General features: G+C 59.0%; 90 protein-coding genes and 2 tRNA genes (2 of these 92 cut by a window edge). 59 read left to right on the forward strand and 33 right to left on the reverse strand.

What is annotated here, in order from left to right; all coding sequences use genetic code 11:
* Together AC1DY9_RS12790 and AC1DY9_RS12795 are read left to right on the forward strand one after the other, a co-directional pair.
* Positions 1 to 347 carry the 3' portion of an inositol monophosphatase family protein gene (locus AC1DY9_RS12790; RefSeq protein ID WP_477666666.1) on the forward strand. Its footprint begins 484 nt before the window's first position, so the window shows 347 of its 831 coding nt (coding positions 485–831); its start codon lies beyond the left edge, outside the window; its stop codon occupies positions 345 to 347.
* 6 nt (positions 348 to 353) lie between these two features.
* On the forward strand, positions 354 to 1,367 hold the full coding sequence (locus tag AC1DY9_RS12795; protein WP_457282203.1) for a YeiH family protein: 1,014 nt from the start codon (positions 354 to 356) through the stop codon (positions 1,365 to 1,367).
* 24 nt (positions 1,368 to 1,391) lie between these two features.
* Here AC1DY9_RS12795 and ftsY read toward each other — a convergent pair whose 3' ends face one another.
* Positions 1,392 to 2,537 (reverse strand): signal recognition particle-docking protein FtsY, encoded by a 1,146-nt coding sequence (gene ftsY / locus AC1DY9_RS12800; protein ID WP_477666667.1) that lies wholly within the window; start codon positions 2,535 to 2,537, stop codon positions 1,392 to 1,394.
* Between the two features lie 70 nt (positions 2,538 to 2,607).
* Here ftsY and AC1DY9_RS12805 point away from each other — a divergent pair, with 70 nt between their 5' ends.
* The 5 genes from AC1DY9_RS12805 to AC1DY9_RS12825 all read left to right on the forward strand — a co-directional run bounded on the left by AC1DY9_RS12805 (position 2,608) and on the right by AC1DY9_RS12825 (position 7,028).
* The gene (locus AC1DY9_RS12805; RefSeq protein WP_477666668.1) at positions 2,608 to 4,086 is read left to right on the forward strand and encodes a M16 family metallopeptidase; all 1,479 of its coding nucleotides are present in this window, start codon (positions 2,608 to 2,610) and stop codon (positions 4,084 to 4,086) included.
* Between the two features lie 34 nt (positions 4,087 to 4,120).
* Complete coding sequence (locus AC1DY9_RS12810; protein ID WP_477666669.1) at positions 4,121 to 5,521, forward strand: M16 family metallopeptidase; 1,401 nt, start codon at positions 4,121 to 4,123, stop codon at positions 5,519 to 5,521.
* Positions 5,518 to 6,174 (forward strand): 16S rRNA (guanine(966)-N(2))-methyltransferase RsmD, encoded by a 657-nt coding sequence (gene rsmD, locus AC1DY9_RS12815; RefSeq protein ID WP_457282199.1) that lies wholly within the window; start codon positions 5,518 to 5,520, stop codon positions 6,172 to 6,174. Before AC1DY9_RS12810 ends, rsmD begins: the two co-directional genes overlap by 4 nt.
* An 82-nt stretch (positions 6,175 to 6,256) precedes the next feature.
* The gene (coaD, locus tag AC1DY9_RS12820; protein WP_477666670.1) at positions 6,257 to 6,757 is read left to right on the forward strand and encodes a pantetheine-phosphate adenylyltransferase; all 501 of its coding nucleotides are present in this window, start codon (positions 6,257 to 6,259) and stop codon (positions 6,755 to 6,757) included.
* Position 6,758: 1 nt separating this feature from the next.
* Positions 6,759 to 7,028, forward strand: a complete 270-nt coding sequence (locus tag AC1DY9_RS12825) for a YfhL family 4Fe-4S dicluster ferredoxin (RefSeq protein ID WP_457282197.1) — start codon at positions 6,759 to 6,761, stop codon at positions 7,026 to 7,028.
* Between the two features lie 151 nt (positions 7,029 to 7,179).
* On the opposite strand, the gene pth is transcribed toward AC1DY9_RS12825, so the two are convergent.
* The 7 genes from pth to AC1DY9_RS12860 form a co-directional block, all read right to left on the reverse strand.
* Positions 7,180 to 7,794, reverse strand: a complete 615-nt coding sequence (pth, locus tag AC1DY9_RS12830) for an aminoacyl-tRNA hydrolase (protein WP_477666671.1) — start codon at positions 7,792 to 7,794, stop codon at positions 7,180 to 7,182.
* 154 nt (positions 7,795 to 7,948) lie between these two features.
* Positions 7,949 to 8,644 carry a 50S ribosomal protein L25/general stress protein Ctc gene (locus AC1DY9_RS12835; protein WP_431098044.1) on the reverse strand — a complete coding sequence of 232 codons (696 nt, stop codon included), beginning with the start codon at positions 8,642 to 8,644 and terminating at the stop codon, positions 7,949 to 7,951.
* Positions 8,645 to 8,755: 111 nt separating this feature from the next.
* On the reverse strand, positions 8,756 to 9,730 hold the full coding sequence (locus AC1DY9_RS12840) for a ribose-phosphate pyrophosphokinase (RefSeq protein ID WP_457282195.1): 975 nt from the start codon (positions 9,728 to 9,730) through the stop codon (positions 8,756 to 8,758).
* 228 nt (positions 9,731 to 9,958) lie between these two features.
* Positions 9,959 to 10,035: transfer RNA gene (locus tag AC1DY9_RS12845), tRNA-Gln, on the reverse strand.
* Between the two features lie 86 nt (positions 10,036 to 10,121).
* On the reverse strand, positions 10,122 to 11,057 hold the full coding sequence (gene ispE, locus AC1DY9_RS12850; protein WP_477666672.1) for a 4-(cytidine 5'-diphospho)-2-C-methyl-D-erythritol kinase: 936 nt from the start codon (positions 11,055 to 11,057) through the stop codon (positions 10,122 to 10,124).
* An 87-nt stretch (positions 11,058 to 11,144) separates the two neighbouring features.
* The gene (locus AC1DY9_RS12855) at positions 11,145 to 11,684 is read right to left on the reverse strand and encodes an outer membrane lipoprotein LolB (RefSeq protein ID WP_477666673.1); all 540 of its coding nucleotides are present in this window, start codon (positions 11,682 to 11,684) and stop codon (positions 11,145 to 11,147) included.
* Positions 11,681 to 13,453, reverse strand: coding sequence for a tetratricopeptide repeat protein (locus tag AC1DY9_RS12860; protein WP_477666674.1), 1,773 nt, complete (start codon positions 13,451 to 13,453; stop codon positions 11,681 to 11,683). Before AC1DY9_RS12860 ends, AC1DY9_RS12855 begins: the two co-directional genes overlap by 4 nt.
* 118 nt (positions 13,454 to 13,571) lie before the next feature.
* On the opposite strand from AC1DY9_RS12860, the gene mutM reads away from it, so the two are divergent.
* From mutM to mutY, 3 genes are all read left to right on the forward strand, one after another.
* On the forward strand, positions 13,572 to 14,387 hold the full coding sequence (gene mutM, locus AC1DY9_RS12865) for a bifunctional DNA-formamidopyrimidine glycosylase/DNA-(apurinic or apyrimidinic site) lyase (RefSeq protein WP_457282192.1): 816 nt from the start codon (positions 13,572 to 13,574) through the stop codon (positions 14,385 to 14,387).
* 71 nt (positions 14,388 to 14,458) lie between these two features.
* Positions 14,459 to 16,435 (forward strand): dynamin family protein, encoded by a 1,977-nt coding sequence (locus AC1DY9_RS12870; protein ID WP_457282191.1) that lies wholly within the window; start codon positions 14,459 to 14,461, stop codon positions 16,433 to 16,435.
* 54 nt (positions 16,436 to 16,489) lie between these two features.
* Positions 16,490 to 17,569, forward strand: coding sequence for an A/G-specific adenine glycosylase (gene mutY, locus AC1DY9_RS12875; RefSeq protein WP_477666675.1), 1,080 nt, complete (start codon positions 16,490 to 16,492; stop codon positions 17,567 to 17,569).
* A 49-nt stretch (positions 17,570 to 17,618) separates the two neighbouring features.
* On the opposite strand, the gene rapZ is transcribed toward mutY, so the two are convergent.
* The 3 genes from rapZ to AC1DY9_RS12890 are packed head-to-tail and all read right to left on the reverse strand — an operon-like array spanning position 17,619 to position 21,022.
* Positions 17,619 to 18,485: an RNase adapter RapZ gene (gene rapZ / locus AC1DY9_RS12880; RefSeq protein ID WP_477666676.1), complete on the reverse strand. Its 867-nt coding sequence runs from the start codon at positions 18,483 to 18,485 to the stop codon at positions 17,619 to 17,621.
* The gene (recN, locus tag AC1DY9_RS12885) at positions 18,485 to 20,128 is read right to left on the reverse strand and encodes a DNA repair protein RecN (protein WP_477666677.1); all 1,644 of its coding nucleotides are present in this window, start codon (positions 20,126 to 20,128) and stop codon (positions 18,485 to 18,487) included. Before recN ends, rapZ begins: the two co-directional genes overlap by 1 nt.
* An 18-nt stretch (positions 20,129 to 20,146) precedes the next feature.
* On the reverse strand, positions 20,147 to 21,022 hold the full coding sequence (locus AC1DY9_RS12890; RefSeq protein ID WP_477666678.1) for an NAD kinase: 876 nt from the start codon (positions 21,020 to 21,022) through the stop codon (positions 20,147 to 20,149).
* 49 nt (positions 21,023 to 21,071) lie between these two features.
* On the opposite strand from AC1DY9_RS12890, the gene hrcA reads away from it, so the two are divergent.
* From hrcA to AC1DY9_RS12915, 5 genes are all read left to right on the forward strand, one after another.
* Entirely contained in the window at positions 21,072 to 22,091 is a 1,020-nt protein-coding gene (hrcA, locus tag AC1DY9_RS12895) for a heat-inducible transcriptional repressor HrcA (protein WP_457282186.1), read from the forward strand.
* Positions 22,092 to 22,115: 24 nt separating this feature from the next.
* Positions 22,116 to 22,192 (forward strand) — tRNA-Ile (locus AC1DY9_RS12900).
* Positions 22,193 to 22,294: 102 nt separating this feature from the next.
* Positions 22,295 to 23,044, forward strand: a complete 750-nt coding sequence (locus tag AC1DY9_RS12905; protein WP_477666679.1) for a hypothetical protein — start codon at positions 22,295 to 22,297, stop codon at positions 23,042 to 23,044.
* 121 nt (positions 23,045 to 23,165) lie between these two features.
* Positions 23,166 to 23,381 carry a helix-turn-helix transcriptional regulator gene (locus AC1DY9_RS12910; RefSeq protein WP_477666680.1) on the forward strand — a complete coding sequence of 72 codons (216 nt, stop codon included), beginning with the start codon at positions 23,166 to 23,168 and terminating at the stop codon, positions 23,379 to 23,381.
* The gene (locus AC1DY9_RS12915; protein ID WP_477666681.1) at positions 23,378 to 24,094 is read left to right on the forward strand and encodes a hypothetical protein; all 717 of its coding nucleotides are present in this window, start codon (positions 23,378 to 23,380) and stop codon (positions 24,092 to 24,094) included. Before AC1DY9_RS12910 ends, AC1DY9_RS12915 begins: the two co-directional genes overlap by 4 nt.
* A 40-nt stretch (positions 24,095 to 24,134) precedes the next feature.
* On the opposite strand, the gene AC1DY9_RS12920 is transcribed toward AC1DY9_RS12915, so the two are convergent.
* The 6 genes from AC1DY9_RS12920 to AC1DY9_RS12945 all read right to left on the reverse strand — a co-directional run bounded on the left by AC1DY9_RS12920 (position 24,135) and on the right by AC1DY9_RS12945 (position 30,382).
* Complete coding sequence (locus AC1DY9_RS12920) at positions 24,135 to 24,383, reverse strand: helix-turn-helix transcriptional regulator (RefSeq protein WP_477666682.1); 249 nt, start codon at positions 24,381 to 24,383, stop codon at positions 24,135 to 24,137.
* A gap of 19 nt (positions 24,384 to 24,402) precedes the next feature.
* Complete coding sequence (locus AC1DY9_RS12925; protein WP_477666683.1) at positions 24,403 to 25,368, reverse strand: DUF2726 domain-containing protein; 966 nt, start codon at positions 25,366 to 25,368, stop codon at positions 24,403 to 24,405.
* A gap of 519 nt (positions 25,369 to 25,887) precedes the next feature.
* On the reverse strand, positions 25,888 to 26,094 hold the full coding sequence (locus tag AC1DY9_RS12930; protein WP_477666773.1) for a helix-turn-helix domain-containing protein: 207 nt from the start codon (positions 26,092 to 26,094) through the stop codon (positions 25,888 to 25,890).
* Positions 26,095 to 26,572: 478 nt separating this feature from the next.
* On the reverse strand, positions 26,573 to 28,744 hold the full coding sequence (locus AC1DY9_RS12935) for a KAP family P-loop NTPase fold protein (protein ID WP_477666684.1): 2,172 nt from the start codon (positions 28,742 to 28,744) through the stop codon (positions 26,573 to 26,575).
* A 23-nt stretch (positions 28,745 to 28,767) separates the two neighbouring features.
* Positions 28,768 to 29,793 (reverse strand): nucleotidyl transferase AbiEii/AbiGii toxin family protein, encoded by a 1,026-nt coding sequence (locus AC1DY9_RS12940; RefSeq protein WP_477666685.1) that lies wholly within the window; start codon positions 29,791 to 29,793, stop codon positions 28,768 to 28,770.
* Positions 29,786 to 30,382 (reverse strand): DUF6088 family protein, encoded by a 597-nt coding sequence (locus AC1DY9_RS12945; protein WP_477666686.1) that lies wholly within the window; start codon positions 30,380 to 30,382, stop codon positions 29,786 to 29,788. Before AC1DY9_RS12945 ends, AC1DY9_RS12940 begins: the two co-directional genes overlap by 8 nt.
* Before the next feature lie 140 nt (positions 30,383 to 30,522).
* On the opposite strand from AC1DY9_RS12945, the gene AC1DY9_RS12950 reads away from it, so the two are divergent.
* The 18 genes from AC1DY9_RS12950 (at position 30,523) to AC1DY9_RS13035 (ending at position 56,026) form a co-directional block, all read left to right on the forward strand.
* Positions 30,523 to 31,122, forward strand: coding sequence for a hypothetical protein (locus AC1DY9_RS12950; RefSeq protein WP_477666687.1), 600 nt, complete (start codon positions 30,523 to 30,525; stop codon positions 31,120 to 31,122).
* Positions 31,119 to 32,240 carry an ImmA/IrrE family metallo-endopeptidase gene (locus AC1DY9_RS12955; protein WP_477666688.1) on the forward strand — a complete coding sequence of 374 codons (1,122 nt, stop codon included), beginning with the start codon at positions 31,119 to 31,121 and terminating at the stop codon, positions 32,238 to 32,240. The genes AC1DY9_RS12950 and AC1DY9_RS12955 overlap by 4 nt, the downstream gene beginning before the upstream one ends.
* Complete coding sequence (locus AC1DY9_RS12960) at positions 32,237 to 32,845, forward strand: poly-gamma-glutamate hydrolase family protein (RefSeq protein ID WP_284406346.1); 609 nt, start codon at positions 32,237 to 32,239, stop codon at positions 32,843 to 32,845. The genes AC1DY9_RS12955 and AC1DY9_RS12960 overlap by 4 nt, the downstream gene beginning before the upstream one ends.
* A 143-nt stretch (positions 32,846 to 32,988) precedes the next feature.
* The gene (locus AC1DY9_RS12965) at positions 32,989 to 34,128 is read left to right on the forward strand and encodes a hypothetical protein (RefSeq protein ID WP_477666689.1); all 1,140 of its coding nucleotides are present in this window, start codon (positions 32,989 to 32,991) and stop codon (positions 34,126 to 34,128) included.
* A complete protein-coding gene (locus AC1DY9_RS12970; protein WP_477666690.1) occupies positions 34,121 to 35,290 on the forward strand; it encodes a competence protein CoiA family protein in 1,170 nt (389 codons plus the stop codon). Before AC1DY9_RS12965 ends, AC1DY9_RS12970 begins: the two co-directional genes overlap by 8 nt.
* A gap of 79 nt (positions 35,291 to 35,369) precedes the next feature.
* On the forward strand, positions 35,370 to 35,618 hold the full coding sequence (locus AC1DY9_RS12975; protein WP_477666691.1) for a type II toxin-antitoxin system Phd/YefM family antitoxin: 249 nt from the start codon (positions 35,370 to 35,372) through the stop codon (positions 35,616 to 35,618).
* Positions 35,619 to 35,797: 179 nt separating this feature from the next.
* The gene (locus AC1DY9_RS12980; protein ID WP_477666774.1) at positions 35,798 to 37,366 is read left to right on the forward strand and encodes a restriction endonuclease subunit S; all 1,569 of its coding nucleotides are present in this window, start codon (positions 35,798 to 35,800) and stop codon (positions 37,364 to 37,366) included.
* The gene (locus AC1DY9_RS12985; protein ID WP_477666692.1) at positions 37,356 to 38,966 is read left to right on the forward strand and encodes an AAA family ATPase; all 1,611 of its coding nucleotides are present in this window, start codon (positions 37,356 to 37,358) and stop codon (positions 38,964 to 38,966) included. Before AC1DY9_RS12980 ends, AC1DY9_RS12985 begins: the two co-directional genes overlap by 11 nt.
* Positions 38,966 to 39,814, forward strand: a complete 849-nt coding sequence (locus tag AC1DY9_RS12990; RefSeq protein WP_477666693.1) for an HNH endonuclease family protein — start codon at positions 38,966 to 38,968, stop codon at positions 39,812 to 39,814. The genes AC1DY9_RS12985 and AC1DY9_RS12990 overlap by 1 nt, the downstream gene beginning before the upstream one ends.
* The gene (locus AC1DY9_RS12995) at positions 39,811 to 41,304 is read left to right on the forward strand and encodes a class I SAM-dependent DNA methyltransferase (protein ID WP_477666694.1); all 1,494 of its coding nucleotides are present in this window, start codon (positions 39,811 to 39,813) and stop codon (positions 41,302 to 41,304) included. The genes AC1DY9_RS12990 and AC1DY9_RS12995 overlap by 4 nt, the downstream gene beginning before the upstream one ends.
* 13 nt (positions 41,305 to 41,317) lie before the next feature.
* Positions 41,318 to 42,520, forward strand: a complete 1,203-nt coding sequence (locus tag AC1DY9_RS13000) for a DUF6361 family protein (protein WP_477666695.1) — start codon at positions 41,318 to 41,320, stop codon at positions 42,518 to 42,520.
* The gene (locus AC1DY9_RS13005; protein ID WP_477666696.1) at positions 42,517 to 44,370 is read left to right on the forward strand and encodes a phospholipase D family protein; all 1,854 of its coding nucleotides are present in this window, start codon (positions 42,517 to 42,519) and stop codon (positions 44,368 to 44,370) included. The genes AC1DY9_RS13000 and AC1DY9_RS13005 overlap by 4 nt, the downstream gene beginning before the upstream one ends.
* The gene (locus tag AC1DY9_RS13010; protein WP_477666697.1) at positions 44,367 to 47,402 is read left to right on the forward strand and encodes a C-terminal helicase domain-containing protein; all 3,036 of its coding nucleotides are present in this window, start codon (positions 44,367 to 44,369) and stop codon (positions 47,400 to 47,402) included. The genes AC1DY9_RS13005 and AC1DY9_RS13010 overlap by 4 nt, the downstream gene beginning before the upstream one ends.
* A gap of 820 nt (positions 47,403 to 48,222) precedes the next feature.
* On the forward strand, positions 48,223 to 49,869 hold the full coding sequence (locus AC1DY9_RS13015; protein ID WP_477666698.1) for a tyrosinase family protein: 1,647 nt from the start codon (positions 48,223 to 48,225) through the stop codon (positions 49,867 to 49,869).
* 81 nt (positions 49,870 to 49,950) lie between these two features.
* Positions 49,951 to 52,983, forward strand: a complete 3,033-nt coding sequence (locus AC1DY9_RS13020; protein WP_477666699.1) for a LodA/GoxA family CTQ-dependent oxidase — start codon at positions 49,951 to 49,953, stop codon at positions 52,981 to 52,983.
* On the forward strand, positions 52,980 to 54,116 hold the full coding sequence (locus tag AC1DY9_RS13025; protein ID WP_477666700.1) for an NAD(P)/FAD-dependent oxidoreductase: 1,137 nt from the start codon (positions 52,980 to 52,982) through the stop codon (positions 54,114 to 54,116). Before AC1DY9_RS13020 ends, AC1DY9_RS13025 begins: the two co-directional genes overlap by 4 nt.
* Positions 54,117 to 54,137: 21 nt before the next feature.
* Complete coding sequence (locus AC1DY9_RS13030; RefSeq protein ID WP_477666701.1) at positions 54,138 to 55,352, forward strand: hypothetical protein; 1,215 nt, start codon at positions 54,138 to 54,140, stop codon at positions 55,350 to 55,352.
* 17 nt (positions 55,353 to 55,369) lie between these two features.
* Positions 55,370 to 56,026, forward strand: a complete 657-nt coding sequence (locus AC1DY9_RS13035) for a hypothetical protein (RefSeq protein ID WP_477666702.1) — start codon at positions 55,370 to 55,372, stop codon at positions 56,024 to 56,026.
* A 75-nt stretch (positions 56,027 to 56,101) separates the two neighbouring features.
* On the opposite strand, the gene AC1DY9_RS13040 is transcribed toward AC1DY9_RS13035, so the two are convergent.
* Entirely contained in the window at positions 56,102 to 56,320 is a 219-nt protein-coding gene (locus AC1DY9_RS13040) for a hypothetical protein (RefSeq protein ID WP_477666703.1), read from the reverse strand.
* Positions 56,321 to 56,420: 100 nt separating this feature from the next.
* A complete protein-coding gene (locus AC1DY9_RS13045) occupies positions 56,421 to 57,230 on the reverse strand; it encodes a hypothetical protein (RefSeq protein ID WP_477666704.1) in 810 nt (269 codons plus the stop codon).
* Positions 57,231 to 57,445: 215 nt separating this feature from the next.
* Between AC1DY9_RS13045 and AC1DY9_RS13050 the strand changes: the two genes are divergently transcribed.
* Positions 57,446 to 57,673: a helix-turn-helix domain-containing protein gene (locus AC1DY9_RS13050; RefSeq protein ID WP_477666705.1), complete on the forward strand. Its 228-nt coding sequence runs from the start codon at positions 57,446 to 57,448 to the stop codon at positions 57,671 to 57,673.
* A 302-nt stretch (positions 57,674 to 57,975) separates the two neighbouring features.
* On the opposite strand, the gene AC1DY9_RS13055 is transcribed toward AC1DY9_RS13050, so the two are convergent.
* Complete coding sequence (locus tag AC1DY9_RS13055) at positions 57,976 to 58,596, reverse strand: hypothetical protein (RefSeq protein WP_477666706.1); 621 nt, start codon at positions 58,594 to 58,596, stop codon at positions 57,976 to 57,978.
* A gap of 880 nt (positions 58,597 to 59,476) precedes the next feature.
* Here AC1DY9_RS13055 and AC1DY9_RS13060 point away from each other — a divergent pair.
* Genes AC1DY9_RS13060 through AC1DY9_RS13070 form a run of 3 tightly spaced genes read left to right on the forward strand, consistent with a single transcriptional unit; the run spans position 59,477 to position 61,074 of the window.
* Positions 59,477 to 59,806 (forward strand): YegP family protein, encoded by a 330-nt coding sequence (locus AC1DY9_RS13060; RefSeq protein WP_477666707.1) that lies wholly within the window; start codon positions 59,477 to 59,479, stop codon positions 59,804 to 59,806.
* Between the two features lie 51 nt (positions 59,807 to 59,857).
* The gene (locus AC1DY9_RS13065; protein ID WP_477666708.1) at positions 59,858 to 60,901 is read left to right on the forward strand and encodes a DUF4145 domain-containing protein; all 1,044 of its coding nucleotides are present in this window, start codon (positions 59,858 to 59,860) and stop codon (positions 60,899 to 60,901) included.
* 44 nt (positions 60,902 to 60,945) lie between these two features.
* A complete protein-coding gene (locus tag AC1DY9_RS13070) occupies positions 60,946 to 61,074 on the forward strand; it encodes a hypothetical protein (protein WP_477666709.1) in 129 nt (42 codons plus the stop codon).
* Positions 61,075 to 61,207: 133 nt separating this feature from the next.
* On the opposite strand, the gene AC1DY9_RS13075 is transcribed toward AC1DY9_RS13070, so the two are convergent.
* Together AC1DY9_RS13075 and AC1DY9_RS13080 are read right to left on the reverse strand one after the other, a co-directional pair.
* Positions 61,208 to 62,395, reverse strand: a complete 1,188-nt coding sequence (locus AC1DY9_RS13075; RefSeq protein ID WP_477666710.1) for a Wadjet anti-phage system protein JetD domain-containing protein — start codon at positions 62,393 to 62,395, stop codon at positions 61,208 to 61,210.
* Positions 62,392 to 62,550, reverse strand: a complete 159-nt coding sequence (locus tag AC1DY9_RS13080) for a hypothetical protein (protein WP_477666711.1) — start codon at positions 62,548 to 62,550, stop codon at positions 62,392 to 62,394. The genes AC1DY9_RS13075 and AC1DY9_RS13080 overlap by 4 nt, the downstream gene beginning before the upstream one ends.
* A 1,032-nt stretch (positions 62,551 to 63,582) precedes the next feature.
* On the opposite strand from AC1DY9_RS13080, the gene AC1DY9_RS13085 reads away from it, so the two are divergent.
* The 7 genes from AC1DY9_RS13085 (at position 63,583) to AC1DY9_RS13115 (ending at position 68,664) form a co-directional block, all read left to right on the forward strand.
* Positions 63,583 to 63,918 carry an SAM-dependent methyltransferase gene (locus AC1DY9_RS13085; RefSeq protein WP_477666712.1) on the forward strand — a complete coding sequence of 112 codons (336 nt, stop codon included), beginning with the start codon at positions 63,583 to 63,585 and terminating at the stop codon, positions 63,916 to 63,918.
* Positions 63,915 to 64,370 carry a cobalamin biosynthesis protein gene (locus AC1DY9_RS13090; protein WP_477666713.1) on the forward strand — a complete coding sequence of 152 codons (456 nt, stop codon included), beginning with the start codon at positions 63,915 to 63,917 and terminating at the stop codon, positions 64,368 to 64,370. The genes AC1DY9_RS13085 and AC1DY9_RS13090 overlap by 4 nt, the downstream gene beginning before the upstream one ends.
* Before the next feature lie 12 nt (positions 64,371 to 64,382).
* Positions 64,383 to 64,568, forward strand: a complete 186-nt coding sequence (locus tag AC1DY9_RS13095; protein ID WP_477666714.1) for a CbtB domain-containing protein — start codon at positions 64,383 to 64,385, stop codon at positions 64,566 to 64,568.
* 186 nt (positions 64,569 to 64,754) lie between these two features.
* The gene (locus AC1DY9_RS13100; RefSeq protein WP_477666715.1) at positions 64,755 to 65,573 is read left to right on the forward strand and encodes a CbtA family protein; all 819 of its coding nucleotides are present in this window, start codon (positions 64,755 to 64,757) and stop codon (positions 65,571 to 65,573) included.
* Positions 65,570 to 65,971, forward strand: a complete 402-nt coding sequence (locus AC1DY9_RS13105) for a hypothetical protein (RefSeq protein WP_477666716.1) — start codon at positions 65,570 to 65,572, stop codon at positions 65,969 to 65,971. Before AC1DY9_RS13100 ends, AC1DY9_RS13105 begins: the two co-directional genes overlap by 4 nt.
* Positions 65,968 to 66,939 (forward strand): adenosylcobinamide-phosphate synthase CbiB, encoded by a 972-nt coding sequence (gene cbiB, locus AC1DY9_RS13110; protein ID WP_477666717.1) that lies wholly within the window; start codon positions 65,968 to 65,970, stop codon positions 66,937 to 66,939. The genes AC1DY9_RS13105 and cbiB overlap by 4 nt, the downstream gene beginning before the upstream one ends.
* A 144-nt stretch (positions 66,940 to 67,083) precedes the next feature.
* Positions 67,084 to 68,664 (forward strand): cobyric acid synthase, encoded by a 1,581-nt coding sequence (locus AC1DY9_RS13115; RefSeq protein WP_477666775.1) that lies wholly within the window; start codon positions 67,084 to 67,086, stop codon positions 68,662 to 68,664.
* A gap of 47 nt (positions 68,665 to 68,711) precedes the next feature.
* Here the strand turns inward: AC1DY9_RS13115 and cobF are convergent, their stop codons facing one another.
* From cobF to cbiE, 3 genes are all read right to left on the reverse strand, one after another.
* Positions 68,712 to 69,467 carry a precorrin-6A synthase (deacetylating) gene (cobF, locus tag AC1DY9_RS13120; protein WP_477666718.1) on the reverse strand — a complete coding sequence of 252 codons (756 nt, stop codon included), beginning with the start codon at positions 69,465 to 69,467 and terminating at the stop codon, positions 68,712 to 68,714.
* Positions 69,464 to 70,252 carry a precorrin-4 C(11)-methyltransferase gene (cobM, locus tag AC1DY9_RS13125; RefSeq protein ID WP_477666719.1) on the reverse strand — a complete coding sequence of 263 codons (789 nt, stop codon included), beginning with the start codon at positions 70,250 to 70,252 and terminating at the stop codon, positions 69,464 to 69,466. The genes cobF and cobM overlap by 4 nt, the downstream gene beginning before the upstream one ends.
* A gap of 352 nt (positions 70,253 to 70,604) precedes the next feature.
* Positions 70,605 to 71,786 carry a precorrin-6y C5,15-methyltransferase (decarboxylating) subunit CbiE gene (gene cbiE / locus AC1DY9_RS13130; RefSeq protein ID WP_477666720.1) on the reverse strand — a complete coding sequence of 394 codons (1,182 nt, stop codon included), beginning with the start codon at positions 71,784 to 71,786 and terminating at the stop codon, positions 70,605 to 70,607.
* Between cbiE and AC1DY9_RS13135 the strand changes: the two genes are divergently transcribed.
* Positions 71,785 to 72,534, forward strand: coding sequence for a cobalt-precorrin-6A reductase (locus tag AC1DY9_RS13135; protein WP_477666721.1), 750 nt, complete (start codon positions 71,785 to 71,787; stop codon positions 72,532 to 72,534). The genes cbiE and AC1DY9_RS13135 overlap by 2 nt on opposite strands.
* Here AC1DY9_RS13135 and cobJ read toward each other — a convergent pair.
* Genes cobJ through cobG form a run of 4 tightly spaced genes read right to left on the reverse strand, consistent with a single transcriptional unit; the run spans position 72,510 to position 75,787 of the window.
* A complete protein-coding gene (cobJ, locus tag AC1DY9_RS13140) occupies positions 72,510 to 73,244 on the reverse strand; it encodes a precorrin-3B C(17)-methyltransferase (protein WP_477666722.1) in 735 nt (244 codons plus the stop codon). The genes AC1DY9_RS13135 and cobJ overlap by 25 nt on opposite strands.
* Positions 73,241 to 73,972 carry a precorrin-2 C(20)-methyltransferase gene (locus AC1DY9_RS13145; RefSeq protein ID WP_477666723.1) on the reverse strand — a complete coding sequence of 244 codons (732 nt, stop codon included), beginning with the start codon at positions 73,970 to 73,972 and terminating at the stop codon, positions 73,241 to 73,243. Before AC1DY9_RS13145 ends, cobJ begins: the two co-directional genes overlap by 4 nt.
* Positions 73,972 to 74,604: a precorrin-8X methylmutase gene (locus AC1DY9_RS13150; RefSeq protein WP_477666724.1), complete on the reverse strand. Its 633-nt coding sequence runs from the start codon at positions 74,602 to 74,604 to the stop codon at positions 73,972 to 73,974. The genes AC1DY9_RS13145 and AC1DY9_RS13150 overlap by 1 nt, the downstream gene beginning before the upstream one ends.
* Complete coding sequence (gene cobG, locus AC1DY9_RS13155; protein ID WP_477666725.1) at positions 74,588 to 75,787, reverse strand: precorrin-3B synthase; 1,200 nt, start codon at positions 75,785 to 75,787, stop codon at positions 74,588 to 74,590. Before cobG ends, AC1DY9_RS13150 begins: the two co-directional genes overlap by 17 nt.
* A gap of 252 nt (positions 75,788 to 76,039) precedes the next feature.
* On the opposite strand from cobG, the gene cobA reads away from it, so the two are divergent.
* Together cobA and AC1DY9_RS13165 are read left to right on the forward strand one after the other, a co-directional pair.
* A complete protein-coding gene (cobA, locus tag AC1DY9_RS13160; RefSeq protein WP_477666726.1) occupies positions 76,040 to 76,825 on the forward strand; it encodes a uroporphyrinogen-III C-methyltransferase in 786 nt (261 codons plus the stop codon).
* A 242-nt stretch (positions 76,826 to 77,067) separates the two neighbouring features.
* Positions 77,068 to 77,682 (forward strand): HAD family hydrolase, encoded by a 615-nt coding sequence (locus AC1DY9_RS13165; protein WP_477666727.1) that lies wholly within the window; start codon positions 77,068 to 77,070, stop codon positions 77,680 to 77,682.
* 331 nt (positions 77,683 to 78,013) lie between these two features.
* On the opposite strand, the gene AC1DY9_RS13170 is transcribed toward AC1DY9_RS13165, so the two are convergent.
* Positions 78,014 to 79,261, reverse strand: a complete 1,248-nt coding sequence (locus AC1DY9_RS13170) for a methyltransferase (RefSeq protein ID WP_477666728.1) — start codon at positions 79,259 to 79,261, stop codon at positions 78,014 to 78,016.
* Between AC1DY9_RS13170 and AC1DY9_RS13175 the strand changes: the two genes are divergently transcribed.
* From AC1DY9_RS13175 to AC1DY9_RS13220, 10 genes are all read left to right on the forward strand, one after another.
* Positions 79,245 to 79,532, forward strand: coding sequence for a hypothetical protein (locus AC1DY9_RS13175; RefSeq protein WP_477666729.1), 288 nt, complete (start codon positions 79,245 to 79,247; stop codon positions 79,530 to 79,532). The two genes, AC1DY9_RS13170 and AC1DY9_RS13175, sit on opposite strands and share 17 nt — an antisense overlap.
* 771 nt (positions 79,533 to 80,303) lie before the next feature.
* The gene (locus tag AC1DY9_RS13180; protein ID WP_477666730.1) at positions 80,304 to 81,467 is read left to right on the forward strand and encodes a MupA/Atu3671 family FMN-dependent luciferase-like monooxygenase; all 1,164 of its coding nucleotides are present in this window, start codon (positions 80,304 to 80,306) and stop codon (positions 81,465 to 81,467) included.
* The gene (locus tag AC1DY9_RS13185) at positions 81,457 to 83,070 is read left to right on the forward strand and encodes a B12-binding domain-containing radical SAM protein (RefSeq protein ID WP_477666731.1); all 1,614 of its coding nucleotides are present in this window, start codon (positions 81,457 to 81,459) and stop codon (positions 83,068 to 83,070) included. The genes AC1DY9_RS13180 and AC1DY9_RS13185 overlap by 11 nt, the downstream gene beginning before the upstream one ends.
* An 8-nt stretch (positions 83,071 to 83,078) precedes the next feature.
* The gene (locus AC1DY9_RS13190; protein WP_477666732.1) at positions 83,079 to 88,343 is read left to right on the forward strand and encodes an HAD-IIIC family phosphatase; all 5,265 of its coding nucleotides are present in this window, start codon (positions 83,079 to 83,081) and stop codon (positions 88,341 to 88,343) included.
* A complete protein-coding gene (locus AC1DY9_RS13195) occupies positions 88,340 to 97,726 on the forward strand; it encodes an amino acid adenylation domain-containing protein (protein WP_477666733.1) in 9,387 nt (3,128 codons plus the stop codon). Before AC1DY9_RS13190 ends, AC1DY9_RS13195 begins: the two co-directional genes overlap by 4 nt.
* Positions 97,716 to 101,996, forward strand: a complete 4,281-nt coding sequence (locus AC1DY9_RS13200) for a beta-ketoacyl synthase N-terminal-like domain-containing protein (protein ID WP_477666734.1) — start codon at positions 97,716 to 97,718, stop codon at positions 101,994 to 101,996. Before AC1DY9_RS13195 ends, AC1DY9_RS13200 begins: the two co-directional genes overlap by 11 nt.
* Positions 101,997 to 102,019: 23 nt before the next feature.
* On the forward strand, positions 102,020 to 103,408 hold the full coding sequence (locus AC1DY9_RS13205; RefSeq protein WP_477666735.1) for a condensation domain-containing protein: 1,389 nt from the start codon (positions 102,020 to 102,022) through the stop codon (positions 103,406 to 103,408).
* A complete protein-coding gene (locus AC1DY9_RS13210) occupies positions 103,405 to 103,620 on the forward strand; it encodes an MbtH family protein (RefSeq protein WP_477666736.1) in 216 nt (71 codons plus the stop codon). The genes AC1DY9_RS13205 and AC1DY9_RS13210 overlap by 4 nt, the downstream gene beginning before the upstream one ends.
* 539 nt (positions 103,621 to 104,159) lie before the next feature.
* Entirely contained in the window at positions 104,160 to 110,036 is a 5,877-nt protein-coding gene (locus AC1DY9_RS13215) for an amino acid adenylation domain-containing protein (RefSeq protein WP_477666776.1), read from the forward strand.
* Positions 110,033 to 111,613 (forward strand): condensation domain-containing protein, encoded by a 1,581-nt coding sequence (locus tag AC1DY9_RS13220; RefSeq protein ID WP_477666737.1) that lies wholly within the window; start codon positions 110,033 to 110,035, stop codon positions 111,611 to 111,613. The genes AC1DY9_RS13215 and AC1DY9_RS13220 overlap by 4 nt, the downstream gene beginning before the upstream one ends.
* Before the next feature lie 31 nt (positions 111,614 to 111,644).
* Here AC1DY9_RS13220 and AC1DY9_RS13225 read toward each other — a convergent pair whose 3' ends face one another.
* Positions 111,645 to 112,808 (reverse strand): AAA family ATPase, encoded by a 1,164-nt coding sequence (locus AC1DY9_RS13225; RefSeq protein ID WP_477666738.1) that lies wholly within the window; start codon positions 112,806 to 112,808, stop codon positions 111,645 to 111,647.
* 287 nt (positions 112,809 to 113,095) lie between these two features.
* Entirely contained in the window at positions 113,096 to 113,494 is a 399-nt protein-coding gene (locus tag AC1DY9_RS13230; protein WP_477666739.1) for a class I SAM-dependent methyltransferase, read from the reverse strand.
* A 250-nt stretch (positions 113,495 to 113,744) separates the two neighbouring features.
* Here AC1DY9_RS13230 and AC1DY9_RS13235 point away from each other — a divergent pair, with 250 nt between their 5' ends.
* A complete protein-coding gene (locus tag AC1DY9_RS13235; protein ID WP_477666740.1) occupies positions 113,745 to 114,377 on the forward strand; it encodes a putative 2OG-Fe(II) oxygenase in 633 nt (210 codons plus the stop codon).
* On the opposite strand, the gene AC1DY9_RS13240 is transcribed toward AC1DY9_RS13235, so the two are convergent.
* Positions 114,338 to 115,120 carry an aspartyl/asparaginyl beta-hydroxylase domain-containing protein gene (locus AC1DY9_RS13240; RefSeq protein WP_477666741.1) on the reverse strand — a complete coding sequence of 261 codons (783 nt, stop codon included), beginning with the start codon at positions 115,118 to 115,120 and terminating at the stop codon, positions 114,338 to 114,340. The genes AC1DY9_RS13235 and AC1DY9_RS13240 overlap by 40 nt on opposite strands.
* Positions 115,121 to 115,264: 144 nt before the next feature.
* On the opposite strand from AC1DY9_RS13240, the gene AC1DY9_RS13245 reads away from it, so the two are divergent.
* Positions 115,265 to 115,343 carry the start of an LLM class flavin-dependent oxidoreductase gene (locus AC1DY9_RS13245; protein ID WP_477666742.1) on the forward strand. 863 nt of this gene lie beyond the right edge of the window, so only the first 79 of its 942 coding nucleotides appear in the window; its start codon is at positions 115,265 to 115,267; its stop codon lies off the right edge, out of view.

The following is a 115,343-nucleotide window of genomic DNA, read 5'->3' on the forward strand; positions in this document are numbered from 1 at the left end:
CGGGTGCGCCTTTCATGGACGACTACCTGCGTGAATTTGGTGATGTACTGAGAACGTTTGGGCAGGTTCGGCGAAGCGGGTCCATGGCGCTGGAACTGGCTTATGTGGCGGCCGGGCGGGCTGATGCCTTCTGGGAACGCGGCATGGGCGCGTGGGACGCTGCGGCCGGGTTGGTGCTGCTGCGCGAGGCCGGCGCCACGATGCGGTCCCTGGACGGCTTGCCCCTGCTGCAAAGCCGGATGCTGGTGGCGGGAAGCCCTACCGGTGCGGCGCTGCTGGAAAAAGTTCTCACGCATTACCCCGGTGGTCCAAACCCTCCGTCCCATTCATCCAACAAGTCTGTCTGATATCCCATGATTTTTAAATGGCGCATGGCGCTGGCGTCCCACTTTCCAGGTGTGCTGGTGTGCATGGTGATTGCACTGGCCGCGACTTTCATCTCCGAGCACTATGGCGGTCCCCAACTGCTCTATGCCTTGCTGATCGGCCTGGCGTTCCACTTTCTCAATAGCCACCCCAAGGCGGCCAAGGGCATTGGTTTTTGCGGCCGCGTGGTGCTGCGCGTGGGGGTCGCGCTGCTTGGTGCCCGCATTACGTTTGCGCAAGTGGCCCAACTGGGCGCCGGAACCGCCGTGGTTATCGTGCTGGCGGTGGTACTGACGATTTTGCTGGGCGTGCTGCTGGCGCGCTGGCTGAAGTGTTCGCGTGATGAAGGCCTGCTGTCGGGCAGCGCGGTGGCCATCTGCGGTGCATCGGCGGCGCTAGCCGTGTCTTCCGTGCTGCCCCAGACGAAAGAAAACGAACGCTTCACACTGCTGGCCGTGGTGGGCGTCACGGTGCTGTCGACGCTGGCGATGGTGGTCTACCCATTCAGCCTGCAGGCCATCGGGCTCTTGCCGGGGCAGGCCGGTATTGTGCTGGGCGGCTCGATTCACGACGTGGCGCAGGTGGTAGCGGCCGGCATGATGCTCGGCCCGCAGGCGGGTGACACGGCCACCGTGGTCAAGCTGTTTCGCGTCATGATGCTGATGCCCATCGTACTGTTCATTGCGGTGCTGTACCGCAACCATCCGGCCGTCAAGGTGCCGGAAACAGAAGTGCCGCTGGTACCGGGCTTCCTGATCGCTTTTGTCGTGCTGGTCATGCTGGCCAGCGCCGGCCTGATCGCGGCGCCGGTGGTTCAACTGGCCAGCGATGCATCGCGCTGGATGCTGGTAACGGCCATTGCCGCTGCGGGTGTGAAGACCAGTTTTGAAGACTTGCTCAAGCTGGGCTGGAAGCCTGTGGCGCTGTTGCTGGCCGAGACATTCTTTATCGTGGCCTTCGTGGTGATCTCGGTACTGCTGCTAAAGCTTGGGGTGCCTTGAGCGGCAAGCGGCGAATCTGCCGGTTCAGCCCAGAAGAGCCTGCGCGAATTCACGCGCGTTGAAGGTTTCCAGGTCTTCCAGCTGCTCACCCACACCGATGAAGTACACCGACACCGGACGCAGTGTGGGTGAGGCAATGGCACGTTCACGGGCCCACAGCGCAATGGCCGCCAAAACGCCGCCCTTGGCTGTGCCGTCCAGCTTGGTCACGATGAGGCCGGTCAGCTGCAGCGTGTCATCAAAGGCCTTGACCTGGGCCAATGCGTTTTGCCCGGTGTTGCCGTCAATAACCAGAAGTACCTCGTGGGGTGCTGTGGCGTCTGCTTTCTGCACTACACGTTTGATCTTGCGCAGCTCTTCCATCAGGTGCAACTGCGTCGGCAGGCGGCCGGCCGTGTCGACCAGCACCACATCTTTGCCGCGCGCCTTGCCTGCGCTCACGGCGTCAAAGCTCACGGCGGCCGGGTCGCCGCCTTCCTGGCTGACGATCTCGACGGTGTTGCGGTCGGCCCAGACGCTGAGCTGCTCGCGCGCCGCGGCGCGAAAGGTGTCAGCTGCTGCCAGCAGCACCGAGGCGCCTTCGGTGGCCAAGTGCCGTGTGAGCTTGCCGATGGATGTGGTCTTTCCGGCACCGTTGACCCCGGTCACCATGATCACGGTGGGCTGGTACTGGCCGATCACGAGGGGCTGCTCCAGCGGCTTGAGCAGTTGTGCGATGGAGTCCACCAAGGCATTCTTGACGGCGACGGGGTGCGTCATGCCGCCTTCCTTGACGCGGCGTTTGACATCGGCCAGCAGGTGTTCGGTGGCCTTGCTGCCGGTGTCGGCCATCAATAACGCGGTCTCCAGGTCTTCGTAGAGTGCATCGTCGATGCGGCTGCCGGTGAACACGGTCGAGATGCTGGAGCCGGTCTTGCGCAGCCCGGCCTGCAGCTTGCCGAGCCAGCGTTCCCGCTCGGGGGCCACAGCGCCGGGAACCGGAATGGCAATGGGGGTTACAAGCGCGCTGCCAATCAAGCTGCCACCCGCAGGAGCTGGCGCGGGCACGGGTGCAGCGGGCACAGGTACTGCCGGGTCCGGGGTGGATCCGCCGGCCGGGGAGGGCGTATCGGGCGCAGAAGACGCCGGTGGGGCAGGGGGAGGGGATTTTTTCTTGAAAAAACTGAACATTGGGTATGCTTGTGGAGTCCTAGTGGGCAATTGCACTCTGCAGTGCCGTGCGGCGCCACCCAGCTATTCTATGAAACACCCCAGGCCAGCCCTTTTGACACCCCCAGTACCCCTATCTTCCATACTTCGCCCGTCGGCCGCCTGGCGCCTGCCCGCCTTGGTGCTGACTCTGTGCCTGGGCACGGCGGCCCTTGCGCAGGCGCCCGCGCCCGCACCGGCAGTGGAGCAGTTCACGCTGGCCAACGGCCTCACGGTCATCGTCAAGCCCGACCACCGCGCGCCCACCGTGGCCCACATGCTGTGGGTGCGCGTGGGCTCCATGGACGAGGTCGACGGCACATCGGGCGTGGCCCATGTGCTGGAACACATGATGTTCAAGGGAACGGCGAAGGTCAAACCGGGTGAGTTTTCAAAGCGCGTAGCCGCCCTGGGCGGACGCGACAACGCTTTCACCAGCCGCGACAACACGGCCTACCACCAGCAGATTCCGGCCGGCAAGCTGGAGGACGTCATGCGCCTGGAGGCTGACCGTTTCACCGGAAACCAGTGGGCCGACGACGAGTTCAAGCGCGAGATCGAGGTCGTCAAGGAAGAGCGGCGCCTGCGCACCGAAGATTCGCCGCGCGCCATGCTGTATGAGCAGATGACCGCGATGACGTTTACTGCCTCGCCTTACCGGCGCCCGGTGGTCGGCTGGATGAGCGACATCGAGGCCATGACACCCGACGATGCGCGCGACTTTTACCGCCGCTGGTATGTGCCTGCCAATGCCGCCGTGGTCATTGCCGGTGATGTAGATGTCGCGCAGGTCAAAAAGCTGACCGAAAAATACTACGGCGGGATTCCGGCGCGTGCCGTGCCGGTGCGCAAGCCGCGTACCGAGCCCGTGCAGGCCGGTGTGCGCCGCATGGACTTCAAGGCACCGGCCAGCCAGGCCTATGTCAGCATGGTTTTCAAGGTGCCCAAGCTGGAGCCGGCAGACCTGGCCGCGCCGGCCGCCGGCGCCAGCCGCGACGCGCTGGCGCTGACGGTGCTGGCCGCCGTGCTGGACGGCTACAGCGGCGCCCGGCTTGACCGCGCGCTGGTGCAGCAGTCCCGTGTGGCCGACAGCGCCGGTGCGTCCAATGGCCTGATGGGCCGGGGGCCGCAGCTCTTTTCGCTTGACGGCGTGCCCGCTGCCGGTAAAACCGCCCAGCAGGTGGCCGACGCGCTGCGCGAGCAGGTGGCCAAGGTGGCGCGCGAAGGCGTGAGCGAGGCCGAACTGAACCGCGTCAAGACGCAGTGGGTGGCCAGCGAGACCTACAAGCTCGACTCGGTCTTCAACCAGGCGCGCGAGCTCGGCTCCCACTGGGTGCAAGGCCTGCCGCTGGATGCCAGCGAACGCATCATTGCCGCCCTGCGCAGCATCACGGGCGCCGAGGTGCAGGCAGTGGCCGCGAAATATTTTGGTGACGACCAGATGACGATGGCAACGCTGTTGCCGCAGCCGCTGGATCCGAACCGCAAGCCGCGCCAGGGCACTGCGCCTGCCGGCGACCTGCAGCGTTGAGCTGCCCTACTCATCCAGAATTGTTGACAACATCATGATTGCTATAAAAACAATAGCGGCTCGCGCAAGGTGTGTAGGGGTCGCAGGCCTTTTTGGTTTGTTTTTTCACTCGCTGGCGCTGGCTGCCCTGCCGATCCAGCACTGGACGCAGCCCAATGGCGCCAAGGTTTACCTGGTCGAAAGCCCGGCGATTGCCATGCTGGACGTGCAGATCGACCTGGACGCCGGCAACCGGCGTGACCCTGCTGACAAAGCCGGCCTGGCCAGCATGATGGCCGGCCTGCTGGAAAAAGGTGTGCGTGCCAGCAATGGCTTGGGGCCAGACGGAATTTGTGGAGGGCTGTGTGTTCCCGAGCCGGCGCTCGATGAAAACGCACTCAGCGAAGCCTGGGCGGATCTGGGCGCGCAGTTCGGTGCCGGCACCACGTCCGACCGCCTGAGCTTTTCACTGCGCACCCTGACCGACCCGGCGCTGCTGGACAAAGCCGCAGCGCTGGCCGCACGTGAGATCGCCGAGCCGGCTTTTCCCGAAGCTGTGTGGCAACGCGAGCGCGCACGCCTGCAGGCCTCGATCCGCGAGTCCTATACCCGCCCGGCCAGTGTTGCCGGCCGCGCCTACACACCGGCGGTATACGGCACGCATCCCTATGGTTATGAAGTCACGGAAGAAAGCCTGACGCGCATCAGCGTGGGCGACATGCGCGCCGCGCACGCCACTGGCGTGACGGCTTGCCGCGCGCGCATCAGCATGGTGGGCGCCGTGACGCGCGCGCAGGCTGATGCCATCGCTGCAAAATTGCTGTCACGCCTGCCGAAAACGGCTTGCGCCAGCCTGCCGCCATTGCCGGCCGTGGCCGAGGTCGCGCCGCTGGCCGCACCGGTTGAAAAACGCATCCCCTTTGCTTCAGCGCAGGCGCAGGTGCTGATCGGCCAGCCGGGCTACAAACGCTCAGACCCGGACTACTTCGCCCTGACGGTGGGCAATTACATCCTGGGCGGCGGCGGTTTTGTCTCGCGGCTGGCCAGTGAAGTGCGTGAAAAGCGCGGCCTGACGTATGGCGTGTCGAGTTATTTCTCACCTGCCCTGCATGCGGGCGCCTTCACCATCAGCATGCAGACCCGGCCTGACCAGGCTGCGCAGGCCGTGGACCTGGTGCGCAAAGTGGTGGCTGACTTTGTGGCCAACGGCCCGCTGGAGGCCGAACTCAAGGCGGCGAAGGACAACCTGGTGGGCGGCTTTGCCTTGCGCATTGACAGCAACCGCAAGCTCCTTGACAACGTGTCGAGCATTGCCTGGAACGACCTGCCCCTGAACTACCTGGATACCTGGACGCAGCAGGTCGACAAGGTCACGGTGGCCGATGTCAAGGCGGCTTTTGCACGCAAGCTGCAGCCTGAAAAAATGGTCACTGTTATCCTTGGCGCCGCACCATGAAGTACACGCCCGCTCCCACCCCAGCTCCCGCCACCCCCAAGAACCCGCGCGCCAAAAGCGGCAAGGTGGTGGGCCGAAAAACCGTGCCGCCGGGTGAGATCCGCATCATCGGCGGCTTGTACAAACGCACAAAATTGCCGGTTCCCAGCAAGCCGGGCCTGCGTCCCACGCCCGATCGCGTGCGTGAAACCCTTTTCAACTGGCTGGGCCAGGACCTGACGGGCTGGCGCTGTATCGACGTGTTTGCCGGCACCGGCGCGCTGGGCTTTGAGGCCGCGTCGCGCGGCGCGGCCGACGTGCTGCTGTGCGAGCAGGATCCGGCGCTGGCGCAACAGCTCAAGACGGTGCAGGCCAGGCTCAAGGCCGACATGTGCCGTATCGAGCGTGGCGACGGACTGAGCGCCCTGAAACGCGTTGCGCCGGGCAGCCTGCAACTGGTGCTGCTCGACCCGCCTTTTGAGTCCACCCTGTACGAATCCACGCTCAAAGCCGCAGCGCAGGCCATCGGTCCGACCGGCGTGGTTTATCTGGAGGCGCCCAAACCCTGGACGGATGAGGAACTGCTGCCGCTGGGTTTACAGGTGCACCGCAGCGGCAAGGCAGGCGCCGTGCATTTCCACTTGCTGGCCGCTCTGGGTACGCCAGCGGGCTGAACCGCCGGCCAGGCCTTGCCTGCCTCGTGGTTACAGGGCGGCAATTGGCGGCAAAAAGGGTGGGGCGGGCATAATTCCTCCTATGGCCACCTCCCGCACCGCTGTTTATTCCGGCACGTTTGACCCGTTCACCTTGGGCCATGACGACGTCGTGCGCCGTGCTGCCGGGTTGTTTGACCGGCTTGTCATTGCCGTGGCCACTGCCCACCACAAGAAAACCCTGTTTTCACTGGAAGCGCGTGTGGCGCAGGTACAGGCGGCAACCCAGGGCATCGCTGGCGTCACGGTGCTGCCGTTTGACGGCCTGATCATGGATTTTTGCACGGCGCAAAAGGCCTCAGCCGTGGTGCGCGGAATCCGCAACATCACCGACTTTGACTACGAAGCGCAGATGGCGGCCATGAACCGCAAACTGCGCCCCGAGGTGGAAACCGTGTTTCTGTTGCCCGACGCACCGCTGCAATGCATCAGCAGCACGCTGGTGCGCGAGATCAGCAAGCTGGGCGGCGACATCAGCCAGATGGTGAGCCCGGCGGTGGCGTCGGCACTGGCGGCGGCGCACGAAGCCGCAAAGGGGCGCTGACATGGCCCTGATGATCACCGACGAGTGCATCAACTGCGACGTCTGCGAACCCGAATGCCCCAACCAGGCGATTTACCTGGGCAAGGAAATTTACGAGATCGATCCGCACAAATGCACGGAATGCGTGGGCCATTTCGATGAGCCCCAGTGCGTGCAGGTTTGCCCTGTGGCCTGCATTCCCATCAACCCGCAGCACATTGAAACGCGGGAAACCCTGTTTGAAAAATACCAGCGGCTGCAAACCATTATTCCGGTGGTCACGGCTCGCTAATTGACCTGGTTGGAGGGTTTGTGGCCTGACATGGCCTTGGAAGCGCCGATTTAGCGCAGAAATAGCGGTGCAGCCCAGCAGGATCCTGCGCGAGCAGCTATAAAAATCATAGCGTCAAACTTGCGCGCGGCAGACCCGGAACGGCAGACTCTTAATCTTCAATATCCACTTTGCGCGGCGGTTTCGGCCGCGGTGGCGTGCTGGTGTGGATCATCATCGTGGCTTTTTCCATCTCGCCCTTGAGCAGTTCCGGCACGGCCTTGATGCAGCGGGCAATGCAGTCTTCAATCGCCACGCGGTGCTCTTGCGAAGGTTTTTTCAGCACCCAGTTGACCACCTCGGCCTTCACGCCCGGGTGGCCCACGCCGATGCGCAGGCGCCAGTAGTCGGCCGTGCCCAGCTGCGCATGGATGTCGCGCAGGCCATTGTGGCCGGCATGGCTGCCGCTGAACTTGAGCTTGACCTGGCCGGGCACGATGTCCATCTCGTCGTGCGCCACCAGCACTTCCTCGGGTGCGACCTTGAAGGACCGCGCCAGCGCCGCCACCGACTTGCCGGACACGTTCATGAAGGTGAGTGGTTTGAGCAGCCAGACGTTCTGGCCGTTCACCGTGATGCGGGCCACCTGGCCGTGGTAACTCTTGTCCAGGCTCAGCGGGGCTTTCAGCTCCTGCGAGAGGGCGTCGATAAACCAGAAGCCGGCGTTGTGGCGGGTGGCTTCGTATTCAGGGCCAGGGTTGCCTAACCCGACAAACAATTTGATCATTTGGAGATTTCCATCCGCCCAATTCTAGGGGCGTGTCTGTCGTGCTTCGCATCCCTGGGGTTGAAGGGATAAGGCTGGTCAAGAAAAACGGCCCTTGTCCTGCGGGAGGACAAGGGCCGCGAGCCTTTTCAGGCCTGAGCGTGAAGTGGGTTAATTACTTCTTGGCGGCTGGCTTGGCAGCGTCGGCCTTGGCGCCGGCTTTGGCTTCCTTGGCGGCAGCAGCTTTAGCGGCTTTCGGATCCACCGGTGCGGCTGCTGCAGCGGCTGCTGCGGCATCGGCCTCGGCTTCTTCGGAAACGGCAGACACCGACACCAGAACCGGGTTGTCCTGGCCCTTGGCCACGAACTTCACGCCCTTTGGCAGGGTGATGTCCTTGATGTGCAGCGGCGAGCCCTTCTTCAGGCCCTTCAGGTCGACGGCGATGAATTCGGGGATGTCTGCAGGGAAGCAGGACACGGTCAGCTCGGTGATCACGTGGTTGACCAGGCAGTTCTCCGTCTTGACGGCTGGAGACTCTTCTTCACCGCTGTAGTGCACAGGCACTTTCACGGTCATCTTGGTCTTGGCTTCCACGCGCTGGAAGTCGATGTGCAGGATCTGCTGTTTGTACGGGTGCATTTGCAGGTCGCGCAGCAGAACCTTGTGTTCTTTGCCTGCCAGTTCCATCTGGAGGATGGAAGCATGGAACGCTTCTTTTTTGATGGCGTGGAACAACGCGTTGTGATCGATTTCGATCAGCGTGGGTTCACCGGTGCCACCGTAAACAATACCGGGCGTACGGCCGGTGATGCGGAGACGGCGGCTCGCACCCGTGCCCTGCTTTGCGCGCTCAAAAGCGACGAATTTCATAATCAACTCCAATAAAGAACGGACCGCGACCAGTCTCGTTCTGGTTTAAAAAGCTGCTTTTTCCTGACGATGAACATCGTGAGGCGAGGGCAGCTACCTTTTTGTTTCAGATCAGAACAGGTTGTCCTGGTCCGAAAACAAACTCATGACCGACTCTCCCTTGGCGATGCGCTGAATGGTTTCAGCGATCAGCGGCGCCACGGAGAGCTGGCGAATCTTCTTGCAGCTTGCTGCATGGGCGCTCAGCGGAATGGTGTTGGTGATCACCACTTCATCGAGTGCGTCGCCCTGGGCGATGCGGTCAATGGCCGGGCCCGAAAAAATCGGGTGCGTGCAATATGCGTAAACCTTCTTGGCGCCGCGCTCTTTCAGCACTTCAGCCGCCTTCACCAGCGTGCCGGCCGTGTCGATCATGTCGTCCATGATGACGCAGTTGCGGCCTTCAATGTCGCCGATCACGTGCATCACTTCAGACACGTTCGCCTTGGGGCGGCGCTTGTCGATGATCGCCATGTCGCAGCCCAGCTGCTTGGCCAGCGCCCGGGCGCGCACCACGCCGCCCACATCGGGCGACACGACCATCAGGTCGGCGTAATTCTTCTGGCGCAAGTCGCCCAGCAACACCGGCGACGCATAAATGTTGTCGACCGGAATATCAAAAAAGCCCTGGATCTGGTCGGCATGCAGATCCATCGTCAAAACACGCGACACGCCCACGGCCTGCAGCATGTTGGCGACCACCTTGGCTGTAATCGGCACCCGCGCCGAACGTGGGCGGCGGTCTTGCCGGGCATAACCGAAATACGGGATCACCGCGGCGATGCGCTCGGCCGAAGCCCGTTTCAGCGCATCAACCATGATCAGCAGTTCCATCAGGTTGTCGTTGGTCGGCGCGCAGGTCGACTGCACCACAAACACATCACGGGCCCGGACGTTCTGCTGGATCTCGACGGTAACCTCACCATCCGAAAAACGGCCGACATGGGCTGCACCCAGTGAAATGCCCAGGTGCTGGGCGATGTCGGAGGCCATGCTCGGATTGGCATTGCCGGTGAAAACCATGAAGTCGGGATGGTGCGTTTGCATGTGGGGCCCAGCTGCTACAAGGACTTGAACGTGGCTGAAATTTTTATCGAAGCAAAATACGCACGGGACAACACGTTGCAACGGGCTTGGCAGTGAGCGCCGCTTGCCTGGCGTGTTTCCAAAAACACACAGACCCGCTGATACACATCACGCGGGTCTGTCAGGAGTCACACGGGCCCGCTCCGGGCGGGACCGCAACACCGGGGCTACGGCCCACGGCGAGTAATTTGGCAGGGGTGGAAGGATTCGAACCTGCGAATGCCGGAATCAAAATCCGGTGCCTTAACCAGCTTGGCGACACCCCTACACAGGACAGTTGTTGTTGCCAACAACAGACCTATAAACTTTTCCATTTAGGTCGCTTGAAAGCGCATTTCAAAGAGCGGTTATTTTACCAACCAGCCAGAGGATGCGCCTCCAAATTGCTGCATGTCCGGACTATCCAGTCATCAGGCAAACCTGAAAGATCCGTCAAATCCGTGCCATGCGGCAGTTGCGCAAATACAGCACTTCCGGAGCCGGTCATGCGCCCTTGAAGATGTTTCGTTTTCAGCCAGTTGATCGACTGGCCAATCTGCGGGCACATCTCCTGCGCTACCGGCTGCAAGTCGTTGCGGCCGAATCCGAAATCAACCGATCTCAAAGGGCCTTCAGCATTTGCAGCAAAGCCTTGGATTGTAGCAGTTTCTGTGTCGCGTTTGAGCCCCGGCGCACCGAAAATTCCTGGTGTGGAGACACCGGCAGGGGGCTTAACCACCACAAAACGGGCTGGCGGCAAGGCCAGCGGCGTGATTTTTTCACCAATGCCTTCCACCCAGGCGTGGCCACCGGACAGGAAAAAGGGGACATCGGCGCCCAGCGACAGGGCGATGGCTTGCAGTGTTGGGGTCGGCAGGCGCACACCCCAAAGCCGCTGCAGCGCCAGCAGGCAGCTGGCTGCGTCGGATGAACCCCCACCCATGCCGGCTTCTGAAGGGACGCTTTTTTGCAGGCCGATGTGAACGCCCAAAGACGTGCCGCAAGCCGCTTGCAGCGCCCTGGCTGCCTGTACACACAAGTCCTCGGCGGGCAAGGCCTGGGACTCGCCGGGGTTGCCCTCGTTGAGTTGGCGAAGGTCTTCCCGGGTGATCTGGCCATCGGCGCGCAGTTCAAAGTGCAGGGTGTCGCACCAGTCGATCAGCATGAATGCGGATTGCAACAGGTGGTAGCCGTCGGGCCTGCGTCCGGTGATGTGCAGGAAAAGGTTCAATTTGGCGGGCGCCGGCACGTCATACAGGGCTTTGAGCGGCTGCGCGGCGTGTGGGACGGGGGCGGTATGAGTCGTCATGAACTGGTGTCGCCAAAGCAATAACAGGAACCGGGAGCGTGAAAGTACGGGAGGCCTTGCGGCGAAGCCGGGGCATTCACCCCGGAATTATTGGTCAAGGACAACACGCAGGTCGGCTGGGGGCGCTGGCTGCACCCGCCTGGCCGTGATGCGGCCTTCGGCGTAACGGGAAAGGTCTGCAGACCAGCCGCTGACGCTGGCATTGTCGCCCTGCAGCCAGGCAAAGAGCGCGGTCACCGGGACGGCCGCACCTGTCGCCTGGGCCATCAGCTCATCCACCGAAGAAAATCGCTGGATCTTGCCATTGCCTGAGTCGAGTACGGCTTCACCGGGCGACCAGCGGAGCACACCCAGCACGCTGCCCAAAGGACTGATCAGCGAGAGTTCGCCGCGCTCGGGTTGGCCCTTGAGCTCGAAGCTCGCCGAAAAAGACTGCACAGGTTCGCTTTGGACCTGCAGGCTGATACGGCCTGTCCGAAGCTCATTTTTTGAGTCATTTGTGCCCGCAAGCCTTTGTGGTTGAGCGCAACCAGCTATCAAAAAAGGAGCAATAGCGCAGGCGCACACCAGACCCAGACGGGTCAGGTGGATACGCAGTACAGGCGGCAGGACGCGAATTCCCGTCACAGCTTCACGCGCAGGCGCTTGAGCGTCTCGAGCAGGGTCTCGTTTTCGGGACTCAGCAGCCGGCCTTCTTTCCAGATGGCCACGGCGCGGTCACGCTGGCCTGTTGTCCAGAGCACTTCACCGAAGTGGGCCGCGATTTCGGCGTCCGGTTTGGCTTTGTAAGCGGCTTCAAAGATCTTGATGGCTTCCGAGGTGTTGCCCATTCGGAATTCGACCCAGCCCAGGCTGTCCTTGATGAATGGATCGGCGGGCGCATATTCGAGCGCTTTGCGAATCAGATCACGCGCTTCCGGCAGGCGCACGCTGCGATCCGCAAATGAATAGCCCAGGGCGTTGTAGGCGTGGTGGTAGTCGGGCTTGAGCTGGATGACGCGCCGCAGCAGACGTTCCATTTCATCCATCGAACCCAGCTTTTCAGCCATCATGGCCTGGTCGTACAGCAGTTCGGTTTCGTCGGGGTTCCTGGCCAGGGCTTGCGCCAGCACATCATGGGCCAGCTGGTACTGCTTGAATTCGCGGAGCAGGCCTACTTCCGCGTTCAATTTCAGTCTTGCGTCTGCAGCGTTGCGTTCGGGGAGCTTGCGGATCAGCTGGCGTCCTTCTTCCAGTTTGCCCTGGCTGGCCAGGATAGAGGCGCGCCGGGTTTGGGCCTGGGTCAGGTCAGCGGAATTTTCAATCCTGGCCAGCCAGCTTTCTGCCGCCGCATAGTCCTTGCGTTTTTCGGCCAGTTGGGACAGCGAGAGGTAGGCCTGGGCCAGGCCGCGGTTGCGCTCGCCTTCGGCTGTCTGCTGCTGGGCCAGGGTGACGTAGCGCTCCAGCGAGGTTTGTGCCTGTGCCAGCTGGTTGTCCTGCAATTGCAGGGAGCCCAGTACCAGCCAGCCTTCGGGAAGCTCGGGTTTTTCGCGGGTCACCACTTGCAGCTGGGCGGCGGCTTCGGCGTAGCGCTGGGCATCCAGCAGCGCGCGCGCATAGGCCATCCGCACTTCGGGCAGGGCTTTGGCGTTGCCTTCAAAGTATTTGCGGACCAGATTTTCTGCTTCAGGCTGTTTCGGGTCCATCAGTTCCAGCCCGACCAGGGCCGGGCCTTCGGAGAGCGGGCCTGCAGCCTGTGCGCGCCTGGCTGCCGCAAGCGCGCCGTTGCTGTCGCCGGCGGCCAGCCGCATACGCCCCACCGTGGTCCAGGCGGCGCTGGCGGTGGCGGGACTGTTCAGGTAGGTGGCCAACGCTTCTTCGGCCACCGTGCTGGCCAGCTTTTTGTCGGGCACACGCGCGTAAATCCGGGGTACCGCAGTCAATGCCGCAGCACGTTCCATTTCCGGAGCAAGCCGGATTTCGGTTTGCAGCGGTTCGGTCGTGTCGGCAATCCGGTTCAATGCCACCAGGATCTGCAGGACATAACGGTTTGCCTCGCGCGAGGCGGGCTGCTCTGCCTTCCAGGCCTGGGCTGCCTGCAGTGCGGCATCGCCAGAGCGCGACTGCAGTGCGATGTCTGTGGCGCGCTGGTAGAGCTGCGCATCGCCGGTTTTGCGGGCGGCGTCCAGCATCAGCGCAAACCCTGCGGCGGGCTCGCCCTCCTGCAGGGTCATTTCACCCACCAGCAGCTGGTAAAAAAGGGCCCCATCCAGCTGCGATGATGGAGTCGCTTCCTGTGCGGCTTTGGCCTCGACAAGCGTTGAGGGCGCAGCCAGGAGCGGTTCTTCGGTCTGCGCCAGGACCAGGGGAACAGCCAGCCACAGGCCGCTGATGGCAAGGCCAATTTTTTTCTTCATCGAACCATGATAATTGAAGCTTCCCGGCTGCGCTGCCGCTTTACGCCGCGGCCCTGATCTTCGGCTGGCCCACCGCTGCCTTCTTGCGCCATGCAGCAGCGCCCTTATTTACAAAACCATGCCTGAGCTGCCAGAAGTTGAAGTCACCCGGTTGAGCTTTGCGGACCGTATCGCCGGCGCCGTCATTGAGCGCGTCCAGATGGGCAAGCCCCTGCGCTGGCCGCTGGGCTGCGCGCCGCACAAGCTTGCCGGCCAGAAGGTGCTGGCAGTTCGCCGTCGCGGCAAGTATCTTTTGGTGGACCTGAGCAACGGGCTGCTGCTGATCCACCTCGGAATGTCCGGCAGTGTGGCTTTTGGCGACGGTTTCCCCGCCTTGGGCAAGCACGACCACTTTGAAATGGCCACCAGCCAGGGGACTTTGCGTTTGAACGACCCGCGCCGGTTCGGGGCTGTGGTGTATGCCAGCGATGAAGGCGCGGCTGCCGCCCAAAAGCTGCTTGGCCGGCTCGGCGTCGAGCCGCTGACTGACGCTTTTGACGCGGAAAGCTTTCACCAGGCGCTGAAACTGCGGCAAACGGCGATCAAGCAGGTGCTGTTGGGCGGGGAGGCCGTGGTTGGTGTCGGCAATATTTATGCGTCGGAAGCCCTTTTCCTGGCTGGAATCCGGCCGACCACCCGGGCAAACCGGATCAGCAAGCCCCGCGCGGCCTTGCTTCACGGGGCGATCCGCCAGGTACTGGCCCAAGCTGTTACAAAGGGGGGGAGCACCCTGAGAGACTTTTCGAATGCACAGGGTGAATCGGGCTATTTCCAGCTGGAAGCCATGGTTTATGACCGCGCCGGCCTGCCCTGCCGGGTGTGCGCAGCACCCGTGAAGACCCTCCGGCAGGGGCAAAGGTCCACTTTTTACTGTGCGAATTGCCAGAAACCTTGAGTCCGTAGACGCGCCAATGGTTCTTTCGGGTTTGCGATGCTATATTGACCGACACACTTTACGGTAGACCGATGTCTTTTAACGAACAATTTGACCAGCACGGCACGTGGCGGCGCGAATTCGCATTGCGCCTGAAACTGCTTGCAGAGTGGATGAAGGACCATGACCTGCTGGATGCAGCGGTTGAGGAGCGCCTGCAGCGGCTCGAGTCACAGGTACGTTCCGACAAGGTCATGGTCGCCTTTGTGGCCGAATTCTCGCGCGGCAAGTCCGAGCTGATCAATGCGATCTTTTTTGCCGGTTATGGCCGCCGCATCATGCCGGCAAGCGCTGGCCGCACCACCATGTGCCCGACCGAACTGGGCTACGACGCGGATGTGCCGCCCTGCCTGCGCCTGCTTCCCATCGAAACGCGCCTGCAGAAGCAAGCCCTCATGGAGTGGCGCGCGGTACCTGAAAAATGGACACGGATCGACCTCGACGTGAATGACCCGGCGCAACTGGCGCAGGCGCTCGAAAAAGTGGCCGAAGTCCGCCATGTCACCCAGGACGAAGCCCGCTCTCTTGGTTTCTGGCATGACAGCAGCCCGGAGGACAACCCGCGTGTAGGCGCTGACGGCCTGATAGAGGTGCCCAAGTGGCGCCACGCGCTGATCAATATTGCGCACCCGCTTCTCAAACAGGGCCTGGTCATCCTGGATACGCCGGGTCTCAATGCCATTGGCGCAGAACCCGAACTGACGGTGAGCCTGATCCCCCAGGCCCATGCCGTGGTGTTCATACTGGCCGCCGATACCGGTGTCACCAAGTCCGACCTGGCCATCTGGCGCGAGCATTTGATCACCGACGGTGATGGCACCGATGCACGCCTGGTGGTGCTCAACAAGATCGACACCCTTTGGGACGCGTTAAGCACGCCCGAACAAGTACAGGCGCAGATCGACAAGCAGCGTGCAACATCTGCCGAAATCCTGGGCCTGCCTGAATCCCAGGTCATTCCCGTATCGGCCCAAAAAGGGCTGGTGGCCAAGGTCACGCGAGACAAAGCCTTGCTGGAGGCCAGCCACCTGCCTGCCCTCGAGCTGGCGCTGGGGCAGGGCGTGATGGGACAGCGCCAAAAAATCCTGCGTACAGCGGTGTCGGGCGGTATCAGCGAACTCCGGACCGAAGCGGGGCGGGCCATGCACATCCGCCGGCGCGATCTGGCCGAACAGATGATTGAGTTGCGTGGCCTGAGAGGAAAGAACGTCTCGGTCATCAAGCACATGCGCAGCCGCATCGAGCAGGAGCAGGCTGAGTTCGACACCAGCGGCTCGAAAATTCACGCGGTACGTTCTGTCCACCTCAAATTGCTCCGTGACGTATTCAATCTGCTCAGCACGCCGACGCTCAAGGCAGAACTGGCCGAGCTGACGCATGCCCTGAAGCAGCCGGGCATCAAGCTGGGCGTCAAGAAGGCTTATGGCCAGACTTTTTCCCGCCTTCGCGAGGGACTGCAGAAGTCGCAGATCATGAGCAGTGAAATCCAGTCCATGTTGACTGCCTCCTTTCGCCAGCTCAATGCCGAGTTCAGTTTTTCGCTGCAGGCGCCAAAAGAGCCGGAGCTGATCCGCTATGAACACGACCTGGAGCAAATTGAGCGCAGCCATTTGCAATATCTTGGTGTGGGCAATGTTCTGAAACTTTCCCAGCCGGAATTTTCCGAGAGGCTGGTACGTGCCCTCGCCACGCGCCTGCGGGTGGTCTACGAATCCGCCCTTGGCGAAGTGGAGCTCTGGAACAAGTCAGCGGCATCGCAGCTTGATGCGCAGTTGCGCGAGCGGCGGCGCAATTTCGGCCGCAGGCTTGAAGCTATCGAGCGCATCCAGCAAGCGGCGTCTGGTCTGGATGAACGGATCGCTGAAATCGATATCCAGGAGCGCGTACTCGATGAGCTGGACAACAAGCTCACGGAGCTGACTTCCCATCTGATGGGCTCTTCAACGCAGTCCAAGACGCCGGATGGTGCCGCTACTGCAGAAAATGCCGCGGTGCCCGAGGCTGCCTGAGCGTTGACGCGGTCGCGACCCACCAAGACCCCTTCGGGGCGGAAATCGGTTGCTGTGAAGCAAACGGCCTCATGCCAGTTGCCCGGATTTTCCGGGGAAATTGTGCGCTGGCAGGCTTCGCACGGACGCAATAGCCTTCCCTGGCAAAACACACGCGATCCCTACCGCGTGTGGCTGTCTGAAATCATGTTGCAGCAGACTCAGGTCGCAACGGTTCTGGATTATTACGCGCGATTCCTTTCACGCTTCCCGACGGTGAAGGAGTTGGCTGCGGCTTCCGAAGACGATGTGCTGGGTCTATGGAGCGGGCTGGGTTATTACAGCCGTGCGCGCAATCTGCACCGCTGCGCTCAGGATGTAGTGGCATTGCATGCCGGGCAATTTCCGGAGACGGCCGAGCAGCTCCAGACCCTGCCAGGCATAGGCCGTTCAACCGCCGCGGCCATCGCCTCGTTTTGTTTTGGCGAACGTGTTGCGATTCTGGATGGCAACGTCAAACGGGTGCTAACGCGGGTTCTGGGTTTTTCCGCCGATCTGGCTCAAAGTGCCAATGAACGGGCGCTTTGGAACACGGCTGCAGAGCTGCTGCCTGAGCAGGACCTGCCCGAAACCATGCCGCGCTATACGCAGGGACTGATGGATCTGGGTGCCACGATTTGCGTGGGCCGCCAGCCCCAGTGCCTGTTATGCCCGGTACAAAACCTGTGCCGCGGCTTTGCAGCCGGTGATCCCGGCAAATATCCCGTGAAGACACGAAAGCTCAAGCGCAGTGCGCAGTCGCTGAGTCTGTTGTGGGCGCAGAAGCCGGATGGTTCGGTCTGGCTTGAAAAGCGCCCCAGCCGGGGAATCTGGGGTGGGCTTTACTGCCTGCCGGTTTTCGAGAGTGATGAGGCACTGACTGCGGATTTGCCGGCTTCCTTGCGGGAAAGGCTCGATCCACTGCCAGGTTTTGTCCACGTGCTGACACACAAGGACTTGCACCTGTCGCCGTGGATCGCAGGTTTTCGGGCCGGGCAAACCATGCCCAGGTCTCTGGTTTCGGATGAACGGCCCGGTGCGTGGTTCGGCCCCGCCGAATGGCCTGCACTGGGGCTGCCCGCGCCCATACGCAAACTGTTGGAACGGGACGCCTAGGCCTGCCCGCTGTACTGGAAGGTGAGGCCGTGCCCAGCCTTATCTGGACTCAAACGGCGTCGAGCTCGCGATGCCGCTTCAGCGTTCGCCATTGTTGGCCGAAAGCTGCGGCCAATTCCTCGACAAGGTAGACGGAACGGTGTTGGCCACCGGTGCAGCCGATGGCCACGGTCACATAACTCCGGTGGTCACGTACCAGTGCATGCAGCCAATGGCTGAGAAACTGCTCGATATGGCGGAACATGTCGTCCACTTCCGTGTGGGCCTTGAGATAGCTTGCCACGGCCTCATCAAGCCCGGTCAGGTGGCGCAGACCCGACTCATAGTGCGGGTTGGGCAGCATGCGAACGTCAAACACGTAATCCGCGTCCAGCGGCACGCCCCGCTTGAAGGCAAACGACTCGAACACCAGCGTGAGCTGGGTGCTGGGAGCGGAGATCAGCGACTTTACATAGCCCTGTAGCTGTGATGAGCGGATCATGCTGGTGTCGAGCACGTGGGCCTGCTCGCGCATTTCGCCCAACAACTCCCGCTCCAGCTCTATGGCGTCTACCAATGCCCGGTGCTGGTCGGAAGCGTCAATGCGCGACAGAGGGTGAAGCCTGCGCGTTTCGGAAAAGCGGCGCACGAGAGTTTCCGTGTTTGCATCCAGGAAGAGTGATTGCACCGCCACGCCGGAGGCGCGCAACTGTCGCAGCTGCTGGGGTACCAGGGGAAGCGAGACTGCGCTTCGCACGTCCATGGCAATGGCAACTTTCTGGGCGCCGTGCTGCTGCTCCAGTGCGACGAAGGGCGTCAGCAATTCCGGTGGAAGGTTGTCCACGCAGTAATAACCGGCGTCTTCCAGTGCATGCAGGGCAACCGATTTTCCGGAACCCGACATGCCGGTGATAAGAACCATTTCCAGTGCTGCCATCACTGTCCCAGCATTTCCTTGGCGTGGGCTAGCGTGGTGCCGGAAAGCCGCTCACCGCCGAGCATGCGGGCGATTTCAGCCACGCGCTGTTCCCCATTCACATGGTCTACGGTACTGAGGGTGGTGCCGTTTTCGGCTCGCTTGGCAACGACAAGGTGCTGGTCGGCACAGGCCGCTACCTGCGGCAGATGGGTGACAGCCATGACCTGCCGGTCTTTACCCAGTTGTTTCATCAGCCGTCCGACGGTTTCGGCCACGGCACCCCCCACGCCCGAATCAACCTCATCAAATATGAGCGTTTGCGCCTGCCCCAACTGGCTGGTGGTGACGGCGATGGCCAGCGCGATGCGCGACAACTCGCCGCCGGAGGCGACCTTGCCCACGGGGCGAGGTGTGCTGCCGGCATGGCCCGCTACCAGGAACTCGGCTTGCTCCAGCCCGTGCTGGGCTGGTTGCTCAAGTTTGTTGAGTGCCACGTCGAATTTTCCGCCCTGCATGCCGAGGCCCTGCATGGCCTGGGTAATGGCTTTGGCGAGTTTGGGTGCAGCTTTGTTGCGCGCCTTCGACACCTGCCCGGCTTCGTCCAGGTAGGCTGACTTTGCCTGGCTTTCGTTTTTTTCCAGTTGAACCAGATCGGCGGCTTCGTCGAGTTTGTGCAGCTCAGCCCGCCAGGAGGCCAGCAGTTCGGGCAGTTCGGCCGGGGTGCGCTTGTAGCGCCGTGCCAGGCTGACCCACAGCGAAAGACGTTCGTCGAGTTCGGCCAGCCGTTGGGGTTCCAGCTCGGCATGCCGTGCATAGCCGTTGAGTGAATGCACCGCATCTTCCATCTGGGCCAGAGCGCCATTTAACACCTCAAGGATGCCCTTGAACTCGGGTTCGATGTGTTCCTGGCCTTGCAACGATGCAATGGCCCGTCCCAGCAGTGCGGTGGCGTTCTCGTCAGACTCCTGCAGTGCGTCGACGGCGGCCTGTACGGCATCGCGCAGAGCCTGCGCGTTGGACAACCGCCCATGCTGGGCATTTAGCTCGTCCCATTCGGCGGCCCCGGGCGCCAGCTTGTCGAGCTCGCCGATTTGCCATGCCAGCCGTTCGCGTTCGCGCTGCAGGCTGTCTTGCGCTTCGCGTGCTTCGTTCAACGTTTTTTGGGCTAACCGCCATTGTTGCCAGAGGCGTGACAACTCGCCGGTAGAGACTTCCGCATAGGAGTCGAGCAAACCGCGTACCGCGTCGGGACGGGTCAGGCTTTGCCACGCATGCTGGCCGTGGATGTCCACCAGCTGGTCGGCGATGTCCTTGAGCTGGGTGGCTGTTGCCGCGCTGCCATTGATCCAGGCGCGGCTTTTACCTTGCGCGTCTATCGTGCGCCTGAGCAGCAGGGTTTCGCTGCTGTCGAAGCCGGCTTGTTCCAGCCAGGGGGCCAGGCCGGCGGGGCTGTCAAACTCTGCGCTGATTTCGCAGCGTGCGGCACCTTCGCGAACCACACCAGCATCGGCTCGGGCGCCCAGCGCCAGCTGCAGTGCGTCAATCAGGATCGATTTGCCCGCACCGGTTTCACCGGTGAGCACCGAGAAGCCGCTGGACAAATCCAGCTCAAGCTTGTGGACGATGACAAAGTCGCGAAGCGATATGGTTTTGAGGCTCATAACTTGAATCCTGGCCGGTCAGGCCACGCCTTCGTTCCAGTGCAGCTTTCTCCGGAGTGTGTCGAAATAGCTCCAGCCTTTGGGATGCAGGAAACGCATTTGGTGTTCGGAGCGCCTGACAGTGATGCGGTCGCCATGCAACAGACTGGCCAGCGACTGCATGTCGAAGTTGGCGCTGGCGTCGCGGCCAGAGACGATTTCAATGGTAATTTCGCCCGAGTCCGACAGCACAATGGGCCTGTTGGACAAGGTATGCGGTGCAATCGGCGCCAACACCCAGCCGGCAATCGATGGGTGCAGCAAGGGCCCGCCCGCTGAAAGGGCATAGGCCGTGGAGCCGGTCGGCGAAGCGATGATCAGGCCGTCCGCACGCTGGTTCGCCACAAAGCGGCCATCCACTTCCACGCGGAGTTCCACCATACCGGCGGTCGCTCCACGGTTCACGACGACGTCGTTCATGGCGGTGGCACTGAAGACGCACCTGCCGTCACGCACGACCTCGGCCTGCATCATCCAGCGTCGATCTTCTTCATACTCGCCACGCAACATGGGGATGAGTGTGTTCTGGTAGTCCTCAAAGGCGATATCGGTGATGAACCCCAGCCTGCCCTGGTTGATGCCCACCAGGGGGATGCCGAATTGGGCCAGCAGCCGGCCTATACCCAGCATGGTGCCGTCTCCCCCTACGACGAGGGCGAGGTCGCACTGGGCCCCTATGCCGGCTGCGTCAAGAGTCGGGAACCGGGTCAGGCCGGTGTTGCTGGCTGTGTCCTGCTCGATCGCCACCTCGCAACCCTGGGTGCCCAGGAAGTGTGCGATCTCCTCCAGTGCTGACCGGGAACCTTGTGCGTGGTACTTGCCGATCAATGCGACATGGCGAAATTGCGACTTCATCGGCAAATTACATCACAACATGGCAACCGAAGCTTCGTAGAATGGCACCATGCTTGATGATCGTGCCCGATTGCTGCTGAAAGCACTCGTTGAACGCTACATTGCCGATGGACAGCCGGTAGGTTCGCGTACGCTCTCCAAAGCTTCCGGCCTTGAACTGTCTCCGGCCACCATACGCAATGTGATGAGCGACCTGGAGGAGCTTGGCCTGATTGTCAGCCCGCACACCTCGGCAGGGCGTATTCCCACAGCGCGGGGTTACCGGCTCTTTGTCGACACGATGTTGACTACCCAGCGCGACTCCTTGTCGTCGTCGGGCCATATCGGTGCGCCGCGGCTGGCACCTGATCAACCCCAAAAAGTACTCAGCAATGCGGCACACATGCTGTCGAGCCTGTCGCAATTCGTGGGTGTCGTCATGGCGCCACGCCGGACGTCGGTATTTCGCCATATCGAGTTCCTGCGCTTGTCCGAAAAACGTTTTCTGGTGATCATCGTCTCGCCCGATGGCGATGTGCAAAACCGGGTTATCTTCACCGAGGCGGACTACACGCAGTCCCAATTGGTTGAAGCGGCCAATTTCCTCAATTCACATTACGCCGGCATGGCGATCGAAGAGGTGCGGGAGCGCCTGAAGAACGAGGTGGAAGCCCTTCGCGGTGAAATCGCTACGTTGATGCAGGCGGCGGTGAAGGTCAGCTCGGAGGCCATCGAATCGCGCGACGAGGTGGTTATTTCCGGCGAACGCAATTTGCTGGCCGTCAGCGACTTCTCCAGCGATATGGGTAACCTGCGCAAGCTCTTTGATCTCTTCGAGCAAAAGGCGCAGCTGATGCGGCTCCTTGATGTTTCGAGCCGCGCCGAGGGAGTCCGGATTTACATCGGCGGCGAAAGCCAGGTCATTCCGTATCAGGAGCTGTCTGTGGTGACGGCCCCTTATGAAGTCGACGGACAGGTAGTGGGGACCCTGGGCGTGATAGGGCCCATGCGTATGCCCTACGAAAAAATGATCCAGATTGTCGACATCACCTCCAAGCTGGTGAGCACCGCGCTCAGCCATAGCAAGTAGGCCCTTACAATCGATCCCTTGAGTGGGGCGTTAGCTCAGTTGGTTAGAGCAGAGGACTCATAATCCTTTGGTCGAGTGTTCAAGTCACTCACGCCCTACCATTTTCTGTAAGCCTTTCGGCGGAAGTGACTACTTACGTACGTTGGCCAGACTGGTATTCAGTTGCCACTTCTTTGCCGTTTTTACCTGGAAAGGGTAGAGCGATGAATAGGACAAAGGCGCTGATCATGTGTATGGAGGCTGTATTCAACTTGAAACGTCCATTGAGCGGAATCGAACTCATTGGGAGTCGTCCCGAGCCGTTGACGGAGTGGCCTCGGGACGAACTTGTGGAGTTTGCCGAACGTCTAGTGGCCGACAAGTTCACGTTTCAACGATTCGACAGAGACACACGTCTTTCCGTTGGAGATGCGCTGGCGGTGCATAGCCACTTAGATCCCGCTGTCTTGGCTTTGAACAAAAAAGGCCGACTAAGTGAATTGATGCTATTGAGATCAGAGCTGAATTGCGTGCAGCTTGATAGCTTTCTTCACTGTTTACCGATCGTGCTCGAGGACATCGGAGGCAGGCTGGACTGCAAGAAGAACAGACGTGATCCTTTGAAAAGCAAAACGACGCTGGAGGCTTTCGAAGCCTACGCGATTGATCGGCGATTTCCTGTTTATCCGCCGCTGCTGTCAGCCCGGAAAAAGACAACTATCAATATAAAGCTATTGCCGCCGAAACTGCGGCAGATGGTGGAAGCGTTTTTTCTCTTTTGGACGCCTATTGACCAAAACGGATCCGTTGTCCCCGGACTCCGTTCGAGCGAGCCAGACTTGGAGCCACACTTTATTAGCCTTGGGAACTCACCCAGCATAAGTGAATCCATGGCGTCGATATGCCGACCTCCTACCGCTCACTTCGGGCGGCCCCGCAATGAGTACGACGTCGAGTCTGCGGGTCAACAGTAAGGAAATGGTCGAAAAGTGTCAGACACTTTTGTGAATGTGGAAATTATCTCTGGCTCTTTTAATTTGATGATCGCTAAAGCAGCATGTGGCCTTCTTAGGTTTACATAGGCGAATAAGCATCATGGTGAAAAAAGAGGACTCCAAAAATCTCAGACTGTTGCGGGAAAATCAGATTCTTGAGTTGATACCGATGTCCCGGTCAACCTTGAGAAGGTTGGTCAAGTTTGGGAGATTTCCCGCTGGCTTCAAGGTGTCCGAGAGAATCACCGTATGGCCCAGCCAGGTAGTCTTTGACTGGATAGAAAACTCCCAAGGGTTGCTGGGGGTGGATGAATGAGGAAATTAAATCGTGAACAGCTCTACAAATGGGTATGGAGTTGCCCGGCGACAAGAATCGCCGACGAACTCCGAATCTCGGGTTCTGCGTTAGGCAAAAAGTGTAGGGCGAACAACATTCCAACACCAGGTAGAGGCTACTGGCGCCAGGTAGAACAGGGCAAACCCGTCCAGCGCGTGCCGCTTCCGAACCCAGAGCTGGGCGTCATCGAGGTATCTGTAAAAGTGAGCGAGGAGCGCGCGGCGGAGCTGGATCAACTGCCGGCGCCAAATTTCGGCTCCCTCACTACTCCGGCGGAAGGCGCCAATTTGAGTGACGGGCTCGCTGTGCCGAAAGTGTTGGAGGCTATCGAGACGTCCCAAGTGCCGACCGCCAACGATTTTGAGAACGCAATCTCGCCCCCTCAAATCGACCGCGCGGAACAAAGGGGTCGAACCCCTGCCCCTGCTAATATCGTGGCCTTAGCAACACTTTATGGTCAATGTGATTTACAGAGGCGATTTATCGAGGCATTGAGAGCGGCTGGCCAAGAGTGTGATCCGCCAACGAAGGCCATTCTCATGTTGTGGTCCACCACCGCCAGAGGTTTTCTGTCCCAGTCTGACCCTATTGGTCAAATCATCGAGGAGTGCCGCAGTGTGGCGACCGGGGAGGGCAACCCCGACTGGTGGATATCCATGCAGAAGGAAATGGTGGGTCGCAATGACTGCTAAATCGCAACTTTGGGCACGGATAAATCAGTGTCGCCTATGTTTAACCCTCGCTTTCCGTTGGTTCGATCCCGGGAGTTGTCCGGGTCTTAAGTCGGACACGCAGTTCCCCGACGTTCCATAACGTCACTCTGCCGATTCGAGTAGGCTGCGGCAAATGACCTGATTTGCACCAGCGCCAGACGGTTGCCGGCGAGATCCCGAATAGGGCGACAACAACGGGCAGCCGGACACCCGCGGACGAAGGGAGGCTATCAAAGTTCGCGAAGGCCAATCGATCACTATCCCTCATATGCACGCTCCCTATGTGATCACCAGCGGCGTACGGTCTCTACATTCTCCGGAACTAACCCATCGTGGGTGCGTCGAGGGCGCATACGCCGCGGACGTATGATGTCTAGAGCCCGCTCGGCGTTCAGAAGGTCATAAAAATCTTCAGCACGAACAGTACTGGGATCTGGGCATCGAATTCTGACCAGCGGCAACCCCGCCAGCTGGAACAGCTTGTTCTTGATGTCATCACGACGCGCCGCAGCTTCGGCGTCATGCCACGACGAGTCCAACTCGAACCCCGCTACAGGATCCTCGTCGCCGGTGCACAAAAGAATGTCGACCTGCGACTGCCATGCAAACCTCCGAAAACTCTCAGAGATGGATAACCCAAGCTCATCTAGATCGATGAAGCTGCGCAGTACGATATTTGGATAGGACTGCATCGACGGGAAATACTGACGGATTGCACGCAGGAACTCCCTTTCTTGATTGCTTGAACACAAGTTTCGTCGAAAGTCGAACGCATCGGATGCGGACCAGGTACGAATAGAGAACGTGCTGACAATCGAAACACGCTTTATCTGCGTGCACTCTTCGGATGATGCTGGTTCACGTTGTCGACGAACTGAGTGCGGATTTTTTGCCACTGTCTCAATCTCTATCGGGAGCGGTTTAGGCGGCACGTCGGTAGTCATCGCTAACGTCTTCAGCGCGCCGTCTATGTTCTGATTGATCATGTCTCGCAGATCGTTTTCTACAAGCAGCAAGCCTCCGTTCAGTACCAGCCGCCATATGGCCACTAGCGCCTTGGCTGTGATCCTGCCTTCTTCAAAGCTTCTACGTAGCGCCGAAGGGAGAGCAACTTGGGTCAGGGGTATCGCGGCGGGCTCAAATACTGCGGTACGCACGTAATGCTCATATGCCGCTAGGAAGCCTTCTAAATCATCGGCCTCCAGCCGTCTTTTCATATGCTTGATCGCAGCACTTACTCGAATTGGTTTCACAACAAATGCACCTATGTTTGATCGTGAATTTTCAATTTGACGAAGGGTCGCAATGCGGTTTTAAGAGGGGTGACTACAAACCACTACTCGATTTATATGAATTAGTGTTTATGTGATTCAGAGCATATTCGAAGTGGCTCCTTTTGTGAAGGAAAACACCTATACGCGCTTCCTGCACTGGGCAATTGGCGAGCATTTGGGAGCGCGTCGAAAGCGCATGAATCGCTATGGATACTCATGAATCTCCATGGATCGATCCGCAATTTTTGTGCTTTTCGCCACAAGGAGCTACGAACAGTGCGCTGTCGGCAGCGTGATGGAGTGTTGCTCGCGGTGTCTGGGGTCTGGCTTTTGACGCTTCGGATAAGGCGGTCTAGTGTCCGCGAGGTCCAATTTAGGACTCGGAGGTGGTGAGCCTACTTTTAGTAACTTCTTCGAGAGAATGTCTCGACAGGACGGGTCGGAGCTCAGTACCTGTGCTGTGAGGCGGATAGGCGCGATTAGTCCCGCCGCATTGCGTTACTTGCTCTCACCGGAGGACCTTACCTTCTCGAAAAACTCAAAAATCGAGAGGTTGAGTGCGCCAGCGATAACCTCAAGCGCATTGAGTGTGGGGTTGGCTTGACCTCGTTCAAGTCGGCTGAGGTACGTTTGATAAAAACCGCAGCGCTCTCCAAAAACAACTTGGCTCATACCGCTCTCAACACGGAGCTTGCGCACTGTCATTCCCACTCTTAAGGCCAAGGTCTTCTTCACCTTGGTGAATATCCTGTTAATACTCTAATTCACATAAACACTAATTCATATATATTGGTCGTCTTGGACGGTGCTAACACCAAGAAGGGTCGCATCAGCATGTTCCGCAAGACCGCAATCGTCGTAGACGCTTCCCGCTGACCAAGATGCGTGAACGGGCACCTTCAGCCAGGGACCTCTCAGATATCTGCGGGAATCTCACATTGAGTAAAAGCTACGTTAAACGTGCGGTCTGGCCTCATGCTGGAGAGCCGCATGGGCTTGCTGGAGATGTTGCGTGAAGCGTTGAGGGCTGCTCGTGGCATTCCTCGCGGAGCAGGCTACGAAACAGGAAGGCATCAATATCAGCGGATTTCTGAAACGAATTCGTGCCCGAAGCAGGTGTGGATGCGCCGCCATTGGGCGGTAACAGCCCGCAGCGCGTCCCGCTCAAGCTCGCGATCAATGCTCAGAGCGCAGGGTCGTTCGGACCGCGCCCCTGCCTTCGCCGCGTCATGCTGTCGAGGAAAAGACGAACGGCTTCGCGCTCAGAGGGCGACAGGTCCTGTCCTTGGCTGACTTCCTGAGTCCTTGCTTCGACAGCGTCGAGATTCATCTCGGGCGTGAGGATGCCAGGGTTCACCGACGTCGTCACTCGCCCAACCCGGTCTCCGACGATCGTGGACATGCCGCGCTGCACGAAATGCACTAGCAGTCGAGGCAGTAGCACATTGGATGAGACCACAGTTTGAAGCCACTGACGGATGTCGGCGGTGTCGCCCCATCGGCGCCATTCCACCAAAACGGAGGCCAAGTCCGGTGTTTCAAGCAACCGTCCTTCGGTCGCAGCCCTGACGATCTTCTCGAGGGTGTCGGCCTTCAGTCGATCAGCTGTCGCAATGCTGAATGCGGTGAACAGCGATGGCGAACCATCGTTGGTTCCTTGGCGAACATGGCGGTCGATGAACTGAACGACCTCCACCAGCGTACTCAGCGCCTGGCTTTGTTCCGCACTGGCGACCACCAAAGCTTCACGCTCATCTGGCGCAACAGTTTCAAGTAGGTGGCGAATCAGCCAAGCGACCTCGATGCCGGTGCTGACACGGAATGCTCCGACTGCATCCGCCGGTGAATAGAACCGGTCGCCCGAGCGCAAGGCGACATGGATGAACGCGCGTGAGAATGCGGCCGGAATGTCCTGCGCATCGCGCAGGCGCCTGATGTACTCGTGCGCCTTGGTGTGTCCCGCCTGGCGAGTGACCTGGGTCGCGGCAATCAGCGCTGCCTCGATGGCGTTTTCATCTTCGCCCAGGCTGATGATCGACCGGAGGTCGGCATGACTCAAGCTATCAGCGGCGACACCAAACTGAAAGTAGGTAGTAAAGTGGTCCGGGCTGCATACGCGAAGCTCGCGTCGCCACTCGACGAGGGATTCGCCGCCGTAGACCATGTTCCCGAAGACACTCTCAAGGCGTGGGAACAGCCTCTGCAACATCAGGCAAACGCCGCTGCGCAACGCATCTGGTATTGCTGCCACCCAAGCGTCATGGAAAGCGCGCAGTTCCTGTCGGTCCGGAAGGATGCCAGGGTTGGAATAGCCTGCGAAGTGTTCGCGGTGATCGCGGATGGTTGCGTAGGTGTCCGGCAGGAACACACGCAGGAACTCCAAGGCGATGAAGTCGACGGGATTGACTTCGTCACGAACGGCAGGATAGGTCACCACCAGCGCATTGACGATGCGCACGATGTCGCGGGGTTTCATGATCAGGGGTTCAAGGCCCTCGTGATACACGTTTCCCCAGTAGTGGTTGTCGAATGGAACGGCGGTGTCTTCGCCCAGGACATGATTCAGGTCGTTGACGAGCTTGTCATGCAGTTTCTGGCGACTGACGACTGGCAACTGGAACGGCGCTTGGACAATTTTTTCCAGATAGGCTTCGCCATCCACGCCGAGTTCGCGCCCCAATGCTTGGGCGACCACCGATCGGTCGAAGGCGAGGAGGTAGATGACGTTCGAAAAATCCGCCAGCGCTTTCAGCACCTTGAAAAGTTCGCAAATCTCCGCAGGCGTAAGGCGGTCAATGTCATCAATGATGAAGAGGAAGCGCCTGCCGCTGGATTGAATGCTGTCGGCAACACCTTGCTTGGCCTCGTGAACGCTCTTGGGTTTGATTCGGAAGAGCTTGAGCAACCAGCCCACTCCGACATCGATCAGGGGCACCCCGGTCGCCGTGGCCACGGCGGTGCCCAGCGCGGTCGAATACTCCGAAAGCGTGTTGCCCAGTTGCCTGATGTTGTCGGATTGCTTGGGCAACTGATCTCGGAACTGCTTCAGAAACTGCGCGGCAAGATCGTCACGATTGCTGAACCACCACGGGTTGAAGGTGATGATCAACGGGCGATCGGAATTCGGCGAGGACTCGATCTCGTAGCGTACGAAATTCAACAGCGACGACTTGCCGGATCCCCATGGCCCGTGGATGGCCATCACCAACCCTTGCGGACTTGAAGTAGTGCAGACCGCCGCTGCGATCCTCTTTGCAAAGGGGGCGTAGCCGAAGGCGTCGTCGCGTGGGTCGGTTTGCGGGGCGTCCGAGCCCAACGCAGATGCCTGGTGTTGTGGGTCGGGCTTGTCGGTCATGTACGAGCTTCGGGCATCCAGGTCTATTTTCGAGCCGCGGCATTCGCATGTGCGGCGACCTCGGCGCAGGCCTGCATCAGCTCGTCGAAGGGCAGGGCGTTGCCAACCATGACTTCGTCTTCGAGCATCTTGGCGTAGTCGGTGGCCAGCGCCTCCCGGACAGCACCCTCGGGCACGATCTGCAACGCGCCTTCTACTGCGGCGAAGTAGTCGATGATGTCGCCGCCAGCATCCTTCTCGCTGAAGAAGTAGGACTTATGTTCGGCCACGGCGCGGCCGACTGTCCGGTCGCCAGTGATTGCGCCAAAGTGCGCGCTGCGCATGATGGCTGCCAGATCGTGCCAGTGTCGCGCGTAGCGCTCGCCTCGGATTCTTCCTTGGGCGCAGTAAACGTGTGTCGCGGTGGCTTTCTCCCAGAAGGTTCGCGCGACGCTCATCACTTGTGGAGAGGCGACGGGGAACGTTACGCCATCGACGTGACCGTCCATGTCGCACGCGACAGGTAGCACCTGGTGTGGTTCTCCGGTCGCCCGGCCGCCGAACTCCAAAGTCACGACAGGAGACATGTAGCCAGTACCTTGCTTGATGGCCTGATAGTGCAGCAGCAGCTTGTCGTGCTCCAGACCGCCGATCTCCAGCTTTGCTGCCAACTGCTCCCGCTCCAGCGCTGCCTGAAGCAGCGGTTGCACCTCGGTGGCGATCCATCCGGGAAGGCGGTCCCGAACGGCCTTGGTCCACTTGCTGGCTTGGCTGCGGTTCGCCGGCAGGAATTCTTCGCCGCCCGTGAGGTCCGCGATCAGCTTGCGGATGTCGTAGGTGAGATCGATGTCTTCGGAGAAGCGGTCGATGATCTTGTAGACCTTTGAGAGTGACGTACCACCCTTGAAGGTGAGGTCGGTGGCAACTGGCGACTCAAACAATGCCCCCAGCGTCCAGACAACCCACACGTCCTTTTCGAGCAGGTGAGTAGGCCGGCCAGTTTTTGCCCGGGCCTGTTCCAGAACTTCGCCTTGGTCCTCTTTGCTGAGGGCGAAGTAGTGCTCAGGCACGAAGCGCCTCTTCGCCGATGGCCCTTGCCATCCAGGACGGCAGCGCCGCGCGCGCTGACGTCAGTGTCCGCCACTCAGAGGGCGGCAGCGTGCGGCGCAAAGCTGCCAGCGACTCGCCCACATGGGCTGGCCCCATCCAGGCCAAAGCACGCACGGCCGCACCAGCTGGCCCAGCTCCGAGCGCCAGCATCCAGCGCGGGGCATGTTTCACCATGACCTCGGAGCGCCCGAGCTTGAGTTTGCGAGTGCGTCCCGAGGTCAGGTAGACCTCGCGAATCGGTACCTGCTGCGTCAGCCCCAGTGCGTTGGCAGCGTTCGCGCCGTGTGGTGTCACGACCTCGCCACTTCGGGCGGCCAGGGCGTGGACCACCTTCTCGGGCGCCGGCGCACGTGTTCCGAACCGGTTAGAGACCGGGGTGACGTAGGTTCCGCGCGCAACGCGGAGGAGCTTGCCTTCCTTAGTGAGGCGAGACAGCGCCTGATCAATGGCTGCCCGGTTTCCAAGGTGCAGGAACTCTTTGGGCGACACCACACCTCCCTCAGGCAGGGACTGTGCGTGCAGCAGGATAGATTCAGGGAGCATGGTCATGATCATTTCCAGATATCAGAATTTTATATCTATTTCTGACATCTCGCTGCGTTTGCGATGCACCTAGGCACTCAAGAAAAGGTTGACGATTTTAAAGAATCGCACGAAAATCAAGTTGACGAAACTAAAAAAGTGCACAAATGAACCTGCCACTGCCCGCCTCCTTCAATCCGGAACTCAGTTCTGACCGACTGCAGTCGGTTGCGCAATGGCTTCTGGATGAGCTGTACGCGACCGAGGATGATCTATCGCGTTCGACCGATAGCGGCTACACCCGTGGGTGCACGACGTTCGGTCGCCAGAGAAGTCGCATCCTCGCAGAGGCGCTTGCCGGCGATCACGCCTGGCTCGGCCTCTCCAACAGCAGCAATGACATCGTCTTTACAGTTGGCGGCGTGCCGTGCCGGTTCAGTAACGATGACCCATCGAACCCATCGAAGGACGCGGTTCTGACGGCCAATCGCTATCAACTGGACTTCCTGGAATTTGCCACCAAGGGCGAGCCCGGCCGGTTCTGCTTCGTCATCGACCGCGGGCATGACGGCTCCGCTGAGCCGAGGGTCGAGTTTATGGGCTTCACGCCCAGTGGCGAAGTTGCCTGCCGCTGGGTATCCGATACCGTGCGCGTACTGCGGCTCGAAGGCCAGCAATCTCTGGCGCCGACTGTCCAGGTCAGCAAGCCGCAAGTGGCACCGAAGCGGCGCGACGAAGGCGACGCGGCCACTGAAGCTATGCGATGAGCGAGTTCATTGGGACCAACCTTCGACTCATCCGCCTCTTTCATGATCTGTCGCTTACGGACCTGGGAGAGCAGGTCGGGGTGTCCAAACAGTTTTTGAGCCGCGTCGAGACCGGCGCCGAAATCGCATCCGCCCACTTGGAAGCGGCCCTTGCCGAAACGTTGGAAGTCCTGCCGGAGTTCTTCTATCGCATAGACCCGAATCCGATCGTCGACGAGCAATGTCACTTCCGGCGACAGCTGACCACCAAGGTCGCGTTGCGCCAAGTCGCGCGCGCCCGTGGCGAGATGCTCAAGCGGCTGGTGGGCGTACTGGACGAGCATGTCGAGTTGCCGCAGTACCAGGTCGGCGAGGCTGACGCCGAAACACCCGAATCTATCGAACGAGCGGCCGAGACGTTCCGGTCGCTGTTCGGTCTTGGCCTGGGGCCGCTGAGCAATGTCACGCGGATTGCCGAGAACGCGGGTGCCGTCGTCGTGCGGGTGCGTGGCCTCGCCCCGGAAATCGATGCGGTATCTTTTGCCACAAAACGGCCGCTAATTGCCTTGAACGGAGACGGTCGTTCGGCATGCCGGCAACGGTTTGGCATAGCCCACGAGCTCGGCCATTTCTCGCTCCACATCGGCGTTTTGACAGGTGACCGGCTGACTGAAACGCAAGCCAACCGGTTTGCGAGCGCGCTTCTGATGCCACGAAGCACGTTTGCCACCGAATGTCGATTGGCATTGCGAGGTACGCGCCTGAACTGGCCAGGCCTGTCGGAATTGAAACTTCGCTGGGGCGTCTCCAAGGCGGCGATCATTTTTCGCGGGCGCCAGCTCGGCGTGTTCTCCGACGACCAGGCGAGGGCGGGATATGTCGGCCTCAATCGGCATGGGGAGGCGCTGAAGGAGTCCGAGGATCACCTCATTCGTAATGAGGAGCCGGAAGTCCTCGTTGAAAGCTTGAAGGTGATGAGGGAGTACTTTGGCGTGCCGCAGTCCGCAGTTGCACGCGAGATGCGAGTGCAACCAGGGCTTCTGCAAACGCTGCTGGAATTGCCACAGGCCGAGCCGACGGGCAACGTCGTGAGTTTGCTGCGTTCGGCCAGAACTCTCAGTGAAACGAACATTCAATGAGCGGCGCCGCAGAGCACTACCGGGGCTACGCCGACTTAGCAAATGCCCAAATCGAAGGCACTGACTACAGAGTTCATGTCCGCCCGGTCGCGCATTCATCTGTCGCTGTCATTGCGCCGCATGGCGGCAGCATCGAGCAGTACACATCGGAGATCGCCTTGTCGGTGGCAGGTCACGACTTCAATCTCTATCACTTCGAAGGAATACGCCGCTCGGGCAACTATGCGGCCCTCCATCTAACCAGTCATAGGTTTGACGAGCCGCGGTGCCTTGCGCTCTTGTCCAAGTGTGACCATGTGGTTGCGGTCCATGGTTGCGGAGGTGAAACGCAAAAGGTACTTATTGGGGGGCGTGATGAATCGCTGAAGGCCGAAATCGCCCGAGCGATCTCGGATCTCGGTGTCGACACGCAGGTGGCGGATCACCCATTTCCAGCCACAGATTCCATGAACATTTGCAACAGAGGGCGGAGTGGCGCAGGTGTGCAGATTGAACTGACCATGCCTTTTAGGCTTCATGGACCACGTGATGCGCTCGCTGGCGCTATCCGTTCGGTTCTACTGGCATTGCCGGACCCTCTTGAAGCCGGAGGCCGGAGCCGATGACCGCCTTGTTAGCACGAGGATCCGACGGCGCCACTTGTACCGTGGGTCCAGTCATCGTCCGTAGTGTGGTCGGTCGTGGCCATCAGAATTTTGGCAGCGCACGAGCGTTCGCTCACAACTAAAACAACCAAGGGAAGATAGCGATGCCACTGACTGCCTACTCTATTTCTAGTGAAAAGGAGCTGGATGTCGAGCAACTGCTTGACCAGCTTTCCGCAAGAGCTGGGATCGGCCGCATCTCGCCAGAGGATCTACCGGATGCATGGCGCGCGCATATCCGCACTGACCTTGAATGTCCATGTTGCTTCGTGGTGGGTGCTGAAATTGTCAGGGAAGCTGTTTCGCGAACTTCAGGACGGGCCGTTCGGCAAGCCTGCTTCCGCTTTGCTGTTCCAGGTCACCAAGCCCACTGTGATTTCGCATCCAGCGAGAGGGCCAACGCAACGCCTGAGAACCTTGTCCCGTTTGGCGTCGCTAACTCCAACCTTACTCGGGCAGTCCGTGAATTGGTCTGCACAGGAATACAAGTCGGCACGTTCAACCAACGTTCCATAAGAGACATGCGCGAGTGGTTCTTTAACAAGAAGGCTGAAGCGCTTTTCGAAGTCACGCTCGATCCTCGGGTTCCGAAGTGGGTAGCTGGAATTTCGCGCACCACTGCCCATTCTTTCGGCCCCCTCCCGCTTGGTGTGGCGCTGACGGCGGAGATTGCGTCGGTGCCTGGTTTCGATTGGGTGTCGGAAGCGTCACGGAGACAGCGCGCGCGCCACCAAGAGATCTTGGATGCCATCCAGCAGCAGCGTCTTTGGATCCATGACACAGCAGACCGGATCGAATCCCTGGCAAAGCGCTACCAGGGGCAAGTGGTTTTCGACCCCTCTGTGCTTGCTGTTGAATATGGCAAGAGCCAAGCGCTGGCGTCGTTCATCTGCCGCAACTATGACCCCATCAAGCCTGGCAGCAGAAATGGGAGCATCGCTGTGAGCGTGCTGGCGCTGTCGGCGCTGCTTCTTTTTGTGAGCAATTGGGATCTGAACAGCGCTACCGCCACCTTTGCGGCGATTGCGGCGGCGGCAGGGCGCTCCGATGAAACCCTCGGCAACGTTATGGGCCTCAACCCATTTCATGATTACGACGCCTGGGATCGACTGAAACGGCTGCAGGCCCTGCGCATCGCAGTACCCGAAAACGACGATCCGAAAGCTGAACTTAAGCAGATCGAGATGGAGATTCGAAGCCAATTTCAAGGTTTGCCGAAGATGCTGCAAGCGCCGCTTGCGTGACCATCTGATCCTCAAAAATTGTATGTCGTTCAAATGCATTACAGGCGATCAAGAACTGATTTCCATCGACTTCGATGCAGGGGGTTGGGAAGAACTGCGGGTTCGAAACCGTAAAGATCGTGCGCTAAAGATGACGTGCTGCGGCGCAGACGTGACGCTTCGGCAAACGAAGCTCGGCACGCAGTACTTCGCGCATGCCAGGAAGGGGAGCTGCGCGGCTGGCACAGACCCTGCAGAGGTCATGTTGGCCAGGGAGGTGATTGCCAAGGCTGTGCGTCGGGCGGGATGGAAGTTTTCGGTCGAAGCGGCTGTTGTGTCGGGTAGCGAGGACGGTTGGATGGTCGACGTGCTGGCAAAGCAAGAGGGTGGCAAGCCAGTCGCGTTCAAGATTCAGTGGGGGCACTTGCCGCTCGACGAAGTGGCTCGCCGCCAAGCCGTATCTCAGGCAGCGGGAGTACGCGCTCTGTGGCTTATGCGGCAGCAGAGCATCCCTGTCGAAAAAGCTGCTCCGGCATTCAGGCTCAGCCATGATGTCGAGGCAAACATGTGCGTTGTTTCGCTACCTGGGCCGCACTACCATCCAGCTTTCGCCACCAGCAAGAACAGCGACGGTTCAGATCACTGGCGTCAACACATTGAGCTGGGCCGGTTTGTCGAGGGTTCGCTGGGCAGGAAACTACGCTTTGCGCCGCAAATTGGCCGCACCTTGCCGTTGGATGTGTGTGCAGCGTACACAGAGTGCTGGCGATGCAAGAAGACGACAGGCCTCGTCATCAACTTGTGCTTCGCTGCCAGCCGCGTGCTTGCCGGCGCCGCAGATGTCACCGCCAATATCTACGATTTTGATGATGAGGGCAGGGGGGCCGCCCTGTTGATGTCAACCTTGCCAGCCGAGACCCTTGCGGCCCATGGCATTGGAGCGATCAAGCCACGCCGCAGTCGCACCGTGGGTGAGACTTATCTGTCCAATGGATGCGTGCATTGTGATGCCTTGCAAGGTCGATTTTTCGACCACGAGGTCGCCTACGACGCGCAGCCTGTCTTTAGCGTCGATGTGCTCTTCGACGAACGGTGGACTTCGCACCTCGAGGATCGCGAAACCATCGACAAGTGGTGGTTTGATGACCGACCAGGCGAGAGCACCACATCAGCCGCTTCATAGGGCTCATCTTTCGGCGGTTTGGATGTGATGTGTGTTCTAAAGTAGCTAAAATGGCTCTTTTTGGCAGGGAGATGCGACGATGCAGGCCATGTCAGCCCGGGACGCGAAGAACTCGTTCGGCAAGTTGATTGATATCGCACGGGCGGAGCCCGTGGCTATCGAGAAGCATGGTCGGGCCGTGGTGGTGGTGCTCTCGATTGAGGCTTATGAAAGGCTGCAATCCGTCCCGGCCACTCCGGCCGAGGTGTGCCCTGTTGGCAGCCAGGGCGGGCACCCCGGCGCAAAACAGACTGCGAAAACGATTTCGAAATTGGTGGGCAAGGGCTGATGGGCACTAACAACAATGAGCTTCCGACTGGATGGGCCTGGGTCCGCGTGGACCGAGTTGGTGCTGTCCGACTGGGCCGTCAGAGATCCCCTGATAAGCATACTGGGGAGCACGCCACCAAGTACCTGCGCGCGGCGAATATCAAACCGGCTGGTCTTGACCTAACTGACGTGCTTGAGATGGATTTCACGCCAGCAGAACGCACGGTGTTTGCGCTACGCGCTGGGGATATTCTGCTGACCGAGGCGTCTGGAAGTTCGAGTCAGGTGGGACGTGCAGCTCTCTGGCGCGACGAGCTATCGAATTGTTGCTACCAGAACACGATTATCCGGTTCCGCCCGCACGCGACTCTGCCGGACTACGCGTTGGCGGTGTTCCGCCACTTCGCCGCTTCCGGGGTATTCGGGCGTGCTGCGCGCGGCGTGGGCATACAGCATCTCGGTGGCAGTCGATTTGCCGAGTTGCAGTTTCCGCTCCCGCCAATCAATGAGCAGAAACGTATTGCTGAAGCGGTTGACCAACGTCTTGCCGAGATTCGGCAGGCGGGGACCCATTTGCGATCAGCTTTGGACAGACTCGGCGCGCAGCGCAAAGAAATTTTGGCGGCGGCTGTGTCGGGCGAGCTCGTGGAAACGACGGAAGGGGGCGGTGATGATGTCACTGATGCTTCGGCGTTGTTGGCGCTGCTTCATCAGAAGCCCGGTGTTCCGCAGGGCACGCTGTTTGAACCCACAGCAGGAGTACCTGATGCTACGGAGGACGACTTCGGTCCTCTGCCTATCGGGTGGAGGTGGGCCAGGGTTGACGAAGTAGGTGAAGTCAGGTTGGGGCGACAACGCTCTCCAGAACACCATCACGGCGAGCACGTTCGGCCATACCTACGAGTTGCGAATGTGTTTGAGGACCGCATCGATATAAGTGATGTTCTTGAAATGAACTTCACTCCCGAAGAGTACCCCGTGTATGTTCTTGAACAGGGCGACATCCTTCTGAACGAAGGGCAGAGTCCAGAGCTTGTCGGTCGGTCCGCGATGTTTCGGGATGAACTGCCCGGGGCATGCTTCCAAAACACATTGATTCGCTTTCGAGCTGGGCCAGCTGCGGACCCAGAGTTCGCGCTGCTGGTCTTCAGGCACTACCTGCACTCGGGCCAGTTTCGCAAGATCGCCCGTGGATCCACCAACATTGCTCATTTGGGGTTGGATCGCTTTCGATCTATGCCATTTCCGCTTCCTCCCCTGGTCGAACAGTCCGCCATCGTCGATGAGGCGCGCCAACGCCTAGCTGTGGCCGACGCGCAAGAGCTTGCCGTGCGCGCGTCCATCGACCGGCTTCCAGAAATGGAGCGCGAGTTGCTTGCTGCTGCCGTCGCCGGCGAACTGGTGCCCCACCAATCAGATGATGAATCAGCGGCCAAGCTACTAGATCGCTTAGGCGAACCGTTGGAAGCCGCCGCAACACTGCCAGAAGTGGAAATAGGCCGCAAGTCAAAAGGAAACACCGTGAAGCCCAAAAGCACTCCGCCGAAGGCGAACAAGTCCAAAGTGCAGCTGAGCGCAGTTTTGCGAAAGGCCGGTCGCCCTCTGCCACTGCCGGAGCTATTCGCCTTGGCCGGCTTTGACCGTGATGAGCCCGAGCACGTGGAGTCGTTCTACTTGGCGCTTCGATCCGAGCTGGATCGAACGATTCGTCAAACTGGAACTGCCACAGAGAATGCTGTGTTGGAGGTCATCACCGATGCGCCTTAACGAAGTCACTATTGGTGAGTTCAAGAATCTGCGAAATTTGCGCGTAGATTTTGACGAGCAGTCGCCATATACGGTCTTGGTAGGGGAGAACGGATCGGGAAAGTCGAACCTGATCGAAGCTCTTTCACTCATCTTTCGCAATCTTGACCTTGATGTCGAAGCACCATTTTCGTACCACCTCAAGTACCAGTGTCGTGATCGAGACATCGAGATAAAGGCAGAAGGCGATCAGTTTCCGCGGTTTTGGATAAGGAGTAGAGCCGATAGTGAGTGCAAGGAGCTGACCAGGAAACGCTTCATGGCTGAGGATGACAGCGGGCGTCCCCTCTACCGGCCGGGCTTTGTGTTTGGCTACTACTCTGGCCCGAGTGATCGGCTGGCTTCAATATTCGAGAAGCACAGAGAGCGTTACTACAACTGGATTATCAAATCAGCAGAGCAGCGCGGTAAGGTGCGCGTTGTCGATCCCAACAATCTGCGTAGGCTTTTCTACGCACAGACGCTGCACGGACAATTTGCGCTCATTGCCTTCTTCATGAACGCGGCAGAAAACTCTGATGACGACAGGGAGTTTCTCCGCGAGCATCTTCAGATTGATGGGCTGGACAGTGTCCTGTTTGCTTTAAAGCGTCCGCCTTGGAAGCGTCGCGATGGTGACCCACGTTTTTGGGATGCAGTGGGTGAGGTGCAGGAATTCCTGAGTCGCTTGTATGACAAGGCGATGCTTCCAGCTCGGATGGACAGGCGCATTTCCGTTGATCTGACGAAGAACCCCGTCGTCGAAAACTTGTATCTCTTCCTGCCAAAGCCAGATGCACTTGAACAGGTGTTTGCGTCTTACGCTGATCAGTACGCGTTTTTCACGGCGCTGGAGAGTACGCATCTCTCGAAACTTCTCGGCGAAGTGAGAACGCGGGTTCGAATGACACCTTCTGCCGGCGGCGGCGAAGTCACCTATCGCGACTTGAGTGAAGGGGAGCAACAGCTGTTGCTCGTCCTTGGCCTGCTTAAGTTCACGGCACGAGATGAAGCATTGTTCTTGCTTGATGAACCCGATACTCATCTCAACCCAAGTTGGAGTACGCAGTACCTCGATTTTCTCGATCGCTTTATTCGAGGCCGTGACAGCTGCCACATCGTGATGTCGTCGCACGACCCCCTAGTCTTCGCGGGACTCAAACGTGATCAGGTGAGGATCTTTCGTCGCGATGCAGAGGGACGAGCAATCGCAGAGCTTCCGGACAACGACCCACGAGGAATGGGAGTAGCCGCGATCCTTACCAGTGACCTTTTCAGGTTGCGCTCAACGCTCGATCCGAAGACGCAGGAGGAACTTGACCGCCAGCGCATCCTTGCGATGAAAGAGGCGCTAACGCCCGAGGAAGAATCCGAGTTTCGAGAAATAAAGGCGCGGCTCAGAACCTTGGGTTTCGACCAAACCATTCGTGATCCCCTCTATGGTCAATTTGTGAAGGCCTGGACGGAACAGCAAGATCCAGCGTGGGCGGAATCTGTCCAGTTGACGCCCGAGCAGATGGAAGAACGGGCACGCTTGGCGGCGAAGATCGTCCAGCAGCTCCAAGCAGCTGAGGGCAGCTAATGCGATTCATTGATCTGGAAGAGCTCAAACCAAAAATACGCCATCTCATTCCGGCGCTCGAAGCGACGCGTGATGCGGTTCTTGCTGAGGCGGACCCGCAGCAACGCGCGTTAATCATCAATGCCAATCGAGCTCAATGGGTCGCGCTGCGCGCGGAGTTTTCGGCGTACTCGCACGGCAAGTGTTGGTACGTCGAATGCAAGAACCCTGGGACCGACGACGACATAGATCACTTTCGGCCAAAGCTCGGCGTCAAAGAAGACACTTCGCATCCCGGTTACTACTGGCTTGCGTTTGACTGGACGAATCTTCGCCTGAGTTGCCACCGCGCAAATCGTCCTCGCATAAATCCTGAGGGCGCAGGAACCGGTGGCAAAGGCGGCCATTTCCCCCTCATCCAGCCGGGTGGTAGAGCATTTACGCCGGCTCAAGGGAGGGGGCAGGAGGTTCCGGCTCTACTGGACCCTACAAACATTTTCGACGTCGCATTACTCACTTTTCGGCAGAGTGGAGAAGTGGATCTCTCACCTGATTTCAAAGGGCAGTCCGTTCCTGAAGCCAAGCTTGCTGCCAGCCGACTCATTTTGCACTTGGACTGGCCCGCTTTCCGCGAGGCCCGCGTCGTGCTCTATAACAACATTGAGCGGATTGTGGGCCGAGGCGAGAGAGAAGCGCCTCAAAATTTTAACGGGGATACCGCATGGAGCGATGCGTTCTCCGATGCGATACGTGATCTAAAGAATGTGATGAAAGCAGAAGAAGAATATTCAGCCGCGGCCAAAGTGTATGTTGAGTCGTTCAAGTACCTTTGGTGGGTGCGACTCATTGTGTTGAAGGTGGCATCATGAAAGCGAAGAGTACAGCTGCAACGGGTGAGGCGAGTGCTCTTGTCCGCAAACTTTGGCAATACTGCAGTGTCTTGCGGGATGACGGCCTTTCCTATCCCGACTATGTCGAGCAGCTCACCTACCTGCTATTCCTCAAGATGTCGGATGAGCAGGCGGGCGGCCCCGTTCCTGCCAAGTACGCCTGGGGATCGTTGGTCGATCTTGACGCGGAGGGCATGCAAGCGCATTACGTGCGTGTGCTTGCGGCACTGGGTGAGCGTGATGGAATGCTGGGTTTGATCTTCCGGAATGCAAAGAACAAGATCAAGGACCCTGCGAAGCTGCGGCTACTCATCGTGGATCTGATTGGCCAAACCGAATGGACCGGTCTCTCTAACGACCTGAAGGGTGATGCATACGAAGGCCTTTTGGAGAAGAATGCTCGCGATACAAAAAGTGGTGCGGGGCAATACTTCACGCCGAGGCCGTTGATTGATGTCATTGTCGAATGCGTCAATCCTGTGCTGGGCGAGGTCGTTTGCGATCCGGCTTGCGGCACAGCCGGGTTCTTGCTCGCTGCTCATGACTATTTGAAGCGAACGAATCCACTCATGACGCGAGCGCAGCAGAAGCGGCTGGCCACGAAGTCGATTCGGGGCGTCGAACTGGTTGAAGAGGTTGCGCGCCTTGCCACCATGAACCTTTTGCTGCACGGCGTTGGTGGGAACGCGGAGTCAGAATTACCCATCACTTGCACCGACAGTCTGAAGCATCCACCAAAGTTTCAAGCGGATGTTGTGTTGACCAATCCGCCCTTCGGAGTGAAGGGCAGCGTGACGTACACACAAGACCAAAGAGGCAATCGTAACGAAGATAGTCTTACCATCGTGCGCCCTGATTTCTGGGTGCAGACCGCGAACAAGCAGCTTAACTTCCTCCAGCATATCGTTGCTCAATTGAAGCCCGGCGGACGCGCTGCAGTGGTGGTGCCGGACAACGTCCTCTACGAGGGCGGAGCCGGCGCTGTCATCCGTCGTCGGCTACTCGAAGAGTGCCGTCTTCACACACTTCTCCGTCTACCTGCCGGTCTGTTCTATGCCCAAGGGGTGAGAGCGAACGTCCTTTTCTTTGACCGCCGACGCGCGCGAGAGAAGCTCGGTCCTTCAGAGCACCTGTGGATATACGAACTGCGAACGACCAAGCGCTACTCGCTCAAAACCAAGCCGTTGGTGCGGGAGGAGCTTGACGAGTTCTTGTCTCTCTTTCGATCAGACGCTGTGCGCAATGACGCTAATAGCGAGCTGACGCCGAGTGGGTCTGCATCGCGCTCCTACCGCGTCACCGACATCTTGAAAACTGAAGACTGCTTGTGGGACATGGCTTGGTCTGACGAGTCAAGCGAGAAGCGTCAACCCGGCCTCGCCAGGCTTGATGAACTATCCCGACTTGTCGCAGACGATTTGCAACGAGCGCTTGCGTTGATCAGCAAGCCAAGGGGTAGCAGCTCTTAACTGAATCTCCCTCATGAAAAGCCACACTGTTCTCGAGCCAACTCTGGGATGGACCTATCTGTCGCGCGAAGCGCTAGCACGCGCCAAGGCGCAAATGGACGAGGAATCCATGGGGGTGCGCGATGAAATTGGCTTCCTGACGATCCATCAGCGCTACGCTGACCGCTTCTTTCCGGGGACATCGGTACTGCACACCCGCGCCAGATACGCGTTGTTCGTTCCCTGGCTGTTTAAGGACCTAGCCGGATTGACGGGAGTCGCTGCCACCCGGGCGTTACGCGAACGCGAAAAGGAGCTCGCCGGCCGACTTCGGGACGTTGGTGAGAGCCAAGTGATAGGGGGGCGCGTTTTTCCCAAGCCGTCGAGCCAACCCCCGTCGACCGTCTACTGGAATGCACTCGCTGTTTGGGGAATTTCTCGGCGACATTTGGATGGGCGGACGATCTCCAGAGCGCAGGCGCATCACTTGTTGAAGAGTGGCGGCGCGACAACGGACGACGATGGCCATCCGCTTCTCAGCGCTCCCGCGCCATTCATACCTCTGCCCGGCCTTCCCAAAAATTGGAGGGGCGGCGATCTCACGCTTCGACTTAAAGGGAGTGAGGCTGCATTTCTTCGAGAGCGCCTTGGTCAATTGCACCGAAATGGCGGCCATGAGCTTTCCCTGCTCGCTCGGCTGGTTCGGACTGGGGCTGCACCGACGCTCAAGATGTGGACTGACGAGGTCCGTGCGATTGCCGGACCCGACCAAACTCCGCTGCTGCGGGCGCAGCAGGCCGCCAGTCTTGCCGCTATAGGTCGCGCTGCCTATGACGCGCTGGTGGAAGGTATCCTCGAATCCGGAGATCGGCGCAAGATGTCCACCCGACATCGTGACCACCTTGTCACTACAGTTCAGAAGTATGGTCGCGCTGCTGTCAAGCTTGATGTCGATGCACTTGAAGTAGACATTGGAGCCCTGCCGCTGAAGCTGCGAAGTGTCCTGATAGCGACGAAGAATTGGATCGAATCGAAATCGGTAGAACCCGAGCCGCTGTTCGATTCTTACGTCGCAGCTGAAGCTCGCAAGGGACCTCGCGCCCGTCTGGCATTTACCCCCAATGGACGGGCTCGGCGCCAAGAATGGTCGAGTGATGAGCACGTGCTTGCCGGACCACTCCACTATCGATGGGAGCAGGTCAGCACGCTGCTACAAGATCTGGCGGACGCAGAGTGAGTGCCGCCATCGACAACTGGCCGGCGCTTTCGTTCCTCGAAGGTTTGCGTCCCGGTCCTGATGAGATCGTCGAGTTGGCTCTGTTGGCATCCTATTCGGCGGACTTAGGGTCGATTGGCGCGACACTACTCGCTTTGGCGGGCAAGGACACCGATGCCGGGCGGGGCAGTCCGTCCGACTTCGCCGATGCAGTTGAACGCCTCCGGGGGAAGGTCCGCGTCATCATCCAGCGTGGTCGCCTTGCGAAAATGCACCGCACGCCGCGTATTGCGGCGGTTCTGGATCAGTTTGTGCGCGAGGTCGACTTCGACGAGGCGATCCACAGTTGGCATCCCAAGGCGGCACTGGTGCGAATGCGCAGATTGGATGGCGAGGTTAGCTGGCGGCTTTGGATCGGGAGTCGGAATCTCACCGAGTGCGTAAATCGCGACATTGGGCTTTTGCTTACATCCGGGGCCAAGGGCAGTTCTCCGATAGACGGTGTGAACGAGCTGGCGCGTGCACTGGCCGACAAAGCCGCCTTAAAGGGGGTGCGCGCCGCTTCTCTCGCAACAATGGTGGCGAAGGTTGCTTGGCTGGCCCCAAAGGGCGTGCGCGTCGAGCGCATTCGCTGGTCGGCTGGATCAGCGGACCTACCCATTCCTGACCCGCCGCCTGGAACGGATGAGATCGTGGTCGTCAGCCCTTTCGTCGACAAAACCTTTCTCGCCCGACAGATGCCACGGCAGGGGAAGCCGGCGCGGCGTGTGCTGCTTACCACGATGCGCGAAATCGAGCGGATAGGCCCGGACCTGGCGGCTTTCGATGATCTGCTCGCGCTGGATGCCCCCGAATATCCCATCGCCGATCCCGAGATTGATCCAGAGCAGCATGCGCCGACCGGCGAGAGTGCGTCGAACGAGGATGAGGAAGAAGAGGTTGGCCGCGGTCTTCATGCGAAGCTGCTGTTCATGCGGACCGGGCAGAAGCGAAGGCTGTGGCTCGGAAGTGCAAACGCGACCATGCGGGCCTGGACCGGACGCAATGCTGAAGTGACGATTGAGCTACTCATTACCGACGCAGTCGAAAGGGGGTTGAAGGCGCTTTTAGGATCGGCCAGGCTTGTTGCTGCGCCCTGCATGGAACATTTGCCCGATGCTGCTGCTCTCGAAGAAGATGCGCTTGATAGGGCGCGCACTCAGGTGGCGGCGCGGTGGGCAGGGCAACTTTGTGTTGACGAGCATGGATTGCGGCTTACACATTGCTCCGATCTCCACCCCAACGGATCTCATCCTGACGAGCCTGATATTGCGCTCGAAGTGGGACCGCTCCATGGTGCGCTGGTGACCTGGCCCCAAGGGCAACCTGAAATGCGTCTGGGCTTGGTCCTTCCCGCCGAACGAAGTGAGTTTGTCCGACTGCGAGTTAGCCGCGGAGGCAAGGGTCTATCGTGGCTGCAACGAGCGCCGGCGGAACTACCTTTCGGGGAAGAGCGTGATCGCGCAGCATTCGTACGCCTACTCGGTGCTCGAGGTTTCCTCATCTGGCTGGCCGGACTACTTGCGGATGATGACCGGCAGAGTGAAGGCGACTGGACGAGGGACCACCCAAAAGAACGGACTGGGTTGCACGTGAAGTCGGGGTTGGATCACTCGCTTCCAACCTTGGAAGAGATATTGGCAGCGTGGGCGCGAGACCCTGAAAAATTCAAGGAAATAGAGAGGCGCGTTGCTCAGTATCTGCCTGCTGTCCTTGATCAAGCTGAGCAAGAAGAACCGCAAGCTCCCGAAACACTGAGAAGCTTCGTCAAGTTGTGGCGCATGGTCAGTGCCGGGTGTGGTACTACCGAGATCAAAGGTAAACGCCGGTGAACGCGCCCAAGCCGTTTCAGGATGCGGCCGTCAATTCAGCGCTCGCGGTCTTCGCGACCCCTGCCGGACGACGGCGATTTCTCATCGCCGATGAAGTCGGCTTGGGAAAAACGATTGTGGCCAAAGAGGTCGCACGCCGCATGTCGGACGATGGATGCCGCCCCTTCGTGATTTACTACATCGCTAACGGCCATGCGGTCTCGCATCAGAACAAGGGCCGCATCGTCGGATTTCTAGGCGATGTGCAACGCAAGGCCGCGATCAGCACGCCGGACCGGCTTTCGTTGATTGCGGTGGCGAAGAGGCCGGATACCCCTGTTCTTGTCTACGCACTGACGCCCGGGACGTCCTTTCCAGGTGCGAAAGCACGCCTCACTGGAGGGCGCAAGGAAGAGCGCGCGTTCCTAAGAGTGTTGCTTGAGCAGCTCTTTCCCGCCTTCGTTCGCGATCTTGACCCGGGCATACTGCAGCTCAGCGCGCGGGGATCATGGGATGCAGCAGTCAGCGACGCGGAAGCGAGATTCAAGGCGTCGCCGCCCCCTCTGAGGCAAAGCTTTCGACGAGCACTGGCGGTTGAATTTGGCGAGCCGGTACGGGCGATGCTCGACATGGCCGTGCTCGGCAATTCCCAAAAAAAGCCCCTCAAGCCGACCACGTTCGTTGGACGACTTCGTCGTGCCCTTGCTCTGGCAACCCTCCACCATCAGCCGCCCGATCTGGTCATTCTCGATGAGTTTCAGCGCTACAGACACATTCTTGAAGAGAAGGACAAAGATCCGCTTCTCAAGGCGCTTCTGGAGCCCGAGAGCTCGACTGCCCCTCCGGCAATCCTGCTACTTAGTGCAACGCCTTACCGACTGCTGACTACTCGATGGGAGGAGGCACGAGGCGCACTCGCGCACAGGGAACTGCTGGAACTTATCGAATTCCTCGCTGGTTCACATGTTCGAGATCGCGCAAAGATTCTCTTCTCTGACTTTGGTGAAAAGCTCCGCTCAATAGCCTCGCACACTGATGCGAGCGATCCCTTGGTAAGGGTCGAGGTCGAAGAGGCCATTAGGGTCAGAGACGAGCTTCGCAGCCTGTTGACCCCCGTGATGTCCCGCACCGAGCGAGATAGCGTGACGTCGACCGATCCGCTCGCCGGAACGCAAGTCTTGGCAGCGGACCCGGCGATCGAGGACTTCCAGGTCTACCGTCACCTCGTTGATAGTTTTACCGAGCAAACTCGTTACGAAGCACTGCCATATTGGTCCTCGGTGCCCCTGCCGGCGCAGTCACTAGGACCACGCTATGCGGCCTGGAAGAGCGCGCAGATCAAATCGGCTCCGAAGCTCACACGAATGACGCGTGAACGTCGGAACAAGCTCAATGCACCGCCAGCTTGGCCCGATGCAAAGCTTCGCGCACTGAGCAGCTTCGTACCGCCCTCGCTGCTGTCACTTCCCTGGGTCGCCCCATCGTTACCCTGGTGGCCGCTCGGTGGAAGCTGGAAGAGGGTGACTGATGATCCGAAGCTGCTGGTGTTTAGCCGTTTCCGGGCGACGCCGCCGAGCGTCGCCGCGCTTCTCAGCTTCGGCGTGGAGGCGCAGTGTCTGGGCATGAAGAAGGGTGGGTATGAAGACGCCTACAGTCGCCGTCGTTTCAAGCTGGCGGCCGTTCCAGGTCCGGTGATGGCCGCATTCCATCCCTCCCAATGGTTGATCCGCAACACGGACCCGCTTGCCAAGGCGGGTGATTCCCTTGGGGCCGTGCGCAAGCAGATTCGGCGTCAGATCCTCGCTGCATTGCCCAAGGGTATCGTTGAACGGGGCACCGTGAAGGCACGTCGGCGCCATAGATCGATCGCGCTGATCTTGGCATCGATCGAGCGGATGGCCGGCGTCGGGGAGCAGTCGGCCGATGCTTGGCGCACTGCGATTGGCGACGATCGTGCCGCGCAGGCTGCTGTCCGGCGGTGGCGGCAGGCACAACCGCTCGACAGCCTGTCTCCGCTCGAGCTCTCGGACCTGGTGGACTATGCCATCGGCGGACCTGGAGTTGTGCTTGGCCGGGCACTACTGCGACACGATCCCGCCATTCTGGCGCCTGCGCGCTACTCGGAACTTGTCCAGCTCAGCTGGCAGGGACTGCGTGCCTACCTCGACAATCCTGTGCTTTTATCCGCGCTAGTGGGGAAAACTGCGGTCGAACAGGTCATGGGTGCCGTGGTTGATGGCGGCTTCGAGAGCGTACTCGACGAGCATTTCTGGCTTCGCGCACAGAATCTTCAAGGCGGTGCCCCAGGTCTCGCCAAGGACCTCCAATCCGCGCTTGGGCTACGCGCTGGAAGTTTCAGTTTCCATGGGATCGGTGGCTTACCTCACAAGATCCCGGTGCGCTGCCATGTCGCCGTGCCTTTCGGCGATGCGGAAACGGAGCCCGCCGTCAAGGTGGGTGGTGGCGTGGCACAGGCCGCTCCAGCCCGCCCGGATGAGGTACGCCGGAGCTTCAACACGCCATTCTGGCCACACGTCTTGGCGACAACTTCTGTTGGGCAGGAAGGGCTGGATTTCCATCCTTGGTGTTCGCATGTGGTTCATTGGGATCTTTCGTCGAATCCGCTGGATTTTGAGCAACGCGAAGGCCGGATCCAGCGCTATGCGGGCTTGTCCGTTAGACGCCGACTTGCCGCAGTGTTATGCGATGAAGTGCTTAGAACCCCCTCGTTGGCGGATGGCTCGCCATGGCGGCGCTTGCAGGGCTACGCGGAGCGATATGTCGATGAAAGTGGCTTGTGTCCATGGTGGGTGTTCGATGGTGCCGAGATCAGTCGACACGTCTTTGAGCGGCCTTTCGGTCGGGATATTGCGCGCTTTGCCCACCTAAGGGAGCAGCGCTTGATGTACCGACTGGCTTTGGGGCAGCCTAACCAAGAAGACTTCATTGATGTTTTGTCTAGTGGAAGCGAAGCCATTCGCATGTTGCTGCGAACTCTCGTTTTAGATCTCTCAGCGATGGGCGTTCGGCAGAGGTCTGTTGTAGGTTTGTAGTCATTGGGAGCGCTCAAACCTGGGTTGGCTGCTTCCATCGTTGTGAACAGTAAGGGTACGCGCCGCCAATCCGATCGCGGCAAATTCGTACATGGCTTTGCCTGCAGTAATGATTGCCGTTGATATTCTCCACCACCGCACTCACAAAATCTCTTCGTCCATTACATCGAGGAATATGTCCGACCTCTCCTCGGGCGCCGGCGTGTCATAACTTTCCGAGGAAATTCACCAATTCTCCAAATTCACTCTTTGAAATGGAGGCTACCACGGGGTGCGATCCGCAAATGGCAGATGCGCGAGGAGCATAAAGCCCTATTTAATGTGTTTCGTGACTCGCATCACTCTATAGCTGAGTCGGCTTCCGACGAAATTCAACGGCAGATTCGCACAAGCAGAGGCAACAGGAAGAGTTTCTGTGCTCCTTCACTCGCTTTTTGGGGCTAAATCACTCTTCACCTCTCCTCCATTTGGAGTATGTGTTCCTGATGCAATAGGGTTCCAATCTGATTATTCGATAGGTAGATTTTTCTGAACCTAGAAGGGCAGGATGAATAGAGAAATAGGGATGGATCTGCGCTCGGGGCGCTTGCCCATGGAATAAGCGTTTGCTATTCAAGAGGTTCTATCGCCCAGCAATGAGAGGTAGCGGGGAATTGCTTCGGGCCACGCACAATTTTCTGCGATGACGGGGTGGCGCGAAGCCTAGCATGTCGACGAAGAATTTTTTATGTCACACAAATCAATCGACGTCTAATCTAGTTGGGGGAGCATTATTCCCTGAGCCCATGAAAGAAGAGCAACAACCGAATAAGAGGATGCCATGGATCGAAGGACGGCTATTCGCGCGGCGGGCTTGCTTCCAGCTGCCTTTCTTGTCTCACCGCGTGCGCAGGAGGGTTTAACCCGCACAGATTTCACCAACGCGACGCCAGATACTGTCCTCGCTTTTCAGTTGGCGGTCCGGGCGATGAAAAACCGGTTGCCAAACGATCCTACAAGCTGGGACGCATTGGCGGCATTGCACAATTTCCACGACTTCCGTTCGAAGTTGCACGCAATCTCCATTGCAAGTGAACTTCCTCCCGAGTTCGATGGTGCTGCCGAGCATGTGCGACAGGTGGCGTACCAGATCGACTTTGACAAACTTGGCGCAACATCGCAGGGCATCCGGGGCGCCTGGGGACGCTGCCTGCACCATGGCTCGATGGGCGAAGCCCCGTTCAGGCTGGGGTACTTTCTAGGATGGCATCGCCAATACCTCATGGTGTTTGAAGACGTGCTGGTCGACGCCATGAAAACTGCTGCAGCGCAACATGGTTTGAAGCCGGTGTATGGATTGCCCTACTGGAACTACTACTCAAGTAGGACAATCCCCGAACCGTTTCGCCGCGTCTTGCTGGCAGATGGTAGCGAGAACCCGCTTTACGTCTCCTATCGCAATACCGCCAGAAATCGTCGCAACGATCCGCAAGAGATGGGCCTGCAGTCATATCTGGCGTTTTCACTCAAGGATCTGCGCACTGAAAAGAGCGAAGTGACGGTGGCCCTGGATGAGATGGGTAATACTCGGCCCGCCGAAGGTTTCGATGAGGCGCTGGAGGTGCTGCCTCACGACCAAGTGCATGGGGAGATTGGTGGGCTGATGAGCGACGTCAACACCGCTGCGTGGGACCCGATTTTTTGGCTGCACCATGCCAACATTGATCGCTTGTGGGCGGGCTGGTTAGGGAACATGGCCGTCAAACCGTCGGACATGAGCGCCGATTGGCGAGCCCAGAAATTTCAATACCCGACCGCCAACGGCATGCGCGAGATGCTGATCGGCGACGTCGTGTCTACGGCGGGGTACGGCTACGACAACATTACCTTGCCCAGCCAGGCTGGCGCCGGTCCCAGTTTGCCCGTGCCCAAGCCGCTCATCGTTGCAACGCAACCCGCCAAACCGTCAGCGACGACATCGAGCGCCAATTCGCAGTCGGTCGCGCCGCCGGTGCGTGCGTCCTTCACTGGTGCTGGAGGGACCGTAAGGCTTTCACTGCCGCAAGGCGATTCAAAGACGAAATTTCTGGCGCTGGGAAGCGGCGTGCAAATGCCAAATGGCTTCACGACTGCGACGCTGGTAATCGAGGGAGTCAGACCAACCCGCGAAGGCATGCGCGAAGGGTTTGTCTATGACGTCGTCATATCGCGGTCCGGCGATGCGGCAAGCGCGACCGTCGGCCGGATCAACGTCTTCAACTTGCGGTGTCTCGGACCAAACTGCGGCAAGCCGAAGCCCCCCTCTTTCCGTTTTCCAATCGTAGAGGCCTTGAAGCGCCTGAGCGTGAACAGCTCATCTGCACTTAGCGGTCTGGACGTTTCGCTGGTTCCTACAGCCACACCTGCAGGAGAAGACGACCAAGATCGGCCGATACTGATCAGGGCGGACTCGATCCGGATCGAAGCTTCCACCTTACCCCTCAGGTAATCGGAGTCGGCATGAGAGCGGGCAGGTTGCGCATGGCTGTGCGCTTTGAACAGTGAGCAACTTTTCCAAGAGGAGATCGCCGTGGAAAAAAGCCTTTCACAGATTCTGGACGACCGAGAACAGCCGGCACTGGTGGCTCGGCTTCCGCCTCGACCTTGCCTGTGCGACAGCAATCCGATTGAGGGTTTGAGGCAACTCTTCGTAGAATATTTTCAGAGCGCGGGTATCGCCGCCGGCCGTGACCCGGCCGGCAGGCCCGTGTTCGTGCGGCAGCATGGCGTCGTGCACGGTGTTTTCAAGGTCGTGGAAAGTTTACCGCCTGAGATGCGGATCGGTTTGTTTGCGCGGGAAACTGAATACCCGGTGTGGGCGCGGTTTTCTAGCGATGTGCAGCCAGGCACCTCCGACCTGCACGGAACCATCGGCATTGCAATGAAACTGTTCGGACCGAATGGGGCCGGGGCCTCTCTACCAGGTATTCCGGCCGACACGCACGACTTCCTGCTGCAGAACCACGACGTTTTTTTTGTCGATACGGCCAAAGACATGTGCGAGTTCACTTGTGAGGCGTTGCACGGCGGCATTGACGCGTACCTGGCGGCGCACCCAGAGACCGGTCGTGTTCTCACTGAAATGGAGAAAACCGTCGGCTCCGTCGTGGAGTCATCCTACTGGAGTGTGCTGCCGTACAGCTTCGGCTCCGGCCGTGCAGTCAAGTACAAGCTCGAGCCGTTGGACATACCTGGGGCTGCATCGTCTGCGAACTCCGCTGACCCCGGGTATCTGCGTCAAGACCTGCGCGGCAGGTTGCGCGCAGCTGGTACTGCATTCAAATTCATGTTGCAGTTCCAGACAAATGAGGTCGACATGCCGTTGGACCGGGCCATGCTCCGCTGGAGCGAGGCCACCAGCCCGCCGGTGCATGTGGCGACTCTAGTGCTGCCCCCCCAGGACCTGGATGCGCGGGGACTTGAAGCGTACGGTGAAAACCTAGCCTTCAATCCATGGAACGTACCGGCCGAACATACGCCGCTCGGCAGCATCGCCCAAGCGCGCAAGGAGGTATACGAAGCTTCGGCACGGCGGCGGAGAAACGTCAACGGCGTTCCGGTGGGTGAGCCGGATGCACCACGCCCGCCGACCGACCTCGATGGCGCCACCTACCCTGCCGCAAGGGACACGAAGATCATACGCGCGGCCATCCACCCGGCGATTGGCGTCGCGCGCGTGGGAAACAGTGCGGAGGAGTATTTTTTAGGCCCTCAGGTGCTTGAACCGGAGGCGCGGCCGTTGCATTTCTTCCGCGATGAAAAAGGGGCGCTCAAACGCGAGGCTGCGGAGTTCAGGATCTATGGCTACAACGCGGCCGGCGAGATTGTGCGAGAACTCACTGCCGATTGGGCTGAAATCCATTGGAGCGCGCACCTGGCTAATCAGAAGGCTGCTTGGTATCAGTGGGCGATAGCGCTCGATATTCCGGAAGCGGCCCAGACCGTTTTGCCTCTAAGGAACCCGAAGGCGGACAGCGATGACGCGCGCAGGCGCCTAATCATCGATGGCGGCAAGCGGGAGGTGACAGGGAAAAATGCGATGCCGGCGGCCTTCATAGGGTCTTTCGAAGACAAGGTGGTTTATCTGGGAGAGATCTTCACCGACGCGGTGGGGCGGTTAATCGTCCTGGCGGGCCATGGGGATTCCGCGTCGCCCTCCCGCAGCCCTGTGTTCGATAACGGTGCCTCATTGCCATTTGCCAACTCCGACGGGTGGTACGACGATATCGCGGATGGACCGGTCACCGCGCAGGTTCGTATTGACGGGCGCGAGATCGAAGTCGAGGCTGCCTGGGTTGTCACCGCACCTCCGAACTATGCGCCCACGGTCAAGGGGGTGCGGACCCTCTATGACCTGCTGCACGATCTGTACGTAAAGGCCGGCTGGCATTCTGTGGCGCAGGCGGTCTCGTTTACGAACGACATTTATCCGATTTTCAGGCGCCTAGCGGACCAACAATGGGTCAATCAGGCATATGCCAGTCAATTCGGGCACATGGGAGTTTTTGACTTCACCGACTTACTTATGATCGAACGGCTGCACGTCCATCCGACCGACCGGAAGGTCTTCGATCCCAACGCGGAACTCCGTAGACTGATTTTCAACAGCTTTCGCCCGGCTGACCCGATTGATGGTAATCAGCTACCTTGGCCGTGGCTGTATGGCGACGCGATGGACATTCCCGCGACCACCAGCCCGCGCCAGAACGCGAGCATCACTCACACGCAATATGAAGCACTTCGCCAATGGTCGCTTGGGAACTTTGACGACGACTGGGGCAAGGTGACGGCGCCGCGGTCGATCAACGAGGTCACGCTGCAGGATCAGCCGCAGATGCTGGATCGGGCCGCGCTCGAGTTTTGTCTTGCCGATGGCTTTCATCCAGGCTGCGAGGTCACGTGGCCCATTCGCCATCTCTCGATCTATTCGAAGCCGTTCCGCATTCGCCATGGAGGGGGCGAGCCCGTCATTGCGCGAAGAAAATCTACGCTCGACCAGAAGACCGCACTTGGGCGCAAAGGTCCCTTGCTTGAGCAAGGGCCAGGGACGTTGACACGGTGGATGGCTGTGCCCTGGCAGGCCGACACCGCGTGGTGCAGATCTGGGTACGACAAAAACTACGACGAATTCGCACCCAGCTTTTGGCCTGCGCGCGTTCCAAACCATGTTCTTAGTGACGTTGATTATGCGAAGGCAATCCATCCGGATCAGACGTCGGCCGAGAAGATTCGGTTATTCTCCAATCGCACCGACTGGAACAACCCGCTGGGTAACGATACGAGGCAGGCGATGGAACTCATGATCGAGCACTTTGGCTCAATGGGGCTATTGGAAGCTAGACCTGGACTTGAGAACGATGCTGTCGTGCCCCCGCGCGTGCTCGTAGCTTCTTTTGGTCCGAACTTACCTAGCCCTCCTGCGCCCGCCGCCGTGGCCGGTGGCATGGTGCCTATGAGCGGCGCCGGTGCACAAGCGGCAAGCGACCGTGTGCATGGTCCGAATTTCAGTTCCCAGGAAGAGGCTCGGAGTGCGCCGCTTCCCGTCAGCCGGAAAGCCGGATGACTGGCGGACGCTTTGATGTGGTGATCGCCGGCGGCGGCCCGGCGGGCGCTGCTGCTGCGCTGACGCTGGTGCGCAAGGGGCGGCGTGTGCTGATCGCGAACGCCCGATCAAGACGCCAGATTCGCGCTGGTGAAAGCTTTGTGGCTTCCGCCGTGCCTCTACTATCTTCATTGGGCGTGTTGGAGCAGTTCACCTGGGCTTCGCACCTGAAGAGCTACAGCAACATTTCATTTTGGGGCTCTACCGTGGCGCAAGCCAGGGATTCTATTCACGACCTCCAGGGCTGTGGCTACCAGTTGAATCGCGACGAATTCGACCGGATGCTTATGACCGCCGCGCAGAAAGCCGGTGCTGTGGTTTGCCCGGATACGGCGGTAATTTCGGTCCAGTCTCCCGGTGCATCACCCGGAGCGGCGCATCGATCGGTGGAGCTCAGGACGCAGGGAGAAAGCGTTGAAGCCACTTGCACTTGGTTGCTCGACGCCACGGGTCGATCGGCTAGCCTGTCGCGACAGCTCGGTGCCCGGCGCGGAAGACTTGATCGCTTGCTCGCTTTCTCCGTGCGCCTTGGCGCGCGCAACGGCATCGATCAGGATGCAAGCGCGGTCGTCGAGGCCGCAGAGGCGGGTTGGTGGTACAGCACGCTTGTATCGACGGGCCAGCGCCTCGTGTGCCTGTTCACGGATGCGGACCTCGCGGATCACCAAAAACTACTGCGACCAGAAGGCTTTATGTCCGCTCTGGAGGGCACTCGCGAGATTTCGAGGCTGGTCGCGCGCAATGGGTATAAATGCCTCGGCCTCCCGGAAGCTACCGACGCATCGTCCGCTCGACTGGATGTTATGAGCGGTAATGGATGGATAGCCGTGGGGGATTCAGCGATTTCGTTCGATCCGCTTGCAGCTCGCGGCATTGCGAGCGCGATATACGCAGGTATCCGCACTGGCGAGGCTGTCGATGCCGGCCTTGCGGGGCAGCGGGAGGCCATTGGCCAGCACGTTGCGCATCAGCAGGCGATATTTACAAACTATCTCTATCAGCTCAAGGATGTTTATTCGTGGGAGCGGAGGTGGCCGCGTTCTGAGTTCTGGCGACGGAGGCATTGTTGGCGTCTTTCATCGCCCAATTTCTGATTCACAAGAAAGGAGCAATCCGTGTACGACAGATTGGCAGTAGCATCAACCGGTATGACGCGAAAGACCTTTTCGACACCAACGACCAGCACTGGCATGCAGGCTGCGAGAAATCGGATCAAGCTGAAGGTGGTACATACCGAGTGGGTGCAATCCGTGCAGGACGACCGCAACAGGGTTCAACTGATCGCGCGCAAGGCAACCTTGGTTCGCGTCTATTTGAGCTCGGAGGGCCTGACGGAGTCCATCGTCGTTACGGGCGAGATCGCTTGCAGGCGTGGCAATGCCGGCGAGAAATTTGTTCCCGCCCAGAACAAGGTCACGCTGCAGCCGGGCGCCGACCGGCCGCTGAACCAGAGGCGCGAGGTGCTTGAAGAAAGCTTGAACTTTAGACTTCCTCCCGAGTTCCTAGTCAACGGTAAAACGCATATTCGCTTGACGCAATTGCAGGCTGGGTTCGAAGTCGCGGTGAGCTTTGATCTTGAAGAGCAGACCATTGCCTTCAAGAATGTGCCGCCGTTGCGTGTGAGGGTGATCGGTTTGCGATATAGGGACGGAGCGGACACCTATGCGCCTGATGCGATCCACTTCTCCTATCTGCGTTCATGGCTGGGCCGAGCCTATCCCGTTGCATCGGTAGAGTGGTCCCAGATAGTCGTAGACGCCGATTTCAAACCGCCCTTCAACGAGGAAGACACACCGGTGCACGCCAATGCGCAGATCGCAGCGTTGCGCAGCAAGGATGTGAGCGGCGACGTTGACCCGAGGACTCATTACTATGGCTTGGTAAGCGATGGCAACGGAAAACACTTCATGCGTGGCCTAGCTTTCGATATTCCAGCCACAGCGAGCCCCGGGGTAGTTGCTTCGGGTCCGGCAGGCTCCAATCCCGAATCAGGGTTCAACGGGGACTTCGACCTGTCGTACGCCGACTGGTATGGGGCGCACGAACTTGCCCACACTTTCGGTAGATACCACCCCGGATTTCCCCCGCCCAACGAGCGCGGTGGCCAGGATGCCAGTGACCCGACTTTTCCGTATCCGGACGGCCGTATTTCCGGAGACGGAGATGGGTATGTGGGCTTGGACATGGGTGATCCCGATCTCAACCTTCCGATGCAGATCATGCCCGGGCATTCATGCCACGACGTAATGACGTATCGCGAGAACCAATGGGTGTCCGCCTACACATTCCACGCGATTAGGCAGCGGCTAGAAGAAGAGAATGCTCCCTAAAAATAGGAGACATCAACATGAAAAAATCCAAGCCGGTGACAGGTCGGTTCGTCCATGTCGTGGCAAAAGTTAACCTCCAACGAAGAACCGGCGAGATACTGTACGTGAATCCGGCCAGCGTCGCACTGGAAACTTCTGCTGACGGGGGGTCTGCCGTCGAATTGAGGTTTACTAGAAGGGATGGCACTGAAATCGTGCGCATCAATCCTGTTCTCCACATCGCGTCGTGCGAAGCCGGAGCCACGCAGAGGACCGCCTTGATTCAGGAGGACGTGCTCTATGCCGAGGGCATGTCGGGGATCGACCTGGTCATTGATGGCAAAACCGTCCATGCCTGGGCCGCTGCGGCACCTGCAGCGGCTCCGTTCGTGTCCGCAGTGTCCGGCAAGCTGATGACCACCAAATTGCAAGGCATGTCGCCATTGGAGGGCGTCAAGATAGAGGTGAATGCTGACGCCGACACAGGGGCTGCGGAACTGGCGGGTGTCACCTACACGGTACAGGCTAGGCCATCGGCAAGCTCACCCTGGTCGACGCTGGCTGTCGGCAGCAGGACGCCCAGGGTGACGGTTGATGCTAATCAGTTTCCGGGCCGCAGTAGCGTGATGGTGCGTGTACTAAAAACGAACGGATTCTCCGAAGACGTGATTGCGGAAGACACGGTCAAGTTCTAGCGCGAAGGATCACCGATTTCTGCATAGTGAAACTGACGGTGAGAACGACGGTAAACTTAAAGCATAGCAACGAGCTTACAGGTCGAACATGCCTACCCGGCCGTCGAGATTTCTGTCTGCCAGCTTGCTGCTCCAGAGGTGGTTCCAGTTTTGCTCGCTGTCGGTGTCGTGATTGCAGTGGATGTACCAGAGCTTGTTGGCAATCGAGGCCAGTTCCTTATGCAGCGGACGCACCGGCTCCATGTCCCCCAGCACTATGACGGCAGATACGTGCAGCTGATCCGGAGTTCGCAAGATGTGGTCGAACCGAACGTGCGGGTCGCCGCAGAACAAAACTATATCGCGAGGGGTTTTTACAGCACTTTGAGCTCCCCAAACCTGGGATGACTTTGAACTACTGCTTTGGAAGCATGGCGCCAACACGCCAGGTCACCATTCCTTTATAGGCATCGGGCTTGCCCTCGTATGCCTGATCGACCGCAGTCTGAAGGGTCTCCACCCACCTTTGAAGGTGGGCAATGAACTGGCTCTTTGCAGGATCGGCGGCAATCTCTGCTTTGCTCCAACCACCCGTGAAGCCTTCGGAGTCCGGGAAGATGTCAAAGGTCACGTCGAGCTTTTTCGAGTACATGCCGTCTCGGAGCACGCCAACACGAATAGCCTGTTTCTGAAGAGGTGCCGCATTCTGGGGCTGCGTGATATCGGGCGTCGCTCCGGACTGATATTTGTTAACGGACACAAACGCGCAATTGGTGCCGCGGGTGAAGGTCGGTTGTTCAGCACTCAGCACGACGCCGTAGATGTCTCTTGCGGCGGCATCGCCGCCGCACGGGGTTGGGTTCGTCCAGGAGGTGTGCTTTTTGTTCTCGGCGTGGGAGACCCGCACGCTTTGAACGTCACGCACTACGTCTTGCTCAATGCGCACAAAGTTAGTCCGGCTCACAACATACTCACCCGTGCTGGGGTTATCCCTATTCAGCAAGCCTTTGGACGGCGTAGCAGACAGAAGCGTCCATCCTTCGCCAGGCAACCAGATAGAGTAGCCACCCGCGGTCATGGTTGCGGTTTGGGGGGTGCCGGCCGCTGCATCGACTGACGCTCGGTGTTCTGTGCGGTTGGAAACGTACAGTTCTTGTGCTGTTGCAGAAAACGAAGCAGTAGCCAGTAGGGCGATGGAAAAACGGGTTTTGAGGGATTTTTTCATAGAAGTTTTTGCAAGAATTGAGGTTAGAGAGTGAGTTCTTTGCTGCGCTGATGAGTCTTCAAGGAAGCAGCGCCTCAGCGCTGTTGGATTGCCTTCCTGTCCGCGGCCTCGATCCGCCAAGGCTAGTTTTCACGGGTAGTCGCCTGTTGGTTTCGAAAATAGTCGAATTTAGACTATTTTGCACCAATCGGGATAGTTGGCCGGCCATGGCTAACATGTTCAAAACCCGATACAGCTTGCGCTACAAGCAGTTTCTTGCCGCTTTGTGCGCTGCAAGGGAAGATCGCGGCCTGACCCAGGTTGAATTGGCCAAAAAGTTGCGAGTCACCCAGTCCTGGGTGAGCAAGTGCGAACGCGGGAGTAGACGGCTGGACGTGGTCGAGCTGGAAATCTGGTGCAAAGCATTGGGGATGGATGTTCCCACTTTGCTGAGTTCGTTCTAGTTTTATACCGGCTGGGCGGAGCTGCCTCAATTGCGTCGGTGTCCGCGATTTTTGCCTCGTCCCCGGACAAGTGGCCAGCCTCTCCGCGTGAGGCCGAGCTTGCTTGAGCTGATCCGCCTCGGATGCTTGTGCTCGCTCTCTCCGATCACAGATTTTTCTTCACTGTATTGCGCGCCAATCTGATCCCGCCATGCCAGCGTCTGATGGCATTCAATGTCCCTACTTCTATCGCTCCCCAATTCCCCGTGCTTTTAAAACAAGCAGAGCACTGGATGGCCTATTTGAAAATTGCAGTCTCTGGATCAGAAAGGCAACCCATCGAGTCCGGTCAATGTTTCAAAGCGCTGCGCTCCTTGTGCCCATCGATCCTTCCGGTTAGCTGCAATAGCCAAGGATGGAGGCCCAGTAACCACCCAAGTCGGAAAATCCAATAAGGCAGCTTGAACGCGCATCTGGCCATGACATGCTTCTACGAACTGGTCGCAACGGGCATTGATCAGCGGATCGGCGCTCATGACAGAACTCTCATGAAAATGTTCGTGGGAGCGATAGCGAAGATAACGTGGTAACGAGTGACTGAAGCTCCAAGCAACCGCGGGCATTGGCACTATCGGATAGCTGGAATCCTGCGGGAGAAAACATGGAGAAATGTCGATAAGCCGCTGATCCGCTTCTACCCAGAAGTGCGGGCATTGATCGTCACCGAGTCCGAATCCTTGCATTGCAGCTTTTTCTCCTTGCGGCGACATGGTGAATGCCACGAAATCCCCGCCTACGAGCTCTGCATGAACGCCGACATCTTTCATCAAGGCTTGGATCCCAAAGGCCGAGTAGGCACAACGCTTAAAAAAGTCGCTAGGGAACTGATGCCGTAGGGTCCGTTCGACCACAGTGAGAATATGTTCAAGTTGCCGTAGATGCATAGATTTCCTCCTACGTTGCTTTGCGCAGGAGCAACGCCCCTGAGACTTGAATCTACTGACCCGTTCAGCACCGACGCATCTGGTGCCTTTCGGTAGAACAAGCTTCACGGCCTGCCGATGTTGGCTTAGCCAGTTTGCGTGATCTTGGAATGGGTCTACGGGGTGCTTTTTGTAACAGTTAGATCCGGCTAACTGCAGATGCCCTTTCTGTGGATAGGTAGCAAAATCTCCCTCATTCAGGTTTCCTTATCACAGCTTTTTCCACATTGGCAGTGTGCCTCATGGAGTGCCAAATGGCGTCATTACTTACTATCCGAGTAATTCACCGGTTGTGCACAAAGTTATCCACAGAAAATCACTATTGGTAGTGGTTGTAGATTAATAAGACCACAGGTATAGTGGTCGTACTGGATTCAAACCCAGTATAAAAAAAGGCCACCTAGAGGTACGAACTCTAGGCAGCCTTGGCAGAGTACCGATACCGGCGAAATCTGCCCCCAACTCACGTTTAGGAACGTTGAGCGTAACCCAAGCCCCCAAGGCTTGGCAATTGCGGGGTTTTACGTACCGGGGCGTTAGTGCTGTTGAATAAAGGAAACGATATGACAGCAGGAAAGAAGCCCGGAACCAGTACCGGCACCAGCGGTGGCATTTTTCGCGAAGTTGGACCTCGGGGTGGCACCCGTGACAACTTCGCGGCAGTGCCAGACAAGAGGCCCTTGCCCCCGACATCCACTCCCGGAAGCACTTGGGTGCCCGTGAGCAGGACGCCGAACAGCAAGCGGTGAAGTGTAAGTGAGGCAGGGCATGGGCATCAGCAACGGTGGCCATGCCTTGTTTCCCGGTCAAAAACTCATTTTTCTCAACGTTTAGGATTTTTATGTCTATCCATTTCGATTTGAAGCGCAGCGGTACGCAGTTCATGTTCAACCTGAAGGCGGCCAACAGTGAGATCGTTCTCACAAGCGAGCGATACACGACCAAGCAAAGTGCCGAGGGCGGCATTGCATCGGTCAAAGCGAATGCCCCGTTTGATGCGCGTTACAAAAAACTCACGGCGTCAAACAATTCGCCGTATTTCACTTTGACCGGTGGCAATGGCGAAACCATTGGCACAAGCGAGACCTACTCGTCTACTACTGCACGAGACAACGGCATCACTTGGGTCAAAACCAACGCACCGGGCGCAGCTACCGTAGACAATACTTGATGCCTTCCGCGGCAGCGGCGGATTATTAGAAGTCCGCTGACTGGCGTAGGCATGGCAAATGGAGAACCGGAAAGTGGCATCGCCGCCTTCCGGTTTTTTTCAATCACTCCGGACGGGGTCGATATGCAAACTCTAAATAATGATAAATCGCGATTGCTGCTGGATCTATTTGAGTTTCAAGGCGACTTACAGAATGTCGACCCATTAAGGTTTCGCCTTCGACACGAACAAAGCTTAGGCCAGATCGACTCTCTAATAAAGTCCGGCTATGTGCGTGAGCAGATGGGGCGATATGGTTTGAGTTTTACCGCGCTCGAGTACATCGATTCTCCGCAGGCACTGGAATTGTCGGCTGCATGTGAGTCATTGTGGGTCGAGCTGCAAATTCATTATAGAAATGACACCGTAGCGCAAGTTCCTCTCTCGCAACTGGCACACGAAGCTGGCCTAGAGATCGAGATGGTACGGAAGGCAATGGTCTATATGATCGAATTCCCTTGGTACTCCGGTTATTCAGTTGAATTCCCTAGCCACCAGGACGCTGCGATAGGTCCCCACGAAAAAGTCATTCAGTACTCAACTTTTCGACAAGCGGTTCAGAGTTGGACAACGCCATTTCAAAGTGGAGAGGGGGCGCATGGATTGCAATTTCCGCTTCACGCAAGTGTTTTGAGTGTCGAGGAAAAGGTGGCGAGTGCGGCAATCTCTTGGTACGACGGGCTTCCGGAACCCATTGCCACACTTCTTCGAGAAGTTATTGGAGCCCGAGCTGCGGGGCATCGTACCCTCGCCGCAATGGGTGTACGAGCGGTAATCGATATGGTCTGCACGCAGATCGTCGGCGACAAAAATACATTTAAGCAAAAAATCGAGGAAATCCAGCGACTAGGACATCTCAACGGCGACGAGTGCGCGGCCGTCACCACTGCCTTCGACGCCGGGAGCGCGTCGGCACATCGAGGCTATCTTATTAATCAGCAGAATTTGGATGACCTGATGGAAATCATGGATCATTTGTTGAGGCGAAAGTACAGGCTCAGTCAAGCCGCAGTAAATATTAAGGCCAATACGCCCGGACGACTCCCTCGAAATTGATAGCTAAGCAGCTAGTTTTTCCGGAGCTTGTGCAGGAGGACAACATGACCAATTCCACCGGAAACTTCGATCCTTCGGTTCTGCTCGCATCAATCAAAAAACCGTCCGATTTCGTTGGCCAGAAACTCTTTTTCCAGGGAGACGATTGGCAAAACAACGCCATGTTGGGCTGAACACACTTTCCTTGGGACATTTACGCGGCCTGTTGAATTCCATCGAGATCCGACCCACTTTAGCGCAGTAAGGGGGTGCCTACTGGAGTGAACCCCTCGGACTGGACCACTGGGTTCATCAGAGCTAAAACTCCTACAAGGAACAGGTTGATAGTAGGCATTCCATCGCGATCGGCCAAGAAATTCGCTCTTGTTCAAGTCGCACCTGTTGTCCCCAACGGTTGGTGCGGATACCGTCGTAGACGTCCAATTCTGCGGGCGAGAGGTACTCCAATGACGCGATCTTGCTGGGTCTTTCTTCTCGAACCCACATTGATCGATGCGATAGGAGCGTATGTTTGGTCATAAGAACGGAAACTATCGCAGGGAAGCGCCGTCTTGCCCGGGCTAATGCCGCAAAACCGTGCGTGTCCAAGTCTCCCCAAAACACCTGAAGAGAAGCACCGTGCATCCACCCGATGGCATCCAATTGATCGACTGCTAACCCCAGACGCATGAAAACCACGGCACCTGCGATTTCGGGAAGTGCGATTCCCGTGTTTTGGTTCTCCACAACTATGCAGATGCGTGGCCGTATCGGGAGAGCTGCGATTTCGCCAACTGGAGCTTCGATGTCACACAACCCGCCTAGCCGACCACTTAGCTGCGGGCAGAGAACCCGAATTCGCATCCGAGACGGTTCTTTCCTCAGCCCGCATATTTGGTGAAGGCCGGCGGTCTCAGGCGCACTAAAAAGGGGACGAGCCAAGTCGGCAATAACACCTCGGCGGTTTTCGATCCACTTTGTGTCAACGTCGGGAACCGGCAGCTGCCTTAGGTATAGCCCTGAGCGAGGGCAGTCGAGAAACCACTGCAGCAGGCTGTTGAGTCGTTGAAAATCCTCATCACTGTATTCGGCAAGGACAATGTCATTTTGCCGAGCAGCGGCTCTGGAACCTGCAAGTTGCGGAAATTGCTCGCACCATTGAGCATACCTGCGCTTGGTGCGGTCCCAGATTGCTTTCTGACCAAGAAAATCCGCTGCAGCCTCTGCCGACGGAATCACGAGCCGCATCGGAAGTTCTTGGTCGCTGCACGACCACCCTCGGCTGGCCCACTCCAACGAACAGCTGCCCGGATCCCAAGTCCGCCAAGTCTGAATCCATTTTCGGATATCCGCAAGACCAGAAGATACGTCGTTTTCCGTAAGTTCGTGGAGGATCACCGTGAAGGGCCAAGCCGCTTCAAGCGGCGAGATGAGCCAATTGGTATGGTGTACATCCCACTTCTTGCGGACAAGAGCCTGGGCTTGCTGCAGGGTAAGGCGTTTCGGCTTGGTCATGCGGTAGTCTCGCCCGCGGTGATTTCGGCTGTAACGCTGGCCGGGTCCTCGGCAAGTCCGCCTTGGACGTCCTCCAAAGGCAAATCCAGCCGGCCTGTCTGGTTCACGCATGTGCTGGCCAGGGTCTCGAAGGGGTCAAGCGCATACCAGTTCATGAGCTTCATTCCGACGTTTAGAAAGTATCAGTAGGCATTGAGAAAGCTGCCCAGGCGTCTATTTCTGACGGCCACAACTGTCGGTCACTAGCTCGCCGTAAGCTTGTACAGTTCCAGTCGAACGTGCCAGCGGTGCGCATTCAGGAGTAGGAGCTACTCAGGAGGCGGGGATAGCCACTCCCGCCCCGCAGTCCGAGCAAAAAGCCGATGCAGCATGCCACAGAGACTAAAGTAGCCAGACTCACCTTTGATGAGTGCATACGTGCAAGAAATCGTCTGAGTACTGAATATTTAACTGATTTATCTTGTAGTCACCAAGGATCATGTGGCGAATAATAGCGAGTAAAACCGTCAGATGGCTGTTTCGATTCGCACCACGATCTCCCCTAATTGGAGGAGATCGATTTGAATTAAACCCAACTGGCGTGACCAGTCGTCCGCCAGTAGCGCTTAGCTCTGGCTTGCGCCCGTGACGAATTCCGTTTCAGTAGTAGGCGTGCCGTGCGAACGGTCATGTCTAACACCGTCGGCGAAATGAAGCCAAACTCGGGTCAGACTCCCGCGCACTTCAACAAGCTAGGGCAGTATCAGGTCCATCTCGTTGAGAAATTCACGCTTTCGTGTGCACTTAGTCTTGCCCTCGAAACAAAAGTCTTATCAAACTCTTCATGGCATCCATCATTCATATTCCGTGCCAGAAATGGTGCTTTGCAGACCCTCATTAAACCGGCTACTATGGGAAAAATTAGAATCGTTTTTCGTGGAAAAACTAGCATTGGTGTTTGCGTCGGTGCATTTGAACGGGAGCCAGAGGGGTCTCTAGATGTAAGACCAAACCCTTGCCTGAGCTTCCCTACCCGGTACGGTCAACGATTTGGGTCTATTGCTCAAAAGGGAGAGGTACATGCGTTCAGGGGAAGCTGTGGAGATGCGTAGGCTGGTTGACTCGGGCTTGCTGGCAGCAGTCAAGGAGCGGCATGACCTCAAAGGCAGCGGTTGTGAACCAGCGTCTGCATCGCATCGACGGAGCCAATGGCCGACGAAATGCAATGCACGGTCTGGTTTGTGGACGCTGGCCCCCGCGGCCCGGAGCTGATTACCGTGAAAGGCCGTGGTCTTATCGAACGTGTGGGGGCCATCTTCTTTGCGGACTCGCTGATCAGCGAAGTCGCTATGCGTAGGGTGCCGGCAGGCCGCCCGATTAACGACAGCAAGAGGATGGCGCTGGAGCAGATGTCGGCTTGGCTCGTCGAGCAAGCCTCCCAATGCGAGACAGTTATCCGCCTGCGTACCGGCGTTCCTGTCCTGTGCGGAAAACTGTGTGAACGCTCTGTGGTGTACTGCTCGCTGCTGGAGACTGCGACATGAGCGGTTCACCGCTTTCTGACTCCGAAGAAGCCGTGGCGGTCGGGTTGGGCTGCGATCGCGGCACACCGCTGGTCACGTTGCACCAAGCCTTGGTGCTGGCCGGGGTGCCGCTGGCGCGGGTGGTATCCGCAGCTAGTATCAGCCTCAAGGCCGACGAGCCGGGCCTGCTGGCGCTGGCCCAATGCCTGGGCTGGCAACTGGTGTTCTACACGCCCGAGACCTTGGCTTGCGTGCCGGTGCCCAACCCCTCGGATACTGTGCTGAGGCACATCGGCACGCCCTCGGTCAGCGAGGCCGCTGCCCTGCTCGCCGGCGCGGCTGTTCTGGGACGGGCCACGCCTCTGCCGGGTCAGGCTTTGCTGGTAGAGAAATTCAACCACTGTGGCGCCGATGGGCGCAACGCCACGGTTTCCATCGCCCGCTGTGACCGTTTTCTTTTTCCTCAACCCTGACAGGAGTACAGCATGAATCTCTCGACCCTCCCTCTGACCCGACCTGCCACTCACGCTCTGCACGGCGTGTTGCTGCAACTGGCCGCCGGTTGCGCGCTAGGCATGGTGGTCCTGTATGGCGTTGCGTTCGCCGACAGTCCGATCATGCATAACGCTGCGCATGACGTCCGCCACGTCACTGTCAAGCCCTGTCATTAAGAAACCCCACCGCTTCCCCTACAAGAGGCGATACCTGACCTGGCGTCTTATGCGTTGTGGGTCATGCTCCGGGTTGAAGCGGCGATGCTAGTTACACGGCAGATTCGGTTCCACGGCATCCCCTGATATAGGCACTTGCGTGATCGAGTCGATGGGGTCGCCACCCACCTATATATGGAGAGCTTCATGATTCTTCGACGATTGATCTGGGCGGCGCTGGCCGTTGCGTTGCTGGTGGGAAGCGTGCAATCGGGTCTGCAGCAGTTGCAGACTGTACCCATCATCCTGGCGGCCGAGGTGTTTGAGAGCCAGAAGTCCGAGACGCCCGCACCGGTCTTGGCGGCTACGCATACTCACGCGGACGGTGCGGCGCATGACCATGGGCACGCTGTCGAGGTATGGGCACCTGCCGATGGCACCGAACGTCTGTTCTGGACTTGGGTGGCCAATGGGTTGCACGCCTTCAGCATGGCGCTGCTGGTACTTTCCGTGATGGGGCTGTCTCTGTGGCGGGGCGCCCGCCAGCGCTCCCTGCCGCTGGCGCTGTGGACAGCGGCCGCGGGCTGGCTGGTGTTCCACCTCTGGCCGTCGCTAGGGCTGCCGGCCGAAATTCCCGGCATGGACGCGGCCCGCCTGGGCTCACGCCAGGGCTGGTGGCTGCTGGCTGCGGGCAGTGCCGCATTGGCCTGTATTTCAGTGGCCGCAGTGCGCAGCCCTCTGCGTTGGGTAGCGGCGGTGGCCTGGTTGGTGCTGCCGTTCGCGGTGGGCGCGCCACACATCGTCGGCGATCCGCTAGCCGGGTTCACGGGTGAAGCGCAAACTACCTTGCGCCAGCTGGGTAAGGCGTTTGTTTGGGCCACCACCTGGTTATCCGTGTCATTCTGGCTTGGTATGGGTCTTGTGAGTGGTCTAGCTTTTCAGCGTTGGCTTCGCCCGGCGTTGGAGCATGCCCTAAGGCCCTCTGGCGCCGCACCCGTCGCACCCGTGGAAGAAGCTGCGCTGTGAGCGGCAGCATCGCGCTGGTGGGCACAGGCCCCGTCAGCTACGACCATATGATCTGCCGAGCCCGCGCGGCGATTGCCGAGGCCGATGTGGCGGTAGGTTATGTCTCCTACATCAAGGGGATGGCAGACCTGCTCGAGGGCGAGGGAATCATCCGTAAGGGCACGATCGAGGAACCGAATCGCGCCTGCAATGGCATCCCGCTGACCCATCGCGATTTGGCAGCGAGCTGTGTATTCTTGCCTGGGCATCTTGCTGACGCCACCTCTTCGCAGTTGTTTTACCAAGGGTTGGCTGCGAATACTCCAGCGGTAATTGTGCGCGACAGAACCCGGCCCGCTATGGTAGTTGAGAAAGTTTTAGGGGCGGGATTTCTGGCGCAGGGTGGCACTGAGAAATGACGGTGGTCTGGCCGCTACCGCATCCCGATGCCGCAGTGCTAGCCGGCGCAGTGCTGGTCGCTCTGGGATTGGATATCGCCTTCGGTGAACCGCCCATGCGCTGGCACCCGGTGGTGTGGATGGGCCACTATCTTGGTTCGGTGGGCCAGCGGGTGTCGCGCGTTGTCGGGAACGTGCCACGGCCCGTGGTCGAATTCTTAAGCGGAGCGCTCGGCTGGATCTTGGGCGCGAGCCTGGTTTTAGTGATCGCGGGCAGCGTGAGCTTCATGCTGGAGAAAATGCCTACGCTGGTTCAGATTGCGTTGCTGGGTTTTCTGCTTAAGCCGCTAATGGCCTGGCGTATGCTGCGTGATGAGGTGCGTGCGGTTGAAGGTGCTCTAGGTGAATCGCTAGAGGCTGGCCGCGCGCGAGTGGCTCGGGTGGTGAGTCGAGATGTGACGCGGCTTGATGAGATCCAAGTACGCGAGAGCGCCATCGAGACCTTGGCCGAAAACCTCAACGATTCGGTGGTGGCACCGCTGTTCTGGTTTGCCGTGGCCGGGCTGCCGGGGGTGGCGCTCTACCGCTTTGCCAACACAGCTGATGCCATGTGGGGTTATTTGGGGGAGCGTAAGGGCCGCGACTGGACTTGGGCCGGCAAGTGGGCTGCGCGGACAGATGATGTGTTGTCTTGGCTGTCTGCTCGCCTCACGGCCGTGCTTCTTTGTCTGCTCGGTGCTTTGGGCCGCTGGCGCGGACTACCAGCACAGGCGGGCCTTACGCCATCGCCCAATAGTGGTTGGCCCATGGCCGCCATGGCGTTGGTATTGGATGTGAGCCTGACCAAACCTGGCGTGTACGCGCTGAACCCGGCCGGTCGCAGCCCACAGGCGGCCGACACGGCTCGCGCCTTGCAGCTCGCTGGGCGGGTGGTGTCAGTGCTGGCCTTGCTAGCCTGTGCCGTCCTCATAGGAAGATTTTTCGCGTGAACCTTATCCACAATGACTTCATGACTCCCCTTTGGGTCTTTCGGAGAACCGGCGCATGAGTGTGTTATCGATCGTTGTTCAGCAGGCGCTGCAAACAGTTTCCAAACAGCGCAGGGGGGTTGCGCCGTGACCGCGATGTGTGTGATGGTGCTCGGTACTACCAGTGGAGCTGGCAAGAGCTGGATAACGACGGCACTGTGCCGGTATTACGCACAACAAGGTTTGAAGGTCGTTCCCTTCAAGGCCCAGAACGTTAGCAACAACGCGAGGGTGGTTGCCCCCGCGCTTCACTGCTCACACGGGCTGTTGCACCTCGCGGAAGGGGCTAGTGTTGCACCTTTGGGTGGCCTAGCGGCTAATCGTGGCCTGGGCTACAGGGTTGCAGATCGCGGGGGGGAAATCGGCAGCGCCCAGTACTTTCAGGCGCTAGCGGCGAAAGCCAAGCCTGATGTGCGGATGAACCCAGTATTGGTCAAGCCTGAGCCCGACTTTCGCAGCCAAGTGGTGTTGATGGGTGAGGTCAACCGGGAACTCAGCGACATGCCTTGGCGAGATCGCGGCGAGAAGATGTGGCCGCACGTCACGGCCGCGCTGGACGCGTTGCGCGCCGAAAACGACTTAGTAGTGATCGAAGGTGGTGGCTCGCCGGCCGAGATAAATTTGCGCGCCAGCGATATCGTTAACATGCGGATAGCCCGCCACGCTCAGGCGCGTTGCCTGCTGGTGAGCGATATAGACCGCGGCGGCGCCTTTGCGCATCTCTACGGTACCTGGGCGCTTCTGCCCGAGGATGATAGCGGGTTGATCAAGGGCTTTGTTCTTAACAAGTTCTCGGGCGATGCGTTGCTGCTCGCGCCGGCGCCGCAGCGGCTGCTGGACATGACCGGTGTGCCGGTGGTCGCCACGCTGCCCATGTGGCAGCAGCACGGCTTGCCGGAAGAAGATGGCGTTTTTGACGACAAGACTCGCGTCACCGGCGTGGTGAGCAAGACTATTGCTGTTATCGCCTATCCCTGCATCAGCAATCTCGACGAATTTCAGCCGCTCAAGAACGTGCCCGGCGTGCGCCTGATCTGGGCGCGCACGCCGGCCGATTGCGCTGGGGTTGACTGGATTGTGCTGCCGGGCTCCAAGGCCACGGCGGCCGATCTGGCCTGGCTGCGTGTGCAGGGGCTGGACCGAGTGGTGGCCGTGCATGCAACGCAAGGTGGGGCGGTGCTGGGCATCTGTGGCGGCCTGCAAATGCTGGGAGAGGTATTGATCGATACCCACGGGATAGAGTCTACGGGCTCAGGCAATGCACGCGGATTGGGCCTGTTGCCTTTGAGGACGGCCTTCGATACGGACAAGACCGTGTGCAGCGTACAGGCATGTTTTAGTGAACTCACCGGTATCTGGTCGGCGCTCTCGGGCACAGCCATAGTTGGGTACGAAATCCACCATGGCCAGACGACGCAGCATCTCACCGAGGCCTCCAAAGGTAATATCGCGCGCGAGGTGGTACCTGGCTTGGCTTGGCAAAATGCAGCTGGGAATGTGCTCGGCTGTTATCTGCACGGCCTGTTCGAGAACCCCACTGTACTCCGTGCCTTGTTCGGGTCTAACGTCCCGACGCTTGACAGCGTGTTCGACGGCTTGGCCAATTTCATTGACAGTCATTTCGCACCTGGCGTTCTTACCGCACTGTTGTCTCCTCATCCCACAGTGTCTTTCCAGCACTCGTGACGAATACCCTCGTTGGCACGACCCTGGCATGGCGCTAATGTGAGTGCTTAGGTCGCCCGACGCAGTAAATAGGTATCCATGATCCACCCGTGCGCCGCCCGCGCGACTTGGCGTTGTTGCAGGATTTGGTCAGACACTTGGTCCAGCAGGCCACTCACAAGCATTTGCTCCGGCATGCCCAGATAGGCGCCCCACCAGATGGTGACACCATTGGAGTCTATCTGCCGAAATGTACAGTCGCCATCCAGCATGACCGCTATGGTGCTTACGCCGACGGGCCAGCCTTCTTCGCGTAACCGTCGACCGGTAGTGATGGTGACAGGGGCATTGATCTCGTTGAGTGGGATGGCGTGGGCGGCGGTCAACGCTTGTACGGCGGTGATGCCAGGCACCACCGATACGCGTAAGTCCAGTCGCAGCTTCAGCCGCTTGGCAATGCGCAACGTGCTGTCATACAGCGAGGGGTCGCCCCACACAAGTAGGGCCAGGTTGCCTCCTCGGGGTAGATGGGTGGTGATGCAGTCGTACCAGATGCCTGTAATGGAATCGTGCCAGCAGTTCACGGCGTCTACATAGTTAACATCACCAGTGTCGCGAAGGGGCATGTCGAAGTAGACGATATGGGTGGTGGGGTTGCTCACCACGGCGGTGCAAATGGACTGGCGCAGATCGGCCAAGTCGGCCTTGTTCTCACCCTTGTGCGGGATCAGGATCACATCGGCCGCGTTTAGTGCGGCAATGCCCTGGCGAGTCAGGTGATCGGGGTTGCCAGTGCCGATACCGATTAGGGTAAGGTGGATCACGATGTGCCGGGTTCTGGAAAGCGGGGATGAGTGCCGAGGGGTCGATAGCGGCGGTCGTAGTCCCCTGCATACAACCGGCTGGTCTCGAAATCTTCGGCTCCCAGCGTGTTGCCCACTAGGATCAGCGCGGTGCGCTCCATGCCATCGTCCACGGCAGCTTCTATAGTGGCGAGGGTGGCACGTACCACGCGTTCGTCGGGCCAACTGGCCCGCCAGACCACGGCGACTTGGCAGTCACTCCCATAGTGCGGCGTCAGTTCGGCCACTACACGCGCCAGCACGTGGACTGACAAATGGATGGCGAGCACCGCGCCGGTGGCTGCGAAGTTGGCAAGCGATTCCGTGTCGGGCATGGCGGAGGCTCGACCCGAAGTGCGCGTGAGCACTACGGATTGCGATAGGCCTGGTAAAGTTAGTTCCGCGCCCAAGGCTGCTGCTGCTGCTGCAAAGGAGGGTACGCCCGGCGTGACGGTATAAGGGATGCCTGCGGCGCGCAGGCGGCGAAGTTGTTCGCCCATGGCTGACCACACCGATAAATCGCCAGAATGCAGCCTTGCCACATCCTGCCCCAACGCATGAGCGTCGGTGATTTCGTCAATGATCTCATCCAGAGACATGGACGCGGTGTTTATCAGACGTACGCCCGGTGGGCAGTGCTCCAGCACGCCTTCGGGTACCAGCGAGCCCGCATACAGGCAGACAGGACAGCCGGCAATCAGGTCGCGGCCGCGCAGCGTCAGAAGATCTGGGGCGCCGGGCCCCGAGCCAATAAAGTGGATTGTCATAGCGTGATATTTTTCGAGATCGCTTTTGCCGCCATTTTCTTGTGTTCACCGCACGAAATGTGACCAAGCGCACCCTGGCCCCACTATAGTCAGTGGGGCAGCGTCCGCTAGGCCGTGTACACCGTTGCGCTTCGAGTCATAGGCACCGCGCGTTGCGACTTGGCTGCTGAGTGTGATAAACGGCATTTCGATCAAGTATGGCCCTAGTTCGACGGCCCGGCGAATAGGTGTGGGATACGGGTTTTGTCTTCGGCTAGCGCCAGTGCAGTGATGCCGACGGTACCGCAGGCCAACTGTAATGCTTCGCGCCGCAGTGGCATATCCTGCCAATGCGCGAAATTCCCCGCTATCCTCACAGCGTTATGCTCCACTGCACCACGGGACGCGCTGGCACCCAGCCTCGCATTAACCCGAGAGGGGCGGCGTGGGACAGCTCGATCCGTAGCATGTCACCACCGTATTGCAACTGCAGCAGGGCCAGCGCGGATTCGGTTTCCAGCGTGACCGCATTGACCACCAACCGACAGGTAGAAGGAGCCAGGGATTGCAGAGCCGTGAACATTGCCAGGTTAAACCCCCCGCCAACAAAGATTGCTTGCGGAGCGGCCAGATCGGCCAGCGCCTGCGGTGCCATGCCTTCGACAACCGTCAACGCAGCGGGAAGGCCGAAGCTTTGCACATTGGTACGGATATTGGCTGCGCGCCCGGCCTGTTGTTCGATGGCGGTGGCGCACCCGCCAGCCAAGCACCACTCCACCGAGACCGAGCCCGACCCGGCGCCAATGTCCCACAGGTGTTCACCCGGGCGCGGAGCCAAGGCCGCCAGCGTCAGGGCGCGCAGCGGGGATTTGGTGATCTGCCCGTCATGGGCAAAAGCCGAATCCGGCAGGCCAGGGCTGCGAGGCAAACCTGTCCCCCCGGCCACCTCGATGGCGACGGCCACAGGGGCAGCGACATCCAGCAGATCGAAACCTGCAGCGGTGGTGCAGCGCACGCACTCGCGCGGACCACCCAAGGACTCCAGTACCCAGATGGCCGAAGCGCCAAAACCTTCTTTGTCCAGCCAGCGGGCGAATTCACCAACGGCGGGGCCGTCACGCAGCAGGCAGATCATCCGCGCCGCACGATGCAGGCTAAGGCGGACTTTCGCGAACGGGGTGGCGTGCAGGCCGTGACAAGCGACTTCTTCCAGTCGCCAGCCCAGACGCGCAGCAGCCAGCGCGAAGGTGGAGGGCGCTGTATATGCCACCCACTCCTCACGCGCCAGACGAGTGGAAAGGTTGGCGCCCGCGCCAAACCAGAATGGATCAGCCGAGGCCAACACGGCCACGCGCCGCCCACGCAGTGCCAGAACTGGCGCCACGTCGAAGGGCTGCGGCCATTCCTTTCCGCGCGCATCCACCTGAGCCAGTGCCAGGTGGCGCGGCCCCCCGAAAACCACGTCAGCGGTATCCAGGGCTGCACGGCTTGCGCCGGAAAGCCCCGCCAGGCCGTCTTCGCCTAGACCGATAATGGAAAGCCAAGGATCAGCCATGTCACGCATTCTTTTGTTGGGTGGAACGACGGAGGCTAGTCAGTTGGCCCACATGCTGGCCATGGCCGGAATGGATGCGGTGTTTTCGTATGCCGGCCGGACCGAAGCCCCTATTGTCCAACCCTTGCCGACACGGGTTGGAGGCTTTGGTGGTGTGGCGGGCTTGGAAGCGTGGCTGCGCGATCAATGTATCACCCATGTGGTCGACGCGACCCATCCGTTTGCGGCGCAGATGAGCCAAAACGCGATTTCCGCTTGCGCCGCGACGGGCATTGCACTGCTCGCTTTGGAGCGCCCGGCTTGGCTGCCTCAGGTAGGTGACCTGTGGCACCGCGTGTCTGATATCGATGCGGCGGTTGCAATTTTGCCCGAGACCCCTGCAAGAGTGTTTCTGGCGATCGGGCGGCAAAATCTGGCGTCCTTTGCAGATCGCCCACAGCATTATTATCTGGTGCGTCTGGTCGATGCTGTGACTGATCTGCCTCTGCCGCAGGCGGAGGTGATATGCGCGCGTGGGCCGTTCACGGTCGAGGGAGACCACGCCTTGATGCGGGTACATGGCATCACTCATGTTGTGGCCAAGAATGCCGGAGGCAATGGCGCCGCGGCCAAACTGGTGGCCGCCCGTACTTTGGGCTTGCCGGTAATTTTGATCGATCGGCCTATTATCTCTGCCCGTACTACGGTGGCGTCGGTGGCCGAGGTGATGGATTGGATACGCGCTCATTCTGTTGACCTCGGCGCATAGACAAAGCGACCGACGCGACGCGTGGCAGCATTTCCGACCAGCACTACGGTGCGCATATCGGCCATGTCGGGAGTGGCCTCAGCCAGTGCCACGGTATGGATCTGTTCCTGGGGTGTGGATACGGCCCGGGCAAAAGTAATTAGCCGCTCGGCGCCGCAAATTTGCCGCAGCAAGACCAGGACGCGCCCAAAGGTATCGGGGCGACTGGCGGAGCGGGGATTGTAAAACGCCATCGCAAAATCCGCCTCGGCGGCGGCCCGCACACGGGCCTCGATCAGGCTCACGGGCTTCAGGTTATCGCTCAGATTGATCACACAGAAATCGTGGCCCAGTGGCGCACCCGTCTTTGCCGCGGCTGCCAGCATGGCGGTAATGCCGGGCAGCACGCGAATATCCAGGCCGTACCACGCGGGCATGCTTTCCAATGCTTCGAACACAGCGGAAGCCATGGCAAACACCCCCGGATCGCCTGAAGAAACCACAACGACTCGGCGCCCCTCGGCCGCCATGGTGAGAGCCGCACGAGCGCGGTCCATTTCGACCCGGTTGCCGGAGGGATGCAGTGTCAACCCCTCGCGAGGTGTGATGCGTGCCACGTAGGGGATATATCCAACTACGTCGCTTGCTGCGGTCAAGGCTTGTAATACCTCTGGCGTGACCAATTCAGGGTCGCCAGGCCCTAGGCCTGCAATGCATAGCCAGCCACTCATTCCAGTGCCTCTGGGCGGCGGCCCTGCCCATGCACTAGCACGATGGCGAAGTAGGGGCAATCGGTGCCATCCACTTGCGCCAGTGGTACTACGCGCTCCCCAGGCATAGTGCCGCGTTCAACCAGCCAAGCGGCATCGAGTCGACCGGCGGCAGTGAGTGCGCGGCGTACGCGGGGCAGGTTGCGGCCGGTTTTCATGATGACCAGCGCATCGGCGGATTGCATATGGCGCTGCAATTCGGCCTCGGGCAGTGTGCCCATCAAAACTACTAGTACATCGTCACCCCATGTAATGGGCGTGCGGGTGACCGACCAGCAGCCAACCATACCCGGAATGCCTGGTATCACCTGTACCTCGGCCCTTCCTTGCAGTCGCGTATACAAATGCATGAACGAGCCATAGAAGAACGGATCACCTTCACATAGCACCAGCACATCTTCGGTCAGAGCCAGTGTCGCCAGGCGGGAAGCCCAGTCATCATAGAACGTGGCTAAGCAGGCAATGTATTCGGGGCTGTCGAAGGGCAACTCGGTTGTTACTGGGTATTCCATCGCGTATTCAGTTACGCTAGGCGCCAGCATTCCTTCGACAATGCGCCGGGCCTGCCCGGCGCGACCCCGTTTACGGAAATAGGCTACATGCTTGGCGAGGCGGATGGCACGGTCCGCGCGCACGCTAATCAAATCGGGGTCCCCGGGGCCTAGCCCGGCGCATAGAATCCGGCCCATCAGATTTCGCTCCGGCTGGCTAATGCATTCACGGCGGCGACGGTGATAGCTGAACCACCCAGTCGGCCTTGCACGATGAGTGAAGGCGCGGGCGGCGTGGCCATCAAGGCTGATTTGGATTCAGCGGCACCGACGAAGCCCACCGGGCAACCAATGATGGCCGCAGGGCGCGGGCAAGCGCGGTTTTGCAACATATTTAATAAATGGAAGAGGGCTGTGGGCGCATTGCCAATGGCAACGATGGCCCCGGCTAAGTGAGGCCGCCACAGCTCCAGCGCAGCCGCGCTGCGAGTAGTGGCCATGGTGTGCGCCAGATCCCGCGCTGAGGGGTCATTCAATGTGCAAATGACTTCGTTGGCAGCGGGCAAGCGGGCACGGGTGATGCCTTCGCTGACCATGCGCGTATCGCACAGAATGGGTGCACCATCCTCCAGTGCGGCGCGTGCCGCTTCGGCCATACCGGGGGTGAACCGGATATGAGCTTCCAGGCCCACCATGCCGGCGGCGTGGATCATACGGACTACGGTAACTTCTTCGAGGGCGGTGAAGCGGGTCAAATCTGCCTCGGCCCGAATGATGGCAAAGGACTGGCGGTAGATAGCGGTGCCATCGGTTTCAAATGGGTGGCGCATGGAGTATCCGGATCAAATGGGACGCAATTGTTTCAGGTGGCAAAGCACGTAGTTCGGGTGGGGACGATGCTGTGCCGTGGCCTATGAGGTCGAACCCCGCCGCCGTGGCCACCAGCGTGAGGGCGGCTTTGGGATGGGCACAGCCTTTGGTGCAGCCGGACACATGCAGCAGGCTACCTGCGGGCACATGCGAAGCCAGCGTGCGGGCCAAGGGGCGTGTGGCGGCGGCGGACTGCAGACAGCCAGGCGCGCCGGTACAGGCGACGACGCGCAAGCGTGGATCGTTAGCTTCGGTGATGAGTCCGGCGACTTTGGGTGCGCAGGCGACGCCCTCGATCATCAGCATCTGCCAAGGTGTTGTCCGTACCGCACCCAACATAGACAGCTCGGCAAATGTTTCTGCCTGCAACTGGCCAAATTCGGCACCTACCAGCCAGCCGATGGCACATGGGCCGGGCTGTGGCTTGGTGGTCGAAGTGGGAAAAATTGCCGCGGCTTGAAAGCGCGCGGGCAGCGGATGGCTGGGTACGAGTGCAGCCATTCGCTTCCGCCCCGATGTTCCGCCACCGCTGTCCAAAAACCAGCGGGCCAACTCCATCGCGGCGGGCACAGCCTCCGTGGAAGTCACCATGGCGCCAGTCGAAAAGCCCTCAGCCCGCACGATGCACCCATGGTGTCCGCGCTCAATGCGGATATCGGCTGAAGTCGAGCGCAGAAAGGGTTGTTCGCCGCAGTCCACCGCAAACCCGAACTTACCCGGAAGTGCAGGCGCGCCAGGTGCAGCTAGGGCTTCGGCGAGGGCCGTGGCCAGTGAGAGTGTGCCGTCATCAATATTCCAAAAGGGCGTGACAACGATGTTGCGCCGCGCCTCGATTTCCGGAGTGGCGTCAATCAGGTCGAGATGGCGCAGCCTCTCAACCAACGCAGAATGTGCAGCCTGAGTTACTCCTCGTAGCTGCAAGTTGGCGCGACTGGTGAGGTCGATCACGCCGTTGCCGTATTGGTACGACAGTTCTGCAATCCCCGCGATTTGCGCCGATGCAAGTCGCCCGGCGTAGGGCCGAATCCGCACCACCAGCCCGTCACCCGAAAGCATCGGACGCAGCGCGCCGGGGCACCACCCTTGGATGTGTGTAAGGCGCGGGGAGGGCGTCATTACGGTGGCGTTGGCAACGCTTCGCATACTAGGCTGCTGAATGGGTTCAATGATTTTCTCGCGCCATCTTTCTGTAGTTGGCTATGTGCACCAAAGATAGGAGACCCTGTGAAAATACTTTTCCAGTATCTCACGATAATCTCTCGCGACTCGCCGAGGCGGCGGTATGCTTGGCAGTTGCCGATACCGATGAATTTCTGTTATGCCGGTTACTACCAAAGTTAACTCTAGGCCAACTTTCGTACTCATCAATGCTCAGTGCGCACCGGGGATCACTCCTTGAATGCTCAATTGAGGCAAAGTGTTTTCATGCATGAACCTCACGTTCTGATGACCCCTGGATTTGTTCATATCGTGGGTGCTGGCCCCGGCCCTGTCGATCTGATGACCTTGCGCGCCCTTGATCGTCTGCAGCGCGCCGAGGTAGTAGTGCACGATCGGTTAATCAGCGACGAGGTCCTAGATCTGATTCCCATAGTCGCCCAGCGCGTGTATGTGGGCAAGGCCGCGGGCAATCATGCGATGTCACAGGAAGGCATCCACTCCTTGCTGGTGAAGCAAGCGCGGCTGGGCAAACGCGTGGTGCGGCTTAAAGGCGGTGACCCCTATGTGTTTGGTCGTGGTGGGGAGGAGGTGCAGGCCTTACAGGCTGCGGGCATAGCGTTTGAGGTGGTGCCAGGAGTAACGGCAGCCAGCGGCTGCTCGGCGGCCGCTGGCATACCTCTGACGCACCGTGACTTGGCCGGCAGCTGCGTGTTCTTGCCGGGCCACCTTGCCGATGACAATGCGTCGCACGACTGGGCCGCGCTGGCCGTCCCAGGCCAGACCCGGGTGTTTTACATGGGGGTACAGCGGTTGGGGTATATTGCCCAGCAGCTCATGGCCCATGGGCTGTCATCCGAAACACCCGCTGCCATCGTGATCGACGGCACTCGAGCTACCCAAATCGTCATTGCCACTAGCTTGCGTAATCTCGTGGTGTGCGCCCCAGCCTATGGCCCTCAGCCTGGCCTGCTGATTATTGGCGAGACCGTACAACTAAGCCCGGAATTCAATGCTGATTGAAGCCCCCTCCGTCCGAGAACCCCGTGGTCCAGTCCGAGGGGCTCACTCCAAACTCGGGTCAGACTTCAGCGCAATTCACCAATAGCTTGAGAAGTGGGCCTCAAAAAGCATGAATTGAAAACCATTAGCTCATGTGAAAAATACCAAGTCAGCAGCACGTCTGATTTGAATTCTTCAGAGTGTCCTTGGGATAAGATAAACAGCGTAAATCTGATCGTGTGCTTGTTATCTGTTTACCTGCGATGACGATGGCTCATTCTCACATCCTACGAAAGGCGGCTGAAGCCGCGCCACCGATTTTCTTCTTCGACATCGACGGTGTGCTGCTGGATCTTTCGTCCCCGTTTTCCACGTACACAAACAGGCACCGTAGAAATGCTGATGAACCGGACTGGATGCAGGTCTGGGAGGGTTTTCTGCAATCAACGGATGCGTCTGCACTCCCCTCGCTGGTGAATCCCGCTGCGTTCAACGCCTTTTCGGAGCAATACGAGGTGCGGCTTATCACGGGTTTCCCGGTCTCGCATCGTGTGAAACGTCTCGATAATTTGGCCCTGCATGGATTTCGATACCGGGAACTGTACTTTGTAGACACTCCTGAAAAGGCAAAGTTTATCCAGCATGCGTCTGGAGGACGCTTGGTGGTGTACATGGAAGATGATCCCCTGCCGCTAATGCAACTCAAGGAGTTGTTACCCGAGGCATTGCTACTTCAGTTTTGTCCTGTCGGCAGCATATATGACCATAACTCAGCCCTCCCGCGCATCGCTTCGTGGGAGGCGTTTTGGGAATGGTCGGATTCGATCCTTCCGGACTCTCGCTTACGGTACCTACAGAACGTCCTATGTCTGCCGTGAGAGGGGCAGCTGCAGATCTCCTATGCTCGCTCGAACAGTTGCGCTGGGATGTTGAATTCCGCTGAAGTCTGACCCGAGTTTGGAGTAACCGGATGGAGCCTCTCCTTTTCTTACTAAGGAGGTGGTGCTGGGCCAAACTGTAAGGTCTTCAACATTTCTAGGAGTAGGCTATTACAACCGTTCGTGTAGGTCTTGATTTGGGTAAGAACATTTCAGGTGTATGGCGTGGACGAGCACGTTGCTTCGCCTTCAAAAAGCAAGTGAAGTGTACGCAGGTCAGCGCTTTTTTTGCTCAGTTACCTCCGGCGCTGACTGTCTATTACGGCACGCCCTATGGCTTCTCCCCAATTACCGCGGAATAGTATCCAAGTAATGGGCGAATATGAATATTCTTAAATCCTGCCTCACTGAGCATCGCTACCAGCTCTTTCCCACGAAACTGCTTGCCTTGCATGATCATGGCCATTGTTAGAGAAAAATGCGCCGTCCAAAGGGGGCCAGTGCCTTCATCTCTTAATAGCGCCTCTTGCAGAATAACATTTCCACCAGGACGAAGGGAGCCATACGCATTCTTTGCAAGAATCCTACACTTCTCATCGTCCCAATCATGAAAAATATTGGTAAAAATTACGACGTCAAACTCGATGGGCCACTTGTCTTTAAACATGTCTGCGCCAATGCACTTGATGCGTTCAGAAAAACCAAACTTTGCGATCATTTTTTCGGCAAATTTGATTGATCCTGGCAATTCAAGAACGACATATTGAGTCTGTTGGCTTCGAAGAGCTAGTGCGATACATACAGAGCCTACACCCCCAGCAACATCCATCACCTTATTTGTGTGCGCAAGATCAAAAGTCTCATGCAGTGCAAAACCAAGTGGAAAGGAAATCCTATGCATACCTGGGGCCCACCCTGGAGTGGCTTTTCCGGCGACCCACTTGGTGACCGCCCCAAAGCTAACGCCGCGTCGCAAGACTTTTAGTTGTCGTTTGGAAATCTTTGGAGGCGGGAGTGTCCAATCAAACATCGGGCTATCTTTGAAAAAATATACACGGCATGCACGCGAAACTGCATAGCCACTTCCTTGCCGCTCAATAAACCCCGCAGCAAGTAACACCTCGACGCCCGCAAAAACATGCCGCAATGAAAAACCAAATTTCGATGAAATACTTTCCGCCGATGCCCCTGGGTTATTGTCGAGAAAATTAAAGACCCCATGTTCTATACAAAAAGAAGCTGCTTGCCGTGCTGCCTCCGATGCAAATACGTCTTCCACCGCATTTATTTGTTCAGGCATGCCTCCCTTCTCTAGTAAATCAATCTTCTTAAGTCCTTCTAGCCCTTGGCGATTCCAGAAATTCCTGTAAAAAGCTCGGCTCATTAATCTTGCCCGGATCTTGCGGACAATCCAAATCAAGAAAAATGGGGCTATGGCCGCCCCCATATGTGAAAAAAAAGTCCAGAACATTCCGCCCTCTCTTTCAAACTGACTGCTATCTGATTGGTAGGGCATTAAGTGGAAATATTGCCCTTGACTCGTAAGAATCTTTGAAGAAGGAATGATGATTCCAATCAATTCAGTACATGATGTTATTTGGAATTTATCCGCAAATAAAAATAATATTGATTGGCCACCTGATCTTGCGCAGGGCAATAGTAGTAGCGGCCAGATGGTTCAACGCTATGAAGGTGTGTTCGAGCTTTTCGTAGCGCACCAACAGCTTGCGGAATCGGTTGAGCGCCCATGGCAAGCTTCCGCCACCCATCGGTGCGCCTTGGCTTTGGGAATTCCGCGTCAGCGCAGGAGCTCGCTTTTCGACCAACTACATGCGAGATGGACAGGATGATCCTCATGGCGTCTTCCCTCTGTAGCCAGCATTAGCGCACAGATGCATGGAGAGGCGCTGGCAATGATATTAGTCAGCGTAGCCTCAGCCTGCGTCTCGTCGTGCGCGTTGACTCCGGTCAGAACGAGCGACAACGGGACGCCAGGACCATCTACCAGAAAGTGGCGCTTGCGCATCCCCTACCAGCCAATGAGCAGGCGCTATACGAAACGTATCAAAAAGAAGAATCGCAAACTCGACAACCTTGATTGGCGCGCGTGGCTGGCCGAACATGAGCGGCGGTTTCGCGAAGAGAGTCGGATCCCCTTCAACTTTTCACCCCGAACGCTACCGTGTTGCTTCAATGAAGTGGGCATGTGCGACGCCTCATCGCAGAGTGCCATCCACTCAGCATCGTGGACGAAGCCCAAGACACCGACCTGAATACTTGGCGATGCATTGAACTGTTGTTTCTACCTTGTGTAGATCGTTTGCATTACCGATCTAGAGCATCAGATGGCTCTATATCTAGAGCATCAGATGGCTCTATCGCTTGATAAAAAACTGCAGTATATTGGGATCATGGCGACTGCATGTTCATTTCTTCATGCGTCCGCAGGCCGTGAATCCTCGCGGTAGTGAGAAGGCGGTCATGGCTGGCTTCGTGATGATGTTTTACCAAGCTTCACAAGCAAAGTTGGTCATCGACCACGCGCCGTCATCGCAAGTTATTCACGTTTTTTTCTGAGCAGAGTTGTTCGTTTGCCGCATTATGCTGAATGAAACCCTGTTATGCGTAAATTAGGCTCTGATGCGTCGGCTTGGACGCCAGAAGCGCTCTCACGTCATGAAGACAGTGTTTCCGAATATTCTCCGCGCGCTTGTCAAACCGCCCCAACGGTTGATTTGAGCTTATTCTTTTTTTCCAGTGTTGAACTAGCCGATGCTCCTCGTCGATACGAGCTGTTAATGCGCTGCGTCGAACTGGCTGATCAAGAGGGCATGCATGCAGTTTGGATTCCCGAGCGACACTTTAGTAACTTCGGCTCCTTGTTTCCCAACCCGTCGGTCCTAGGGGCAGCGATTGCGGCCACGACGCGACGAATTGGCATTCGTGCGGGCAGCGTCGCTGCACTGCTACATGATCCGCTGCGCTTGGTCGAGGAATGGGGGGTCGTCGACAATCTGTCTGGCGGACGCGTTGGCATTTCATTCGCTACCGGTTGGAATCCGGATGACTTCGTGCTTCAGCCGGACGCATACGCAGATCGGCGCGACCGAATCGCCGACCGAATTGGGACGATCCGGTCTCTGTGGTCTGGGGCGACAATTCGCCGCCTCAATGGCGTCGGAAACCTAGTCGACGTGTCTCCACATCCCCGCCCGCTGCAGCCCGAGCTACCCGTGTGGCTCACGGTTGTGCGTGCCGGTGGTTTCGAGCACGCGGCCAAGCTCGGCGCAAACGTGCTATGTGGACTGATGGAGCTTCGCGAGGATGAGCTTGCCAGTGCTATCTCGCGTTACCGCTCGCTCCATTTGGGCAGCGCACCTCCCCGCACGACTCTAATGCTGCATACATATATCGATGCGATCCCTGGGCGCGCCACGCAGATGGCGCGGGAACCTCTGGCCGCGTACCTGAGTGCTCACTTAGGCGGCGGTCGTTCTTCCATGGAACTCTGCTCAGACATTGTGAATAGTCTTGGACAAATCAGCGCTGCCGATCATCGAGTGATCCTGCAGTGTATGGCAGACCGCTATATTGCGTCACGCTCAATGATCGGCACTCCGATGGAGGCCGAGAAGGTGTGCCGCAGAATGCGCCGTTGCGGTGTAGACGAAATCGCATGTCTAGTCGATTTCGGTTTACCGGCTAGCGACGTCCTCGCGGGAATCGGAGAACTCCTCCGAGTACGGGACGGACTGGCTGCCAGCGAGGGAGCACATGGGCCGTAGTTTGTTGCTCGTGCCTCACTTCTGGGATCCCATCTGCGTTCCGCTTGCAGCGTCCTCTCTGCGTGCCTATGCGGGAAGGGCAGGGCATGACGTCGCACTGTTCGACTTCAACACTGTTCCCGAGGTCTTTGCAATCCAGCAACTGTACTTCGAGGAAGTTAAGCGGCAGTTGCCAGAGTGGTGCCGATGGAACATCGAGCGAAATGGTACCGACATTTTGGCCATGCATCAGATGGTGTATCTGCATGCGCGGGCGCGGCGGGACTACCGTGAGCTGATAGCGGAAATCTTCAACGTGGAGGGCAAGCCGCTGGAGTCAATCGCCGCGCGCATCGATATCGCCAAATTCGATGCGCTGTTCGGATTGTTGTTCAACCGCGTTGCTGCAATCCTGGAACGTCTACTGGAGACGATTCAACCAGAGGTCATCGGCTGCACTCTGCTGAATTCGACATGGCCAGCGACGCTGTTCCTACTCCGCAGAGCAAAGGCTCTGCGCCCAACCGCCAGGATCGTCGTTGGAGGCGCTGGCCCAGTGATGGGCCTGACGACGGACAAGAGTCAAATGGAGGCGTTCCGCGCTGCTAATGATTTCATTGACTACTATGTGGTGGGAGAGGGCGAGCGCGCATTTCTACGGATCCTCAATGAGCCAGATCTGGCTCCGGGTGTGATCGGACAATCTCCGCCGAACGCGATTGCTATGCAAAAGAGTTCCGCGCTCGAGATGGACGCCCTGCCGGATCCGGACTATGGAGACCTCGACCCTACTCGCTACCTTCAGTTGTCGGTGGCATCTTCGCGGGGATGCCCGTATGCGTGCTCATTCTGTGCTGAGACCATTTTCTGGGAAGGATTCCGTCGGCGCGAGGCTGCTGCCACCGCGTATCAGATGCTGCGTCTCGCTGACCGCTACGGGAACAAGTCTTTTTATCTGTGTGATTCACTCGCCAACCCCGTGATTGAAGGCATCTCCACGACTCTTCTCGAAAGCGGCCAGCAGTTGCGCTTTGATGCGTACCTCCGTGCCGATAAATCATGCGTCGACCCGAAGCGCACAGCGAAGTGGCACGATGCGGGGCTGTTCCGGGCTCGCCTCGGCATGGAGTCTGGCAACCAGCGCATATTAAACGCCATGGTGAAGATGACCACGACAGAAACTATGAGTCGCGCCTTGCTCGCACTCGCCGAAGGTGGCGTGCGCACCAGCACACTGTGGATCGTAGGGTATCCGAGCGAGACTGCCATCGAGTTTGAAGACACGCTTACCTTTATTCGGGAACATCGAGACCACATCTATGAAGCTGACGCATGGTTGTTCCAGTATCACAGCACTGGATTGGCAGGTTCGGGAAAATTCGAGAGCGAGTCCGGATCGCAGCGTCGATTCAGTGACGAGTTGACCGCAATTTTGGGCATCGATTTTCGGGTGATCAACGATGGAATTTCGTCCGGTGAGCGATTTGACCGTCTCGCGCGCTTCGTGTCGGAAATGGAAACCAACGGCATTCCCAATCCCTATTCAATGTCGGCGTGGCGCAATGCTGATGAGCGATGGTCACGTCTCGGGCATCGGTCGCGCCACGGCGTCGGTACGACTTGATATTTGAGATGACCGACAAAGCATCTGGCATTTCCGACTGGTCTGGTTGGCCTCCTGACCCGATCGTGCTCGATCCAGTCGCTCTAGTGCGCGCGCGCGCGCTGGAACGCCCTAGCGAAATTGCTTTCCGGCTCGTTGGGCGAGCTGGGATCATTGCCGAGCTCAGTTGGCAACAACTCGATGCTCGTGCTCGGGTCGTGGCTTGGCGACTGAGAAACAACGGTGCAAGCCGGGTACTCGTCGTGGCCGTTCACGGAGTCGACTTTCTGATCGCCTTGCTAGGTTGCATGGGCGCTGGTGTCGCGGCTATACCAGTTCCGCCGCCGCTAACGCCCGCGGCGAAGGGGCGCTTTCGCGCGGTGCTCGAGGGTGCTGCGCCGAGCGCGATTCTGTGCGCTGCACCTACCATGGAGTTGCCGTCGGATATGTCGCGAATCGAGTGCGTCGACGGTGATGTTCCTACGGACTTCATCGGTAAATTCGACCCGACACGCATCGCGATCATCCAATACTCCAGTGGCTCGACCTCGGTCCCGCGCGGCGTGTTGATCGATGGCTTCAACCTGAGTGCACAGCAACGCGCGGTGCGAGATGTATTCGGCCACGATGCAGCGAGCCGAGTATTGACTTGGCTGCCGGGTTATCACGACATGGGATTGATTGGTGGACTATTGCAGCCGTTGTACACAGGAATCGAATGTGTGTGGCTGTCAACAAATTTATTTCTAGCGTCACCGCTGGCTTGGTTGCGCGCAATATCGGAGTATCGTGCGACGACCAGTGGTGGGCCAAACTTCGCTTACGAAAGCTGCATCGCCGTCGCTCATGATGCCGACCTTAACGGCATAGATTTGTCAACTTGGCGAGTCGCCTTCAATGGCAGTGAGGCTGTGCGTGGTGACACGATTGAGCGCTTCGCCGCGCGATTCGCCGGATGCGGTTTCCAGGCGAGGGCGTTCCTGCCCTGCTATGGCTTGGCTGAAGCGACGCTAATGGCCACTGCGTCTGGTGTCGGCCCTCGTGTGGTGGTAGGACATTTCGAGCGCGAGGCACTGGCCGCTGGTCAAGTTGTACCTGCTTCCAATGACCAGGGGGTTTCGTTAGTCGCGTGCGGTGCGCCTGTATCATGCATTGCTGTCGCCGTCGTCGACGATTCAGGCGCGCCGCTCGGTTCCGGACGAGTGGGCGAAATTGTGCTGAGCGGACCGACGATCGCGCGGGGATATCTTGGTGAACAAGATTCGCAACGATTCGGGCTGACATTGCCGGGCGACAGCAGACGCTGGCTTCAAACTGGCGATCTTGGCTTTGTTTATGAAGGCCGCTTGTATGTCGGTGGTCGAGACGGCGACGTGATAACTGTTCGCGGCAGCAAGCACCATGCGACTGACATCGAATGTACAGCACGCGATAACGGTGGGGAAGCGTTCGCATCGGTGGTTGCGATCGGAGTAAAAGGTGCAATATCCGATCGAGTAGTTCTGTTTGTTGAGCGGGATGTTGAGATTCCGGTTGACCAGACCATCGTAAAAGCAGTTGTTGAAGCCGTAGGGCACACTCATGGCGTTGCCGTCACGGAAGTAGTGCTAGCACCAAGGCGGTCGCTGCCGCGGACTACCAGTGGAAAGATTCGTCGCGCCCATCTGCGGCAACTGTTCGAAACTCAGTGCTTGCCAAGAGATATGGTGTCGCTATGGGCGCTATCCGACGATGGCCATACCGGCTTCAAATCGTTCGAAAGCGCGGCGAATACTTTGACTAAAGTGGTAGCAGCATTTCGCGAGATTTTCCACGGCGAACTCATCTTCCCGGACTCGGATTTTTTTGCACTGGGTGGAGATTCGCTGCGCATGCATGCTTTGTGTGCGGCGATTGAGCAACACACCGGTTATCCGCTAGGCGTCGCGGAGGTTTTTGAGGCGCGCACGCCCTTAGCGCTGACCGATCGACTCACGAAGCGGAGTGGCGCGCCCATTTCTCGGTTCGATACTTCCCAACCTGGTGAATTGTCACCGGCACAACGGCGGATATGGTTTTCCGAGCAGGTCCGGCCGGGATTTCCTTTCTATCACGTGGGCTTGTCGATCGAGCTCGATGCGAAGCAGGCTGTCGATGCGCAGGTCCGCTTGCATCGGATCGTTGCTGCTGAGCCGTCGCTCCGTACGGTGTTCGTTTCAATGGGCGGTGAGCCTATTCAGCGCGTTTTAGATGCGTTCGAGTTGCCATTCTGCAACGAAGAGATCGAGCCCGAAGATTTGAATACCCGTTTGCTCGAGGAGGTTTGCAGACCGTTTGATCTTGCACAAGGTGTCGCCCGAGCGCTACTGCTGTTACTGCCAGACGGTAGTGCCAGACTGCTGCTGACCGTACATCACATCGTCTGCGATGGTTGGGGTGCATGGCAATTGGCGATGCGATTGCACGCAACAATCCGTGAGAACGTGCTAAATAACACCAATGTGATCACGTTCGATGCGATCCAATATCTTCATCGCTGCGCGACGGCAGCTAGCCGCGCTCGCGCGGCACGCGCTGCTGGTATTGAGTACTTCGTCCGTGCTCTTGACGCTTTGCCGGAGGTTTCACTTCCACTGGATTTCGACCGACCCTTAAGGCCGACGCTGAGAGGGGCGCGCCGACATGTGCGGCTCAGCTCAGCAACATACGCGCGTATTGTGGACGCGGCCCGACGGGACGGCGGCACCGCGTTCAGCTACTTCCTTACTGCGCTAGCGGCCCTTGTGCGTCGCTTCACCGGGAGTGGAGAGTCGCTTGTTGGAATCGTTGTGTCCGCACCGCCTGGCGCGTCCCCGGAGCCAGTAGCTTGCGATCTCAATTTCCTGCCGCTGCGCGTCGCTGCTGCTGACGATACCAGTTTGTCAGCGTGGGGAACGCTGGTGCGGAAGCGCTATGGTGAAACGCTGGTGCACGCGGACACTGCTTTTGACGACATCGTTCGTGCACTCAATCCAGATAGAACGCGCCGATCCAATCCAATCTATAACACTGGCCTATGGTTCAATGATCAATACGGCGCTGAGTTGCCGCCCGCTATGCAGATCGTCGAGACTCCCACGTCCGAGTTAGATCTGCGTTTCGTTGTGGCGCCTAACGCCGACGGATCGGCGTCCGTGAACTTAGAGTATGCAAATGAATTGTTCTTGGAGGAAACAGCGCAGCAGCTATTAGACACATTTCTTAGCATCGTTGACGCGTGTGTCGAAACTCCTCACCGCTCACTTGGCGAGATCGACGCGGCGCTAGCCGGCTCGCAGGTGCGCACATTCCGGCGTATTTCGATCGCGGCCAATTTCACCATTGAACCTGCACTCGATGCGATGCAGTTTTGGTGCCGACGATTGGAGCTTCCGATGTCCGTAGCGTTGGCACCATACGATCAAATAGAACAACAGTTGCTCCAGCCAAATGCGGCGTGGTTCTCCGAAGCCGATACGCGTCTCGTGGTCATCGACCCCGATGCTTGGGTAGACGCTAATGGGGGCACCGGTCGCGTCGAAACCTTCCTCGATCTCTTGGATGCCCATCCTCAAAGAAGACTCGCCATTGTCCTGTGCGTGTTACCCGCGCCATCGGGCGACAGCGTGCGAGCGCAGGCGGCGCGTCGCGTCGCTGGTCGTCTGTTGTCTTCGCCCGTCTCCGAAATCGACGGGCCACTGTTGGATCTTTCCAACCTCGCCTTCCGCTACTGCGTCAACCAGGAGCGTAGCCCATACATTGACGAACTCGGACGTCATCCGTTTACGCTGCCGTGGCTCACTGCATTGGGAACACAGTTGTTCCGTCAGCTGCGCGCAGACGTTCGTCGCCGGCACAAAGTGCTGGTGCTGGATTGCGACGGTACGCTGTGGGATGGGGAGTGCGCGTTTGCGATTTCGATTCCGGAGCATAAGCGCGCCTTTCAGAGGTCGGTGCTGCGCTTACGGGCTTCGGGAGTAATCCTTGCGCTTTGCACGAGAAACCGTAAACGGGACGTCATCGATGCGTTCTCTCATCCCGATATGTGTATAAGGCTCGACGACATCGCGGCGATTGAGGCGTCCTGGGAACCGAAGTCCCAATCGCTGCGCCGGCTCGCCGATGCACTTTCGCTCTCTACCGATAGTTTTGTGCTGATCGACGATGACCCAGTGATGTGCGCTGAAGTTCTTGCCCACTGTTCGGACGTATGCGTGGTACACCTGCCGGAATCACAACAGCTGCAGGCCCGCGTAGCCGAGCACCTTTGGGAACTCGACGGTGGCATCACTACCGAAGAGGATGGACGGCGAGCGGAAGCCTACCGAGATGAAGCCATGCGCCGGCGCGCTCGAAGTGAAACCACCGATCTAGATGCCTTTGTAGCCGGCTTACGGGTTGAAGTTCGGAAGCGCTGTGCTGACCCTGGCGATGCTCAGCGTATCGCTCAACTGGCACAGCGGTCAAATCAGTTCAATCTCTCAGACTGCAGGCTCAACGTCGGCGAGGTTCTGGCCACGCTGTCGTGTTGGCGCGTCGCTGAAGTTCAGGACCGCTTCGGCTCATATGGATTGACCTGTGCAGCTAGGGTAGAGGTGTGGGAGGGGGCTCTCAATGTTGATGCACTAATACTGAGTTGTCGGGTGCTTGGGAGAGGCGTCGAGACGACGTTTTTTGAGCTTTTGCAGGCCGAGGCGCAGGAGAGCGGGTTACCGGTCATGAGTGTGGCTTACCGGCGCACGCTCCGCAATGCGCCGGCGTTCATGTTCCTGCGTGCAATAGCGCCGAATTTCAATGCGGAGGAAGGTCGTGTCGCCATCGCATCGGATGTTTGCCCAGCGCGACACTCTGATGTGCAGGTACAGACACCACCACTTCCGCTAGTCATGCCATGGGAGACCAGCGGCGCGTCTGGTGTCTCTGTGCCGCTCGGAGAGCGTGTCGATGCTGGCACCATCCTCGCTGGGATTGAATCGGAGCGTCCTGTGCGCTTCGTCCGACGCGGCCCATATGTGGCTCCTAGCGGACCGGTCGAGACGCTGCTGGCGGAGATCTTCGCTGAAGCCCTGCGCGTCGACCGGGTCGGTGCAAGCGACGATTTCTTTGAACTGGGTGGCTATTCCATGCTGGCGTTGCGCGTGGTCTGGCGTATCCACGATGCGTTCGGGGTGAACGTTCACCTGTCCAAGCTCTACGATGCGCCGACTGTCGCTGCCCTAGCCGATGTCGTAGTCGACGCGGTGATTGAGATAAATCCCAGCGGGCTTGATCGAGTTCTTGACGAGTCAGAATTATGAGTAATCTGCGTCGACGATTAAAGGGGATGACCGCTCAGCAGATCGCTGCGCTGGCTCAGCGGCTCGGCAGTAGTCCGACGGCTTTGGAGGACGGCAGTATGGGCCGTTACTCTGCGAAATTACCCGCGCCTTCTGGGGTGCAGCGTCGAATTTGGTTTGCACAGCGTGCCGTCCCTATTAGCGCAGCGTTCAACAATGCGGGCGCGCTTGATTTCGATGGTCCGCTCGATTCTGCACGGCTGCGAGCCGCGCTCATCGCGGTGCTGGCGCGGTATCCGATTATGCGGACCCTTTACGACGTCGATGGTAACTACGGAGACACGCTGTCGGCGGACGAAGCGCTGGAATTCGATCTGGTCGATCTGTCCGGCGAGGAACCATCAGTCCGTGATGCACGTCGAAACTCCTTGCTGGACGAATCCGCCTCGCGGATATTTGACCTCGAACGTGGACCGCTAGTGCGCGTACGGGTAGTGATGACCAGTGTGCACGAGCACTCGGTCGCGCTGATCGTGCACCATATCGCCTTTGATGCGTGGTCGCGTTCGATACTTATGGCCGACCTCGAAGCAGCCTATTGCGACCTTGAGGCCTTTACCGCAATGCCGCATGCGCCTAGCTACGCCGAACACATTTCCCGATGTCGCGTGGCACAGGATGTCGCCGATACCGCCCGTCTGGAAGCGTTCTGGCGGCCAGTCTTAACCGATCTTCCCCCATCACCACTGGAGGGGATTTTTCGGCAAGTGAGTGGATTCGCACAGGCTGCGCGCAGCCTCCCTATAACGATGCCTGATGGCTTATGGGCGAGGGTGGAGTCGACTGCTAGGGCCTGTCGCACCACGCCGTTCGCCGTTGCGCTAGCGGCGCAGGCGTTGGCGCTGAACCACCTTTCCGGACTTCGCGATATCGTGGTGATTACATCGGTCGCGGCGCGAGAGGATGTCAGTACGAAGGCAATCGTCGGACCTCTGCTCGACACACTACCTATACGTTTACGCATCGACGCGGTTACCGTCGGCGAACTGATAGATGCGGCCACCATTGCATGGCGGGCAGCCTTAGTCCATCGCGACCTGCCATTCGAGTCACTCGTTGCTCTCTCCGGGCATTCGGCAGAAGCGGGGGTGCACCCTCTTTCGCGCATCGCATTAGTGGTCGATCACGCGCCGAAATTTGCGTGTCGAATCCCGGGCTTGAGAACCCGCGCGCGCAAGCTGCATCCAGGCGCTTCCCCTTTCGACCTGTTTTTTCTGCTGGAACAGGATGGCACAACAGTGAGCGCGTCCTTGGATTACCGGGTTGATGCCATCGAAGCGAATACAGCGGACGCTATTGCCTGCGCTTTTGTCAGAGCTCTCACGACGCTATCGGGTGATCCCGCTCTTCAGCTCGCCGAGATTCGTGCCGTGGACGACAACGAAGCAATGCGGCTGGCAGTTGCGGCGGTCGGCGATGCACCGCTAACTTCTGCGGGACCCGCCGACGCAGGACGGCAGTTCGCCGACGTGGCGCTTCGACATCCAGAGGCTGCAGCGCTGTGGATCGCCGACGATACTGTTTCTTACGGTGACCTTCTAGGTGACGCGACGCGGGTCGCGCGCTTGCTACACGATATGGGGGCTGGACCAGGAGTACTCGTGGCGATTGCGCTGCCGCGTGACCGTGATTTCTTCGGGAGCATGTTCGGTGCTTTGCTTGCGGGCGCTACTTTCTTATTGGTGGATGTCGCACTTTCATTGGACGTAATCACGAGTATTATTGACCGCGCTGCACCCGGCGTGCTAATCAGTCGCTCGAATATTAGCGGCCAGATCGGCATACCGGGATGTACGATATGCGTCGATCTCGACGTGCTACCGACCAATTCTTCCGCATTGCGGCTGCCAATTTTTCCGACGAGCGGGTCGCGCCCTGCTTACCGTATCTACACTTCTGGTTCAACAGGAAGACCTAAGGGAATAGAGATCGACCACCGGGCTATGGTGCAGCTCGCTGAATGGCAGCGTGGATGGTTCGGGCTGGACGTCGGACAGGTAGTGTCGCAGCTATCAACGCCAAGTTTCGATGCCATTATTGGCGAGTGCTGCATGGCACTTTTGAGCGGGGCAACGCTTGCCGTAGTCGCTGATTCTCAGCGCACACCAGAAGCTTTTTCCCGTTTTCTCGTAGAGAAAGAGGTCGCAGTTGCTGTCGTGGTGCCGTCGTTCCTCGCCGACATGCCTGTGGACGCTGTGCTGCCAGTTCTTGATCGCTGGTTGGTTGTCGTTGGCGAGGCTTTCCCACCGGCACTTGCTGCGACTTGGATGTCGCGGCGCCGAATCGTCAACGCCTACGGGCCGGCCGAGTTCACCGTATACGCTACCGCGCATGAGGTACGCCCCCAGGATCTTCAGCGACGCGACGGACTTGTCCCGATTGGACGCCCACGGCATCATACCCGCGCCTACATCCTAGGCTCCGATCTAAAACCTGTGCCCTGCGGCATCCCGGGTGAGTTGTATTTAGCCGGCGACGGGGTCGCAGTACGTTATGTGGACGCTCCACTCGAGACCGCCGCTGCATTTTTGCCAGATCCTTTTGCATGTGCAACCCGCGGCCCGTTTAATATAAGTTTCCCTGATGTTGAATCAGCTATTGCAAATTTCGTGCAGAGCTGTTGTCCCGAAACTGCCGCCTCGCTCGTTACCATATCCGCCAACAGTGACATCGTCGGTCGCTTATGCGAGGGGCTTGATCCGGCACTTAGCATGCGTACGATGGAGCTATGGATGTCACTCGACAGCGACGAGGCTCGCCACGGGTTCGCGCGATATCTTGCCGAAGGCGCTCAAGGCCACATCCGCGCATGCGGACTGGAACCCGTGGTGCTCGAGCGCCTGCTTGGCGGATCGCTAGCCGGCCTGAGCGGAATCGATTTCGGGTCCGGCGGTGGAGAAGTGCTGGACGCCCTATCTGCTTTGGGCGCAACCGCGATTGGGGTCGACCTTTGCCCGTGGTTGGTCGAGCGGTCAAGCCGCCGCGGACATCGCATGGTACAGGCCATGATCGACAGCGATCCGATCACGTTTGCCCGCGAGACCGGACTCACAGCCGGCGGTTTTGATTTCTCTCTGGCAACGCTTGTGCTGGATCGGGTATCTTCGCCCACGCACATGCTCGCCAATTTAGTAGGTGTTCTTCGCCCAGGTGGACGTTTCGCATTGCAGATGCTGCTGCCGAATCTTCCCTTTGACACTAGTTCGAATGAGCGAGCCTATACGGCGTTTGATGAACTTATCGGTGATGACATGGGCTGTGAGGAGCAACTCGCACAAGTGGTACGGCGTTTGGCAACACTCGGTGCCGTAGACATGACAATTTACCGACTTCCATATGTAATCAGCACTAGTGAGGGCGTGGAACATATGCACCTCTGGAGCGTCGCCGGCACCGTGTCCGGGCGCTCGGGTGGGTCGCGAATGTATCGGACGGGCGATCGTGTAATTTTGCAGCCAGATGGAGGCCTAGTTTTTCTTGGCCGTGTCGATCGACAGCTGAAGGTTCGTGGCGCGCGTCTCGATCCAGGCGAGGTTGAGCGAGTAATCGAATCCCATCCAGCTGTGGCTCGGGCTGTTGTCGCTCAGCGCGCGCCAACGACTGATGCGCCCCTGCTGCTAGCCGCTTGGTGCGTACACCGCGATCCAAATAATATCGACTACTCTGAAGCGATGTGTGAAGAGATCCGATCTCACGTGGCGCGCAACATGCCTCAATGGGCTGTGCCGCAACATATTGAGTTTATCCCTGCTCTCCCGCTTGCACCAAGCGGCAAGCCGGACGCGTCAAAACTGCGGCTTACACCGCGCAACCGCGGTGCTGGAGCAGCGCCGCGCAATCCGCGTGAGGCCCGCCTGCTTGATGCATGCCGGCGGGTGCTCGGGCCGGCAATGCGGGGTATCGATGACTCCGTGTTCGATGCGGGTGCGGATTCCATCTCTCTATTACGCATTAGCGCGGATTTACAAGGTGCAGGGCTACGTCTGGATATTCGCGACTACTTCGAGTGCCGAACAGTGCGCGCTTTGGCTGAACGAACCGCTCGGTTGTCTTTGCCCTCGCCGGCGCAAGGGACGGCTTCGCCTTCACCCATTCAGGCCTGGGCGATCGCTCACTGCGGCGGCGTTCCGGCCTGGTGGGTGCAATGGTGCGTTGTCGCCCTGGATGAGGGAGTCGATCGCGACCACCTCGAACACGCGCTGATGCATGTGATTGAGATTCACGATGCGCTGCGAACGAAGGTCGATACGCGGCGCATCGAGGTGATTCCAGCGAGCGACGCAGTTGTCACAATCCACCTCGCCGAGGATCGCCCACGGGCGTTGATGTTGGCTGCCAGTGAGATCGATCCGTCGTGCGGGCGCGTACTGTCGGCAGTCATGGTCGAGCAGACACAGGAACTGGTGTTGGTCGTGAGTCACTTCGCGATTGATGCCGTGTCCTGGGGCATCCTCGCGGACGATTTGTCTGCAGCCTATCGTGGTGCGACTCTAGCGCAGTCGGCCGTCGCGCAAATAGATGCTGTGCGGGCTGTGCATGCACGCGCCGCTCTGCCCGAAAGCACGGATGAAGCCGTTATTTGGTTAGAGCGGATTGCTGGCTGTGTCGCGGCTGGAGAGCCGGCACCGATTGAAAGCCTGGCTGACGAACGACTGGATCACGCGTTCACGCGCACTCTGGAGGCTGCTGCATTGCGATTGTCAATATCGCCGCAGACGTTGCTTCACGCAGCATTGGCGCAACTGGTGCAGCGCGCGACCAGCGCGTCGCGGGTTTGTATCGACGTTGAATCCAATGGCCGCAGTTGGCCGGGAGTCGACTTGTCCCGCACTGTCGGATGGTTCACGGCCTTGTATCCCGTTTCGGTCGAACTCGATCCCACGTTCGACGTTGTCGCCCGAGTGCGCGTTAGCGCGGCCGCCTTTGCAGCCGTGCGTGACACTGGCTCTCGATTCCGGCTCCTCGCCGGTCGCCATGGGGAGGGCGACGTGCACGATCGCTTGAGTGCGTGGCGGGCCCCTGTCGTACTGAATTACCTTGGACGGATTCGGATGATTACGAACGAGGAGGGACCTGTACGTACGCTGCTGGACTTCGGGGGAGCTTTGCCTCCGCCTGGTGCAAATACTCCGTACCCTGTCGCTGTCGATGCGTGGATCGATTCCGATGATCGCCTGTGCTTAAAAGTCCAATGTACCGCTGGATCTGTGCTCGGCGGCGCGCGTATGCTGCTGATAGCGCTCCTTGCAGAACTACGTGCGCAAGTCGAGGGACTTGAGCAGTCCATCCCCTTCCGTCTTGGCGCTGTGCCAGCATCAGTGGATACTGCGCGCATTCTCGCCGCAGTGGCGGGCCGCGAGGTAGACGAGGTAGCACCACTCAATCCCATGCAGGCTGGGATGCTGTTCCATGTTCGCGCCGCAGTGGGAACCGCCGTGTATGAAAACCAGATGCGATTCCGATTACGTGGGACTTTCGAGCCTGAGCGCTGGCAGCAAGCATGGCGGCGCGCGGTGCGCCGTGAGGCAGTCTTCCGTACTGGCTTCGTGTCGACGGGCTCCGACACGTTACGCGTGGTGGAACGCAACCTCGACGCTAGCGTCGCAATCCTTGACTTGCGTAAAGCACCGCCTTCACCGCGCGCCGCTGCGGACACACATGCCGCAGCTGAGCGCCGACGGTCATTTGACCTTGAGCGGCCGCCGTTGGCGCGGATGTCCGTTCTTTGGCTCGATCACGATCACTGGGAGATCGTGTGGACATTCCATCATCTTGTGGTTGACGGCTGGAGCGTTGCCGTTGTAGTCGAGGACTTACTGCGGAGTTATGCCGGCCACATGTCCGACGATTCGCAATTGGCGCCTGTTCGGTTACTGGATATGCCTGCGCCCGTATCGCGCGCGGCCCACTCATTCTGGACTGAAGCGCTTGCGGGTGTAACGCCGAGCGATCCCCTGCGGCTCGGTCCGGTTGGCGACCCCGGTGATCTGTCGAGTGAACACGATGAAGCAGAGTTGGCCCTCAGTGCGGCCGAGTCGCTGCGGATTCTCGAGTTCTCCCAACGCGCCGGCGTGACGTTCGCGAGCTACTTCCAAGCGGCCTGGGCATTGGTGTTAGCGGATCGTTCGCGGTCATCAGAAGTAGTCTTTGGACTCACTCTCTCTGGCCGAGAACATCTTCCGCATGCGGAGCGCGCGGTTGGCCTATTTGTCACCACCGTTCCGGTCCGAGTGCGCATGCATAGGTCGGCTTCGCCCCAAGAGTTTCTGCGTGGTGTTCAGCAAGCCGCGCTGGCGCGACAGGCGATAGAACATCTCTCACTTGGCGAGATCCAGCGCTGTGCGGGTGTCGCTGCACCCGGATCGCTTTTCAACCATGTGTTGCTCATCGAGAACTACCCAGTTGATCGGGCGTTCTCAGCAATGATCCCGGCTCTGACACTCGAGGAGATGCATTGTCGGCAGCGGTCGCATTACCCGGCGACGCTTGTCGTGGAGCCTGGGGAGCGAATCCGGCTCGAGCTGTCCTGGGAGCGTGGCCGACTCTCGAAGTCGGGTGCTCAACGTCTGCTAGAAGCGCTGCGGATGAGTTTGACTCGGCTTGGGGATGACTCTTCTAGCCGAGTAGGAGAGATCACATTCGACACTTCATACGATGAACGGCCGACGCCTGTTGCTTCTGTGCCTCGCGCACCCTGGTATCAGGACACTACTATCCACGCCTGCTTCGAATCAGTCGCCGCACGTCAACCTCAGGCGATTGCACTGATCGATGGTGATCAGACCTTGAGCTTCGGGGAATTGGAGGCGTGGTCAAATCGGCTTGCCGCTACCCTAGTAGCCCGAGGCGTAGCTGTCGAGGACCGCGTGGGAATTCTTGCGGATCGGTCATTCGAGGCAATCGCCGGTATTCTCGCGACCCTGAAAGTAGGTGCGGCTTGGGTTCCTCTAGATCCAAGTTATCCCGTGCAGCGGATCGTGCAGATGGCTGAAATTAGTCGACCCACTGTCATTTTGTCAAATCGTACCGATGCGACCGAATTTCTCGGCGTACTGCCGGTGTGCGAGTTGATCGATATCGCAGCCTATGCCCACGGAGCGGAAGTCCCGCCGCCCCGAGTGCAGGTGCCTGCAGACGCTATGGCGTACGTGTTGTTCACCTCGGGATCGACCGGGGTGCCTAAGGGTGTGATGGGAACGCATCGTGCGACGCTGGCGGTCGCAGCTTGGCGCGAGCAAGCGTTTCCATACGCATATGGAGAATGCTGCGCTCATAAGACGGCGCTAGGATTTGGCGACTCGATTCAGGAAATCCTCGGTCCATTATTGGCCGGGGTGCCGTTGGTAATCCTGTCCCCAGACGCTGTTCGCGATCCGCATCGCTTTGTGAAAGATATCTGCGAACACGGCGTAACGCGCTTGATCATCGTACCGTCCTTGCTCAACGCGATCCTGTCCTCGTCGGCTAGGGTCGAGTTGCTTGTTGGAGTTCGGTTATGGATCGCGAGTGGTGAGTCGTTGTCGATCGAAACGGCCCGCGTTTTCGATGCTCGAGTACCTGGCGCGCGGCTGATCAATCTGTATGGTGCGTCGGAGGCTTCTTGCGACAATACTTGGGCCCAGGTCGTTGATTTCGAACGATCGCCAGATATCGGCGTACCGATATCTGGTGCGTCAATCCTCTTGCTCAACAATCACATGCGCACGGTCGAGGACGGTGATTTCGGTGAGATTCACGTCGGTGGTGCCGTTGTCTCGCGCGGCTATTTCGGTGACCCAAGACAAACAGCGTCGGCGTTCGTCCCGGACCCCGTCGCGCATGGTGGTCGAATATTCCGTACACGCGATATCGGCCAGCACATGTCCGGCGGGAATTTTAGCTATCACGGCCGTGCAGACCAGCAGGTGGTGCTTCGCGGCGTGCGAATCGATTTGGCGGAGGTGGAGGCGGCATTAATGGCGTGTCCCGGGGTAACTGAAGCGGCCGCCTACTATGACGAGGTCGCCCGGGGACTCATCGCCTATGTGTTGCCCAATGAGCGTGAACGGCTCGTTCGTGGCAATCGGTACCGGATGCTGGCGGACGGACTAGCGGTGTTCGACTACCGCCGAACTGAAACTGACTATCTACTGTCCGAGCGCGAGGAGGGCGATACGCCTTCGCCGACCCTGGGTGACGGGGCGGTAGTAATTGACGTAGGAGCCAACATTGGCCTGTTTTCGCTGGCTGCGCATTATGCCGCCCAGAATGTGCACATCGTCGCGATAGAACCGTCACCTGCGATCGCGGCGGTGTTGCGCGACAATTTGGTCCTGCACGGGTGCAGGTTCGATCTGCTAACCAGCGCCGCTGGTGCTCAATCTGGCTCAGCTCCGTTCAAGTTTTATCCGAACGCGAGTTTGGAATCAGGGCTGCATCCTGACGCGCTCCGGGATGAGAATATTTTCCGAGCTGCCGTCGACACGCGCTTACCGGCGGCGACTGTGGACCGGATGGCAGTAAATCGCCTCGATGGCGAAACCTTCGACGTCCAGGTTGTCACCTTATCTGAGGTTATCGGTCGCTTGAAGCTACCGCACGTCGATCTGGTCAAGATCGATGTCGAGCGCTCGGAGCTCGAAGTGTTACAGGGGCTAACACCGGAGGATTTCGCGAAGATCGACCGTTTCCTCATTGAGGTCGAAGACAACTGTGGCATGCGCGATGCAATCGCTAACATGTTTCCAACCGGGTTCTCGCTAACATGGACTCCTCATCGTCGCCTGGGTCAGGTCGGGCTGTGGATGCTGGACGCTGTCCGGGTTGACTTTCCCGTCCAGGGGGCGCGTGGGATTCCGCGCCCACCTGAGCCGTTGCGCGCCAGTCTGACAGAGCGTTCGCTCCGGATGCTATTGGCGAAATCGCTACCTAGCTATATGCTTCCGTCGCGTCTGCAGATCGTAGATTCACTACCGCGAACACCCAGTGGCAAACTCGATCGTCGTGCACTCGCTTCGATACCGATGCCACAACCAGAAGCGCGCAGAGCAATGGATGAGCGCGAGCGCATGCTCGCCGATATCTGGATGGAGGTACTGCACCGCGCGGATTTCGGCCCGGACGACAATTTTTTCGATGTGGGCGGGCATAGCCTGTTAACGCTCGAAGTCCTCGACCGCTTAGAGGGAAAAGGCGTGACCGGACTGAGCGTGCCAGATTTCTATCAACATCCGAGCATCGCCGCGTTCGCTATCTTCATGCACTCCCGCGAGAGCGGAGGTGCAACCAGTAGCAGTAGCGGCATGCGACGTGGCACTTCGCGTGGCAATCGGCGACGCGCCCGATGGAGTGAGAATGAGCAGTGATCGTAACCACATAGCCATAGTTGGCGTCGCTTGCCGCTTCCCGGGGGCCCGCGATTTCGACGGTTATTCCCGGCTGTTGGCGGAAGGCCGCTGTGCATTTGAACCTGTTACTCGCGAGGAAGCCGAGCATGCTTATGCTCGCGGCATCGATTCGACGGATCCCGACTGGGTAGGTTCGTGCGCCCCACTGGCGGATGCGGAATTTTTCGATGCAGAGCTTTTCGGATATTCGGTCCGATCAGCACAAATGATGGACCCACAGCAGCGCGTCGCCATGCAATGTGCCTACGCGGCACTCGAGGACGCCGCAATCTTGCCTGCTGCAGTCGACCATGCGGTCGGGCTGTATCTGGCAAGCTCGCCGAGCACCTTCCTGCTTGAATATCTGTCTGCCCCGGAATTGCGAAAATCGCTTGGTGTGGATGCGCTTTCCCTAGTGAATCACGGTGACTTCTTGGCTACCGCGATCTCCTACCGCCTTGACCTAAGAGGGCCAAGCATGGGGATCCAGACCGCATGTTCTGGTTCTCTTGTGGCAGTGCATTCTGCCTGTGAAGCGCTACGCAGCGGGCTTTGTGATTTGGCTCTAGCGGGTGGCGTTTCAGTGCGGATGCCACAACGCGCAGGGTACCTCGCTCCACTAGGTGGTGTTGCGTCCCGGTCTGGTGCATGCCGACCTTTCTCTGAAGACGCTGACGGAACGGTGTTCGGCAGTGGAGCGGGAATCGTGGTGCTTCAACGCTTGGAGGATGCTATCGCCCATCGCAGTCGGATTCTGGGCGTTGTCGTAGGCTCTGCGGTCAACAACGATGGCCGCGCCCGCGCAGGCTTCACAGCCCCATCCCAGGACGGGCAAGCTGCCGTCGTTGCCGAAGCAATCGCCGCAGCAGGGTTGACGCCAGAGGATCTTATGTACGTGGAAGCTCACGGTACCGGCACGCGGGTTGGCGACGATATTGAGCTGCGCGCACTCGCTGAAGTGTTCGATGGACGTCGCGGTCCGCCGCTGCCAATTGGTTCCTGCAAAGGCAACATTGGCCACGCGGATGTCGCTGCGGGTATAGCGGGCTTGCTAAAATTGTTGGCAGCTTTCCGGGATGATTCAATTCCAGCGACCTTGGGAATGGGGACATGCAGCATCGATGACAAGGTTGCGCGTAGCCTTAGCATAGTGCGCCATGCTCAACCTTGGCCCGCGAGTGGGAGCCGGCGGGCCGGCGTCAGCTCGTTCGGAATCGGAGGCACGAATGCGCACCTAGTTGTTGAAGCGCCGCTTGCCGCCGAGCCACTTGTCTCTGTAGATGCATCGACACACAAACGCGACAGGGACGGTACGCAACTGATAACTGTGACGGCCGCCACTGCCGATGCGTGTGCGAAGCGGGTGCGCGACCTCGGATTGTGGCTCGACGGCCTACAGAATCCATGCCTCTCGGACGTTGCGTTCACGCTGCATGTCGGTCGCGAGTATCTGCCGCACCGCATCTCCGTAGTCGCAGCCGAGCCGCGAGATGCATCGCGCGTGTTGCGCATGGCGACGCCCATTGTGGCCGCTGCGCGCCCTGCGGTGTTGCTGTTGCTGCCGGACCGTGACCCTCGCGCTGTTGCGACCGCCCAAGCGCTTCGCGAAACGTTTCCTCCTTTTCGCGAGCATTTCGTTCGAGTGGCCGGCCAGATCCTTTGCGCAGGTGGCCCCGATCTCCTTCTGTGCCGAGAAAATACGACCACGGTTCGCGGCGACTCCAGCTTCGCATCGCTCGCTCTCTCGCTGGCGCTCGCGGACACGCTCGTCGACCTAGGTCTCGCGCCAGAGGCGTTCACTGGCGAGGGGTATGGCGAATGGGCCGCGGCCATACTTGCGGGCTTGGTCGATAGGGAAACCGGCATCGCGGCCGTGTGCAGAGCATTGTCTACTGCCACGCAGCGTAGTGGGAGCTCTACCATTGGAGTTGCTCTGAGTGCGGCGGCCCTCGCGCCGCTGCTCAATTCCGAAACGACAATCGTCGGCATCGCGACCCGCGTGTCCGCCGTGGTCACCGGTCCCTGTAATGCCATCAATGCCCTGTGCACCCGTTTAGATCAAATGAGCATTCCTTGGGAGGTGACACCGTTGGGAGAGGCATGGGGCACGCTTCCTTCACCGGTCTGGCCGATTCATGAGCGCCCTGGAGGGGGGGGCGCGATCGCGGGCTGGCTCTCGCCGTCCCTAGGACGCATGCTTAACGCCGGCGAGTATGCAGGCGCTGAATTCTGGTCGAGTAGCGGGGTGCGTCCAGTTGATCGGGTCATGTTGGCGGATATGTTGGGACAACACCTCCGCGATCGCCCTGATCGCGTCGCGGTAGACATCGGACCCACTGGCACCTTGGCTACCGCGATCAAATCGCTAGGCGGGGAGGATCTACACGTGTGGAAGGCGCCTACCTCGCTCAGTGAGCCAAAAGCTTGGGTGCTGGCATTGATCGGGGCGTTGCACAGCGCCGGAGCGCCGCTGCGCCTCGAGTCGCTGTACTCGAACAGCGTGCGGGCACGTGTTGGCCTACCCGCGTACCCATTCGCCAGGACCGGCACATTGCCGCCTCGCGACGCTGCCCCTCCACTAGCTAAAGCCCCTGCCGCGTCCATCACAATGCGAGTACCGGCTTGGTGCCGCGGTGAGCGCTATGTGTCCTCTTCGCATCTTCCGATGCGCGAGCGATGGCTGGCGCTGATACGCGACGCGGAAGATCCTGTGGTTGGCGCGTTGCGCCAACGAGGAGCGGATGTGATCACGGTGCTGGCAGGTGAGGCATTCGAGAGAAACGGGCCGACTGCGTTTGTGGCCCGACCGAGGCAGGCAGTTGATTTGGCGGCGGTGGTTGCCACAGGTGGGTTTACCCGAGTTTTACACCGCTGGAGCACAGGCGCAGGAGGCGAGAATGAGCGGGAACGTGGTGTCATAGGTGCAATACATCTGTTACGCGCGCTCGCCGCGACCCCACGAAGGGAAGACTTGCGTGTTTTCTTCTCCACCGAACGTGCACTCTCTCCCGATGGTAGCGGCGCTGTGATACCCGCGCGCGCCGCACTTGGCGCTCTTGCGCGCGTGGCGGGCCAAGAGATTCCTGGACTCTGGAGTGCGCTTATCGACAGCGCTAACTCCTCTGCGTTGGAGGTCCTCGAGGCGCTATGCGGAGAGAGCCCCGTGTCGATTGTTGCGCTTCGGGATGGGAGGCCTTTACTTCCGGTATACGCGCCGGTGATACCGACATTGGGCGGCTCATCGCTGCTCGTCCGCGGCGGCGTCTACGTGATCATCGGCGGCACCGGTCGTTTCGGAAGAATGATCGGCCAGCACCTAGTGGACTTCCACGGCGCGACCGTAGTTGCCGCGTCCCGCCGGGCTGGCGAGAATCACACCGACCTTAATCCTTGGCGAGTCGATATTGGTGATCGCGAGGCTGTCTTCGGACTCTTCTATGGGGTTCGAGAACAATATGGCCGCATCGACGGCGTCATTTTCGCTGCCGGAGAGGCGCCAGACGAGACTCATCGCACCATCGTCGAGCTCGGCGACGACGAAATAACGCTGCTGTTCGATCAGCGAGTGACGGGCTTCATGAATGTACATGATGCACTGCTTGATCTGGACGTGCCTCTCAAGCTCCTAACCTCGTCGATGTCACCAATACTCGGTGGCCTTGGCTTGGGCGCATATGGCTCCGCGCACACTTGGATCGATGCCGTTGCGGATGCTTCGCACGACTGGCGCGCAATCCACTGGGAGGGGTGGCATCGCGACTCAACGCCGCTCAGCGGCTACGCGGGCAGTGCCGCCCACGCCCAAAGCACCCGAATGTTGTCCGATGGTGAGTTGTGTGCGGCGTTCGATGCCGCTATGCATGCGCGGATACCCAAGCGTATCGTAGTTACGCGGGAGGACTTAGAGCGACGACTCGCGGAATGGCTGCCCTGCGCGCCTGCGGGCATGCCGATCGTAGCGGAATACGCGACAACGGCAGTCGATGTGCGAGCTGAGCTGAGGCAGATACTGACCTCGTTACTTGGCGAGGAGCTCGGCGACGACGACGATTTTTTTGAGATGGGTGGGAACTCGCTAGTCGCGGTACAGTTATTGGCGCGGTTGCGTAGTGTTCTGGGTCTAGACGTGCCGTTGCGTCTTTTGTTCGAGCAACCGACCGTCGCGCGTCTCTCTGCGGCGATAGAAGCCATCCGTTCTGATACGGTGGATATCCCTCGCGAACAAAGCGCCGCGAGGGCCGCGCTGTGAGGCCTATGGCGGCGCACAGTCGTGTGCCACAGTTCGACGGGGACGCGCCGCCGCTTTCGTTTGGTCAAGAGCGCCTGTGGTTCATTGAGAAGCTAATGCCGGGCTCGTCGTTGTACAACGAACCTTTGGTGGTCGTCGAACTGTGTGGCTCGTTGCACATGCAGGCCTTCCGCGCAACATTGAATCATTTGCTGGAACGGCACGCATCTCTTCGATCGCGCATTGTTGAGCGTGAGGGACGTCTCCACGTGGAAGCCGACCTACCGAGCCAGGTGCCACTGGCTGTCGTTGAGATGGAAGTGGAGCGTGATCCTCAAGGTTTCCTCGAATGGCTGGATACGGAGGCCATGCGACCGTTCGATCTGGCCGCTGGGCCGCTGTTTCGCGCGACGTTAATTCAGCTGCCGAAATGTGACGACCGGAACTTCCTCGTGCTCGGGCTTCATCACATGGTTTCTGACGGGTGGTCGGTCAGGATCCTGTTAAATGAGATCGCGAAGTTGTATACGGCCTCGCTCTGCGCCACTCCTCTGAGTAGCGCGCTGCCGCCGTTAGCCGTGCAGTATGGCGATTTTGCTGCGTGGCAACGCGCTCAATACGCGAGCGGCGGCATGGCCGGCGAAGAAGCGTACTGGCTCACACATCTGCGCGGCGTGCCACGTACGGTGTGGGTGCCGGACCGCTCTCTCACAGCGCCCTTGGGCGAGGCCTCTCACCTCTCCGCGCAGGTGCCACTTGCTGCACTCGATCGGATTCGCCGTGCCTGTACGGCTCAGGGAAACGGTGCATCTGCGATCAGCCGCTACATGGTATTGCTTGCGATCTGGTGCGCGGTAGTGCACCGACATGTAACAGCGAGTGATCTAGTCGTTTGCACCGCCGTTGCTGGGCGAACCGAGCCCGAACTGGAACCGTTGATCGGCTTCTTCGTCAACGTGCTGCCGTTACGGGTTAATGTCGCGGGAAATCCGACATTCCGCACGTTGCTGTTTCGTGTGTGCGAAGTGGTATTGGGTGCGTTTGCGAACGACCGACTACCCTTCGACTGTCTTGTCCGAGCGCTACGACCGCATCGAGAAGCTGGGGGACAGCCGTTTAGTAACGTGTTCTTCGCATACCATAATTTCCCTAAGATGTCTGTGAACGTAGGGGGATTATCTCTTCGACGCTATCGACACGAGCGCGGCGGCGCGAAGTACGACGTATGTCTGTTAGCCGTTGAGCAGGAAGAGGACGAAAAAATGATTACGCTTCAGATCTGGTACGATAAAAAATTGTATACAGATGAGTCTATGCGCTTAGCATTGAACGAGGTTTTAGATTTAGTCGGGGTGATCGACTGTGGTGGTATAGAACGTCGGCTGTTGGCTTTGGAGGTTGCGGCATCCGGCAATAAGGGAGCTCCATTGTGACTGAAGATGATGATCGCTGGATAGTCGTGATCAATCACGAGGAACAGTATTCGGTGTACCCCGCCGATCTGCCGCCGCCCCCCGGCTGGCGGTCTGTTGGCTTCATTGGCACTCGTGACTCCTGTCTCGATCATATCCAACTGATCTGGACCGATATGCGCCCACTCAGTGTCCGTCAACTGGTCGCGGGGGCAAAGCCCGAAAGACAATGATCGGAGGCCTCTCCTCGTCGTGTGCGGTGCCATTCGGCGGCTCGCTTGAGGCTGCATTGGAAGATTTCGAGTGTGAGCACGGCGCGGCGCCAGATGCGGTGGTATTTGCAGTGTGGCTCGCATTTCTTGCGCTGGAGGAGGGTAGATTTCCCGGTGTAACTATTGGCTGTGATAGCAAGCATGCCGATGCGGGAGCTCCATTGATGGTTGCCGGCGGCCCTTGCGATGTATTGCAGCCTTTCGTCGATTTGGTTGTGCAGGCCCATCGTGCAATGCGTGCGGCATATCGCGGGCTAGATGGGGCAACAGCTTCTTTCCATGTCGCTCCGAACGGTGCAGATGATTCGCTCAATTGTGGTGACGATGCGGGCGACGGGCGACGACTTTTGTATATTGCACGGCGTGGCGAGCGCGCACTCGTGGGGCGACATGCTGAAGCTATCTGCGCCGCGCTGCAAATAGCGCTGGCCGCCCCTGAAACACCGCTGCGTGCGCTATTGTTTGGTCGGAGCGGACGTAGTGTAGGCGGACCCCTGCACATGATAGGTGAGCACGATCTGATTGCCGCGTTTCTCGCGGTCGCCGGCCGACAACCACATGCACCAGCGGTGACGACGCCGACACGCAGCTGGACCTACGCAGAATGCGAGAACCGAGTCCGATCTTGGGCACAAGGTATATCGGCGGGGGCTACTGTGGCGATTCTGTCGGACGACCCACTTGTGCTAGTCTGCGCGCCCTTGGCCGCGCTTGCAGCTGGTGCGCGCTTCGTTATGCTCGATCCAACTGTGCCCGCTGCTCGGACTGCCCGCCTGCTTGCCACCGCAGGGGCGGACGTAGCTATTGTGTCGGGAGCCTGCGAGCGACCAAGCGGCCTTCCGGTGTTGGAGCCGAGAACATTGGACTGTCATCCTCCGCGGATTGATATTCCAGACCATCCGGGGCATCTTTCGGCATGTTTGACTTTTACCAGCGGCAGCACTGGCTTTCCACGGGCTTGCACGATGCGTCGCGACACGCTGCGGCGGCTTGGGCGATGCCTGTACGCCACGTTCGGCGGTGCCAGGGTATTGCGAATCGGTTCCGTGGCGTTCGACGTTTTTCTCCACGATCTGAGCCTCTCCCTCGGCGAAGGCGGGACGCTTTTTTTTCCGAATGATTCGAGTGGCACGCTCGATCCAGTGAGGATAGGCGCCCTTGCGGCAGAATGGCGGATCGATCACGTGTGCGCGGTGCCGTCGATACTTGACCTGTTCGATCCAGCCGAACTCTGCGGCGAACGCATGCCAGTAGTGATCTCCGTTGGCGAAAGGTGCTCTCCAGATCTTTCCGTACGTTTCGCCGGGAGTGGACGGTTCTTTGATGCGTACGGTTGCACCGAGGCGGGGGTTGCCAATCTATTCGCATCGCTAGATGACGCTGTGCGCAGAAATGAGATCTTGTTAAGACCACTGCCCGGCGTTACGGCGGCCGTCGTTGATAGTCGCCTGAGGCCGTTGCCTGCGGGAGTGTATGGCGAGCTAGCGATTTCCGGCAGCGGTGTCAGCGATGGCTATGTAGGCAATCCGCGCGAGACCGCGATGCGCTTCGTCCCGGATTTTTGGGGCCCGCCTGGAGGCCGCTTGTTCCTGACCGGCGATTGGGCGAGGATCGAGACCGACGGCAGCGTGACATTGCTAGGGCGAATCGATCGTCAAGTGAAGGTTCTTGGCGCGCGCGTCGATTTGGCGGAACTAGATCGATTCGCTCTCGCGCAGCCCGGCGTCGCCGCGGCGGCGGCAGTGGCGACTTCCGCACCAATTAATCTGCATCTTGCTCTGACCGTCGACCCTGGCCTGCGAAGGCCAACGTTGGAGCGGCGGCGTATCGAGGAGTGGATTGAGGCGTTCGAGTCGAGTCTAGAGGCCGCTGAATATGTCGATACTGCTCCGACGGACGACGACTCCTTCCTGGGTTGGCACAGCGTTATTACAGGACAACCTATACCGGCGGTAGAGATGCGCGAATGGGTCGATGTCACCTGTGCGCGCGTATTGGAGGGAGCGCCTGCCGCGGTCCTTGAGATTGGTTGTGGTACAGGTACTGTCTTGCGCCGCCTCGCGGGGCTGTGTCGTGACACTTGGGGAACTGATATTTCGGGTGCGGCCCTCCGCATCGCTGCGGCTCGATTGCGCAGTCCGGCCTGCACCGCCCGGGTTCGCCTGCTCGAGCAGGCCGCGACGGATCCGGTGCGCGCACCAGGACGATTCGACGCAGTGCTCTTCAGCTCAGTTGTGCAGTATTTTCCGAGCGCGGCTTATCTGTTTGACGCGCTGCGACAGGCGGTCATTGCGGTGCGTGCCGGTGGTCGGATCCATGTTGCTGATGTTCGTGACTTGCGTCTGGAACCGATGCTACGCGCGGAGATCGCGCGCCATCGAGGCACGGCAGAGGCGAGAGATAACCGTGAATTATTGGTCGACCCTCGATTCTTTCTTGCGATCGGTGCCTTGCTTGAGGGCATTAGTGGTGTCGAACTGTTGGTACGCGGCGGCGAAACAGTTAACGAACTTAACTGTTATCGCTACGATGTGGTGCTACACGTCGGAGAGCCAGCGTCGATGGCATTGCCGATCGTTTCGTGGCCGCCGGACGGGGACATCGAATCGATCGTCGCTCCCGTACGTATAGTCGGCATTCCTAACGCGCGGTTGCGTAGGGGGCAAGGTGAGGACCCGGTCCAACTGTGCCGCCAGGTGGAAGCATCTGGGCAGCGGGTCGTGGCAGCTCTCGATCTAGAGGACCCAACCGCTTTCGAGATAATTGTCGGAGCGCCTTGGTACCACACACCCGATCAATCAGCTGGCCGGCTCGACCGGCTGACCAGCGATCCTTTGCACGCGGACCGAGCGGAGGCATTAATTGCCGAGATGGGTGTCGTTTTTCAGCGGGAACTGTCGCCCTGGATGCGACCGGCCAAGATCCACGTGATCGAGCAACTTCCACGCCTGCCCGGGGGGAAAATCGACTACGTGGCGGTGTTGTCCTCGATAAACCGCGCGCAGTCGGCCGTGCGACATCTGCCAGCAGACCGAGAGGTCGTGGCCGATTTGCTCGCCGGCTTGTGGGAGGACGTGCTTGGGCATCGCCCAGAGACGCCGGCTGAAAGTTTCTTCGCAGCTGGCGGCCACTCCCTACAGGCAGTGCGGATGATGGCACGGCTGTCCGCCATGTTTGGTATCGTGCTTCCCCTGTCGACATTGTTTCGCGCCCCCTCATTCGGTGCATTTCTGGCCGCGGTGGAAGCCGCGCGAGTCTCGGCTGCAAATGGCGATGGGTTTCATTTGGAGGTTGCATCGCTAGCCGATCACTATCCTATGACCACAGCGCAGGCTCGGATATGGTTTTTGGAGCAATTGCAGCCTGGCACCTCAACTTATCATTTTCCGGTCGCGTTGCGTTTGACCGGCCCACTTGATGCCGCGGCTCTGCAGCGCGCATTCAGCATGGTAGTACGGCGGCACGAGGCCCTCCGTGCCACCTTCGGTTTGGCCGACGGTCAGCCATCCCAATGGTTCTCGCCGGCGATGGAAGTAGAGGTACCGCTACTGGCCGATATGCGACTTGACGAGGAAATGCTTAAGATCTGGATTCGCGCCTTCGGACGGAAACCATTTGCGCTCTTTACAGGTCACTGCTTCCGCGCTGCGCTACTGCAAATTGCGCCGGATCAGCATGTCTTTGTATTGGTTCTACACCACCTTGTCGCAGACGGTTGGTCAATGCGAATTCTCACCGATGACTTGTCTCGCGCCTATGCGCTGTGCCGCGACCCACAGGCAGCCACACCTGTCGCGCCGCTGCGGTTCGCCTACCGCGATTACGCGGTGTCACAGCAGCGCTGGGCCGCGTCCACAGTGGCTCTGCATATCGACTGGTGGGTTGACCGGCTGCGCGACAATTTGCCAACGACCAGTTTGCCAACCCGGCCACGGCCGCCGGTGCGCAGCGGCCGTGGCGACACCGTCGAACGGCGGGTGCCCGGGTCCACCGTGCTGCGTCTGCGGACAATGGTCGTCGCGTCCGACGCGACGTTGTACATGGTGCTGTTGACAGCATTCGCGGTGTTGGTTGCTCGGCATGGCACCGACCGTGATATCACCATTGGTACGCCGGTCGCCAATCGTCCCGACCGGCACCTCGACGAGATCATCGGTTTCTTCGCCAACACCGTCGCATTGCGGTTGGGCGTGACTCTTTCCGCAACCTTCCGGCGGATGCTGGCACACGTGCGCGAGGTTGTCGTCGCCGCATTTGACCACCAGGACTGCACGTTCGATCGCGTCGTGGATGCATTGCGGCCAGTACGAGATCTCTCTATCACTCCAGTGTTTCAATTATGGTTCGCTTTTCTCGACATGGAGTTGTTGGAGGAGGTGATTGGCGATCTTCACATTGAGCCGGTGTCGATGGGCGATGGTCATGCGCAATTCGACCTCTCGCTATCCATAACGCTCGCGCCGGGAGGGCTGATATGCGCGTTCACGTACGATACTGCATTATTCGAACGAAGCCATGTAGAGCGGATGGCTGATCGCTACTTGGTCATACTGGAAGCCTTCCTCGCCGACCCCGAGCTCGCCGTCGGCGACATCACGCTGCTAACTAAAGCCGAAACGGATGCACTCCGGGATTTCACTTGCAGCGGACCAGCGACTGCGCATCCTAGCGACGCCTTGGGCCGCTTTGTCGCGCATGCGACGCAACATCCTGACGCGGTCGCGGTCAGCGATGGCGACGCAAGCTTTAGCTACGCGGCATTGAATGCGCTTGTCAACCGCCTCGCGGCAGGGCTCGCCGCATCTGCTGATCGGCAGAGGCCGGTTGGCCTGCATCTGCCGCGTTCTTTCCGACTGTTGGCCCTAGTGCTCGCGGCACTTCGAGTCGGCGTGCCCTTTGTGCTGCTCGACCCGGACTATCCGGTGGAACTGCGCGACGCGATGTGCCGCGACGCTGAGGTTAGCCATGTAGTTGAAACTGCGGACTGGGATGAACTGGAGGCAACGCAAGGCGACCCGATGCATCTCGACCTGCCCGACGGCGCACTAGCGTATGTCTGTTTCACCTCGGGCTCGACCGGACGCCCGAAGGGTGTTGCGGTTTCGCGTGGGGCGATTGCTGCAATGCTGGGAGCTATGGCGTCGCACTTGTTGGGGGGGGCGCATACGGCCATGCTTGCTCTTACCGCACTTTCGTTCGATATTGCGCTGCTGGAGCTATTGCTGCCACTAAGCGTGGGTGGACGAGTAGTGATTTCTCGACCCAGCGGATCGTTTGATGCAAGAGGAGTCGTCGAGCTGATTGAGCGTGAGGACGTAAATACGATCCAATGCACGCCATCCGTTTGGCGCTTGCTGCTTGCTGCAGGCTTCAAAGGTGGGAGGGAAAAAGTGCTGCTGTCGGGCGGAGAAATTTTGCCTCCTGACCTTGCAAAAAGTCTCTTAAGTTGTTGTGGCCGATTGCTGAATGTATACGGCCCCACGGAGGCTACTGTGTGGTCGACCGTCCATCCCGTCGCTGCAAGCGATTTGGCCGGCGCGATTCCGATTGGAAGAGCAATTAGGGGAACACGATGTCACGTCATGGACGAGCGCCGGTGTCCTGTTATGGAGGATGTTGTCGGCGAACTGTATCTAGCCGGTGCAGGCATCGCGGATGGCTATGTCGGTCGGCCAGGAGAAACGGCGTCGCGTTTCTTACCGGAACCCGGGGGGGGCGTGGGTGCGCGTATGTACGCGACTGGTGATCTAGCGCGACGGAGCGCTGACGGTTTGTTGCACTATGTCGGTCGCTATGATGGTCAGATCAAGCTGCGCGGCGCGCGGATCGAGCCGGCCGGCATTGAGCATGTTTTGCTAAAGTTGGATTGCATTGATGACGCTTGCGTCTTTGTTGACGGTGAGGGCCCGTCTGCGCGCCTGGTCGCTTGCTGCGTATCACGCGATCCCACGCTAACGCTCGCTGATGTGCGTAGGTTAGCAGGCTCCGCGCTACCAACCTCAATGCTCCCTGAGTACTTGATTTTGCTCGACGCCTTGCCACAGCGGCCGAACGGAAAGCGCGATCTCGCGGCATTAACGGATCTCGCGCGGCAACAGAGTTGGCAGCATGCGGACGATAACAAAAGCGACGTTCTCGCAGGAGTCGTGGCGCTCTGCATCGAGATTGTCAAATGTCCGACTGCGCGTGCTCAAGATCATTTTTTCACCGATCTCGGTGGGCATTCCTTATTAGCCTTGCGTATGGTGGAGGGCATCGAACGGCACTTCGGAGTTCGGCTGCCGTTGCGCTCGCTTTTCGAGCATCCAACTGTCGAAGGAATCTCGCGACAGGTAGCCGCCGCGCTAGAGATGGCGACGTTGAGAGGGACTGCATGAGCACGGTTATCAGGCTGTATCCGTTCGGCCGCACGCAGCTCGGAATGCTCACGGACATTCTTACCGGGTCAGAAGGGCTGCATGTTGAGCAGCTAGCGGTGACGCTGCCCGACCCAGTAGATCCGGACGTCCTGCAACGCGCATGGGCGCAGCAGGTGGCGGCACACGAGGCTTTGCGGACCTGCGTGGTGGTCGATGGGGGCCGAGAGCCAGTGTTCTGCGTGATTGACGCGGTCCTGGCCTGTCTGCAAGAGCAACGCGTCGACGGATCGTCGGTGGAGTGGTGTGATAAGGCGCGCCGTCGACGAATCGATCTCGAACAGGCGCCCCTGGCACATCTGGCGCTACTGCATGCGCCCGGCGAGGCAACCATACTCGTGCTCACTTACAGCCACCTCATTCTGGACGGCTGGTCGGTGCGGCTGCTGATGACAGGGTTGCGCAGCGGTTACCTTCGGCTTCTCGGGGGCGACACATCGATACTACCGGTCGACGATCTTGCCCGCGTGCGTGCGCACCAACTGCGCGTAGCTCCCAACGCGAGCGACTGGCTGCGCGATCGGCTGTCCCAAGTGCGCCACGCCACGCACCCCTTCGCGCCGCCGAGTACCGAACGAGAAACGAAGGAGAATGGTACGGTCGATCATTGTGAGATCGCGCGCAAGTTCACGCCTGCAGAAATGAAAATAGTGATGGCCGCGACGCACACCAACCGCGTTGGAATGGTGACTTGGGTGCAAGCAACCTGGGCGCTGCTGCTACAGTCGCGCACCAGGGCGGAGAGAGTGATTTTTGGTGTGACCACTACAGTTCGGCCGCCACAAATCGAGGGAATCGAGCACTTGATTGGCATGCTCGTGACGACGGTGCCCGTGGTGGTGGAGCGTGCTTCGTCTGTCGCCGCACTGCTGGCGGAGGTACGCGCGGTATCTTTGCGGTTGCCGGAGATCGCCAGCGGCAGTGGTGGGGACGTGCCAGCGACCATAGGTTTGCCGGCCGGGATTCAGTTGTACGAGAGCGTCGTGGTTTCGCAGTTCGCGAGCGCGCCACTCGAGGGTGAAGTCCCGCTGTTCGGTGGCACGATGGACACGGCCGGCGCGCGAACACGGCACGCGCTCGTGATCCTGGTCAGTGGTGCGGACTTGCCCATACTGCGGATGGTTGGGCGGAGCTCTCACTACAACTCGGATGTGCTAGCGCAGCTTCTCGACGACTTTTTTGCTGTGATGTTCGCACTGGCGTCTCTGCCCCCAAACGCCTCACCTGAGCGCGCTGTTGAATTTTTGCCGCAAGATGCGTGGTGGCATGCCCCTTTGTCCTCGCCGGAAGTCGCAGATCCCGTCTATAGTTCCACTTTGGAGCGCGTGCATGCGTGTTGGCGTCGAGTTTGCGGCGGACCTACACCACAAACTGGCGAACTGCCATGGGACGTGTCTGGTGTTTCCTCGCTAGCGATGGTGCATCTCAAAGCGGACATAGAGCATACCTTCGACGTTACGCTGTCGCTAGCCAAACTTGTCGAGCAAACAAGCCTCGACGCGGTTGCGGCCATGGTGGAGCGGTGCTTGCAGACCTGACGTCCGCAGCCGATGCTGAACGTGCTGTGCCCTATCGAGTCGGCCACCGCCATGCTGGTCGGTCTAATTCGCGCAGTCCTAGGATTTCGGTTTCACCCATGTCTTTCGTAAGCACGTGATGGACGCATTCAGGCTGCGCTTTTAACGTTGAGATCAGCTGGTCGGCATGAGAGACGACGATGATCTGGGAGCGCCTCGATGCGGTCGCGATAAGCCGCGCGAGTGCAGGCAGCAGATCTGGATGCAGGCTCGATTCTGGTTCGTTCAGTACCAGCAGTTCGGGAGCGCGTGGTGTGAGCAGGGCCGCGATCCAGAGAAGATAGCGCAGAGTGCCATCCGAAAGTTCAGTGGCCGAAAGCGGGCGGAGCAAGCCCACCTGGCTCATGTGTATGCCGAAGCGCCCCTCGGCCACGCGGATCGACAGCGACGCCCCTGGAAAAGCGTCGGTGATCGCCTCATGCAATTTGGTGGCCTCGCCAATCTCAATGATTGTTTGCAGGGCCGCGGCCAAGTCCGCTCCGTCATGACCTAACACTGGGGTATGAGTTCCGATCTGGGAGGCTCGTGCGGGTGCGTCGGCATCGGCGCGGAGATGGTCATAGAATCGCCATTGGCGCAAGTTTTCGCGAACAGTATGCATCTCCGGTGCGTTTCGCGGGTCTGAAAATTGCGCTAGCATGCTATCGAAAGCTGCGATGCGGTAGTCTGATTCTGACCAGACGCCGTTGTCATCTCTAATCCGCGCTGCGGGCCCTGTGCGGTCAACGAGGAGCGATGCGGGTCGCAACAGCGGCCCCGCCCAAATGCATTCGCGTTTGATCTGAGGATCCAAGGCAAAGGCAGAACTCGAGGGCTGGGGAAAGCCGAGGTCGATCGCATAGCCAAAGAGGTCACCGCAGAATCCGAGGCGAAGGCCGATCGGACTGCTCCGGCGAGTGCCTTCGACACGGTAATCTCCGCGTCTGACCGAACGGCCGATCTGCTCAGGTCCCGCCCACAGCGCCGATGGCAGGCCGCCTTCCCGCGCGAGAGCGGCAATCACACCGCCTTGCGCAGTTTGCGCCAGCAGGCGCATGGCGCGGTATGCGCTCGACTTGCCGCTGCCGTTAGCACCCGTTATCAGTGTCAACCGTCCGAGCGGCATCACCAACTCGCGTAGAGATCGATAGTTGGACACAGCAAGAGTCGTCAGCATCGATTAATGGTACACGGTTTGACGCTGCTCCCGGTCTCTGGAGGTAGGGTGATTTCTTTTTCGCTTTGTGCCGCTAGAGGCCCGGAGCGGTCAGTGACAATTCCGCGAAAACGGCTAGTGGACCTCGGGTTGCGGTTGTCGCTCGCTTACCGCCAGCCGGAACCGGTCGCGTTGTCGCAAGTCCGGCGTCCATCCAATGCAGCTGTGCATCGTCACATACCAGGCCTCGGGCGTGCCGAGTGTTTCAGCCCATGAATTTCGCCATCCAGACGGTGTGCCCGGCGCAATCAGGATCTTGGGCAACGTATTCGACGACTGAAAATTTTGCACATTCGAGCAATCGCTCGTATTCTGCGGGAGCGAGGCTGGCGTGCTGGTCTCGCCGTGCTCTGGATCGCTAGTAAACACCAGCAATGCGCCAGGTAATGAGTGGGCCTCAAAAATCGGGAACATTGCCCGCTGCGCGTCGTGATTGAGATGAAAAAGCTTTCCCAAGCGATCAAGCCATGAAACCGACGATTCAGATTCAGTAAACGCATGTCCGCGAATAGCCATTCGCCTTGAGGCAGCCGGGCCTTGCAATGCGCGATTAACTGGCGTGAAGTATCAACGCCGGTCACCGCACGATCATGCGTCAGCAGAAATTCGCCGATCGGTGCGCCTGCGCCGCATCCGATGTCAAGCACACGTCCGCCGCTGGGAGTGTTCGCGATGAATTTGTCGAGCCAAGGCCGCTCGTCCCAAAGGACGTTGGGACGAGCGGCAATATACTGGGTAGCTAAACGATCTTAGATTTCGATGATCGTGGAATCGTAAGAGGCCAAATTGCAGCTTCCGCGAATGTGTCGCACAAAACTCTATCGCATGGATCTTTAATATTAACAGCCGCGCCTCGTCTGCGTGCAATTCCACAAATCACACCGAAAGTAAGTTATCGTGAATTCCGAGAGAATCGAGCTATTCCCTACGATCGTCCATCGCCTCGAGCTCGATGCTCACGAATCGCATCTTGCGGCATGCTTGCCCGTGCTGGATGGCTTATTCTCTCACTGCGAGCGGGGCCGTTCCGCACAAACGCTCGAAGTCGGGGAGGCAATCAGTACATTTACGATCGAGCGTGAACTGTTTCGACTCGCCGAATTCGCAGGCCTTGCGAAGGACATCCTTCACAGCACAGCGTTAGTCACCGGATTCAATGTGGCTTTCGTCGAGATGTGGGCCAATCGACATCACCGCGGCGGCCGGACGTTGGAACACTTGCACGGCGCGCAAATCTGCGGCGCCTACTATCTGCGCGTACCGCCGGATAGTGGTGGCCTGATCTTCAGAACACCACTGGAATACGCGTTATGCGGCTCCCCTCAAGTTGATGCCGTGGAGAGTCAGCGTCCGGACGGTATTGCCCACCGGCTGCAGGTGAATGACGGAGTCCTTGTGCTATTTCCGGGTTGGTTGAAGCATCTCACGGAGCCGAGTCGCAGTGACGATCCACGCGTGGTCGTTAGCTTCAATCTGCGTATCACCGGGCTTTACGATCGTTTGACGAAAGCACGTTCCCATTCAGAGTAGCGTCCGATGAGGCCAGCCAACGGATGGCCGCGGGCAATCATCCCAAGCACGGCCACATTAATGACCCGCCACGGCCATGGCATCTCACGGACGACGTCCACGACCAATACGACCCGGGGGCGGCTGCCTCGGTTCCAAGCCATGTGCATGTAGGAGTCGTCAAGCAGCAGCGTTCGCCCTTCCTGCCATTGCGCCTCCTGTGAATGTACGTAGATGCCGCAATTTTCCGGTTCAGGCACCATCACACCGAGATGCGCGCGGATGCAGCCACAAAACGGCCCGCGATGCAAGGGAATGGTGCGCCCAGGCATCAGCACCGAAAAGAATGCGGTGTGTACGCCGGGAATAGATAGGATCGCCCGGGCCGTATTCGGACATAACGCCATGCTTTTGGGAAAGTGGTGACCGGAGGCTAGAAAAAAGAGGGCCTTCCACCGGTTATCGTCGCCGAGCGGCTTTTGTTCCACAGAAATTTCGTGGAGCGCCGGTAATGCTTCGGGCTGCGCCAATAACCGTTCGATCTCTGTACGGATAATCGAGTGACTGCGCTCAAGCGCTTCTGTCCATGCGAAACGCCGCGAGTCAAAGAACGGATCTGCACCCTCGGCGGAACGCTTGCGCAACATCGCCTGCAATCTATCGTACAGAGCGAAGAACAACCGCTCGCGTCGTCGAACCGGCAGACGGGGAACGTTCGTTGCACCGGGATTCTGCATGATAATCTCTCCCACGGGCAAAATCATAACTTACATCATGGTGATGCCGCGCGTTGTGATCGGGAGCTGTGCCTACATCTCGAGAATACAAATATGCCAATACCTTCTACTATTGCTCATAGGTGGCGGATTTTTACGACCTGTCCGAGGCAGGCGGATTCAGCAGCATATATGTCTCGCTTTCGGCGCACGTTGGCATTGACCCACGCTGCGGGTTTCGCTGGCGTACTGATTTACACGGGCAACGAGG

Source organism: Polaromonas sp. P1_F6, assembly GCF_056405695.1.

Excerpts from the sequence above, each read along its gene's own strand:
- AC1DY9_RS12795 (WP_457282203.1), top strand. The coding sequence starts at position 354 with ATGATTTTTAAATGGCGCATGGCGCTGGCGTCCCACTTTCCAGGTGTG.
- ftsY (WP_477666667.1), bottom strand. The coding sequence starts at position 2,537 with ATGTTCAGTTTTTTCAAGAAAAAATCCCCTCCCCCTGCCCCACCGGCG.
- AC1DY9_RS12805 (WP_477666668.1), top strand. The coding sequence starts at position 2,608 with ATGAAACACCCCAGGCCAGCCCTTTTGACACCCCCAGTACCCCTATCT.
- AC1DY9_RS12810 (WP_477666669.1), top strand. The coding sequence starts at position 4,121 with ATGATTGCTATAAAAACAATAGCGGCTCGCGCAAGGTGTGTAGGGGTC.
- rsmD (WP_457282199.1), top strand. The coding sequence starts at position 5,518 with ATGAAGTACACGCCCGCTCCCACCCCAGCTCCCGCCACCCCCAAGAAC.
- coaD (WP_477666670.1), top strand. The coding sequence starts at position 6,257 with ATGGCCACCTCCCGCACCGCTGTTTATTCCGGCACGTTTGACCCGTTC.
- AC1DY9_RS12825 (WP_457282197.1), top strand. The coding sequence starts at position 6,759 with ATGGCCCTGATGATCACCGACGAGTGCATCAACTGCGACGTCTGCGAA.
- pth (WP_477666671.1), bottom strand. The coding sequence starts at position 7,794 with ATGATCAAATTGTTTGTCGGGTTAGGCAACCCTGGCCCTGAATACGAA.
- AC1DY9_RS12835 (WP_431098044.1), bottom strand. The coding sequence starts at position 8,644 with ATGAAATTCGTCGCTTTTGAGCGCGCAAAGCAGGGCACGGGTGCGAGC.
- AC1DY9_RS12840 (WP_457282195.1), bottom strand. The coding sequence starts at position 9,730 with ATGCAAACGCACCATCCCGACTTCATGGTTTTCACCGGCAATGCCAAT.
- ispE (WP_477666672.1), bottom strand. The coding sequence starts at position 11,057 with ATGACGACTCATACCGCCCCCGTCCCACACGCCGCGCAGCCGCTCAAA.
- AC1DY9_RS12860 (WP_477666674.1), bottom strand. The coding sequence starts at position 13,453 with ATGAAGAAAAAAATTGGCCTTGCCATCAGCGGCCTGTGGCTGGCTGTT.
- mutM (WP_457282192.1), top strand. The coding sequence starts at position 13,572 with ATGCCTGAGCTGCCAGAAGTTGAAGTCACCCGGTTGAGCTTTGCGGAC.
- AC1DY9_RS12870 (WP_457282191.1), top strand. The coding sequence starts at position 14,459 with ATGTCTTTTAACGAACAATTTGACCAGCACGGCACGTGGCGGCGCGAA.
- rapZ (WP_477666676.1), bottom strand. The coding sequence starts at position 18,485 with ATGGCAGCACTGGAAATGGTTCTTATCACCGGCATGTCGGGTTCCGGA.
- recN (WP_477666677.1), bottom strand. The coding sequence starts at position 20,128 with ATGAGCCTCAAAACCATATCGCTTCGCGACTTTGTCATCGTCCACAAG.
- AC1DY9_RS12890 (WP_477666678.1), bottom strand. The coding sequence starts at position 21,022 with ATGAAGTCGCAATTTCGCCATGTCGCATTGATCGGCAAGTACCACGCA.
- hrcA (WP_457282186.1), top strand. The coding sequence starts at position 21,072 with ATGCTTGATGATCGTGCCCGATTGCTGCTGAAAGCACTCGTTGAACGC.
- AC1DY9_RS12905 (WP_477666679.1), top strand. The coding sequence starts at position 22,295 with ATGAATAGGACAAAGGCGCTGATCATGTGTATGGAGGCTGTATTCAAC.
- AC1DY9_RS12910 (WP_477666680.1), top strand. The coding sequence starts at position 23,166 with ATGGTGAAAAAAGAGGACTCCAAAAATCTCAGACTGTTGCGGGAAAAT.
- AC1DY9_RS12915 (WP_477666681.1), top strand. The coding sequence starts at position 23,378 with ATGAGGAAATTAAATCGTGAACAGCTCTACAAATGGGTATGGAGTTGC.
- AC1DY9_RS12920 (WP_477666682.1), bottom strand. The coding sequence starts at position 24,383 with ATGAGGGATAGTGATCGATTGGCCTTCGCGAACTTTGATAGCCTCCCT.
- AC1DY9_RS12930 (WP_477666773.1), bottom strand. The coding sequence starts at position 26,094 with ATGACAGTGCGCAAGCTCCGTGTTGAGAGCGGTATGAGCCAAGTTGTT.
- AC1DY9_RS12935 (WP_477666684.1), bottom strand. The coding sequence starts at position 28,744 with ATGACCGACAAGCCCGACCCACAACACCAGGCATCTGCGTTGGGCTCG.
- AC1DY9_RS12945 (WP_477666686.1), bottom strand. The coding sequence starts at position 30,382 with ATGACCATGCTCCCTGAATCTATCCTGCTGCACGCACAGTCCCTGCCT.
- AC1DY9_RS12950 (WP_477666687.1), top strand. The coding sequence starts at position 30,523 with ATGAACCTGCCACTGCCCGCCTCCTTCAATCCGGAACTCAGTTCTGAC.
- AC1DY9_RS12955 (WP_477666688.1), top strand. The coding sequence starts at position 31,119 with ATGAGCGAGTTCATTGGGACCAACCTTCGACTCATCCGCCTCTTTCAT.
- AC1DY9_RS12960 (WP_284406346.1), top strand. The coding sequence starts at position 32,237 with ATGAGCGGCGCCGCAGAGCACTACCGGGGCTACGCCGACTTAGCAAAT.
- AC1DY9_RS12965 (WP_477666689.1), top strand. The coding sequence starts at position 32,989 with ATGCCACTGACTGCCTACTCTATTTCTAGTGAAAAGGAGCTGGATGTC.
- AC1DY9_RS12975 (WP_477666691.1), top strand. The coding sequence starts at position 35,370 with ATGCAGGCCATGTCAGCCCGGGACGCGAAGAACTCGTTCGGCAAGTTG.
- AC1DY9_RS12980 (WP_477666774.1), top strand. The coding sequence starts at position 35,798 with ATGGATTTCACGCCAGCAGAACGCACGGTGTTTGCGCTACGCGCTGGG.
- AC1DY9_RS12985 (WP_477666692.1), top strand. The coding sequence starts at position 37,356 with ATGCGCCTTAACGAAGTCACTATTGGTGAGTTCAAGAATCTGCGAAAT.
- AC1DY9_RS12990 (WP_477666693.1), top strand. The coding sequence starts at position 38,966 with ATGCGATTCATTGATCTGGAAGAGCTCAAACCAAAAATACGCCATCTC.
- AC1DY9_RS12995 (WP_477666694.1), top strand. The coding sequence starts at position 39,811 with ATGAAAGCGAAGAGTACAGCTGCAACGGGTGAGGCGAGTGCTCTTGTC.
- AC1DY9_RS13000 (WP_477666695.1), top strand. The coding sequence starts at position 41,318 with ATGAAAAGCCACACTGTTCTCGAGCCAACTCTGGGATGGACCTATCTG.
- AC1DY9_RS13015 (WP_477666698.1), top strand. The coding sequence starts at position 48,223 with ATGGATCGAAGGACGGCTATTCGCGCGGCGGGCTTGCTTCCAGCTGCC.
- AC1DY9_RS13025 (WP_477666700.1), top strand. The coding sequence starts at position 52,980 with ATGACTGGCGGACGCTTTGATGTGGTGATCGCCGGCGGCGGCCCGGCG.
- AC1DY9_RS13035 (WP_477666702.1), top strand. The coding sequence starts at position 55,370 with ATGAAAAAATCCAAGCCGGTGACAGGTCGGTTCGTCCATGTCGTGGCA.
- AC1DY9_RS13045 (WP_477666704.1), bottom strand. The coding sequence starts at position 57,230 with ATGAAAAAATCCCTCAAAACCCGTTTTTCCATCGCCCTACTGGCTACT.
- AC1DY9_RS13050 (WP_477666705.1), top strand. The coding sequence starts at position 57,446 with ATGTTCAAAACCCGATACAGCTTGCGCTACAAGCAGTTTCTTGCCGCT.
- AC1DY9_RS13055 (WP_477666706.1), bottom strand. The coding sequence starts at position 58,596 with ATGCATCTACGGCAACTTGAACATATTCTCACTGTGGTCGAACGGACC.
- AC1DY9_RS13060 (WP_477666707.1), top strand. The coding sequence starts at position 59,477 with ATGTCTATCCATTTCGATTTGAAGCGCAGCGGTACGCAGTTCATGTTC.
- AC1DY9_RS13065 (WP_477666708.1), top strand. The coding sequence starts at position 59,858 with ATGGCAAATGGAGAACCGGAAAGTGGCATCGCCGCCTTCCGGTTTTTT.
- AC1DY9_RS13070 (WP_477666709.1), top strand. The coding sequence starts at position 60,946 with ATGACCAATTCCACCGGAAACTTCGATCCTTCGGTTCTGCTCGCATCA.
- AC1DY9_RS13075 (WP_477666710.1), bottom strand. The coding sequence starts at position 62,395 with ATGACCAAGCCGAAACGCCTTACCCTGCAGCAAGCCCAGGCTCTTGTC.
- AC1DY9_RS13080 (WP_477666711.1), bottom strand. The coding sequence starts at position 62,550 with ATGAACTGGTATGCGCTTGACCCCTTCGAGACCCTGGCCAGCACATGC.
- AC1DY9_RS13085 (WP_477666712.1), top strand. The coding sequence starts at position 63,583 with ATGGCCGACGAAATGCAATGCACGGTCTGGTTTGTGGACGCTGGCCCC.
- AC1DY9_RS13090 (WP_477666713.1), top strand. The coding sequence starts at position 63,915 with ATGAGCGGTTCACCGCTTTCTGACTCCGAAGAAGCCGTGGCGGTCGGG.
- AC1DY9_RS13095 (WP_477666714.1), top strand. The coding sequence starts at position 64,383 with ATGAATCTCTCGACCCTCCCTCTGACCCGACCTGCCACTCACGCTCTG.
- AC1DY9_RS13100 (WP_477666715.1), top strand. The coding sequence starts at position 64,755 with ATGATTCTTCGACGATTGATCTGGGCGGCGCTGGCCGTTGCGTTGCTG.
- cbiB (WP_477666717.1), top strand. The coding sequence starts at position 65,968 with ATGACGGTGGTCTGGCCGCTACCGCATCCCGATGCCGCAGTGCTAGCC.
- AC1DY9_RS13115 (WP_477666775.1), top strand. The coding sequence starts at position 67,084 with ATGGTGCTCGGTACTACCAGTGGAGCTGGCAAGAGCTGGATAACGACG.
- cobM (WP_477666719.1), bottom strand. The coding sequence starts at position 70,252 with ATGACAATCCACTTTATTGGCTCGGGGCCCGGCGCCCCAGATCTTCTG.
- AC1DY9_RS13135 (WP_477666721.1), top strand. The coding sequence starts at position 71,785 with ATGTCACGCATTCTTTTGTTGGGTGGAACGACGGAGGCTAGTCAGTTG.
- cbiE (WP_477666720.1), bottom strand. The coding sequence starts at position 71,786 with ATGGCTGATCCTTGGCTTTCCATTATCGGTCTAGGCGAAGACGGCCTG.
- cobJ (WP_477666722.1), bottom strand. The coding sequence starts at position 73,244 with ATGAGTGGCTGGCTATGCATTGCAGGCCTAGGGCCTGGCGACCCTGAA.
- AC1DY9_RS13145 (WP_477666723.1), bottom strand. The coding sequence starts at position 73,972 with ATGGGCCGGATTCTATGCGCCGGGCTAGGCCCCGGGGACCCCGATTTG.
- AC1DY9_RS13150 (WP_477666724.1), bottom strand. The coding sequence starts at position 74,604 with ATGCGCCACCCATTTGAAACCGATGGCACCGCTATCTACCGCCAGTCC.
- cobG (WP_477666725.1), bottom strand. The coding sequence starts at position 75,787 with ATGCGAAGCGTTGCCAACGCCACCGTAATGACGCCCTCCCCGCGCCTT.
- AC1DY9_RS13165 (WP_477666727.1), top strand. The coding sequence starts at position 77,068 with ATGACGATGGCTCATTCTCACATCCTACGAAAGGCGGCTGAAGCCGCG.
- AC1DY9_RS13175 (WP_477666729.1), top strand. The coding sequence starts at position 79,245 with ATGATGATTCCAATCAATTCAGTACATGATGTTATTTGGAATTTATCC.
- AC1DY9_RS13180 (WP_477666730.1), top strand. The coding sequence starts at position 80,304 with ATGCGTAAATTAGGCTCTGATGCGTCGGCTTGGACGCCAGAAGCGCTC.
- AC1DY9_RS13185 (WP_477666731.1), top strand. The coding sequence starts at position 81,457 with ATGGGCCGTAGTTTGTTGCTCGTGCCTCACTTCTGGGATCCCATCTGC.
- AC1DY9_RS13190 (WP_477666732.1), top strand. The coding sequence starts at position 83,079 with ATGACCGACAAAGCATCTGGCATTTCCGACTGGTCTGGTTGGCCTCCT.
- AC1DY9_RS13195 (WP_477666733.1), top strand. The coding sequence starts at position 88,340 with ATGAGTAATCTGCGTCGACGATTAAAGGGGATGACCGCTCAGCAGATC.
- AC1DY9_RS13200 (WP_477666734.1), top strand. The coding sequence starts at position 97,716 with ATGAGCAGTGATCGTAACCACATAGCCATAGTTGGCGTCGCTTGCCGC.
- AC1DY9_RS13215 (WP_477666776.1), top strand. The coding sequence starts at position 104,160 with ATGATAGGTGAGCACGATCTGATTGCCGCGTTTCTCGCGGTCGCCGGC.
- AC1DY9_RS13220 (WP_477666737.1), top strand. The coding sequence starts at position 110,033 with ATGAGCACGGTTATCAGGCTGTATCCGTTCGGCCGCACGCAGCTCGGA.
- AC1DY9_RS13225 (WP_477666738.1), bottom strand. The coding sequence starts at position 112,808 with ATGCTGACGACTCTTGCTGTGTCCAACTATCGATCTCTACGCGAGTTG.
- AC1DY9_RS13240 (WP_477666741.1), bottom strand. The coding sequence starts at position 115,120 with ATGATTTTGCCCGTGGGAGAGATTATCATGCAGAATCCCGGTGCAACG.